96 protein-coding genes, 3 tRNA genes and 1 other RNA gene (1 of these 100 running past the window's edge) are annotated in these 115,343 nt (G+C 72.3%); 61 read left to right on the top strand and 39 right to left on the bottom strand.

Features of this window, described 5'->3' with window-relative positions:
- The 3 genes from OHL10_RS10140 to leuS all read left to right on the top strand — a co-directional run.
- Positions 1–1,147 carry the 3' portion of an MFS transporter gene (locus OHL10_RS10140; RefSeq protein WP_265522089.1) on the top strand. It extends 152 nt beyond the left edge of the window, so 1,147 of the gene's 1,299 nt are visible here — the last part of the coding sequence; its start codon lies beyond the left edge, outside the window; the stop codon is at positions 1,145–1,147.
- Positions 1,148–1,189: 42 nt separating this feature from the next.
- On the top strand, positions 1,190–1,867 hold the full coding sequence (locus OHL10_RS10135) for a vitamin K epoxide reductase family protein (RefSeq protein WP_265522088.1): 678 nt from the start codon (positions 1,190–1,192) through the stop codon (positions 1,865–1,867).
- Positions 1,868–1,940: 73 nt separating this feature from the next.
- Positions 1,941–4,901, top strand: coding sequence for a leucine--tRNA ligase (gene leuS / locus OHL10_RS10130; protein WP_265522087.1), 2,961 nt, complete (start codon positions 1,941–1,943; stop codon positions 4,899–4,901).
- 66 nt (positions 4,902–4,967) lie between these two features.
- Here the strand turns inward: leuS and OHL10_RS10125 are convergent, their stop codons facing one another.
- Positions 4,968–5,888 (bottom strand): hypothetical protein, encoded by a 921-nt coding sequence (locus tag OHL10_RS10125; RefSeq protein ID WP_265522086.1) that lies wholly within the window; start codon positions 5,886–5,888, stop codon positions 4,968–4,970.
- A gap of 137 nt (positions 5,889–6,025) precedes the next feature.
- A complete protein-coding gene (locus OHL10_RS10120) occupies positions 6,026–7,924 on the bottom strand; it encodes a helicase HerA-like domain-containing protein (protein WP_265522085.1) in 1,899 nt (632 codons plus the stop codon).
- A gap of 81 nt (positions 7,925–8,005) precedes the next feature.
- Here OHL10_RS10120 and OHL10_RS10115 point away from each other — a divergent pair, with 81 nt between their 5' ends.
- The 4 genes from OHL10_RS10115 to holA all read left to right on the top strand — a co-directional run bounded on the left by OHL10_RS10115 (position 8,006) and on the right by holA (position 13,824).
- The gene (locus OHL10_RS10115) at positions 8,006–8,881 is read left to right on the top strand and encodes a DegV family protein (RefSeq protein WP_265522084.1); all 876 of its coding nucleotides are present in this window, start codon (positions 8,006–8,008) and stop codon (positions 8,879–8,881) included.
- A gap of 152 nt (positions 8,882–9,033) precedes the next feature.
- Positions 9,034–10,245, top strand: coding sequence for a ComEA family DNA-binding protein (locus tag OHL10_RS10110; RefSeq protein ID WP_265522083.1), 1,212 nt, complete (start codon positions 9,034–9,036; stop codon positions 10,243–10,245).
- On the top strand, positions 10,242–12,770 hold the full coding sequence (locus OHL10_RS10105; protein ID WP_265522082.1) for a ComEC/Rec2 family competence protein: 2,529 nt from the start codon (positions 10,242–10,244) through the stop codon (positions 12,768–12,770). The genes OHL10_RS10110 and OHL10_RS10105 overlap by 4 nt, the downstream gene beginning before the upstream one ends.
- Positions 12,771–12,825: 55 nt before the next feature.
- On the top strand, positions 12,826–13,824 hold the full coding sequence (holA, locus tag OHL10_RS10100; protein WP_265522081.1) for a DNA polymerase III subunit delta: 999 nt from the start codon (positions 12,826–12,828) through the stop codon (positions 13,822–13,824).
- Positions 13,825–13,925: 101 nt separating this feature from the next.
- On the opposite strand, the gene rpsT is transcribed toward holA, so the two are convergent.
- Complete coding sequence (gene rpsT / locus OHL10_RS10095) at positions 13,926–14,186, bottom strand: 30S ribosomal protein S20 (RefSeq protein WP_265522080.1); 261 nt, start codon at positions 14,184–14,186, stop codon at positions 13,926–13,928.
- A 192-nt stretch (positions 14,187–14,378) separates the two neighbouring features.
- Positions 14,379–14,924, bottom strand: a complete 546-nt coding sequence (locus OHL10_RS10090) for a type II toxin-antitoxin system PemK/MazF family toxin (RefSeq protein WP_265522079.1) — start codon at positions 14,922–14,924, stop codon at positions 14,379–14,381.
- 128 nt (positions 14,925–15,052) lie between these two features.
- On the opposite strand from OHL10_RS10090, the gene OHL10_RS10085 reads away from it, so the two are divergent.
- The 6 genes from OHL10_RS10085 to OHL10_RS10060 all read left to right on the top strand — a co-directional run bounded on the left by OHL10_RS10085 (position 15,053) and on the right by OHL10_RS10060 (position 23,130).
- Positions 15,053–16,705, top strand: coding sequence for a circularly permuted type 2 ATP-grasp protein (locus OHL10_RS10085; protein WP_265522078.1), 1,653 nt, complete (start codon positions 15,053–15,055; stop codon positions 16,703–16,705).
- Positions 16,699–17,631, top strand: coding sequence for an alpha-E domain-containing protein (locus OHL10_RS10080; RefSeq protein WP_265522077.1), 933 nt, complete (start codon positions 16,699–16,701; stop codon positions 17,629–17,631). The genes OHL10_RS10085 and OHL10_RS10080 overlap by 7 nt, the downstream gene beginning before the upstream one ends.
- On the top strand, positions 17,628–18,473 hold the full coding sequence (locus tag OHL10_RS10075) for a transglutaminase family protein (protein WP_265522076.1): 846 nt from the start codon (positions 17,628–17,630) through the stop codon (positions 18,471–18,473). The genes OHL10_RS10080 and OHL10_RS10075 overlap by 4 nt, the downstream gene beginning before the upstream one ends.
- Before the next feature lie 129 nt (positions 18,474–18,602).
- The gene (lepA, locus tag OHL10_RS10070) at positions 18,603–20,507 is read left to right on the top strand and encodes a translation elongation factor 4 (RefSeq protein WP_322645546.1); all 1,905 of its coding nucleotides are present in this window, start codon (positions 18,603–18,605) and stop codon (positions 20,505–20,507) included.
- A gap of 72 nt (positions 20,508–20,579) precedes the next feature.
- Positions 20,580–21,911: a radical SAM family heme chaperone HemW gene (gene hemW, locus OHL10_RS10065; RefSeq protein WP_265522075.1), complete on the top strand. Its 1,332-nt coding sequence runs from the start codon at positions 20,580–20,582 to the stop codon at positions 21,909–21,911.
- 271 nt (positions 21,912–22,182) lie between these two features.
- The gene (locus tag OHL10_RS10060) at positions 22,183–23,130 is read left to right on the top strand and encodes a DUF2189 domain-containing protein (RefSeq protein ID WP_265522074.1); all 948 of its coding nucleotides are present in this window, start codon (positions 22,183–22,185) and stop codon (positions 23,128–23,130) included.
- A 107-nt stretch (positions 23,131–23,237) separates the two neighbouring features.
- On the opposite strand, the gene OHL10_RS10055 is transcribed toward OHL10_RS10060, so the two are convergent.
- Entirely contained in the window at positions 23,238–24,104 is an 867-nt protein-coding gene (locus tag OHL10_RS10055; protein ID WP_265522073.1) for a DUF3097 domain-containing protein, read from the bottom strand.
- Positions 24,105–24,231: 127 nt separating this feature from the next.
- Here OHL10_RS10055 and OHL10_RS10050 point away from each other — a divergent pair, with 127 nt between their 5' ends.
- The 15 genes from OHL10_RS10050 to OHL10_RS09980 all read left to right on the top strand — a co-directional run bounded on the left by OHL10_RS10050 (position 24,232) and on the right by OHL10_RS09980 (position 41,300).
- Positions 24,232–25,752 carry an MFS transporter gene (locus OHL10_RS10050; protein WP_265522072.1) on the top strand — a complete coding sequence of 507 codons (1,521 nt, stop codon included), beginning with the start codon at positions 24,232–24,234 and terminating at the stop codon, positions 25,750–25,752.
- Positions 25,753–25,814: 62 nt separating this feature from the next.
- Positions 25,815–26,831, top strand: a complete 1,017-nt coding sequence (gene hrcA / locus OHL10_RS10045) for a heat-inducible transcriptional repressor HrcA (RefSeq protein WP_265522071.1) — start codon at positions 25,815–25,817, stop codon at positions 26,829–26,831.
- Positions 26,832–26,952: 121 nt separating this feature from the next.
- Complete coding sequence (gene dnaJ / locus OHL10_RS10040; RefSeq protein WP_265522070.1) at positions 26,953–28,077, top strand: molecular chaperone DnaJ; 1,125 nt, start codon at positions 26,953–26,955, stop codon at positions 28,075–28,077.
- A 15-nt stretch (positions 28,078–28,092) separates the two neighbouring features.
- Entirely contained in the window at positions 28,093–28,902 is an 810-nt protein-coding gene (locus OHL10_RS10035; protein WP_265522069.1) for a 16S rRNA (uracil(1498)-N(3))-methyltransferase, read from the top strand.
- Positions 28,899–29,261 carry a histidine triad nucleotide-binding protein gene (locus OHL10_RS10030; RefSeq protein ID WP_265522068.1) on the top strand — a complete coding sequence of 121 codons (363 nt, stop codon included), beginning with the start codon at positions 28,899–28,901 and terminating at the stop codon, positions 29,259–29,261. The genes OHL10_RS10035 and OHL10_RS10030 overlap by 4 nt, the downstream gene beginning before the upstream one ends.
- A gap of 109 nt (positions 29,262–29,370) precedes the next feature.
- Positions 29,371–30,468: a PhoH family protein gene (locus tag OHL10_RS10025; RefSeq protein WP_265522067.1), complete on the top strand. Its 1,098-nt coding sequence runs from the start codon at positions 29,371–29,373 to the stop codon at positions 30,466–30,468.
- The gene (gene ybeY, locus OHL10_RS10020; RefSeq protein ID WP_265522066.1) at positions 30,465–30,917 is read left to right on the top strand and encodes an rRNA maturation RNase YbeY; all 453 of its coding nucleotides are present in this window, start codon (positions 30,465–30,467) and stop codon (positions 30,915–30,917) included. Before OHL10_RS10025 ends, ybeY begins: the two co-directional genes overlap by 4 nt.
- Before the next feature lie 63 nt (positions 30,918–30,980).
- Positions 30,981–31,925 (top strand): GTPase Era, encoded by a 945-nt coding sequence (era, locus tag OHL10_RS10015; protein WP_265522065.1) that lies wholly within the window; start codon positions 30,981–30,983, stop codon positions 31,923–31,925.
- Between the two features lie 22 nt (positions 31,926–31,947).
- Positions 31,948–33,516, top strand: coding sequence for an alpha/beta hydrolase family protein (locus OHL10_RS10010; RefSeq protein ID WP_265522064.1), 1,569 nt, complete (start codon positions 31,948–31,950; stop codon positions 33,514–33,516).
- 31 nt (positions 33,517–33,547) lie between these two features.
- Positions 33,548–35,044 carry an outer membrane protein assembly factor BamB family protein gene (locus tag OHL10_RS10005; protein ID WP_265522063.1) on the top strand — a complete coding sequence of 499 codons (1,497 nt, stop codon included), beginning with the start codon at positions 33,548–33,550 and terminating at the stop codon, positions 35,042–35,044.
- A gap of 290 nt (positions 35,045–35,334) precedes the next feature.
- Positions 35,335–37,239 carry a DUF7937 domain-containing protein gene (locus OHL10_RS10000; protein ID WP_265522062.1) on the top strand — a complete coding sequence of 635 codons (1,905 nt, stop codon included), beginning with the start codon at positions 35,335–35,337 and terminating at the stop codon, positions 37,237–37,239.
- A 192-nt stretch (positions 37,240–37,431) separates the two neighbouring features.
- Entirely contained in the window at positions 37,432–39,204 is a 1,773-nt protein-coding gene (gene leuA / locus OHL10_RS09995) for a 2-isopropylmalate synthase (RefSeq protein ID WP_265522061.1), read from the top strand.
- A 108-nt stretch (positions 39,205–39,312) separates the two neighbouring features.
- A complete protein-coding gene (recO, locus tag OHL10_RS09990) occupies positions 39,313–40,065 on the top strand; it encodes a DNA repair protein RecO (protein WP_265522060.1) in 753 nt (250 codons plus the stop codon).
- Positions 40,065–40,889, top strand: a complete 825-nt coding sequence (locus OHL10_RS09985; RefSeq protein WP_265522059.1) for an isoprenyl transferase — start codon at positions 40,065–40,067, stop codon at positions 40,887–40,889. The genes recO and OHL10_RS09985 overlap by 1 nt, the downstream gene beginning before the upstream one ends.
- Before the next feature lie 9 nt (positions 40,890–40,898).
- Positions 40,899–41,300: a VOC family protein gene (locus OHL10_RS09980; protein ID WP_265522058.1), complete on the top strand. Its 402-nt coding sequence runs from the start codon at positions 40,899–40,901 to the stop codon at positions 41,298–41,300.
- Positions 41,301–41,306: 6 nt separating this feature from the next.
- Here OHL10_RS09980 and OHL10_RS09975 read toward each other — a convergent pair whose 3' ends face one another.
- The 5 genes from OHL10_RS09975 to OHL10_RS09955 are packed head-to-tail and all read right to left on the bottom strand — an operon-like array spanning position 41,307 to position 45,011.
- The gene (locus tag OHL10_RS09975; RefSeq protein WP_265522057.1) at positions 41,307–41,822 is read right to left on the bottom strand and encodes an SNARE-associated domain-containing protein; all 516 of its coding nucleotides are present in this window, start codon (positions 41,820–41,822) and stop codon (positions 41,307–41,309) included.
- 3 nt (positions 41,823–41,825) lie between these two features.
- Entirely contained in the window at positions 41,826–42,212 is a 387-nt protein-coding gene (locus OHL10_RS09970) for a Fur family transcriptional regulator (protein ID WP_265522056.1), read from the bottom strand.
- Positions 42,209–43,141 (bottom strand): metal ABC transporter permease, encoded by a 933-nt coding sequence (locus OHL10_RS09965; RefSeq protein ID WP_265522055.1) that lies wholly within the window; start codon positions 43,139–43,141, stop codon positions 42,209–42,211. Before OHL10_RS09965 ends, OHL10_RS09970 begins: the two co-directional genes overlap by 4 nt.
- On the bottom strand, positions 43,138–43,950 hold the full coding sequence (locus OHL10_RS09960; protein ID WP_265522054.1) for a metal ABC transporter ATP-binding protein: 813 nt from the start codon (positions 43,948–43,950) through the stop codon (positions 43,138–43,140). Before OHL10_RS09960 ends, OHL10_RS09965 begins: the two co-directional genes overlap by 4 nt.
- The gene (locus OHL10_RS09955) at positions 43,947–45,011 is read right to left on the bottom strand and encodes a metal ABC transporter substrate-binding protein (protein ID WP_265522053.1); all 1,065 of its coding nucleotides are present in this window, start codon (positions 45,009–45,011) and stop codon (positions 43,947–43,949) included. The genes OHL10_RS09960 and OHL10_RS09955 overlap by 4 nt, the downstream gene beginning before the upstream one ends.
- A 178-nt stretch (positions 45,012–45,189) precedes the next feature.
- On the opposite strand from OHL10_RS09955, the gene OHL10_RS09950 reads away from it, so the two are divergent.
- Positions 45,190–46,590 carry a glycine--tRNA ligase gene (locus OHL10_RS09950; protein ID WP_265522052.1) on the top strand — a complete coding sequence of 467 codons (1,401 nt, stop codon included), beginning with the start codon at positions 45,190–45,192 and terminating at the stop codon, positions 46,588–46,590.
- A gap of 88 nt (positions 46,591–46,678) precedes the next feature.
- Here the strand turns inward: OHL10_RS09950 and OHL10_RS09945 are convergent, their stop codons facing one another.
- The 3 genes from OHL10_RS09945 to OHL10_RS09935 are packed head-to-tail and all read right to left on the bottom strand — an operon-like array spanning position 46,679 to position 48,998.
- A complete protein-coding gene (locus OHL10_RS09945; RefSeq protein ID WP_265522051.1) occupies positions 46,679–47,647 on the bottom strand; it encodes an NAD(P)-dependent alcohol dehydrogenase in 969 nt (322 codons plus the stop codon).
- On the bottom strand, positions 47,644–48,666 hold the full coding sequence (locus OHL10_RS09940) for a permease prefix domain 1-containing protein (RefSeq protein WP_265522050.1): 1,023 nt from the start codon (positions 48,664–48,666) through the stop codon (positions 47,644–47,646). Before OHL10_RS09940 ends, OHL10_RS09945 begins: the two co-directional genes overlap by 4 nt.
- A complete protein-coding gene (locus OHL10_RS09935; protein WP_425498992.1) occupies positions 48,663–48,998 on the bottom strand; it encodes a PadR family transcriptional regulator in 336 nt (111 codons plus the stop codon). The genes OHL10_RS09940 and OHL10_RS09935 overlap by 4 nt, the downstream gene beginning before the upstream one ends.
- A gap of 63 nt (positions 48,999–49,061) precedes the next feature.
- On the opposite strand from OHL10_RS09935, the gene OHL10_RS09930 reads away from it, so the two are divergent.
- The 5 genes from OHL10_RS09930 to OHL10_RS09910 all read left to right on the top strand — a co-directional run bounded on the left by OHL10_RS09930 (position 49,062) and on the right by OHL10_RS09910 (position 54,364).
- Positions 49,062–50,261, top strand: a complete 1,200-nt coding sequence (locus OHL10_RS09930) for a DUF418 domain-containing protein (RefSeq protein ID WP_265522049.1) — start codon at positions 49,062–49,064, stop codon at positions 50,259–50,261.
- 50 nt (positions 50,262–50,311) lie between these two features.
- A complete protein-coding gene (gene dusB / locus OHL10_RS09925) occupies positions 50,312–51,532 on the top strand; it encodes a tRNA dihydrouridine synthase DusB (RefSeq protein WP_265522048.1) in 1,221 nt (406 codons plus the stop codon).
- Between the two features lie 101 nt (positions 51,533–51,633).
- Positions 51,634–52,482 (top strand): hypothetical protein, encoded by an 849-nt coding sequence (locus OHL10_RS09920; RefSeq protein ID WP_265522047.1) that lies wholly within the window; start codon positions 51,634–51,636, stop codon positions 52,480–52,482.
- Positions 52,479–53,933 carry an alpha/beta hydrolase family protein gene (locus tag OHL10_RS09915; protein ID WP_265522046.1) on the top strand — a complete coding sequence of 485 codons (1,455 nt, stop codon included), beginning with the start codon at positions 52,479–52,481 and terminating at the stop codon, positions 53,931–53,933. Before OHL10_RS09920 ends, OHL10_RS09915 begins: the two co-directional genes overlap by 4 nt.
- Before the next feature lie 2 nt (positions 53,934–53,935).
- A complete protein-coding gene (locus OHL10_RS09910) occupies positions 53,936–54,364 on the top strand; it encodes a hypothetical protein (protein ID WP_265522045.1) in 429 nt (142 codons plus the stop codon).
- A gap of 98 nt (positions 54,365–54,462) precedes the next feature.
- Here the strand turns inward: OHL10_RS09910 and OHL10_RS09905 are convergent, their stop codons facing one another.
- Together OHL10_RS09905 and OHL10_RS09900 are read right to left on the bottom strand one after the other, a co-directional pair.
- Complete coding sequence (locus tag OHL10_RS09905) at positions 54,463–56,238, bottom strand: glycoside hydrolase family 13 protein (RefSeq protein ID WP_425498991.1); 1,776 nt, start codon at positions 56,236–56,238, stop codon at positions 54,463–54,465.
- Between the two features lie 125 nt (positions 56,239–56,363).
- Positions 56,364–57,392, bottom strand: coding sequence for a LacI family DNA-binding transcriptional regulator (locus OHL10_RS09900; protein ID WP_425498990.1), 1,029 nt, complete (start codon positions 57,390–57,392; stop codon positions 56,364–56,366).
- Positions 57,393–57,619: 227 nt separating this feature from the next.
- On the opposite strand from OHL10_RS09900, the gene OHL10_RS09895 reads away from it, so the two are divergent.
- The 6 genes from OHL10_RS09895 to dnaG all read left to right on the top strand — a co-directional run bounded on the left by OHL10_RS09895 (position 57,620) and on the right by dnaG (position 66,850).
- Entirely contained in the window at positions 57,620–58,855 is a 1,236-nt protein-coding gene (locus OHL10_RS09895; protein ID WP_265522043.1) for a sugar ABC transporter substrate-binding protein, read from the top strand.
- A 221-nt stretch (positions 58,856–59,076) separates the two neighbouring features.
- Entirely contained in the window at positions 59,077–60,675 is a 1,599-nt protein-coding gene (locus tag OHL10_RS09890; RefSeq protein ID WP_265522042.1) for an ABC transporter permease subunit, read from the top strand.
- A 2-nt stretch (positions 60,676–60,677) separates the two neighbouring features.
- Positions 60,678–61,622 (top strand): sugar ABC transporter permease, encoded by a 945-nt coding sequence (locus OHL10_RS09885; RefSeq protein WP_265522041.1) that lies wholly within the window; start codon positions 60,678–60,680, stop codon positions 61,620–61,622.
- The gene (locus OHL10_RS09880; RefSeq protein WP_265522040.1) at positions 61,619–63,538 is read left to right on the top strand and encodes a glycoside hydrolase family 13 protein; all 1,920 of its coding nucleotides are present in this window, start codon (positions 61,619–61,621) and stop codon (positions 63,536–63,538) included. The genes OHL10_RS09885 and OHL10_RS09880 overlap by 4 nt, the downstream gene beginning before the upstream one ends.
- Before the next feature lie 32 nt (positions 63,539–63,570).
- Positions 63,571–64,860: a deoxyguanosinetriphosphate triphosphohydrolase gene (locus tag OHL10_RS09875; protein WP_265522039.1), complete on the top strand. Its 1,290-nt coding sequence runs from the start codon at positions 63,571–63,573 to the stop codon at positions 64,858–64,860.
- A 52-nt stretch (positions 64,861–64,912) separates the two neighbouring features.
- A complete protein-coding gene (dnaG, locus tag OHL10_RS09870; RefSeq protein WP_265522038.1) occupies positions 64,913–66,850 on the top strand; it encodes a DNA primase in 1,938 nt (645 codons plus the stop codon).
- A gap of 13 nt (positions 66,851–66,863) precedes the next feature.
- Here dnaG and OHL10_RS09865 read toward each other — a convergent pair whose 3' ends face one another.
- From OHL10_RS09865 to OHL10_RS09855, 3 genes are all read right to left on the bottom strand, one after another.
- The gene (locus OHL10_RS09865; protein ID WP_265522037.1) at positions 66,864–67,277 is read right to left on the bottom strand and encodes a DUF1801 domain-containing protein; all 414 of its coding nucleotides are present in this window, start codon (positions 67,275–67,277) and stop codon (positions 66,864–66,866) included.
- A 145-nt stretch (positions 67,278–67,422) separates the two neighbouring features.
- Positions 67,423–67,495: transfer RNA gene (locus OHL10_RS09860), tRNA-Asn, on the bottom strand.
- A 53-nt stretch (positions 67,496–67,548) separates the two neighbouring features.
- Complete coding sequence (locus OHL10_RS09855; RefSeq protein WP_265522036.1) at positions 67,549–68,067, bottom strand: hypothetical protein; 519 nt, start codon at positions 68,065–68,067, stop codon at positions 67,549–67,551.
- A 49-nt stretch (positions 68,068–68,116) separates the two neighbouring features.
- Here OHL10_RS09855 and OHL10_RS09850 point away from each other — a divergent pair.
- Positions 68,117–68,193: transfer RNA gene (locus OHL10_RS09850), tRNA-Ile, on the top strand.
- Here the strand turns inward: OHL10_RS09850 and OHL10_RS09845 are convergent.
- Complete coding sequence (locus OHL10_RS09845) at positions 68,172–69,326, bottom strand: acyltransferase family protein (RefSeq protein ID WP_265522035.1); 1,155 nt, start codon at positions 69,324–69,326, stop codon at positions 68,172–68,174. The two genes, OHL10_RS09850 and OHL10_RS09845, sit on opposite strands and share 22 nt — an antisense overlap.
- 94 nt (positions 69,327–69,420) lie before the next feature.
- On the opposite strand from OHL10_RS09845, the gene OHL10_RS09840 reads away from it, so the two are divergent.
- The 3 genes from OHL10_RS09840 (at position 69,421) to OHL10_RS09830 (ending at position 71,445) form a co-directional block, all read left to right on the top strand.
- Positions 69,421–70,218, top strand: coding sequence for a DUF1206 domain-containing protein (locus OHL10_RS09840; RefSeq protein ID WP_265522034.1), 798 nt, complete (start codon positions 69,421–69,423; stop codon positions 70,216–70,218).
- 83 nt (positions 70,219–70,301) lie between these two features.
- Positions 70,302–70,787 carry a peptide deformylase gene (def, locus tag OHL10_RS09835; RefSeq protein ID WP_265522033.1) on the top strand — a complete coding sequence of 162 codons (486 nt, stop codon included), beginning with the start codon at positions 70,302–70,304 and terminating at the stop codon, positions 70,785–70,787.
- 157 nt (positions 70,788–70,944) lie between these two features.
- Positions 70,945–71,445 carry a DUF3145 domain-containing protein gene (locus tag OHL10_RS09830; RefSeq protein ID WP_265522032.1) on the top strand — a complete coding sequence of 167 codons (501 nt, stop codon included), beginning with the start codon at positions 70,945–70,947 and terminating at the stop codon, positions 71,443–71,445.
- A 67-nt stretch (positions 71,446–71,512) separates the two neighbouring features.
- Here OHL10_RS09830 and OHL10_RS09825 read toward each other — a convergent pair whose 3' ends face one another.
- The 10 genes from OHL10_RS09825 to OHL10_RS09780 form a co-directional block, all read right to left on the bottom strand.
- A complete protein-coding gene (locus OHL10_RS09825) occupies positions 71,513–72,562 on the bottom strand; it encodes an HTTM domain-containing protein (protein WP_265522031.1) in 1,050 nt (349 codons plus the stop codon).
- Positions 72,559–73,308 (bottom strand): DUF5819 family protein, encoded by a 750-nt coding sequence (locus OHL10_RS09820; protein WP_265522030.1) that lies wholly within the window; start codon positions 73,306–73,308, stop codon positions 72,559–72,561. The genes OHL10_RS09825 and OHL10_RS09820 overlap by 4 nt, the downstream gene beginning before the upstream one ends.
- A gap of 83 nt (positions 73,309–73,391) precedes the next feature.
- The gene (locus tag OHL10_RS09815) at positions 73,392–74,474 is read right to left on the bottom strand and encodes an HTTM domain-containing protein (protein WP_265522029.1); all 1,083 of its coding nucleotides are present in this window, start codon (positions 74,472–74,474) and stop codon (positions 73,392–73,394) included.
- A complete protein-coding gene (locus OHL10_RS09810; RefSeq protein ID WP_265522028.1) occupies positions 74,471–75,235 on the bottom strand; it encodes a DUF5819 family protein in 765 nt (254 codons plus the stop codon). The genes OHL10_RS09815 and OHL10_RS09810 overlap by 4 nt, the downstream gene beginning before the upstream one ends.
- Positions 75,236–75,331: 96 nt before the next feature.
- Positions 75,332–78,121 (bottom strand): choice-of-anchor G family protein, encoded by a 2,790-nt coding sequence (locus tag OHL10_RS09805; RefSeq protein ID WP_265522027.1) that lies wholly within the window; start codon positions 78,119–78,121, stop codon positions 75,332–75,334.
- A 328-nt stretch (positions 78,122–78,449) separates the two neighbouring features.
- On the bottom strand, positions 78,450–79,694 hold the full coding sequence (locus OHL10_RS09800) for a beta-ketoacyl-[acyl-carrier-protein] synthase family protein (protein ID WP_265522026.1): 1,245 nt from the start codon (positions 79,692–79,694) through the stop codon (positions 78,450–78,452).
- A 96-nt stretch (positions 79,695–79,790) separates the two neighbouring features.
- A complete protein-coding gene (locus OHL10_RS09795) occupies positions 79,791–80,039 on the bottom strand; it encodes an acyl carrier protein (protein WP_265522025.1) in 249 nt (82 codons plus the stop codon).
- A gap of 129 nt (positions 80,040–80,168) precedes the next feature.
- Positions 80,169–81,176, bottom strand: a complete 1,008-nt coding sequence (locus tag OHL10_RS09790) for a beta-ketoacyl-ACP synthase III (RefSeq protein WP_265522024.1) — start codon at positions 81,174–81,176, stop codon at positions 80,169–80,171.
- A complete protein-coding gene (locus OHL10_RS09785) occupies positions 81,173–82,165 on the bottom strand; it encodes an ACP S-malonyltransferase (RefSeq protein ID WP_265522023.1) in 993 nt (330 codons plus the stop codon). The genes OHL10_RS09790 and OHL10_RS09785 overlap by 4 nt, the downstream gene beginning before the upstream one ends.
- 113 nt (positions 82,166–82,278) lie before the next feature.
- Entirely contained in the window at positions 82,279–83,448 is a 1,170-nt protein-coding gene (locus OHL10_RS09780) for a PucR family transcriptional regulator (protein WP_425498996.1), read from the bottom strand.
- An 88-nt stretch (positions 83,449–83,536) separates the two neighbouring features.
- Between OHL10_RS09780 and OHL10_RS09775 the strand changes: the two genes are divergently transcribed.
- A complete protein-coding gene (locus OHL10_RS09775) occupies positions 83,537–84,223 on the top strand; it encodes a hypothetical protein (RefSeq protein WP_265522021.1) in 687 nt (228 codons plus the stop codon).
- 103 nt (positions 84,224–84,326) lie between these two features.
- On the opposite strand, the gene aceE is transcribed toward OHL10_RS09775, so the two are convergent.
- Complete coding sequence (gene aceE / locus OHL10_RS09770; protein ID WP_265522020.1) at positions 84,327–87,074, bottom strand: pyruvate dehydrogenase (acetyl-transferring), homodimeric type; 2,748 nt, start codon at positions 87,072–87,074, stop codon at positions 84,327–84,329.
- 368 nt (positions 87,075–87,442) lie between these two features.
- Between aceE and OHL10_RS09765 the strand changes: the two genes are divergently transcribed.
- The 4 genes from OHL10_RS09765 to OHL10_RS09750 all read left to right on the top strand — a co-directional run bounded on the left by OHL10_RS09765 (position 87,443) and on the right by OHL10_RS09750 (position 88,957).
- Positions 87,443–87,856: a DUF3052 domain-containing protein gene (locus tag OHL10_RS09765; protein WP_265522019.1), complete on the top strand. Its 414-nt coding sequence runs from the start codon at positions 87,443–87,445 to the stop codon at positions 87,854–87,856.
- A 25-nt stretch (positions 87,857–87,881) separates the two neighbouring features.
- Positions 87,882–88,361 carry a peroxiredoxin gene (locus tag OHL10_RS09760; RefSeq protein ID WP_265522018.1) on the top strand — a complete coding sequence of 160 codons (480 nt, stop codon included), beginning with the start codon at positions 87,882–87,884 and terminating at the stop codon, positions 88,359–88,361.
- Positions 88,362–88,430: 69 nt separating this feature from the next.
- Positions 88,431–88,504: transfer RNA gene (locus OHL10_RS09755), tRNA-Val, on the top strand.
- A 204-nt stretch (positions 88,505–88,708) separates the two neighbouring features.
- On the top strand, positions 88,709–88,957 hold the full coding sequence (locus OHL10_RS09750) for a hypothetical protein (RefSeq protein WP_265522017.1): 249 nt from the start codon (positions 88,709–88,711) through the stop codon (positions 88,955–88,957).
- A gap of 269 nt (positions 88,958–89,226) precedes the next feature.
- On the opposite strand, the gene OHL10_RS09745 is transcribed toward OHL10_RS09750, so the two are convergent.
- Positions 89,227–90,297 carry an alanine/ornithine racemase family PLP-dependent enzyme gene (locus tag OHL10_RS09745; RefSeq protein WP_265522016.1) on the bottom strand — a complete coding sequence of 357 codons (1,071 nt, stop codon included), beginning with the start codon at positions 90,295–90,297 and terminating at the stop codon, positions 89,227–89,229.
- Complete coding sequence (locus OHL10_RS09740) at positions 90,294–91,448, bottom strand: N-acetyltransferase DgcN family protein (protein WP_265522015.1); 1,155 nt, start codon at positions 91,446–91,448, stop codon at positions 90,294–90,296. The genes OHL10_RS09745 and OHL10_RS09740 overlap by 4 nt, the downstream gene beginning before the upstream one ends.
- A gap of 180 nt (positions 91,449–91,628) precedes the next feature.
- Between OHL10_RS09740 and OHL10_RS09735 the strand changes: the two genes are divergently transcribed.
- From OHL10_RS09735 to OHL10_RS09720, 4 genes are read left to right on the top strand one after another with little or no spacing between them, the layout of a single operon-like run.
- Positions 91,629–93,362 (top strand): bifunctional 3'-5' exonuclease/DNA polymerase, encoded by a 1,734-nt coding sequence (locus tag OHL10_RS09735; RefSeq protein ID WP_265522014.1) that lies wholly within the window; start codon positions 91,629–91,631, stop codon positions 93,360–93,362.
- Positions 93,363–93,409: 47 nt separating this feature from the next.
- Positions 93,410–94,291 (top strand): Nif3-like dinuclear metal center hexameric protein, encoded by an 882-nt coding sequence (locus tag OHL10_RS09730; protein ID WP_265522013.1) that lies wholly within the window; start codon positions 93,410–93,412, stop codon positions 94,289–94,291.
- Between the two features lie 40 nt (positions 94,292–94,331).
- Positions 94,332–95,066: a zinc ribbon domain-containing protein gene (locus OHL10_RS09725; RefSeq protein ID WP_265522012.1), complete on the top strand. Its 735-nt coding sequence runs from the start codon at positions 94,332–94,334 to the stop codon at positions 95,064–95,066.
- A 4-nt stretch (positions 95,067–95,070) separates the two neighbouring features.
- Positions 95,071–96,237 carry a bifunctional RNase H/acid phosphatase gene (locus OHL10_RS09720; RefSeq protein ID WP_265522011.1) on the top strand — a complete coding sequence of 389 codons (1,167 nt, stop codon included), beginning with the start codon at positions 95,071–95,073 and terminating at the stop codon, positions 96,235–96,237.
- Positions 96,238–96,250: 13 nt separating this feature from the next.
- Here OHL10_RS09720 and OHL10_RS09715 read toward each other — a convergent pair whose 3' ends face one another.
- On the bottom strand, positions 96,251–97,024 hold the full coding sequence (locus OHL10_RS09715; RefSeq protein WP_265522010.1) for a YaaA family protein: 774 nt from the start codon (positions 97,022–97,024) through the stop codon (positions 96,251–96,253).
- A 110-nt stretch (positions 97,025–97,134) separates the two neighbouring features.
- Here OHL10_RS09715 and OHL10_RS09710 point away from each other — a divergent pair, with 110 nt between their 5' ends.
- Together OHL10_RS09710 and rnpB are read left to right on the top strand one after the other, a co-directional pair.
- Complete coding sequence (locus OHL10_RS09710) at positions 97,135–97,521, top strand: tautomerase family protein (protein ID WP_265522009.1); 387 nt, start codon at positions 97,135–97,137, stop codon at positions 97,519–97,521.
- 69 nt (positions 97,522–97,590) lie between these two features.
- An RNA gene (gene rnpB / locus OHL10_RS09705) (RNase P RNA component class A) lies at positions 97,591–97,983 on the top strand.
- Positions 97,984–98,301: 318 nt separating this feature from the next.
- On the opposite strand, the gene gad is transcribed toward rnpB, so the two are convergent.
- A complete protein-coding gene (gene gad / locus OHL10_RS09700) occupies positions 98,302–99,678 on the bottom strand; it encodes a glutamate decarboxylase (RefSeq protein ID WP_265522008.1) in 1,377 nt (458 codons plus the stop codon).
- Positions 99,679–100,016: 338 nt separating this feature from the next.
- Positions 100,017–101,489 carry a sodium/proline symporter PutP gene (gene putP / locus OHL10_RS09695; protein ID WP_322645544.1) on the bottom strand — a complete coding sequence of 491 codons (1,473 nt, stop codon included), beginning with the start codon at positions 101,487–101,489 and terminating at the stop codon, positions 100,017–100,019.
- Positions 101,490–101,704: 215 nt separating this feature from the next.
- On the opposite strand from putP, the gene OHL10_RS09690 reads away from it, so the two are divergent.
- On the top strand, positions 101,705–104,389 hold the full coding sequence (locus tag OHL10_RS09690) for a phosphoenolpyruvate carboxylase (protein WP_425498989.1): 2,685 nt from the start codon (positions 101,705–101,707) through the stop codon (positions 104,387–104,389).
- A gap of 347 nt (positions 104,390–104,736) precedes the next feature.
- The gene (locus OHL10_RS09685; protein WP_265522007.1) at positions 104,737–105,108 is read left to right on the top strand and encodes an STAS domain-containing protein; all 372 of its coding nucleotides are present in this window, start codon (positions 104,737–104,739) and stop codon (positions 105,106–105,108) included.
- 40 nt (positions 105,109–105,148) lie between these two features.
- Here OHL10_RS09685 and ppgK read toward each other — a convergent pair whose 3' ends face one another.
- Complete coding sequence (gene ppgK, locus OHL10_RS09680; RefSeq protein WP_265522006.1) at positions 105,149–105,943, bottom strand: polyphosphate--glucose phosphotransferase; 795 nt, start codon at positions 105,941–105,943, stop codon at positions 105,149–105,151.
- The gene (map, locus tag OHL10_RS09675) at positions 105,940–106,836 is read right to left on the bottom strand and encodes a type I methionyl aminopeptidase (RefSeq protein WP_265522005.1); all 897 of its coding nucleotides are present in this window, start codon (positions 106,834–106,836) and stop codon (positions 105,940–105,942) included. The genes ppgK and map overlap by 4 nt, the downstream gene beginning before the upstream one ends.
- Before the next feature lie 58 nt (positions 106,837–106,894).
- On the opposite strand from map, the gene OHL10_RS09670 reads away from it, so the two are divergent.
- Together OHL10_RS09670 and OHL10_RS09665 are read left to right on the top strand one after the other, a co-directional pair.
- Positions 106,895–107,113 (top strand): SPOR domain-containing protein, encoded by a 219-nt coding sequence (locus OHL10_RS09670; protein WP_265522004.1) that lies wholly within the window; start codon positions 106,895–106,897, stop codon positions 107,111–107,113.
- The gene (locus tag OHL10_RS09665) at positions 107,110–108,048 is read left to right on the top strand and encodes an N-acetylmuramoyl-L-alanine amidase (RefSeq protein WP_265522003.1); all 939 of its coding nucleotides are present in this window, start codon (positions 107,110–107,112) and stop codon (positions 108,046–108,048) included. Before OHL10_RS09670 ends, OHL10_RS09665 begins: the two co-directional genes overlap by 4 nt.
- 11 nt (positions 108,049–108,059) lie before the next feature.
- Here the strand turns inward: OHL10_RS09665 and panB are convergent, their stop codons facing one another.
- Together panB and OHL10_RS09655 are read right to left on the bottom strand one after the other, a co-directional pair.
- On the bottom strand, positions 108,060–108,911 hold the full coding sequence (gene panB, locus OHL10_RS09660) for a 3-methyl-2-oxobutanoate hydroxymethyltransferase (protein WP_265522002.1): 852 nt from the start codon (positions 108,909–108,911) through the stop codon (positions 108,060–108,062).
- A 73-nt stretch (positions 108,912–108,984) separates the two neighbouring features.
- On the bottom strand, positions 108,985–110,706 hold the full coding sequence (locus OHL10_RS09655; RefSeq protein WP_265522001.1) for an NAD+ synthase: 1,722 nt from the start codon (positions 110,704–110,706) through the stop codon (positions 108,985–108,987).
- Between the two features lie 85 nt (positions 110,707–110,791).
- Here OHL10_RS09655 and OHL10_RS09650 point away from each other — a divergent pair, with 85 nt between their 5' ends.
- A complete protein-coding gene (locus OHL10_RS09650; RefSeq protein WP_265522000.1) occupies positions 110,792–112,129 on the top strand; it encodes a glutamine synthetase family protein in 1,338 nt (445 codons plus the stop codon).
- 37 nt (positions 112,130–112,166) lie between these two features.
- Positions 112,167–115,328: a bifunctional [glutamine synthetase] adenylyltransferase/[glutamine synthetase]-adenylyl-L-tyrosine phosphorylase gene (locus OHL10_RS09645; protein WP_265521999.1), complete on the top strand. Its 3,162-nt coding sequence runs from the start codon at positions 112,167–112,169 to the stop codon at positions 115,326–115,328.
- Positions 115,329–115,343 lie beyond the last annotated feature (15 nt).

The following is a 115,343-nucleotide window of genomic DNA, read 5'->3' as shown; positions in this document are numbered from 1 at the left end:
GGACATCGCCACGAACCTCGACGTGTCCATCCCGGCTGCCGGGCACGCCATCACCGCCTACGCGGTCGGTGTGGTCGTCGGTGCCCCCCTGCTCACGGTGCTCGCCGCGCGGGTCCCGCGCAAGCGTCTGCTCGTGCTGCTCATGACCGCCTACACGCTCGGCAACGTGCTCTCCGCCGCCGCTCCCAGCCTCGAGTGGCTCGTCGCCGGGCGGTTCCTCGCCGGCCTGCCGCACGGGGCCTTCTTCGGTGTGGGGGCGGTGGTGGGGACCGCGGTCGTCGGTCCTGCCCGGCGCGGGCAGGCGGTCGCGATGATGATGACCGGCCTCACCGTCGCCAACGTCATCGGCGTGCCGTTGTCCACCTATGCCGGTCAGCAGCTCGGCTGGCGCGCCGCCTTCCTGCTCGTCGGCGTCCTGGGGTTCGCCACCGTGGCCGCGCTCTGGACGCTGATCCCGGCGCGGACCGGGGACGAGGGAGCGGCGAGCGCGAGCGTCCGGCGTGAGCTCGCGGCGCTGCGCAACGCACCACTGTGGATCGGGTTCGTCGCCGCCGCGATCGGGTTCGGCGGCATGTTCGCCGTCTACTCCTACGTCGCACCGACGGTCACCGAGGTCACCGGTCTCGCCGCCGGTGCGGTGCCGCTCGTCCTCGCGGTCTTCGGGGTCGGGATGACCGTCGGGACGGTGCTCGGCGGGCGGCTCGCGGACCGTGACGTCATGCGGACGGTGTACCTCGGCTTCGGCAGCACCCTCGCGTCTCTCGTCCTCTTCGCGCTGACCGGTCAGCACCCCGTCCCGGCGGTGGGTGCGCTGTTCCTGCTCGGTGTGACGTCGCAGGTCCTCGGGCTCGCCCTCCAGACGCGGCTCATGGACCTCTCGCCCGCGGCGCCGTCGCTCGGCGCCGCGCTGTGCCACTCCGCGCTCAACGTCGGCAACGCGAGCGGGGCGTTCCTCGGTGGACTCGTCATCGCGGCCGGGTGGGGCTACCTCGCCCCGGCGTGGACCGGGGTCGGGCTCACCGTCGCAGGTCTGCTCGTCCTCGTGGTCTTCGGCCGCCACGAGGTCCCGCGCGCCGCCACGGCGGACGAGCCGCACACACCGGACGCCGCGCACACAGCGGACACCCAGCGCGCGGCGGTACGTTAGGGCGACGGCGTGACCGAGCACGCCCCGAGCCGAGGAGTGCCCGTGAGCACGAGCAGCACCCGCCCCCACGACGGGGGCGTCGAGGCCGCGGAGCAGAGCGACGACGGGGCGCTCGCGGGGGAGCCTGCGACCGGGACCCCCGGCCTGTCGCCCCGGACGACGGGATGGCTGCTCGTCGTGCTCGGCGCCGTCGGGTTCGCCGGGTCGCTGGCGCTCGTGATCGAGCGGTTCCTCAAGCTCCTCGACCCCGACCACGTCGCGTCGTGCACGCTGAACGTCTTCATCGACTGCGGCGCGGCGATGGACTCGTGGCAGGGCTCGCTCCTCGGCTTCCCCAACCCGGTGATCGGGGTGGCGGCCTTTCCGGTGGTGGTGACCACCGGCGTCGTGCTCCTCGCCGGGGCCCGGCTGCCGCGCTGGTACTGGCTCGCCCTGCTGGGTGCCACGACGGTGGCGACCGGGCTCGTCGTGTTCCTCGTCTGGACCAGCCTCTACGCGCTCGGCGCCCTGTGCCCGTACTGCATGGTCGTGTGGGCCGCGATGATCCCGCTGTTCTGGTACCAGGTCGTGCACGCGCTCCAGCACGGCTACCTCCCGGCCGGCGAAGGTCTGCGCCGGGCCGCCGTCGCCAACCGGCACCTCGTTCTCGCGCTGCTCTACGTCGCGCTGCTCGTGTGGGTCGTCGCCGTGATGGGCGCCGACATCGTGTCCAGCTTCTGACGTCCGGCTCGTGACGGCTCTCGGGCGCCGGCGGCGCGCGGGTGCCTACGCTGCGGCCGGTAAACTCGGTGCCGTGAGTACGCCTGCGACCTCCGACGCCCCTGCCCCCGTCTCCACCTCACCGGCCGAGCCGGCCCACCGGTACACCCCGGCGCTCGCTCGCGAGATCGAGCTCCGGTGGCAGGACCGCTGGGAGGAGCGCGGGACGTTCTACGCCGCGAACCCCACGGGTCGCCTGACCGACGGTCAGGGGCGCACCGCCGAGGGCGCGAGCCCGTACTTCATCATGGACATGTTCCCGTACCCCTCGGGCGCCGGGCTGCACGTCGGGCACCCGCTCGGGTACATCGCCACCGACGTCGTCGGGCGCTACCGGCGCATGTGCGGCGACAACGTGCTGCACGCCCTCGGGTACGACGCGTTCGGCCTGCCGGCCGAGCAGTACGCGGTCCAGACCGGCCAGCACCCCCGGGTGACGACCGAGGCGAACATCATCAACATGCGTCGCCAGCTGCGCCGGCTGGGGCTCGCGCACGACTCGCGCCGTTCCTTCGCCACGATCGACCCCGACTACGTGCGCTGGACCCAGTGGATCTTCCTGCAGATCTTCGACTCCTGGTACGACGACGCCGCGCCCCGACCGGACGGCGGCACCGGCCGGGCCCGCCCCATCGCGGAGCTCGAGGCCGAGTACGCCAGCGGGGCCCGACCCGTCCCCGGCGAGCCCGCCGGCACCACCTGGTCGTCGCTCTCGGACGTCCGGCGACGCGCGATCATCGACCCGCAGCGTCTCGCGTACGTCGACGAGTCCCCGGTCAACTGGGCCCCCGGGCTCGGCACGGTCCTCGCGAACGAGGAGGTGACCGCGGACGGTCGCTCCGAGCGCGGCAACTATCCGGTCTTCCAGCGCAGCCTGCGCCAGTGGAAGATGCGCATCACCGCCTACGCCGACCGCCTGACGGACGACCTCGACCTCATCGACTGGCCCGAGAAGGTCAAGTCGATGCAGCGCAACTGGATCGGCCGCAGCGAGGGCGCCTCGGTGCGCTTCGCCGTGCTCGGCACGGCCGACGGCGCGAACGACGTCGCCACCACGGCGGGCACGGAGATCGAGGTCTTCACGACACGCCCCGACACGCTCTTCGGTGCGACCTTCATGGTGGTGTCCCCGGAGCACCCGCTGCTCGACGAGGTCCCCGCGCACTGGCCCGACGGCACGAGCAGCGCCTGGACGGGCGGTCACTCCTCGCCGGTCGAGGCCGTCGCCGCCTACCGCCGCGAGGCCGCGAGCAAGACCGCGGTCGAGCGCCAGGCCGACGCGGGCAAGAAGACGGGTGTGTTCACGGGTCACCTGGCGGTCAACCCCGTCAACGGCGCGACGATCCCGGTGTTCACGGCGGACTACGTCCTCATGGGCTACGGCACGGGCGCCATCATGGCGGTGCCCGGCGGTGACGAGCGCGACCACGCGTTCGCCGAGGCGTTCGGCCTGCCGATCGTGCACACGGTCGCACCCCCCGAGGGTTTCGAGGGCGGCGCGTGGACGGGCGACGGCGCCATCGTGAACTCGAGCGGACCGGACGTCTCGCTCGACGGCCTCGACGTCGAGACCGCCAAGCGGACCATCGTGGCCTGGCTCGCCGAGCGCGGTCTCGGCACCGGGACCGTCACGTACCGGCTCCGGGACTGGCTCTTCAGCCGCCAGCGGTACTGGGGCGAGCCCTTCCCGATCGTCTGGGACGAGAACGACCAGCCCGTCGCGCTGCCCGACTCCCTGCTGCCGGTGAACCTGCCCGACGTGCCGGACTACTCGCCGCGCACGTTCGAGCCCGACGACGCGCACTCCTCCCCGGAGGCGCCGCTCGGCCGCAACGAGGACTGGGTGAACGTCACGCTCGACCTCGGCGACGGCCCGCGGACCTACCGGCGCGACACCAACACCATGCCCAACTGGGCGGGGTCGTGCTGGTACTACCTGCGCTACCTCGACCCGACCGACTCGGCCCGGCTGGTCGACCCGGAGCTCGAGAAGTACTGGCTCGGGCCGGATCACAACGCGACCGCCGGGCGTGCGGGCGGTGTCGACCTGTACGTGGGCGGCGTCGAGCACGCCGTCCTGCACCTGCTGTACGCGCGGTTCTGGCACAAGGTGCTGCTGGACCTCGGGCACGTGAGCAGCATCGAGCCGTTCGGCAAGCTCTTCAACCAGGGCTACATCCAGGCGTACGCGTACACCGACGCGCGCGGTCAGTACGTGCCCGCGGCCGAGGTCGTCGAGGAGGCCGGCGAGGACGGCGAGCCCGTGTTCCGCTGGAACGGCGAGGTCGTCGCGCGGGAGTACGGCAAGATCGGCAAGTCGCTGAAGAACGCCGTGACACCCGACGACATGTACGACGCCTACGGTGCCGACACGTTCCGGGTCTACGAGATGGCCATGGGCCCGCTCGACCTGTCGCGCCCGTGGGAGACGCGTGCCGTCGTCGGCTCGCAGCGCTTCCTGCAGCGGCTGTGGCGCAACGTCGTGAGCGAGGAGACGGGCGAGACGGTCGTCGTCGACGAGCCGGCGGACCGTGCGACGCTGCGGGCGGTGCACCGCACGATCGCCGACGTGCGCCAGGAGATGGAGCACATGCGGGCGAACACGGCGATCGCCAAGCTCATCACGCTCAACAACCACCTCACGGGCCTGGGCCGGGTGCCGCGCGAGGCCGTCGAGCCGCTGGTGCTCATGACGGCGCCGATCGCCCCGCACATCGCGGAGGAGCTGTGGTCGCGGCTCGGGCACGACGCGTCGCTCGCGCACGAGCCGTTCCCCGTGGCCGACCCCGCGTACCTCGTCGAGGACACCGTGACCTGCGTGGTCCAGGTCCAGGGCAAGGTGCGGGGTCGCCTCGAGGTCGCGCCGGGCATCGGGGACGACGAGCTGCGTGAGCTCGCGCTCGCCGAGCCGAACGTCGTGCGTGCGCTGGACGGCCGGGGGATCCGCACCGTGATCGTGCGTGCCCCCAAGCTGGTGAACGTCGTCCCGTCCTGACCCCTCGACGCCGAGTGCATCAAGACGGCGGGCCTGAACCGATTCGAGCCCGCCCTCTTCATGCACTCACGGTGTTCCGAGCGCCCCGCGGCGGGCCCTCGCCCGCCGGACGCGGTGCACGAGCCGGCCCGGGTGCCGCAGGACGTCGTCGGCCGTCGCGGTGATGATGAGCCACCCGGCGTCCTCGAGCCGCTGGCGTCGCTCGACGTCGCGGCGCCACGTCGCCGGGTCGCTGCGGTGCACGTCGCCGTCGTACTCGATCGCGATCCGCAGCTCCGGGTAGGACAGGTCGGGCAGCGCGAGGAATCGTCCGACGTCGTCGTACGCCGCGACGTTGACCCGGGGGCAGGGGAGCCCGGCGTCGAGGAGCAGCAGCCTGGTCCGGGTCTCCAGGCTCGAGTCGGTGCCCTCGACCGCGAGGTCGAGAGCCTCCCGGCACCGCACGAGCCCTCGCATCTTGTGCGTCGCGCCGACCAGGTCGCGGAGCGCCGCCAGCGTCGTCGCGGGTCGCCGGCGTCGGGTCATGCAGTCGGCCAGCACGACGACGTCCTCCAGCGAGAGCGTGTTCGACAGGTGGAGCAGCGTCTGTGCCGGTGACGTCACCGGGAGCGAACCCGCCGTCGTGACGTCCAGGGCTCGCTGACCGCAGAAGTGCGCGACCACGTCGGCACGTTGGGGCCGGAGCCGGCGCTCCCGCGTGACCACGTGGATCCGGTCGTCACCCGCGAGACGCCACGGGACCTCGATGCCGTGCAGGCGCAGGGCGGTGACGTGGCTGAACGCGGCACCCGGCGGCAGGACCGTCGCGGCGGCACGGCAGAGGTCGGCCGTCGACCGGACGTACCCGGCAGGCACGCGGACCCCGTGGAACGGCGCCTCGAAGGTGCGGCTGCGCAGCGCGGACCGGCTGAGCCCGGCGGCGCGGCCGTCCCAGACCGAGAACGGCGCGAGCAGCTGCTCGTGCGCGCCGGCCTGATCGTCTCCCATGGAGACCGAGGATCCCTCTCAGCGCACCCCGATGGGCGATCCGGCCCGGCCCTGTGGACAACCTCCCGCTGAGTGCGGGGTCGTTGCGCGACTGAACCGATACAGAGTCGCCAGATTCTCGCACTCAGCGAAGGGGCTCAGCGTTTGCGGGTGCCGAAGATCGTCCGGGTGAGCTCGCGGCCGAGGGTGGTGCTCGCCGAACGGAGGAAGTCGTCCAGCGGCGATCGCGCCGTGCCGGACGAGCGGGTCGGCGTCTGCGCCTTCGCGGCGTCCCGTTCGAGCGTCGCCCGCATCTTCTCGAGCTCGGCGGCCTCCTTCTTGGCCTGCTGCTCGGCGGCCTTGGCGGCGGCCTTGGCGGCGGCCTTCGCCGCGGCGTCGTCCGCCTTGGCCTGCTCCGCCGCCGCCGTCGCTGCGGCGGCCTCGGCGGCCTGCTGCTGGACACGGACCTGGAGCAGCTCGTAGGCCGACTCGTTGTCGATCGCCTCGCCGTAGCGGGGGAGCAGGGGAGAGGACGCGACGATCCGGTCGACGACTCCCGGGCCGGCGACCTCCATCGAGGACTGCGGGGCACGCACGCGGGTCCAGGCGACGGGCGTCGGTACTCCCTTCTCGGTGAGGACCGTGACGACGGCCTCGCCGGTGCCGAGGGACTGCAGCAGACGCTCGAGGTCGTACGGCGAGTGCGGGAACGTCCGGACGGCCGCACGCAGGGCGGCGGCGTCGTCCGGCGTGAAGGCGCGCAGCGCGTGCTGGACGCGGTTGCCCAGCTGCGCCAGGACGTCGGCCGGCACGTCCTTGGGGCTCTGCGTCACGAAGAACACCCCGACACCCTTGGAGCGGATCAACCGCACCGTCTGCACGACCTGCTGCAGGAACTCCTTGGACGCGTCGGCGAACAGCAGGTGCGCCTCGTCGAAGAAGAAGACGAGCCGCGGGGCCTCGACGTCCCCGACCTCCGGCAGGTCCTGGTAGAGGTCGGCGAGCAGCCACATGAGGAACGTCGAGAAGAGCGCCGGGCGGTCCTGCACGGCCGGCAGCTCGAGCGCCGAGATCAGCCCCTTGCCGTCCGGTCCCTGCCGCAGCAGGTCGGCCGAGTCGAAGGCGGGCTCACCGAAGAACACGTCCGCGCCCTGCGCCTGGAGTGTGACGATCTCCCGCAGGATCACCCCTGCCGTCGCGGCGGACAGACCGCCGATGCCCTTGAGCTCGGCCTTGCCCTCGTCGGAGGTGAGGTACGCGATGGTCGACTGCAGGTCCTTGAGGTCGAGCAGCGCCAGCCCCTGGGTGTCGGCCCAGTGGAAGATCAGCCCGAGGCTCGACTCCTGCGTCGCGTTGAGGCCGAGGACCTTGGCGAGCAGCAGCGGCCCGAAGTCGGTCACGGTCGTCCGGATCGGCACCCCCGCCCCGAGTCCGCCCAGCGAGTAGAACTCGACGGGGTACGTGGTCGCCGCCCACTCCTGCCCGATGCTGCGCGTGCGCTCGAGGATCTTGTCGTTGGCCTCGCCGGGCACCGCCAGGCCCGTCAGGTCGCCCTTGATGTCCGCGAGGAACACGGGCACACCGGCGTCCGACAGGCCCTCGGCCATGCCCTGCAACGTCTTGGTCTTGCCCGTCCCGGTGGCGCCGGCGACCAGGCCGTGCCGGTTGAGCATGGACAGGGCGAACCCGACCTGGACGTCGGCCCGCGGCACGGGCTCGTCGCCGACCTCACCCTCGAGCAGCGCCCCGAGGGCGAGCACACCGCCCTTCGTGGTGTACCCCGCCGCGACCTGCGCCGCGTAGCCTTCCAGATCGGTCGTGCCCGACGGCGGTGCGTCCGTGGGTGGCGCGGCGACCGGCGCGGACGTGGTCGTCCGCGCCGCGGTGGCCTCCGCGGCCTCGAGCGCGGCCTGCGCCGCGGCGGCTCTCGCCTCGGCGGCCTCGGCGGCGGCCTGCGCCGCCTCGGCGCGCAGTGCCGCGAGATCGGGTGCGGACGCGGATGGCCCGGACGGTGATCCAGGAGGTGCCCCGGGAGGTGACGCGGCGTCGTCGGACATCTTCGGATCGTAGGTGCCCGCGCGGTCGAGCGCACCGGGGAGATGCGCGCGGTGCGCGGTGCGCCGTATGGTGGCGCGGCCATGACAACCACAGACCCGCGGGTCGTCCACGTCGTCACCGACTCGACCGCGTCCTTGCCCACCGACCTGCCCGCGCACGTCCTCGGTGGCGTCACGGTGGTGCCGCTGCACGTGCTGGCCGGCGACGAGGCGTTCCTCGAAGGGGTCGACCTCACGGCGGACGACGTGGCCGAGCGCCTCGAGCGCGGTCAGCACCTGTCGACGTCGCAGCCCGCGCCCGCCGCGTTCGAGCGCGCCTACGCCGAGGCCGCGGCGGCGGGCGCCCGAGCCGTCGTCTCGATCCACCTGTCCGGGGAGCTCTCGGGCACCGTGCACGCGGCCGCGCTCGCCGCGAGCGGTGCGCCCGTGCCCGTGCGGGTGATCGACTCCCGCACGGTCGGGATGGGTCTCGGCATGGCGGTGCTCGCGGCCCGCGAGCTCGCCGCGCAGGGGCACGGGCTGGACGCCGTCGCGCGTCGGGCGCTCGAGGTGTCCGACTCCAGCCGGGCGATCTTCATGGTGGACTCCCTCGACCACCTGCGTCGCGGTGGGCGCCTGAGCGCGGCAGCCGCCGCGCTCGGCACCGTCCTCGGGGTCCGACCGCTGCTCGCCGTGCGCGACGGCAAGATCGAGGTGGTCCAGAAGGTCCGCACGCGGGCCGCGGCGGTCGATCGGCTCGTCCAGGTCGCGGTCGCCTCCGCGGACCGGCGCACCGAGCCGCGGCTGGCCGTGCACTTCCTCGGGGACGACACCCTCGCCCGTGACGTGGCCGACCGGCTCGTCGAACGGACCGGTGCCCACGTCGACGTCACACCCGTGAGCGCCGTCCTGGGCGCTCACGTGGGTCCGGGTGTGCTCGCGGTCGTCGTGGCGGGAGCGCGCGCGGCCGCCGCCTGACAGGTCCGCTGCTCGGCCCCCGCCCCTGCCCGTGGGCCCGCACCGGCGGTCGGCCCGGCCTGGCCGTGCACAGCCGCTCGTGGCCGCCCGGCCGTCCACAGCGCGGTGCGGCTCCGCGCGGGGCGGGACCGTCGCCACCCTACGGTGCCGACGTGAGCCCGACACCCGATCCTCGACGCGACGCCGTCCGCCGGCTGCGGACGCTCAGCGCCCGGCACCTCGATCCCGTGAGCGGCCCGACGTCCGCGACCGAGCCGCACGACCCGCACGAGCAGCGCGAGACGCACGGGCAGTCCGGCCGACCGGTTCTCGCCGTCCCACCCGGCGCGCCTCCCCGGTGGGTGCCGCGGGACCCGTCGTCCTTCGCCGAGACGGGACGCACCGACCCGCTCGGCGGGGGACTGACCGTCGCGGGCGGCCGTCGTGCCGCAGCGGTCCCGGCCACGTCAGCGGCGGAGAGCGAGACGGAGCACGAGGCCGCCGAGCTGGCCGACGTCGCCCGGGAACGCTCCGGTGCGGCGGCCGCGGCCTACACCGCGGCGAACGGGCACGCGTCGCGTCACTCCGGTGCCGAGGAGCTCGGCGAGCACGGAGCGCGACGCTGGGCACCGAGCCTGCGGGGTGCGTTGGTGGCGGGGCTCGTGGTGCTCGTCCTCGCGGTCGCGACCGGGGCCGTCGCCCTGCTCCGGTCCTCCGGTGACGGGCAGGTCGAGACGCTCGCCGACCTCTCGGCCGCGAGCGCCGTCGGGGCGTCGTCCGGCACCGCGGACAGCGAGGAGGAGCCGGCCACCGGCGACCGGACCGGCGACGAGCAGCTCGACCCGCCGGTCGTGACGGGCGATGCGCCGGACGTCTCGGCTGCCGGGAGCCCGACGGGTGGCCCCTCGGCCCAGGGCTCGCCCGGTGCGGTCGTCGTCGTGCACGTCGTCGGGGAGGTCGAGTCCGCGGGGGTGGTCGTGCTGGCCGAGGGGTCCCGCGTCGCCGATGCGCTCGCGGAGGCGGGCGGTGCGACGTCGCATGCAGACCTCTCGGCGGTGAACCTCGCGCGCGTGGTGACGGACGGTGAGCAGGTCTACGTCCCGCGACCCGGCGAGGAGCCACCCGTGCCCGTGGCGCAGGGCGCGGCGCCCGCCGCCGGCCCGACCGGTGGTGCGGGGACGGGAACCGCGGGCGGGTCGGTCGACCTCAACACCGCGGACGCCACGGCGCTGCAGGCGCTCCCCGGGGTCGGACCGGTGCTGTCCGAGCGGATCGTGCAGTGGCGGACCGACAACGGTCCGTTCACGTCCGTCGAGGAGCTCGGAGAGGTCAGCGGCATCGGCCCGGCGATCCTCGATCGGCTCCGCGACCTCGCGCGCGTGTGAGGCCGCCGACCGACCTGCGGCTCGTGCCCGCCGCCGTCGGGACCTGGGTGTGCGCGTGGCTGCTCGTCGCACGCCCGGCCGCGGAGGTCGTGCTGGCGGCCGCCGTGGCCGCCGTCTGCTGGGCGACGATCGCGGCCCTCGTCCTGGTCCGGTACCACCGCTCATCCGCCGCTGAACGGGCCCGCGCACGCACCTCCGCACGGACTCGTCCTCGTCGGCCGCGCGGAGGTCCCCGCCCGGCGCTCGCGGGCCAGGGCGTCGCCCAGCTCGCCCTCGTCGTGTCATGCGTGCTCGCGATCCTGCTGAGCGGCGCCGTCCAGCTGCAGACGCGCACGAGCGGAGGACTCGTCGAGCACGCCGCCGCCGGGGCGAGTGCCGAGGTCACCGGCGTGGTGCGCTCGAGCGTCGTCCCGCTGCGCAACCCGTGGTCGGGCGAGGTCGACCGCTACCGGGTGACCCTCGCGGCGACGAGCGTGACGGCGCGCGGGGCGACGTCGGGCGCGGGAGCGGGGATCACCGTGGTCGGTGACGCCTCCTGGGCGCACGTCGCCTACGGCTCGACGGTCCGCGCGAGCGGTCGTCTGGAACCCGGCGAGGCGGGCCGCGAGGCGGTCGCACTCCTACGGACGACCGGCGCGCCCGTCCTCGTCGCGGAGCCCGGGCCGGGCACCCGGGTGATCAACACGATCCGCGCCGGTCTGCTGGATGCCACCGACGGGCTCTCGCCCCAGGGCCGCGGCCTCGTGCCGGGCGTCGCGGTCGGCGACACGTCCCGGCTCCCGGAGGATCTGGACGACGCCATGATCGTCACCTCGCTGACCCACGTCACCGCGGTGTCCGGGAGCCATCTCGCGATCGTGGTCGCCACTGTCGCCGGGCTGTGCGTGCTGCTGCGGTTCCCCCGCCCGCTGCGCGTGGCGGCCACAGGGCTGGCGATGATCGGTTTCGTCGCGCTGGTGCACCCGCAGCCGAGCGTCCTGCGGGCGGCGTGCATGGGCGCCGTCGCGCTGGTCGCGGTCCTCGCGCGGCGCCCGTCGCGGTCGTTGCCCGCGCTCGCGGCGTCGGTGATCGCGCTCCTCGTGGTCGACCCGTGGCTGGCGCGGTCGTTCGGGTTCGCGCTGTCGGCCGCGGCGACGGCCGGCCTGGTGCTCGGGACCGGCCCGATCACCCGGCGCCTGGAGCCGTGGTGCGGGCGTGCGCCGGCCTACGCCCTCGCGGTCCCGGTGGCGGCACAACTCGCGTGCGCGCCGATCGTCGTCCTGCTCGACCCGGCGGTGTCGCTCTACGCCGTCCCGGCCAACCTCGTCGCGGCGCCCGCGCTCGGCCCGGCGACCGTGCTGGGTGTGCTCGCGGCGCTCGTGGCACCCGTCTGGCCGGCGGGTGCGGGCGCGCTCGGGTGGGTGGCCAGCGTCTTCACGTGGTGGATCGCAGCGGTCGCCGAGCTCTTCGCGGGCCTCCCGGGCGCGAAGGTCCCGTGGCCGGGTGGGACCGGCGGGGCGGTACTGCTCGCCGCGCTCACCGTGGTGGGTGTCGTCGTCGCGGCGCGGTGGCGGTGGCTGTTGCGACGGGTCGGGCTGCGCGCCCCGCAGCCTCCCGCCGTCCGGCCCGACGTCGGTACCTGGCTCCGGCGACGCCGTCGCCCGGGCGCGCCCGCGGTCCGCAGCCTCGTTCTCGGAGCCGTCGGGGCGGGTGTGGTGCTGCTGCTCGTCGTCGTGGTGAGCCCGCAGTGGACTCGCGGCGCGGCGCCGGGCGGGGTGCCGACCGACTGGACGGTGGTGGCGTGCGACGTCGGGCAGGGCGACGCCCTCGTGGTGCGCACCGGGGCGGCCGCCGCCCTGATGGTCGACGTCGGCCCGCCCACCACGGACGCCGGTGAGTGCCTCGACCGGCTGGGCGTGCGGCACCTCGACCTGCTGGTGCTCACGCACTTCCACGCCGACCACGTCGGCGGCCTGGACGCGGTGCTCGACGGCAGGACCGTCGACCTCGCCCTCGTGACCGAGCTCGAGGAGCCGGAGAGCGGTGCGAGCCGCACCCTGCGGATCCTCGAGGACGCGAACGTCCGCGTGGAGGCCGCCGTGCCCGGGCGTCGGGACGCCGTCGGGCAGGTGACGTGGGACGTGCTGTGGGCGGGACCGGAGCACGCCCCCGGTGCCTGGGGTCCGAACGAGGCGAGCGTCGTCGTGCACGTGGACACCGGGGAGCTGACCGTCGTGGCCCTCGGGGACCTCGAGGACGCCGGTCAGGACGCTCTCGTGGGGGTGCTCGAGGACCGCGGCATCGCCGGCGTCGACGTCGTGAAGGTCGCCCACCACGGGTCGCGGGTGCAGTCGCCGACCCTCGCGCGACGCCTCGCACCCGCGGTCGCGGTCGTCAGCTCGGGCGAGAACACCTACGGTCACCCCGCGGACGACACCCTCGCGCTGTACGAGGAGGTCGGTGCCGCGGTGCTGCGCACGGACCGGTGCGGCACGTTCGCGCTCGTCGCGCGCGACGCTCGCCTCGGCGTCGCGGGGTGCGGCTGAGGTGGCGGCCGCCGCGGGTGCGGGGGAGTCGGTGGGACGTGGCAGGCTTGGCGCCATGGCACCGGCTCCCTCGCGCTCGCAGCACACCCTCACCTGGAGCACCGTGGAGCTCGCACCGGTCGTGCTCGTCCAGGGTCCCGAGCCGTTGCTCGCCGAGCGAGCCGTGGACAACCTGCTCGCCCTGGCCCGCGAACGTGACCCCGAGGTCGAGAAGTCGGAGATCGACGCGGCCGTCTACCAGCCCGGCATGCTCACGGTCGCGGCGAGCCCGTCGCTGTTCGGCGAACCGAAGCTCGTCGTGGTGCGCGGGGCGGAGGCCGCGACGGAGGCCCTCGTCCTCGACGTGCTCGACTACCTGCCGGTGGCCGACCCGGAGACGGTGCTCGTCGTCGTGCACGGCGGTGGCGTCCGCGGCAAGAAGATGCTCGACGCCATCAAGGCCGGGGGTGCGCCCGTCGTGGCGTGCGACGCGATCAAGAAGGACGCCGACAAGGCGGCGTTCGTCTCCGCCGAGTTCGCCCGGTACCGGCGTCGCATCGACCAGGGAGCCGTGCGCGCCCTGGTCGAGGCGCTCGGCAACGACCTCAGGGAGCTGGCGTCGGCCTGCTCGCAGCTCGCGACCGACACCACGGGCACCGTCAACGAGCAGGTCGTCGACCGCTACTACGGCGGACGGGTCGAGGCGACCGGGTTCCGGGCCGCCGACGCCGCGCTGTCCGGACGCTCCGGGGAGGCGGTCGCGCTGCTGCGGCACGCCCTGGCCACGGGCGCCGACCCCGTTCCCGTCGTCGCGGCGCTCGCCGTGAAGCTGCGCACCCTCGCGAAGGTCGCCGCCATGCGGGGACGTGGTGGCGCGACGGCCAAGGACCTCGGGCTCGCGCCCTGGCAGATCGACCGGGCTCGTCGCGAGCTGTCGGGGTGGACGCCGGAAGGCCTCGCGACGGCGATCACGGCGGTCGCGCAGGCGGACGCCGAGGTCAAGGGTGCGGGTCGGGACCCGGTCTTCGCGGTCGAGCGCGCGGTCCTGACGATCGCGGCGTCCCAGGGGCGCTGAGTCCGGACAGACGCCGAGCCCGGACAGACGACGAGGCGCCATCCCGGAGGGGACGGCGCCTCGTGCGTGAGACCACGCGGCCGGAGCCGCGCGCATCATGCTCAGAGAGCGTTGACGGCCTTCGCGAGAGCCGACTTGCGGTTCGCGGCCTGGTTGGCGTGGATGACGCCCTTCGAGACGGCCTTGTCGAGCTTGCGCCCGGCGACCACGAGCGCGCTGCTCGCAGCCTCCTTGTCGCCTGCGGAGACGGCCTCGCGCACGCGGCGGACGTGCGTCTTGAGCTCCGACTTCACCGACTTGTTGCGCAGGCGCGCCTTCTCGTTCGTCTTGATGCGCTTGATCTGGGACTTGATGTTTGCCACGTGTGGGACTCTCTGGTGTGTTCGCCGAAGCGATCGAATAGGTCGTAGAGGGCGATTCCAGCTCCGGGACTGTGAGGTGGGGAACCCGTTGGAGAGGAGCTGGAACTGTGCCCGCCGACCTGGGCGGACACGCGACCAACAAGACTACCAGGTGTCGCTGCCAGGCGTTGTCTCCCGGCGTCGCGGTGGTCGTCAGCGCCCGGAGGGCGACCGGATACCGCGGGCCACCTCGTCGAAGAGTGCTCGCGGCAGCACGGCGCCCTCTCGGCGGACGGCCTGCGGCTCGACCCGCACCACGCGGTCGAGCCGGACCTCCGACTCACGGCCCTGACCGTCCCAGGGTCCGGTACCGATGTCGAGCCAGCGGCGGCCCCACCGGGCCTCGTCGGCGGCGTCGCGCGTGTGATCCTTGCTGGAGAGCATCAGAGCCAGCAGCCAGCGGCCGTCCCGGCCGACCAGCAGGACCGGTCGGTCCTTGCCCCGGCTGTGGTCCTCCTCGAACGGCACCCAGGTCCACACGATCTCGCCCGGGTCGGGTGCGCCGTCGGGGTGCGGCGCGTACTCGGCCGCCACGGTGCCGGTGAAGTCCCCGGGGTAGGCCGAGACGGTGCCGGACCCGGCACGCGGCGCGGACCGCGGGGGAGCGGCGGTGCGGCCACCGCGCGGGGCGCGGGTGAGCTCACGCGAGATCGCGCGCACCGCGTCGGTGAGGAAGGAGAGCCATCGGTTCGTCGCCACGAGGCGTCAATCTACCGCCCGGGCCCGTTCCGGGCGCCGCCGAGGAGGAGTTCGGAACGGCGCCGTCGGCGGGCCTGCGTAACCGCCTCGACACGCGCCGGTGACATCCCCAGGGTACGGTCCGCGACATGGCCGACCTCTTCGACGACTATCCCCAGTCCCGGGCGTTCGACGAGATGCTCGATGCCGGCGGACAGCTGAGGCCCCCGTACGAACGGGTGCACGCGACGATGACGAGCCTCACGTCGGCGGAGGTCTCGTCCCGCGCCGAGGCCCTCGCGCGCTCGTACCTCGCGCAGGGGGTGACGTTCGACTTCGCGGGCGAGGAGCGTCCGTTCCCGCTCGACGTCGTCCCCCGCGTCCTCGAGACGGACGAGTGGGCGACGATCTCCGCCGGCGTGGCGCAGCGCGTGCGGGCGCTCGAGGCGTTCCTCGCGGACGTCTACGGGCGCCAGCAGGTCGTGGCCGACGGCGTCGTACCCCAGCGGCTCGTCCTGTCCTCTCCGGACTACCACCGCGAGGCGCACGGCATCGAGCCGGTGAACGGCGTGCGGGCCCATGTCTCGGGCATCGACCTGGTCCGTGACGAGGACGGGCGCTTCCGTGTCCTCGAGGACAACGTGCGCGTCCCGAGCGGGGTGAGCTACGTCATCTCGAACCGGCGGGCCATGGTCCAGACCTTCCCCGAGCTGTTCTCGAGCCTGCGGGTCCAGCCGGTGATCGACTACCCGCGTCGCCTGCTCGCCGCGCTGCTCGCCGCCGGACCCGAGGGCGTCCCGGACCCGACCGTCGTCGTGCTGACCCCCGGGGTCTACAACTCGGCGTACTACGAGCACTCGCTGCTCGCGCGCCTCATGGGCGTCGAGCTGGTGGAGGGGCGCGACCTGTTCTGCGCCGGCGGGCGGGTGTACATGCGCACGACGCAGGGGCGGCGCCGGGTCGACGTCATCTACCGCCGGGTCGACGACGAGTTCCTCGACCCGGTGCAGTTCCGGGCGGACTCGATCCTCGGGGTGCCCGGCCTCATGACGTGCGCGCGCCTTGGTCACGTGACGCTCGCGAACGCCGTCGGCAACGGGGTCGCCGACGACAAGCTCGTCTACACCTACGTGCCCGACCTCATCCGGTACTACCTCTCCGAGGAGCCGCTCATCGAGAACGTCGACACCTGGCGCCTGCAGGAGCCCGACGCGCTCGCGGAGGTGCTCGACCGGCTGGACGAGCTGGTCGTCAAGCCGGTCGACGGCTCGGGTGGCAAGGGGATCCTCGTCGGGCCGGCGGCGTCCCGCGACGAGCTCACGGCGATGCGGGCGCGCCTGCAGGCCGACCCGCGCGGGTGGATCGCCCAGCCCGTCGTGCAGCTGTCCACCACCCCGACGTTCGTCGACGGCGCGTTCCGCCCGCGGCACGTCGACCTGCGGCCGTTCGCGGTGAACGACGGCGAGGACGTGTGGGTGCTCCCGGGCGGCCTGACGCGGGTCGCGCTGCCCGAGGGGCAGCTCGTCGTGAACAGCTCGCAGGGCGGCGGGTCCAAGGACACGTGGGTCCTGGGCGGGCGCGTCCGCCCCTCGGGCGACGCGCTGGGCCGCGCGAGCGACGGCACGTGGTCGGCCGACGGCGTCGACCGCAGCCGGGACGCACCGGGCGTGCCGATCGCCACCAACCCGGCCGACCACGACCGGGCCTCGCACCAGCAGCAGCAACAGCAGCAACAGCAGCAGGAACACCACGACGCGACGGGCGTCGCCGCCGCGATGCCGACGGAGGTGGACCCGTGCTGAGCCGCATCGCCGAGTCGTTGTTCTGGATCGGGCGCTACGTCGAGCGGGCCGACGACACCGCACGCATCCTCGACACCCACGTGCAGATGCTCTCGGAGGACCCCTGGGCCGAGGAGGACCTCGCCTGCCGGTCGCTCCTGACGGTCATGGACCACCCCGTGGCCGACGACGGCAGCCTCGTGGACCGCGGCATGGTCCTGCGCCTCCTCGCGCACGACCAGGTCAACCCGTCCTCGATCGCGGGCTCCCTCGTCGCGGCGCGGGAGAACGCGCGCCGGGCGCGCGAGATCGTCTCGACCGAGCTGTGGGAGTGCCTCAACACGACGCGCAACCAGGTCTCGGGCACGATCCGCCTGGCCCGGCCGCACGAGTACTTCTCCTGGGTGCGTGAGCGCGCCGCGATCGTCGCCGGGCTCATGGACTCGGCGACGAGCCGCGACGCCACCTGGCACTTCATGATGCTCGGGCGCTCGATCGAGCGCGCCGACATGACGGCCCGGCTCATCACGACCCAGACCCGCCTCGGGCACGCCGGCCCCGGCTGGACCACGCTGCTGCGCTCGTGCGGGGCGTACGAGTCGTTCCTGCGCGCGCACAGCGGGCTGGCGTCCGACGAGCGGGCGGCGGGCTTCCTCCTGCTCGACCGGCTCTTCCCCCGCTCGGTCGTCTACGCGCTGGAGAACGCGGAGCAGTGCCTGCGCGAGCTCGAGCCCGTCGAGGGTCGCCACGGCGTCGCGGACGAGGCACGCCGCGAGCTGGGCATGGTCCGCACGTCGCTCGAGTACGCGACGCTGCGCGACGTGCTGAGCGACCTGCCCGACGCGATGGAGCGCGTGCAGCTCGCCTGCTCGCGCGCCAGCGACGCCATCAAGGCCCGGTACTTCCCCTCGGGCGCCGTCACGACCTGGGTGGGTGAGGCGTTGTGAGCGTCCTGCGTGTGGTCCACACGACCACGTTCGACTACGCGGGGCCGGTCACGGCGTCGTACAACGAGGCACGGATGACGCCGCTCAGCGGCCAGGCGCAGCGGGTGCGAGCGTCGTCGGTGCAGGTGCACCCGACGACGTGGACGCACGGGTACGTCGACTACTGGGGGACGGAGGTGACGGCCTTCGAGGTGCTCGAGCCGCACACCCGCCTGCGCATCGTGGCGGACGCCACGGTCGAGGTCGCCGAGCCGCGGCCCCCGGTGCCCGACGGCTCGACGTCCTGGTCGCACCTGGGCGGCGAGACGGCGCTCGACGCGTTCGCGGCGTTCCTCACCGACACACCGACCACCTCGGTGCCCGACGACGTCGCGGCGCTCGCGCTCGACGCCGCGGCCGGGCTCGAGCCGCACCCGGCGGCCGAGGCGATCTGCCGCGAGGTCCGCGACCGGCTCGACTACGTGCCGGGCGTCACGACGGCGCACACCCCGGCCCGGGAGGCGTGGGCGTCGCGCAAGGGCGTGTGCCAGGACATGGCGCACCTCGCGATCGGCGCGCTGCGCAGCGTGGGCATCCCGACGCGGTACGTGTCCGGCTACCTGCACCCGCGCTCCGACGCGGCGACCGGCGAGACCGTCGAGGGGGAGTCGCACGCCTGGATCGAGTGGTGGGTCGGGCGCTGGTACGGGTTCGACCCGACCAACCGGCGCGCCGCCGGCAGCGACCACGTCGTGCTCGGCCGGGGCCGGGAGTACCGGGACGTCGCGCCGCTCAAGGGCGTCTACGCCGGTGCGGGGGGCAGCACGCTGGACGTCGCGGTGGAGATCACCCGGATCGCCTGAGCGGGCGCGGCCGGACGCGGTGAGGCACCCGAGCGCCGTCGTGGGAGAATGAACCCTCGTGTCCGGGTGCCGTCAGGTGGCGCGGGCTGCGACCGTCCGTGACTGACCTCGACCCAGGAGCGCACCCGCTTGTCCCCGATCCCCACCGCCCCGCTGAGTGCCCGCATCCAGCCGGCGGCCACCCCGCCCGAGCTGCTGCGCAACTTCTGCATCATCGCGCACATCGACCACGGCAAGTCGACGCTCGCCGACCGCATGCTGCAGCTCACCGGTGTCGTCGACGAGCGGGCCGCACGGGCCCAGTACCTCGACCGCATGGACATCGAGCGCGAGCGCGGCATCACGATCAAGTCGCAGGCCGTGCGCATGCCGTGGGCCGTCGCCGACCCGGACGGCGTCGACGTCCCGTACGCGCTGAACATGATCGACACCCCGGGCCACGTCGACTTCACCTACGAGGTCTCGCGCTCGCTCGCCGCGTGCGAGGGCGCGGTGCTGCTCGTCGACGCCGCGCAGGGGATCGAGGCGCAGACGCTCGCGAACCTGTACCTCGCGATGGAGAACGAGCTCGCGATCATCCCGGTGCTCAACAAGATCGACCTGCCGGCGGCGCAGCCCGAGAAGTACGCCGAGGAGATCGCGGGGCTGGTGGGTGGCGACCCGGCGGACGTCCTGAAGGTCTCGGGCAAGACGGGTGCCGGCGTGACCGAGCTCCTCGACCGGATCGTCGACGTCGTCCCCGCTCCCGTCGGCGACGCGGACGCGCCGGCCCGCGCGATGATCTTCGACTCGGTCTACGACACCTACCGCGGCGTCGTGACGTACGTCCGCGTCGTCGACGGCAACCTCAACCCGCGCGAGAAGATCGTCATGATGTCGACGCGCGCGACGCACGAGCTGCTCGAGATCGGCGTCACGTCCCCGGAACCGATCCGCACCAAGGGCCTGGGCGTCGGCGAGGTCGGGTACCTCATCACGGGCGTCAAGGACGTGCGTCAGTCCAAGGTCGGTGACACGGTCACGAACGCGGCCAAGCCGGCGGAGATCGCCCTCGGCGGGTACAGCGACCCCAAGCCCATGGTCTTCTCGGGCCTGTACCCGATCGACGGCTCGGACTACCCGGTGCTGCGCGACGCCCTCGACAAGCTGAAGCTCAACGACGCCGCGCTCAACTACGAGCCGGAGACGTCCGTCGCGCTCGGCTTCGGCTTCCGCGTGGGCTTCCTCGGGCTGCTGCACCTGGAGATCGTGCGCGAGCGGCTCGAGCGCGAGTTCGACCTGGCGCTCATCTCCACGGCGCCCAACGTCGTCTACGACGTGACGCTCGAGGACGGCACGATCGTCACGGTGACGAACCCGAGCGAGTTCCCGGGCGGCAAGATCAAGGAGGTCCGTGAGCCGATGGTCAAGGCCACGGTCCTCGCACCGAGCGAGTTCATCGGCGCGATCATGGAGCTGTGCCAGACGAAGCGCGGCACGCTCGGCGGCATGGACTACCTGTCCGAGGAGCGTGTCGAGATGCGCTACACGCTGCCGCTCGCGGAGATCGTCTTCGACTTCTTCGACCAGCTCAAGTCCCGTACGCGGGGCTACGCCTCGCTCGACTACGAGACCTCGGGCGACCAGGTCGCCGACCTCGTGAAGGTCGACATCCTGCTCCAGGGCGAGCAGGTCGACGCGTTCAGCGCGATCGTGCACAAGGACAAGGCGTACTCCTACGGCGTGATGATGACGGGCAAGCTCAAGGAGCTCATCCCGCGCCAGCAGTTCGAGGTGCCCATCCAGGCGGCCGTCGGTGCCCGGGTGATCGCTCGCGAGACCATCCGCGCGATCCGTAAGGACGTCCTCGCGAAGTGCTACGGCGGCGACATCAGCCGTAAGCGCAAGCTGCTGGAGAAGCAGAAGGAGGGCAAGAAGCGCATGAAGACGATCGGTCGCGTGGACGTGCCCCAGGAGGCGTTCATCGCCGCGCTGACGTCCGAGGCCGCGGGGTCGTCGGGCGGCAAGGACGCCAAGGATGCCAAGAAGCGCTGAGTGCATGACATTGGCTGTCTCGAACCGTTCCGACCGCGCCACCTCCACGCACTCAGCGGGTAGGGGGCGGGCGTGAGCCCGGCGCTGCCCGACGGCGAGCCCGTGCCCGACGACGGCGCGCTGCCCGCGTGGGTGGGCGGAAGCGGGGCGCCACGCACCGATCGGCGCTTCGGGGTGTACCTGCACGTCCCGTTCTGCTCCGTGCGGTGCGGTTACTGCGACTTCAACACCTATACCGCTGCGGAGCTCGGGGGCGGGGCCAGCCAGGCGGCCTACGCCGAGACCGCGCTGCGGGAGATCGACCTCGCGGACCGGGTGCTGCGTACCGCGGGTCTGCCACCGCGCGAGGTCTCGACCGTGTTCGTGGGCGGCGGGACGCCGACGCTCCTGCCCGCCGACGACCTGGCGCGGATGCTCGACGGCGTGCGCACGACCTGGGGGCTGGCCCACGACGCCGAGGTCACCACCGAGGCGAACCCCGACTCGGTCACGCCCGCCACGCTGCACCGGCTCGCCGAGGCGGGCTTCACACGGGTGTCCTTCGGTATGCAGTCCGCCGTACCGCACGTCCTGGCGACCCTCGAGCGCACGCACGACCCTCGCCGGATCCCCGACGTCGTGTCCTGGGCGCGCGACGCCGGGCTCGCCGTCTCGCTCGACCTCATCTACGGCACGCCGGGGGAGTCGGTCGAGGACTGGCGCACGAGCCTCGAGACGGCGCTCGCGACCAGCGTCGACCACGTCTCCGCGTACGCGCTCGTGGTCGAGCCCGGCACGCGGATGGCCGCCCAGGTCCGCCGGGGCGAGCTGGCGCTCCCGAGCGACGACGACCAGGCGGTCAAGTACGAACTTGCGGACGAGCTGCTCACCGCCGCCGGGCTCGGGTGGTACGAGGTCAGCAACTGGGCGCGCACCCCGGCTGACCGCTGCCGGCACAACCTCGCCTACTGGCGCGGGGACGACTGGTGGGGGGTCGGCCCGGGCGCGCACTCCTACGTCTCCGCGCACGCGTCCGTGCCCCAGGGCGAGCCGCAGGACGTGCCGCTCGAGGTGCCGGACGCCAAACCGGACGCCATGCCGGACGAGGCACCGGTGGGGGTGCGCTGGTGGAACGTCAAGCACCCGCGTCGCTACGCGTCGCTGCTCGAGTCCGGGCACAGCCCCGCGGCGGGGCGCGAGCAGCTCACGGCCGACGAGGGGCATCTCGAACGGGTCATGCTCGGCGTGCGGCTGCGCGAAGGGCTGGACCTGCGCCTGCTCACGCCCCAGGGCCGCCGCGCGGTCGCAGGGCTCGTGGCGAGCGGGCTGCTCGACGGCCGCGCGGCCGTCACGGGCCGTGCCGTGCTGACGCTCCGCGGACGGCTGCTGGCCGACACGGTCGTGCGGGACCTCACTGACGCGTGATCGCCGCACGGTCTGAGGCGTGATGTGCACCGCGCCACTCGGACGGGCCACCCGCACGGTCGTCACGGCTCGGACATACGGGTGATATCCGAGTTCCCTGGGCGTTTCCTCTAGCGCTCGGCGCTAGGACACGACAGGGTGTAGATCCGGCCGTGCACGCGCGCGACCGTCACGGATCCATCACCGTTCGTTCACAGCAGGCGGGCAGGGGTTCGGTGCCGGTGCGCTCAGGACGCGGCCCTCAAGCATCGTCGATCTGTGAGGGAACCTGATGAGCGAGAACACTGCGGGCGGACCCCCGCGCGACGAGAACGACCCGTACGTGCCCCAGGACCCGTCGGCGGGCCAGACGCCCGCGGGCGAGCCCCCCGCCGAGCAGCCGTCGGACCCGGCCCCCTACGGCGCACCGCCCGCCCAGGGCGGATACCCACCGCCTGCGCAGGGTGGCTACCCGCCGGCGCAGGGAGGATACCCGCCGGCAGGTGGTTACCCGCCGCCCGCGCAGGGTGGCTACCCGCCCCCCGCGCAGCCGTACGGTCAGCCCGTCGGCAGCACGGTCCAGATCGGTGACGCGTTCAACTACGGCTGGACCAAGTTCACCCAGAACGTCGGGGTCATCATCCTCGGTGCACTGACGTACGTCGCGGCGCTCGCGGTCCTCGGCGCGATCTTCTTCGCGATCCTCATCGGCACGGCGGCCACCACGGTCGACGCTGACGGGAACCTCTCGTCGGCCGCTGGGCTCGGGTTCAGCTTCGGCTCGTTCCTCTTCATCGGGATCTTCGCGATCCTCGGGTTCCTCGTGCAGGCCGCGATCATCCGCGTCTCCCTGCTCATCACCCAGGGTCGCAAGATCCAGTACGGCGACTTCTTCCAGTTCCCCAACCTGGGCAACGTGATCCTTGCGGCCCTGGCGATCGGCGTGGCGGTCGGGATCCTCAGCGTCACCATCATCGGCGGGATCATCTTCGCGTTCTTCGCGCAGTTCACGCTGTTCTTCGTCATCGACAAGAACCTCGGGGTGATGGACGCGTTCAAGGCGAGCTTCTCCCTCGTCAACAAGAACCTCGGCACGGTCATCGTCCTGTTCCTGGCGGTCTACGTCGCCCAGGCGATCGGCTCGTTCCTCTGCGGGGTCGGCCTGCTGGTCGCGCTGCCGGTCGCGCAGATCGCGACGGCGTACGTCTACCGCAAGCTCATCAACGAGCAGCCCGTCTGACCGACCGGATCTCGGGTGCGGGGCTCACGGCACCTGCGCTGCTGCGCGCTGGTGAGCCCCCACCCGAGATCGCGAGGGCGCCGGTCGGCCCGCCGTGACGAGGCCGGTCAGTCCGCCGTGACGAAGTCGATGAGCTCCTCGACCCGGCCCAGGAGCGAGGGCTCGAGGTCGGCGTAGCTGCGCACCGAGCGGAGGATCCGCTGCCACCCCCGGGCGACGTCCGCCTGCTCGGCGGCGGGCCATCCGAGCTCGCGCAGGATGCCGCGCTTCCATTCGGTGCCGCGCTCGATCACGGGCCACGTGTCCAGCCCGACGCGTTCGGGGCGGACCGCCTGCCAGACGTCGACGTACGGGTGCCCGAGGACCATCACCGTGCCGGGGCGTACGGTGCGCAACGCCTCGTCGGTCAGGCGCTTCTCCTTGCTCCCGGCCACGAGGTGGTCGACGAGGACCCCGACCCGGCGGTCCGGCGTCGGGCGGAACTCGGCGAGCGCCTCCGCCAGGTTGTCGACGCCGTCGAGCAGCTCGACCACGACGCCCTCGACCCGCAGGTCGTCGCCCCAGACCTTTTCCACGAGCTCGGCGTCGTGCTTGCCCTCCACCCAGATCCTGCTGCCGCGGGCGACGCGTGCCCGCGCGCCCGCGACCGCGCGGGAACCGGACGCGGTCCGACCGGGTGCCGTGGGCGTCGCCGGCGCGACCGGCGGGGTCAGCAGGACGGGCGAGCCGTCGACCCAGAACCCGGCGCCGAGCGGGAAGGTGCGCCGGCGTCCGGACCGGTCCTCGAGCACGACGACGTGCATCCCGCCCGACTTCTCGACCCGCACCACGGCGCCGACCCATCCGCTCGTCACATCCTCGACGACGAGACCTGCCTCCGCGGGCTGCGGACGGGAGACGGGGCGCCGGCGGTGGTGGGCGGTGGGCGGCGTCTGGCCGGAGAGGACGTCGGAGCCGTAGCGGTCGAAGGTCACGCCGACACCCTAGGACGCCGGACACGCCGCCCGGCGGTACGACGCGGGCGTGCCGCGCGATCGGACCGTGAGCCCCGACCGCCGGACCAGACCGTGCGGCCCGACGTCGCGTGGTAGACCTGGTCCGGTGAGCACCACAGGGTCCCCGCGGTCCGAGCCGGCGGACGCCGGGGTCGCGCAGGCGCCCGACCCGCACCGGTGGCGTGTGCTGGCGGTCTGCCTCACGGTCGGGTTCGTCACGATGCTCGACGTCTCGATCGTCAACGTCGCCATGCCGTCCATCGAGCGGTCCCTCGACGCCGGCCCGGCCCAGCTGCAGCTCATCGTGGCGGGGTACACGCTGGCCTTCGGTCTTGTGCTGGTCCCGGCGGGGCGGCTGGGGGACGCGGGCGGTCGGCGCCGGCTGTTCGTCGCCGGGCTCGTCGGGTTCGCCGTGACGAGCCTGGGCGCCGGGCTCGCGCCGAGCGACGAGTGGCTCGCGCTCGCGCGGGTCCTGCAGGGCGCGAGCGCGGGGCTGCTCAACCCGCAGGTCGTCGGGCTGATCCAGCAGCTCTTCGCCGGGGCGGAGCGCGGCCGGGCGTTCGGGCTGTTCGGCGCGACGATCGGCGTGTCCACCGCCCTGGGGCCGCTGCTCGGCGGTCTGATCATCTCGGCCGCGGGACCGGAGAACGGGTGGCGGTGGGTCTTCGGCATCAACGTGCCCATCATCGCGGTCCTCCTGCCGTTCGCGTGGCGGTACGTGCCGCGCGCGCACCCCGACCCGTCCGCGCGGCAACGTCCGCGCCGGATCGACACGGTCGGGCTCGCGCTCCTCGCGCTCGCGACCGCGACCGTCATGCTCCCGTTCGTCACGACGACCGGGGTCGACGACGACCCGCAGCGCTGGTGGTGGCTCGCGGTCGCAGCGCTCGTGCTCGTGCTGGTCGCGCTGTGGGAGCGCGGGTACCAGCGGCGCACGGGGGCCGCGGTCCTCGACCCGGTCGTCCTCGGTTCCCCGGCGTTCCGGCGAGGTGCGCTCCTGGCGATGGCGTACTTCGCCGGGTTCACGGCGATCTTCCTCGTGGTGACCCTCTTCCTGCAGAACGACGTCGGGTACACCCCGTTGCAGGCGGGTCTGGTGGGGATGCCGTTCGCCCTGGCGTCCGGGCTCTCCTCCTGGCTCTCGGGACGGTGGGTGGCGCGGTACGGGCGGCGGCTGGTCGTCGTCGGGCTCGTCCTGGTCCTGGCGGGGCTCGTCGCGACCGACCTCGTCGTGCGCGCGGTGGGGGACGACCCCGCGACGATCGGCTGGTCCGTCGCCCTGGCACAGCTGGTCACGGGGGCCGGCAGCGGGCTCGTCATCGCGCCGAACCAGACGCTGACGCTCGCCCGGGTGCCGGTCGCGCGGGCGGGCGTCGCGGGCAGCATGCTCCAGGTGGGCCAGCGCGTGGGCGCGGCGATCGGCATCTCCGCGGCGCTCTCGGTGTACTACGCCGGCAAGGCGGCGGGCGCGGGCGGTGCCGCGTCGACGAGCAGCGCGCTGCTCGTCACGATCGCGCTTGTCGGCGTCGCGCTCGTCGTCGCGCTCGTGGACCTGCGTGCGCGACGTGCGCGGCCCGAGCCCGAGCACGCGCGGATCGACGGACGGGGTGCGGCGCCGAGCGCGTAGAATTGGCACTCGGTACCCGAGAGTGCCGATCCGACAGTGCCGACCGGACGCAGGAGGTGGACGTGAGCGAGGAACGCCGGCTCGACGTGCTGCGGGCCATCGTCGAGGACTACGTCGCGACCCGTGAGCCCGTGGGATCGAGGGTGCTGACCGAGCGCCACAACCTCGGTGTCTCGCCGGCGACGATCCGCAACGACATGGCGGCGCTCGAGGACGGCGGCTACATCGCGCAGCCGCACACGTCCGCCGGTCGGATCCCGACGGACAAGGGCTACCGGATGTTCGTGGACCGGCTCTCGACCGTCAAGGCGCTCACCCCGCCGGAGAAGCGCGCGATCGAGACCTTCCTCAACCAGGCGGTGGACCTGGACGACGTGGTGGCCCGGGCGGGGCGGCTCATCGCCCAGCTCACCGGGCAGGTCGCGGTCGTCCAGTACCCCTCCCTGCGCCGCTCGGGCCTGCGCCACCTCGAGCTCGTGCCCGTCGGGGAGCGTCGCCTGCTCGTCGTGATCATCACCGACACCGGTCGCGTCGAGCAGCGGACCCTCGAGCTCTCCTCCGCCCCGGACGAGGCGACGCTCGCCGAGCTCCGCGCCCGGCTGAACATCGCGGCCGCGGGCAAGCGTCTCACCGAGCTCGCGGGAGGGTTCGGCGAGGTCGTGGAGAGCGTGTCACCCGAGGACCGCGAGGTTGCCCGGGCCGTCGCGGCGGTCGTCGCCGAGACGCTGACCGAGGAGAGCGAGGAGCGCATCGTGCTGGCCGGGACGGCCAACCTCGCCCAGGCGGGCATGCGTTTCGAGCACGCCCTGCGTCCCGTCCTCGAGGCGCTCGAGGAACAGGTCGTCCTCCTCGGGCTGTTGACCGAGATGGCGGCGGACTCCGGGGTGAGCGTGCGGATCGGCCACGAGACGCAGCTCGAGCGGCTGGTGGAGACGTCCGTGGTGACCTCGGGATACGGTAGCGACGGCGACGCGGTCGCCCTGATCGGGTCGATCGGACCCACCCGGATGGACTACCCGGGCACGATCGCGACCGTGCGAGCCGTCGCGCGGTACCTGTCGCGGATCCTCGCGTCGTGAGAGTGCCAGAGGCGGACCGGGTGACGGGACCCGGCTCATCAGACGGCGGGCCGGACGGTCGTACGGACGGTCTGCCGGCTTGTCGGACCAAGAGCCAACGTGTGCTAGCAGAGAGTGACTTGTGAGCGACTACTACGAGGTCCTGGGCGTGCCCCGGGACGCCAGCCAGGACCAGATCAAGAAGGCGTACCGCAAGCTGGCGCGCGAGCTCCACCCGGACGTGGCCGGTGACTCCGCCGAGGACCGGTTCAAGGACGTCTCCCGCGCCTACGAGGTGCTGTCCAACCCGGACAAGCGGCAGCAGTACGACATGGGCGTCGACCCCTCCGCCCCCGGCGGTGGCGCGGGCGGCGGCATGGGCGGCGGGTTCGGCTTCCAGGACATCTTCGAGACCTTCTTCGGCGGTGGCCAGGCGCAGAGCGGGCCGATCCCGCGCGCCCGCCGCGGCCAGGACGCGCTCGTCCGGATGGACATCGACCTCGCGGAGGCGGCCTTCGGCGCGCAGCGAGAGATGCAGGTCGACACGGCCGTGGTCTGCGGGACGTGCGGCGGTACCTGCTGCCGCCCCGGGACCTCACCCCGGACCTGCGAGGTCTGCAACGGCCGCGGCATGGTCCAGCGGGTCGCGCGGTCCTTCCTCGGCCAGGTCATGACGACGGCGCCGTGCGCCGCCTGCCAGGGCTTCGGCACCGTCATCCCCGAGCCCTGCGCCGAGTGCTCGGGCGAGGGTCGGGTGCGCAGCCGCCGGACGCTGACGGTCAACGTCCCCGCCGGTGTCGACACGGGCACCCGGATCAAGCTGACCTCGCAGGGCGAGGTCGGCCCCGCCGGCGGCCCGGCCGGTGACCTGTACGTCGAGATTCGCGAGCGCAACCACGAGACGTTCGTGCGACGCGGGGACGACCTGCACTGCACGCTCGAGGTACCGATGACGGCCGCCGCGCTCGGGACCGTCCTCGAGCTCGAGACGCTGGACGGCCTCCAGGAGATCGACCTGCGGCCCGGGACGCAGCCCGGTCAGATCGTCACGCTCAAGAACCTCGGTGTCGGGCACCTGCACTCGACGGGGCGCGGTGACCTCAACGTGCACATCGACGTCCTCGTGCCCACCGCCCTGGACGAGGAGCAGGAGCAGCTCCTGCGCTCCCTCGCGACGGCGCGCGGCGAGGAGCGACCGGAGCCGCGGCTCTCGGCCGCGCACCCGGGTGTGTTCACGCGCCTGCGCGACAAGCTCTCCGGCCGGTAGCGGGAGAGGGCAGCAGTGAGCGCACCTGTCTTCGTCGTCGAGCCGCACGGGTCGTCGGGCGACCTCGCCGAGACCGCCGCAGGCGGGACCTACGTCCTCGACGGCACCGAGGGTCGGCACGCGGGGGTCGTGCAGCGCCGTGGGCCCGGCGAGCGCGTCGACGTCGTCGACGGGGCGGGCACGCGTCTGCGCTGCGTCATCGAGTCGGTGACGGCGGGCGAGGTCCTGCTCCGTGTCGAGGAGGTGGTCCGCGAACCGGCGCCCGACGTCGTCATCACGCTGGTCCAGGCGCTCGCCAAGGGCGACCGGGACGAGATGGCGATCGAGGCGGCCACCGAGGTGGGTGCGGACGCGATCGTGCCGTGGCAGGCCGACCGCTCGATCGTCGTCTGGCGCGGGGACCGTGCGGCGAAGTCACGTCAGCGGTGGCTCGCCACGGTCCGCGCCGCGACGAAGCAGGCCCGTCGTGCCAGGCTCCCGCAGGTGGAGACGTCGATCGACAGCCGCGGGCTCGCCGCGCGGGTCGCGGCGGTCGTGGCCGGCGGCGGCCGCGCGATCGTGCTGCACGAGGAGGCGACGACGGCGCTCGCCGACGTGGAGCTGCCCGGCGGCGGCGACCCGGCGGTCGAGCTCCTCGTCGTGGTGGGACCCGAGGGCGGGATCAGCAGCACCGAGCTCGATGCGCTGACGGACTCGGGGGCGGTGGCCGCGCGCCTCGGCCCGCACGTGCTGCGGACGTCGACGGCGGGGCCGGTCGCGATCGCCCTGCTGGCCGAGCGCCTCGGACGGTGGGAGCACCCCGAGAGCGATAGCCTGCGGTCATGACGAGCGCGAGCGGTGACACCACGTCCGAGTGCCTCTTCTGCCGCATCGTGGCGGGTGAGCTGCCGGCGGACGTCGTGGCCTCGACAGAACGGGCCGTCGCGTTCCGCGACATCGACCCGAAGGCGCCCCTGCACGTCCTGGTCGTGCCGCGCGAACACCACGGCGACATCGCGCAGCTGGCCGCGGCCGACCCCGAGCTGCTGGGCGAGGTGGTCGCCCTCGCCGACGAGGTGGCCGGTGAGCAGGCGGACGGCCAGTTCCGTCTGGTCTTCAACTCCGGACCGCGTGCCGGGCAGAGCGTCTTCCACGTCCACGGGCACGTGCTCGGCGGCACCCAGCTCGGCTGGACGCCCGCCTGAAATTCGCCGCGGCTCCCTCCCCGCGTCGATACGATGGAGCAGACCCGCGCTCGTCGGAGGCCCGGGAGAGGACCGACCACCGAAGGAGTGCCGCGGCGCAAGCCGGCTCATGACATCGACATCACCCGACAGCTCCCGTGCGGACGGCGAGCGTCCGAGCGGCATTCCTCACGGCGTCGCGCGCGTCGAGCACCGCATCGTGATCCCTCCGCACGTCCCCATGGTCGGGCTCCTGGGCAGCGGTGACGCGGTCCTGCGGGCCGTCGAGGCGGGGTTCCCCACGGTCGACGTGCACGCCCGCGGCAACGAGATCTCCGTGGCCGGCGCCCCTGGTGAGGTGGCGCTCGCCTCTCGCCTCCTCGACGAGCTCATCGAGGTCGTCGAGGCCGGCACCCAGCTCACGCCCGACGTCGTGACGCGTTCCATCTCCATGCTCACGGCGGCCACGGCCGCGCGACCCGCCGAGGTACTGACGTTCAACATCCTGTCCTCGCGCGGACGCACCATCCGGCCCAAGACGGTCGGTCAGAAGCACTACGTCGACGCGATCGACGCGAACACCGTGACGTTCGGCATCGGGCCGGCGGGCACCGGCAAGACGTACCTGGCCATGGCCAAGGCCGTGCAGGCGCTGCAGGCCAAGCAGGTCAACCGGATCGTGCTCACGCGCCCGGCGGTGGAGGCGGGTGAGCGGCTGGGCTTCCTGCCCGGCACGCTCTCCGAGAAGATCGATCCGTACCTGCGCCCGCTGTACGACGCCCTGCACGACATGATCGACCCGGACTCGATCCCGAAGCTCATCGAGTCCGGGACCATCGAGGTCGCACCGCTCGCCTACATGCGTGGCCGGACGCTCAACGACGCGTTCATCATCCTCGACGAGGCGCAGAACACCTCGGCCGAGCAGATGAAGATGTTCCTGACGCGCCTCGGCTTCGCCTCGAAGATGGTCATCACGGGTGACGTGACCCAGGTCGACCTGCCCGGGGGGACGACGTCGGGCCTGCGGGTGATCGAGGACGTGCTGACCGGGGTCGACGACGTGGAGTTCTGCCGCCTGTCGTCCTCGGACGTGGTCCGCCACCGGTTGGTGAGCGACATCATCGACGCCTACGCGCGCTGGGACGTCGCCGGTTCCGGCGACGGACGGGGCGGCGGTGGGGGAGCCCGCTCGGCGGGACCGCGCGAACGGAGGGCACGCCCATGAGCGTGGAGGTCAACAACGAGTCCGGGTACGAGGTCGACGAGGCGGAGTTCGCGGCGCTCGCTCGGTTCGTGCTCGACGCCATGTTCGTGCACCCGCAGAGCGAGCTCTCGATCGTGTTCGTCGACACGCAGGTGATGAGCGAGCTGCACGTGCAGTGGATGGACGAGCCGGGTCCGACCGACGTCCTGTCGTTCCCGATGGACGAGCTGCGCCCGGGGCGAGACGGCGAGCTCGCCCCCGCCGGGACGCTCGGAGACGTCGTGCTCTGCCCGGACGTCGCCGCCCAGCAGGCCGTGGCGGCCGGCCACTCGACCACGGAGGAGATGCTCCTGCTCACGACGCACGGCATCCTCCACCTGCTCGGCTACGACCACGCGGAGCCGGAGGAGGAACGCGAGATGTTCGCGCTGCAGCGCAAGCTCCTGCTCACCTTCCTCGCCGGGCGATGACTCCCTGACCAGCTCCTCGATCATCACCTCGATCATCCTGACCACCACCACGAAGGACCATCCGTGAACACCCATGACGGCGCACCCACCGAGCACAAGGCGGGGTTCGCGTGCTTCGTCGGGCGCCCGAACGCCGGGAAGTCGACCCTGACCAACGCGTTGGTCGGGCAGAAGGTCGCGATCACCTCCGGACGACCGCAGACCACCCGGCACACGATCCGCGGGATCGTGCACCGCCCGGACGCGCAGCTCATCCTCGTGGACACCCCGGGCCTGCATCGCCCACGCACGCTGCTCGGGGAGCGGCTCAACGACCTGGTACGGGACACGCTCACCGAGGTCGACGTCATCGCCTTCTGCCTCCCGGCGGACCAGAAGGTCGGCCCGGGCGACCGGTTCATCGCGGCCCAGCTCGCGGACCTGTCGCGCGGGCGGCGCGGCACCCCGGTCGTCGCGGTCGTGACCAAGTCGGACCTCGTGGACCGCGAGACCCTCACCAAGCATCTTCTCGCGGTCGACCGGCTCGGCGAGTGGGCGGACATCGTCCCGGTGTCCGCGACCGGCGGCTTCCAGGTGGGCGTGCTCGCGGACGTGCTCGTCGGCCACCTCCCGCCGGGTCCGGAGCTCTACCCCGGAGGTGAGCTCACGGACGAGCCCGAGGCGGTCATGGTCGCCGAGCTCGTGCGCGAGGCGGCGCTGGAGGGTGTGCGCGACGAGCTGCCGCACTCCCTCGCGGTGGTGGTCGACGAGATCACCCCGCGCGAGCAGGACGCCGGGCAGAAGGACCGCGCGCCGTTCCTCGACGTGCGGGTCAACCTCTTCGTCGAGCGCGACAGCCAGAAGGCCATCATCATCGGTCGCGGCGGGTCGCGGCTGCGCGAGGTCGGGACGGAGGCGCGGCGAGGTATCGAGGCGCTGCTGGGAGCGCGCGTGTACCTCGACCTGCACGTGAAGGTCGCCAAGGACTGGCAGCGGGACCCCAAGCAGCTGCGTCGGCTCGGGTTCTGACGGGCGGAGCGAGGGTTTCGCGATGATCTTCCGGACCGCGGCGACGAGCGCCGCACTCGCGATCGTGCTGGCCGTCGTCGGGGCCCTGGCGGGTCCGCAGTGGGACCCCGTCCCGGTGGCCGACCACGTGACGCCGGAGACGACGGACACGACGATCGGTGGGCAGGTCGCCGGTGCGATCGACGCGGTCGGCACCTACCAGGTGCGTGAGGTGGAGGCGACGGTCGAGCTCGACGGGACGTCGGTCGACGCGCTCATCCGGGAACCGGTGGACGCGCCCGGGGACCGCCCGGGGGTCGTCTTCTTGCACGGCGCGGGGACGGGGACGGCGCACGAGGCGTTCGCGCAGACCGCGAGCGCGCTCGCCAGCGCCGGCGTGGTGACGCTCGTGCCGTCGAAGCGGCTCGACACGTACTCGACGAGGTACCGCGACTACGAGTCGATGGCCGTGGACTACGCGCACTCGGTGGAACTCCTCCGGTCGAGACCGCTGGTGGACCCGGCCCGCGTCGGGCTGTACGGCGAGTCCGAGGGGACCTGGGTGGTCCCCGTCCTCGCGGTCCAGGACCCGACGATCGCCTTCTCGATCCTCGTCTCGGCCCCGGTGGTCCCACCGCGTCAGCAGGCCGCCTACGCCGCCGACTCGTACCTGCGCAACACCGGGGTCCCTCGCAGCGTCTTCCGCGCGATCCCCCGCGCCGTCGGGATGGTCCTGCCCGGCGGCGGTTTCGAGTACGCCGACTTCGAGGTCGACCCGTTCCTGCGGGAGCTCTCCAGCCCTGTCCTCATGGCGTACGGCACCAGCGACCCGTCGATGCCTGTCGAGCAGGGTGCCCTCCAGGTGATCGACGACGTGGCGTCGAACGGCAACGACGACGTGAGCGTGCGCTACTACGACGGCGCCAACCACGGCATCCGTATCGACGGGCAGCTCGTGCCCGAGTTCCTGCGGGACCTCTCGGCGTGGGTCCAGGGTCTTCCGGACACCGCCGGGGCCTCGCCGCAGGTCGCGGGTGCGCAGCCCGACCAGGTGTTCCTGGCCGCGCCCGTCCCGGCGCCCCGCTGGTTCGGCAACGGTGACCTCGTGATCGGGCTGGTCGTCGCGGGCCTCGGGCTTCTCGTGCTGGGTCCGCTGGTGTGGGCCGGGTCGAGCCTGGTGCGGCGTGCCCGACGGCGGGACGCGCCGGTCGCGCGGATCGCGCCCGGGCTGCGGTGGCCGCTGGTCGTGCTCGGTACCGGGGCCGTCGCGACGATGGTGGGTCTGGTGGTCTACCTCATGTCCGTGGCACGGCTGGCGCTCGAGTACGAGCGCGACGCGTGGGTGGTCCACGGGGGGTGGATCGCCGTTCGTGCCCTGGGTCTGGTGACCGTCGTCGCGGCGGCGATGATCGTCAACCGCTCCGCGGAGCTGCGCACGACCCGACGGGCACTCGCCCGCGGGCCGCGCCACGTCGACGTGCGAGACCAGGCGGTGCTCGTTCGTCCCGCCGTGGGCGTCGTGGGTCACCTCACCTACTGGTCGACGATCGTCGGCGCGACCCTTCTCCTCGTGACCGTGGCCTACTGGGGCGTGTACCAGCTCGGGATCTGACCGGGCACGGCCACGCGACTAGACTTGTCGCATGGTTCGGCGACGTCGCGACCGTGGGGCGCAGTTCTCCGCGCGCGCTGCCGACCGGGACGACGACCCGTTCGGTGAACCGTACGACGTCCCGCTGGACGGCTCGTTCGATGCCCTCTTCGACGACGACCCGGTGCCGTCCGCAGGGGCGCGGACATCGGCGGCGACAGCGCCACCCGCGGCGGAGGGTGCCGAAACGCGAGCCGCGACGCCCGCGCACCCGCGTTCCCGGCACCATCGCGGACGCGTGCTGTGGGCGACGGCGGCGACCGTGGTCGCCGTCGCGGGCTCGGTGGTGTTCACGGCGGTCGTCGAGAACGCGCGGGTGGTCGACACGGCCTCCATCCCGGGTGTGGTGCGGCCGCTGCACACCCCGCCCGCGACGAGCTGGACGATCGAGCGACACTCGGACCAGAGGATCATCCCGGTCGACGGCGCGATGGTGCTCGTGGACGACCACCTCGTCGCGTACGGCACCGAGGACGGCAGCGAGAAGTGGTCCTCCGAACCGCTCCCGCAGGACACGTCCTGTCTGCCGCGGATCGGGGACGAGCCTCACGACCTCATCGTGTGCATTTCCCCGGACCTGACCGCGAGCGACGGCCAGCGCTTGACGGTGACGACGTACGACCCGGCGACCGGGGAGCGCACGGGGTCGCGGACGGCCCGGGTCCGTGACCAGGAGGTGGCGCTCGCCGGGAGCCACGACTTGGTCCGCCTCTACGTCGAGGGTACGTCGGCGGTGATCGTCCGCGAGGACGCACGCACCGGGGAACCGCGCTGGGAGCAGCGGGTGCCCCGCGAGCGTGGTGCAGGTGCCGCCGTGGAGGACGATTTCGTGGGCGGGGTCAGCCTGGCCGTGTCGCGGGGGGTGGTCTCGGTCCTTGGCCGTGGCCTGGCGGCGACGTTCACGCACGACGGCATCCCGCTGGAGGTGGGTGACGTCTGGTCGGTCGTCGAGCTGCCCGACGGTCGCTACGCGGGCAACCAGTACGGTCGCGGGGTCGCCACGGTCTTCGGGGCGGACGGCGTGCCGGAGTTCCAGGTCAACGGCCGGGTGCTCGAGGCCCCCCTGACGGACGGGTCGGTACCCGGGGTGATCGTCGCCAACACCTTCGGCGGCATGATGGGGGTCGATGCTGCGACGGGTGCGACGCTGTGGGAGCTGACGGGCTCGGGCAGCCACGCCGTGCTCCGGCTGGACGGGCAGATCGTCATCCAGTCGGACTCCGTGCTGCGGTCGGTCGACGTCAGGACGGGTGAGCAGACGTGGTCGGTGCGGGTCGAGCGGTCGGCCCTGTGGCTGCCGCTGACGGACGGCGAGTCCGTCTTCGTCACGAGCGGCACGCGCGGTGTCGATCCCGAGCTGGTGTCGATCTCGCTGCGCCAGGGCTATGTGCAGTGGCGCGCTCCTCTGCCGCTCGGGGCCTTCCACGTCTTCGCTGCCGACGGACGGATCATGGTCCTGCGTGAGGACGACCTCGTCGCCCTCGGCTGACCCTGACCCTGACCCGACCCCGACCTGGGCAGGCTCCTTCTCGTGAGCCTCGCGAGCCTCGTGACGTGCGGTGCGGCGTGCCACGCAGCGCGTGGTCCCGGTGCGACACTTGAGCAGACGGTGATGAACGGGTAGAAACGGTCCGGGCCGCCCAGGCCACGAACCGGTGGGTCGAGCACCCGCCGGCGGCGACAGCGTAGGGAGTGCACACGATGACGAACGAGTCCGGAGCGGTCGAGGATCCGCAGGGGGCCTCCGCCTCCGAGCAACCCGATCAGCCACTCGGGCAGGTGAGGGTCCGGACCAGCGGCGATGCGCCGTCGTCCACGTCGGCGCCCGAGCAGGAGCCGGGGGAGGGCGCCGACCCGGCCGTCGAGAAGACCTCGCCGTTCGCCGGAGTCCCGGTGGGCGACTACGTGCGCGACGGCGTGGCCGCCGTGCTGCTGCTGGTCTCGCTCGCGCTGCCCTGGGACATCGCGCACCGGTCCTCGGACAAGATCGAGGTCGTCCTCGTCACGGTCCTGTCCCTGCTGTCGCTGACGCTGCCCTACCTGGCCCGCACCGGTGCGCTGCCCGCCTCGTGGACGGTCCATACGACACGGCGCGCACGGCTGTTCGCGAACGCGCCCTATGTGCTCGTCGCCTTGGTCTACCTCGTGCTCGACGGGCTCAACGGCGGGACCGCCAACGAGTGGGGCTGGGTCGGTACCGGTGTCGCTCTCGGCCTCGCGGGCTCCTTGCTCGCCGCGCAGCCGCGCGAGGCGGAGCTCGGTCCGCAGGAGCTCGACGGCGCGGTCTCGAGGACCTGGTCCCGCGCCCTGCTGGGTCTCGGCGGGCTCCTCGTCGTCACCGTGCTGGTGACGTTCGTCCTGTTCCTCACGAGGGACTCGCTCGGCTTCGCCGGCGTGCTCTACGCTCTCGTGTCCGCCGTGTTCGTGCTCGCGCTGGTCGGGCTCCCGCTGCTGGGTGTGGTCCGTCGCTCGGAGAGCGGTCGGCTCGTGCTCGTCGGCCTCGGGATCATCCTCGTGGTCGCGTTCGTCCTCGGCTCGGGGGACGACAGCCTGCCCCGCTTCGAGAGCCTGCACGAGGGTCGCTTCGGCCTCGTGCTCGTCCCGGCCATCGCCGCGATCGCGGCCTCCCCGGCCGTGCGCCGGCTGACGGCGTCCGGGTCCGCGGTCGAGGCGTGGACGGGTGTCGCCGTCCGGTCGTTCGACCTGCTCCTCGTGGTCGCCGGGTACGCGGCCGTCGTCGCCGTCCTCGCCCTCGTCGAGGGTGCGCGCGGGGTGGGCGTCGTGCTGAGCCTCGTCTTCGGTCTCCTCGTCGCGGGTGTCGCGCTCGTCGCGCGCCGTGCGCTCTCGCGAGACGCGGTCGCCGGTCGGGTGCTCGCACTCGGCGCGGCGGGCCTGTCGGCGCTGCTCGGCCTGGTGCTCCTCGTGGTGGTCGCCGACCAGGGCAACGGTCTGGTCGCGGGCGCCGCCGTGGAGCACGTCCTCATCGCGTTCGGCCTGCCGCTCATGGCGGCCTTCGCGCTCACGGTGCCGCCAGAGGTCAGGGCGCACTTCGCGGAGAACCTTCCGCCCGTCGGCGAGCAGGTGCGCAACGCGTACGTCTGGCAGCCTCCGGCGCCCAAGCCGGTCCGTCCCAAGCCTGAGCCGGCTCCCCAGGGCGCGCCGGTCGGCAACGACCCGTCCGGCTACGCCCCGCAGCAGCACGACCCGCAGGCACCTCAGCACGCGCCGACCGGTCAGGGCTACGCCCCGGCCGGGTACGCGCCCCAGGGCACCGGGCCGCAACCGGTCCAGCCCGAGGTCTCGGGCTACGCGGCGCGCCCGGGTCTGGCGCCGTCCGAGGACCCGGCGACGCAGGTCATGCCGGCCTACAGCGAGGAGCCTGCTGCCGCGCAGCACCAGCCCGCGCAGCACCAGCCCCAGCAGTACCAGCCGCAGTACCAGCCCCAGCAGGCCGGGCCGCAGTACCAGCCGCAGCCGCAGGAGCCGCAGCCTGCGGGCTTCTCCGCCGCGCAGGCGCTCGACCCGGGCACACCGCTCGAGGTGCTCGCGCAGATCGTCCAGGATGCCCCGCACCTGCGCCCACAGGTCGCGGCGAACCCGTCGACGTACCCGGCACTGCTCGACTGGCTCGGCAACCTCGGCGACCCGGCCGTCGACGCCGCGCTGCGCTCCCGCGGCCGGTAGCGCGCGGGCGGGTCGTGGTGCGTCCGCCGGACGCCCGCGACCCGGCCGCACGGGCGCGGTACAGTGGGTCTGTGCACCTGACGCAGACCCTCCTCCTTCGGTGCCGCGACGAGGCCCTCTAGGCCGGTCCCTCGTCGCGGTGGCTGGTGTGCCGGCTGACAGCACCGACGACGAGGACGAGAAGGACACCCCATGACTCAGCACAGCACGCAGCGACGCACCCACTCCACGGAACAGCAGCCCTCGGGCATGCCCGTGCACAAGTATGAGCCGTTCCACCAGCAGTTCGACGTGTCCCTCCCGGACCGCACGTGGCCGGACAAGAGGATCACGCAGGCCCCCCGCTGGTGCGCCGTCGACCTGCGCGACGGCAACCAGGCGCTCATCGAGCCGATGAACCCGGAGCGCAAGCTGCGGATGTTCGAGCTGCTGGTCGAGATGGGCTACAAGGAGATCGAGGTGGGCTTCCCGTCCGCCTCGCAGACCGACTTCGACTTCGTGCGGATGCTCATCGAGGAGGACCGCATCCCCGACGACGTCGTCATCCAGGTCCTGACCCAGGCCCGTGAGCACCTCATCGCACGGACCTACGAGTCGATCAAGGGCGCCAAGCAGGCGATCGTGCACCTGTACAACTCCACGTCGCGGCTGCAGCGCGAGGTGGTGTTCCGCACCGACCGCGACGGCATCGTCGACATCGCGCTCGAGGGCGCCAAGCTGTGCCGGAAGTTCGAGGAGACGGTCCCGGAGACGACGGTCTACTACGAGTACTCGCCCGAGTCCTACACCGGGACGGAGCTCGAGTTCGCGGTACGTATCTGCAACGAGGTGATCGAGGTCTTCGAGCCCACGCCGGAGCGCAAGGTCATCATCAACCTGCCGGCGACCGTGGAGATGGCCACCCCGAACGTGTACGCCGACTCGATCGAGTGGATGAGCCGTCACCTCGTCCACCGCGAGAACGTCGTGCTGTCGCTGCACCCGCACAACGACCGCGGCACCGCGGTCGCGGCCGCCGAGCTCGGCTACCAGGCCGGCGCGGACCGCATCGAGGGCTGCCTGTTCGGCAACGGCGAGCGTACCGGCAACGTGTGCCTGGTGACCCTCGGCATGAACCTGTTCAGCCAGGGGATCGACCCGCAGATCGACTTCTCCGACATCGACCACGTGCGCCGGACCGTCGAGCACTGCAACCAGCTGGGCGTCCCTGAGCGGCACCCGTACGCCGGTGACCTGGTGTTCACGGCCTTCTCGGGATCCCACCAGGACGCCATCAAGAAGGGCTTCGACGCCATGTCCGCGAAGGCGGAGGCGGCCGGCGCCGCGATCGACGACCTCGTGTGGGGCGTTCCGTACCTGCCGATCGACCCCAAGGACGTCGGGCGCTCGTACGAGGCCGTCATCCGGGTGAACTCCCAGTCCGGCAAGGGCGGTGTCGCCTACCTGCTGAAGACCGAACGGCACCTGGACCTGCCGCGCCGCCTGCAGATCGAGTTCTCCCACGCCGTGCAGGAGGTCACTGACACCGGGGGCACCGAGGTCACGGGCGAGGACATCTGGCGGATCTTCTCGGACGAGTACCTGCCGGTCGAGGACGGCGCCGACCTCGAACCGTGGGGCCGCCTGCGTCTGCGCGGCACCCGCGCCGTGTCCAGCGAGGACGGCCCGGACACGCTGTCGGTCGACGTCGTCGACCGCGGGGAGGCGATCACGCTCGAGGGCTCCGGCAACGGACCGGTGGCCGCGTTCGTCGACGCGATCGCCAAGGTCGGCGTCGACGTCCGCGTCCTGGACTACGCCGAGCACGCCCTGTCCGAGGGCGGCGACGCGAACGCGGCCGCCTACGTCGAGTGCCAGGTCGGCGACGACGTGCTGTGGGGCGTCGGCATCGACCCGTCGATCACCACCGCGTCGCTCAAGGCGATCGTGTCAGCCGTGAACCGGGCGGAGCGCGCCGCGGTCTGAGTCCGTCGACAGGAGGGGCCGCACCGTCACGGTGCGGCCCCTTCGTCGACCCGGCGGTGCCGGTGTGGCGCCGACCGAGGTGTCGGCGCGATGGCGGACAATGGACCCGTGGTCCTCTACCGAGACGAAGCGATCGTGCTGCGCACGCAGAAGCTGGGCGAGGCCGACCGCATCATCACGTTCCTCACCCGCGAGCACGGCAAGGTGCGCGGGGTCGGTCGTGGGGTGCGCCGGACCTCGTCACGCTTCGGCGCCCGGCTCGAGCCCTTTATGCTCGTCGACGTCCAGCTGCACGTCGGTCGCTCTCTCGACACGGTCACGCAGGTCGAGACGGTCGGTCCCTACGCTCGCGTGATCTGCGGCGACTACGGGCTGTACACCGCGGGCACCGCGATGCTGGAGACCGCCGACCGGCTGGTCGAGGCCGAGGGCGAACCCACCGTGCAGCAGTTCTGGCTGCTCGCCGGGGCGCTGCGGGCGCTGGCCGACCGGGCGCACGACGCGAACCTCGTGCTGGACTCCTACCTGCTGCGCGCGCTCGCCGTCGCCGGCTGGGCGCCGAGCTTCACCGACTGCTCGCGCTGCGGGGAGCCCGGGCCGCACCATGCCTTTTCCGTCGCCCTCGGTGGCGCCGTGTGCTCGCGCTGCCGCCCGCCCGGGTCGACGGCGCCCGCGCCCCAGACGTTCCTCCTGCTCGCCGCCCTGCTCGCGGGGGAGTGGGAGGTCGCCGACGCCTCGGACGCGCGGCATCGCAAGGAAGCCAGCGGCCTCGTGGCCGCGTACAGCCAATATCACCTGGAGAGAACGTTGCGATCACTGCGCATGGTGGAGCGAGACGGCGCGCCGGGGGTGGGCGCCTGATGGCACGGTCGGTGGTCCCACCGTTCCCGCACCCGTCCGGTGCGACAGCGCCGAACATCCCGGCCCAGTTCGTCCCCCGGCACGTGGCGATCGTCATGGACGGCAACGGACGCTGGGCGAACGCGCGAGGTCTCCCGCGCACGGCAGGGCACGAGGCGGGGGAGGCCGCGCTGCTCGACGTCGTGGCGGGAGCGATCGAGATCGGCGTCACGCACGTCTCGGCGTACGCGTTCTCCACCGAGAACTGGAAGCGCTCGCCCGACGAGGTGCGCTTCCTCATGGGGTTCAACCGGGACGTCATCCGGCGGCGCCGCGACGAGATGAACAGCTGGGGCGTGCGGGTGCGGTGGGCCGGGCGACGGCCGCGGCTCTGGACGTCGGTGATCAAGGAGCTCGAGATCGCCGAGGAGATGACCCGGGGCAACGACACGTGCACGCTGACGATGTGCGTCAACTACGGCGGGCGCGCGGAGATCGCGGACGCGGCCGCGGCGATCGCGCGCGAGGTGGCAGCCGGGCGCCTGGACCCGCGCAAGGTGACGGAGAAGACCGTCGCGAAGTACCTCGACGAGCCCGACCTGCCGGACGTCGACCTGTTCCTGCGCAGCTCGGGGGAGCAGCGGACGTCGAACTTCATGCTGTGGCAGTCCGCGTACGCCGAGATGGTGTTCCTGCCCGAGCCATGGCCCGAGGTGGACCGCCGGTCGCTGTGGCGGGCGGTCGAGGAGTACGCGCGGCGTGATCGCCGGTACGGGGGAGCGGTCGACGCGGTACCGGCCGCACCGGTTCCTGCCGACGGGCGGAGCGTGGGCGGCGCCTCCTAGGCTGGTGGCATGGCACTCTCGTTCGACATGATCACCGTCGACGCGACGGACCCTCGCCCGCTCGCCGAGTGGTGGGCCCGCCACCTCGGTGGGCGGGTCGTGGCAGAGCCGGACGGGTCGTTCGTCCAGATCGTCCCCGCGGAAGGGTCCACCACTCCAGGGCTCTCCTTCCAACGGGTGACGCGACCGACACCCGGGAAGAACCGTCTGCACCTCGACCTCGTGACGTCCGACCGAGAGCGCGACGTGGCCGCCCTGCTGGCCGACGGGGCGGTCCTGGTCACGGAGCGCTCGGCACCGGGGTTCCGGTGGGCCGTGCTGGAGGACCCCCAGGGCAACGTCTTCTGCGTCGGCGCGCCGGAGTCGGGCCCCACGGAGGTGCCGACGGGCGAGGCGCGGCCGGCGCCGTAGCTGCTGCTACGCGGTCGGCAGACGCCCGGCGACCTGTTCGCGGCGGGAGTGGCGGAGCCTGATCACGACGAGGACCGCCACCGCCGCCGCGACGAGCACGACGCCCCACCACGAGCCGGTCGCGGCGGCCAGCGCCGCGGTCCAGACACCCCAGCCGACGGTGGCGTAGATCGTGGCGTGCAGGGTGCAGCCCACGAGCATGGCCATCAGGTAGCGCCCGAACGGCATCCGCACGATCCCGGCGGCGGCGTTGACGACCGTCTTGGTGCCGGTCGCCAGGAACGAGGCCGGCACGGCCAGCAGCCCCCAGCGCCGGATGGTCTCGACGCCCCGCGCGGCCGAGGCGCCCGACAACCACCGGTGGACGCGGGCGACCCACGGTCGCACCGGCCGGGTGCGGTCGAGCGTCCAGACCGTGACCAGTCGCGCGACCCAGTACGTCGCCTGCGTCCGGAAGAACACGACGGCGAAGAAGAAGGCGAACAGCGCACCGAAGGGTGCGCCGTCCAGCGAGTCGGGCACGTCTCAGGCCGACTGCCGCGCGCGGCACTGCGCGCACACACCGAAGAGCTCGACGGTGTGCTGGATGTCGCTGAACCCGTGCGCCTCCGCGACCTGGGACGCCCAGGCCTCGACGGTGGGCCCGTCGATCTCCACCGTGGAGCCGCACGAGCGGCACACCAGGTGGTGGTGGTGCTCACGACGCTCGCAGCGCCGGTAGAGGTTCTCCCCGTCCTCGGTGCGCAGGACGTCCACCTCGCCGCCGTCGGACAAGGACTGCAGCGTGCGGTAGACGGTGGCCAGGCCGACCGCGTCCCCCCGCGTGCGGAGGATCTCGTGGAGCTGCTGGGCGCTGCGGAAGTCCGGTACCTCGTCGAGGGCCTCGGTCACCGCGGCGCGCTGCCGGGTCATGCGTTGCACGTCGTGCCACCTTCCACGTGGACGTCGTCGGGGATGTCGGGGTGGGGATCGTGCGCCGGTCGGGGGCGCCGTCGCCCGATCACCGGTCGCAGCAGGGCGACCACGGCGTACACCGCGATCGCGAGGACCACGATGGTCGCACCTGGCGACAGATAGTGCCAGTACGTGATGGAGAGCCCGACGACGCAGACGCTCACGCCGATCACCATGGCGACGGACATCGTCCGCCGGAACGAGGTCGTCACGAGCTGCGCGACGGCGACGGGCACGATCATCAGCGCGCTGACGAGCAGCAGCCCGACGACCCGCATCGCGACGGTCACGGTCAGCGCGGCGACGACGGCGACGGCGATGTTCAGCACGCGTACCGGCAGGCCGGACGCCCGCGCGAACTCCTCGTCGTTGCTCACGGCGAACAGCGCCGTCCGGAGCCCCACGCCGACCGCGAGGATGATCGCCCCGAGCACGAGCGTCAGCCACAGGTCGGCGCTCGATACCGTCGAGATGGAACCGAAGAGGTACTGGACGAGGTTTCCCGAGCTGCCGCCGGCCAGGCCGATGATCAGCACACCGCCGGCGATACCGCCGTAGAAGAGCAGCGCGAGCGCGACGTCTCCGCTCGTCCGGCCGCGCTCGCGCACGATCTCGATGACGATCGCGCCGATGACGGCCGCCACGACGGCGCCCGGGATCGCGAGCGCGTCCGTGGGTGCCAGTCCCATGGCGCTGCCGACGAGCCAGCCGAGCGCCACACCCGTGAGCGCCACGTGCCCGATCCCGTCGCCGAGGAGCGACAGGCGGCGCTGCACGAGGTAGACGCCCATCACGGGCGCGGTCACGCCCACGAGGATCGCGGCGATCAGCGCGCGCTGCATCAGGGGGTCGCCCAGCATGCCGAGGATCTCGTCGAAGGCGTTCATGGAAGCATCCCGGTGTCGGTGAGGCCCATGTCGCCGCCGCGCGCGGCGAGCGAGACCTCGGCCTCGTGGGGGTGGACGTGCTCGTGCCCGGCGTCCGCGTGCCCGCCCGCGGGTGACGGGGGAGCGCCGTCGTGCACGACGAGCCCGTGGCGGAGCACGACGCACCGCTCGATGAGCGGGCTGAGCGAACCGAGCTCGTGCAGGACGACGAGGACGGTCAGGCCCTCGCGGGTGAGCGTCGTGAGGGTCGCGGCGAACGCCTCCTGGCTGGGGTGGTCGACGCCGGCGACGGGCTCGTCGAGGATGAGCAGCTCGGGCCGGCGCACCAGGGCGCGGGCGATGAGCACCCGCTGCTGCTGGCCGCCGGAGAGCTCCTGCACCGCCTGGCGGGCACGGTCGGCGAGCCCGACGCGGTCGAGCGCGGCGTGCGTGCGCTCGCGCCAGCCGCGCGGGAGGCGCAGGCGGCGGCCGCTCAGCAGGCCGGACGCGACGACCTCCTCGGCGGTGGAGGGGACACCGCCCTGGGCGCTGATGCGCTGGGGTACGTAGCCGAGCCGGGCCCACGGGACGTCGGGCCCGAGGTCGGTACCGAGGAGCCGGACGGAGCCTGCCGCGAGCGGGACGATGCCGACGAGCGCGCGCACGAGCGTCGACTTGCCGGAGCCGTTCGCCCCGAGGAGGGCGACCACCTCGCCGCGGCGCACCGTGAGGTCGATGCCGCGCAGGATGTCGCTGTTGCCGAGCCGGACGTGCACACCGCGTGCATCGATGGCGGGGGACAAGGGCTCGGACGTGGTGCTGGCGGTCATGAACAGCTCAGGCCGTCGCGCAGCGCCTCCAGGTTGCCTCGCATGACACCGACGTAGTCCTCGGCGGGGTCCGTCAGGCCCTCGAGCGGGTCGAGGACGTCGGTCGCCACGCCGACGTCGTCGGCGAGCGCCTGGGTGACCCGCGGGCTGGCGAGCGTCTCGAAGAAGATGGTCTGCACGTCGTTCGCCCGGATGACGTCGGCGACCTCGCGCAGGCGGGCCGGCGCGGGCTCCCCCTCGGGGTCGATGCCGGCGATGCCCACCTGCTCGAGGTCGTAGCGGTCGGCGAGGTACCCGAACGCCTCGTGGGACGTGACGAGCACGCGGCTCTCGCAGGTGGCGAGGCCCTCGGTGAACTCCTCGTCCAGCGCCGTGAGGCCCTCGACGAGAGCGGCCGCAGCGGTGGTGTACTCCTCGGCGCCGTCCGGGTCGACGGCGGTCAGCTCGGTCGCGACCTCGTCCGCGACGGCCGCCAGGCGCGTCGGGTCGAGCCAGAAGTGCGGGTCGAGGGCGCCGTGGTCGTGCTCGTCCTCGTCCGCGTGGACCTCCTCGGCGTGCTCGTCGTCACCATCACCGTGGTCGTGGTCGTGGTCGTGGTCGTCGCCGTGCTCGTCGTCCCCGTGGTCGTCGGAGTGGTCGTCGGAGTGCGTGTCCTCGCTGCGCTCCTCGAGGCCGGCGCTGCCGGCGGCGTCGACGACGTGCGCGGGCTCGCGGGCGGCGATCGCCTCGTCGACGGCGGGCTGGAAGCCGGAGAGGTACACGACCAGGTCGGCGTCGCCGATGACGCGGACCTGGGCGGGGGCGAGCTCGAGGTCGTGCGGGTCGGCGGCGGGCGGGGTGAGGTTGGAGACGGTCACGCGGTCGCCACCGATCTGCTCGGCGACGTACTGCAGGGGGTAGAAGGAGGCGAGCACCTGCACGTCGCCGCCGGACGCCTCAGCGGTCTCGTCGGCACCGGCCGCGGTCCCGGTGCCGGTGCCGTCGTCCGTGGAGCAGCCGGTCAGCACGGCGACGGCGAGCAGCGTGACGGCAGCAGAGGCTGCGGCGAGACGTCGGGTCATGTCACCAGTATGGGAACCGATGAGAATGGATGTCAAAACCGCTAACACTAGCGCGTCCGGCCCGTCGTGTCTCCCCTCCTTGTAGGCTGGTCCGCTGGTGCCCGCACGGGCACCGACGCAGTCCCTCACACCCCCACGAGCCACGTGCGGGGTCCTGGAAGAGCTTGGAGTGATCACCGTGGCCAGCGCAGCGCAGTCACCTACCGCACGTCTCGACGCCGTCGTCTCCCTCGCCAAGCGGCGTGGGTTCGTCTTCCCCTCGGGCGAGATCTACGGCGGTACCCGGTCCGCGTGGGACTACGGGCCGCTCGGCACCGAGCTCAAGGAGAACATCAAGAAGCAGTGGTGGCGCTCGACGGTCACGAGCCGCGACGACGTCGTCGGCCTCGACTCGTCGGTGATCCTGCCCCGCCAGGTGTGGGTCGCCTCCGGCCACGTCGGGGTCTTCACGGACCCGCTCACCGAGTGCCTCTCGTGCCACAAGCGGTTCCGCGAGGACCAGATGATCGAGGAGTTCGAGGAGAAGAAGGGCCGCGCACCCGAGGGTGGCCTCGCCGAGATCGCGTGCCCCAACTGCGGCACGCGCGGCCAGTGGACCGAGCCGCGTGACTTCAACATGATGCTCAAGACCCACCTCGGCCCGGTCGAGGACGAGTCGGGCCTGCACTACCTGCGCCCCGAGACGGCGCAGGGCATCTTCGTGAACTTCGCCAACGTCATGGGCGCGAGCCGCAAGAAGCCGCCCTTCGGCATCGGGCAGATCGGCAAGTCGTTCCGCAACGAGATCACGCCGGGCAACTTCATCTTCCGCACGCGCGAGTTCGAGCAGATGGAGATGGAGTTCTTCGTCGAGCCGGGCACGGACGAGGAGTGGCACCAGTACTGGATCGACGCGCGCACCGACTGGTACGTCGACCTCGGCATCGACCGCGACAACCTGCGTCTCTACGAGCACCCGCAGGAGAAGCTGTCGCACTACTCGACCCGCACGGTCGACATCGAGTACCGCTTCGGCTTCTCCGGCTCCGAGTGGGGCGAGCTCGAGGGGATCGCGAACCGCACGGACTTCGACCTCAAGACCCACACCGAGCACTCCGGAAAAGACCTGTCGTACTTCGACCAGGGCAAGAACGAGCGCTGGGTCCCCTACGTCATCGAGCCGGCCGCGGGCCTGACCCGATCGCTGATGGCGTTCCTCGTCGAGGCGTACACGGAGGACGAGGCCCCGAACGCCAAGGGTGGGGTGGACAAGCGCACGGTGCTCAAGCTTGACCCGCGCCTCGCGCCCGTCAAGGCCGCGGTCCTGCCGCTGTCGCGCAACGAGGCCCTGTCGCCGAAGGCGCGGGACCTCGCGACCGAGTTGCGCAAGTACTGGAACGTCGACTTCGACGACGCCGGTGCCATCGGCCGGCGTTACCGCCGTCAGGACGAGATCGGCACACCCCTGTGCATCACGGTCGACTTCGACACGCTCGACGACCAGGCGGTCACGGTCCGGCACCGGGACTCGATGTCCCAGGAGCGCGTCGCGCTCGACAAGGTCACCGAGTACCTGGGCAGCCACCTGCTCGGCGTCTGACCGCAGAAGGGCTCGTGCCCGGCGAGAGCCGGGCACGAGCCCTTCTTTCGTGCCGGCAGCGCGTGCAGGAAGCGCGAGCGGGCGTGCCTCAGATCTCGATGACGACCTTGCCGCGCGCATGCCCGCCGGCGACGTGACGCAGCGCGTCGGCGGTCTCCGCGAGCGGGTAGGTGCGGCTGACGACGGGGGCGAGCGACCCGGCGTCGACCAGCTCACTCACGGGGCGCAGCCGGTCGGCACCGACGGCCACCGTGAGGGGTCGCAGACGCTGGCCGACGAACGGTGACCACACGAGCGCTCTGAGCATGCGCCCGGCCGGTCCGAGGACGCGCCCGCCGGCGCCCGAGGAGAGCACGAGCAGCCCGCGGCCGGTGAGCGCGCGCCGGCAGTCGCCGAGCGAGCGGTTGCCCACGAGGTCGAGCACGACGTCGTACGGCTCGCGGTCGGAGGTGAAGTCCTCCTGGGAGTAGTCGACGACGTCCTCCGCGCCGAGCGAGCGCACCAGGTCGACGTTCGCCGTGCTGCACACCCCGGTGACGTGGGCACCGAGTGCGACGGCGACCTGGACCGCGAACGTGCCGACGCCACCGGACGCACCGTTGACCAGCACGCGCTGGCCCGGCTGGACGTCGGCCAGTCCGCTGAGGCCCTGGAAGGCGGTGTTCGCGGCGAGCGGCACGGCCGCGGCCTCGGTGAACGTCAGGCCCGCCGGCTTCGGCAGCAGGTGGCGGGCGGGGACGTGCGCGTACTCGGCGAGCGTCCCGGTCGTGGTCTCGCCGTACACCGCGTCCCCCGGTCGGAGGTCGGTGACCTTGGTGCCGACGGCCTCGACGACACCCGCGAGGTCCCGCCCCGGGACGGCGGTGCGCGGGCGGCGCGGTCCCGACGCCAGCCGCACGACGTAGGGGGTGCCCGAGGTGAGGTAGGTGTCGGCCGCGTTGAGGGAGGCGGCATGCACACGGACCAGGACCTCGTCGTCCGCGACGGCGGGGACGTCGAGCTCGGTGAGCTGTAGGACGTCGGGCGTGCCGTACGCGTGCTGGACGATCGCTCTCATGACATCTCTCCTGTGCTCGTCGACCGGCGTGTCGAGGGGGGCGGTAGCGGCTCGGACCTGTGGCGCCTCGACGTGCGGCGCGCCCGACGGAAGCCGTCGACGGTGTCGCGTGCACCCACGAGGACGACCAGCACCACGAGGACCGAGGTGAGGACGCCCGGGACAGCGGTGGCGTGCGGCCAGCCGACGATGCGGAAGAACTCGTCGTTCAGCAGGCGCCCGGTGAGGACGAGCCACACCACGGCCGGCACGAACAGGACGCTGAGCACGGTGTTCGCCACGGCGTGCGCCGTCGTCCATCCCACGGTGTAGCCCACGACGTCGAACGCGGTACGGGCGAGCGCGAAGAGCAGGACGAGAACCGGGGCGCCCGAGTCCCACAGGGCGGGTTGGAGCACACCGACGGGATCCCCGCCCGCGTCCCGCACGGGGCTGAAGACCTGGAAGACCACGAGCAGGCACGTGCCCAGGACGAGGAACGCGAGACCGCCGAGCAGCTCCGGGACGTCGACCCTGGTCCCGGGAAGCTGCGGCAGGGACGCGGGGGACCATGGCCGCGCGCGGCGTGCGCGCAGACCCGGCGACCGTTCGGCGACGACGAAGGCGAGCGTCACCCAACCGACGACGACGATCCCGCCGGCGCACGCCCCCAGCGCCGCGGACGTCAGCACGTCGCCCGGGCCAGCGCCGTCGAGGTGTCGCAGGATCCCGACCCCGACGGCCAGGAGGGGCGCGACCGTCGCGAGCAGCACACCGACGACCCGGACGTAGTCGAGGTAGAGCCCCGGCCCGATGAGGTAGAGCGGCCTGTCGGTGTACTGCGCGGCGAGCCGGACGGGGTCGCCCAGCGCGCTCAGCGCCCGGATCTCGGCGTCCTGGGGGTCGTGCTCTGCGGCGACGAGGTCGTCGACGGCGTCGGCGACCGAGGCGCGCAGCTCGCGCTCGATGTCGGGTCGCCGTGTGCCCGGGACGGTGCGGAGCACCGCGGCCACGTAGCGGTCGGTGAGGGTGCTGGTCATGATCCGTCCTCCAGGGTGGCGAACGCGGTGCTCAGGTCGGCCCACTCGCGACGCAGGGTCTCGGCCAGCGCTGCTCCGTCGACGCTGGTGCGGTAGAACTTGCGCGGTCGTGGCTCGTCGGTGCTCCACTCGCTCGTGAGCAGGCCCTGCTTCTCGAGCCGGCGCAGGAGCGGGTAGAGCGTGTTGGCGTCGACGGCGAGGCCGGTGCGCGCGAGCTCCTCGAGCAGCGCGTAGCCGTAGCCCGGCCTGCGCAGCAGGAGCAGGCTCGCGAGCACGACCGTGCCGCGGCGGAGCTCTTGGAGGTGCGTGGAGAGCACGTCGTCGTCGATCACATGACCACTATACTGTGTGACACACAGTGTAGCTAGTCGCACACCATGCGATATCTTCGCGCCATGAGTCGCGAGAGCGTGTCCGTGATCTCGGCCCCCCTGAGTCCCGCGGAGAGATCGCTCGCGCCCGACGTCGCGCGGGGCGCGATGCTGGGCTTCATCGCCGTCGCGAACGTCTCGTTCTACCTCTGGGGACGTCCGCTGGACGTGTACGGGAACATCGCGGACGCCGGGAGCGTCGACCGGGTCGCGCTGTTCGTCGAGCAGCTCCTGATGGCCGAGCGGTCCCGCCCCATGTTCGCGATCCTCTACGGCTTCGGGATCGCGGTGATGGCCTCACGCGCGACCGCGCGGGGACTCGGGCCGTCGGCCGTCCGAGCCCTGCTCGCCCGGCGGAGCCTGTGGCTGATCGCGTTCGGCGTCCTGCACGCGGCGCTGCTCTTCGCGGGCGACGTCCTCGCCCCGTACGGCGCGACGGGCCTCGTCGCCCTGACGCTGGTGCTCCTGCCGAGCGCGGCGCTACGCGCATGGCTCTGGGGGACCTCCGCCGTCGTCGTGCTGGTCACCCTGCCGATCCTGGCGTTCCTCGGCTCGGGCGCGTCGATGGACGACGCGACCCTCGCCGGCGAGCAGGCGGCAGGGTCGGAGTACCTTGCCAACGTGGCGTACGGACTGATCGCCAGCGCCGCCGGCATCGCGTTCGCGCTGCTCCTCCTGGCCTACCTCCCCCTCGTGATCGTGGGGATCCTGGTCCAGCGTGCGGGGTGGCTGGAACGGCCCGCCGCGCACGTGCCGAGTCTGCGGCGGGTGTTCTGGAGCGCGCTGGTGATGAACCTCGTGAGCTCGACGCCCGTCGCGCTCATCGCGCTCGGGGTGTGGCGGCCGAGCGAGGGCGTAGCCGTCGTGGCGGGCTACCTCACCCTCCTCGGCGGGATGTACGCCGGCCTGGGCTACGTGTGCGGCTTCGCGCTCCTCGCCCGGCGGTGGGACGCCCGGGGCCGTCGCGGGGTCCCCGGCGCGCTCGCGGCGCTCGGCGCGCGGTCGCTCACGGGCTACCTCGGGCAGTCGATCCTCCTGGCGCCCGTGCTCGCGCCGTGGGGGCTGGGGCTGGGGGACGGGCTGGGCTATCTCGCGGCCTACGGCCTTGCCGTGGGGGCGTGGCTCGTCACGGTCGTGGTCGCGGTGCTGCTCGAGCGGCAGGGTCTGCGCGGACCCTTCGAGGTGCTCCTGCGCCGGCTGACCTACCCCCGGACCCGCACCTGAGCCGCCCTGCGTGCGCGATGCTCAGGTGGCGCCCGCGCGGGGATGTGACAATGGGTGACGTGACATCCCCCGCCTCTTCCGTCAGCACCACCCTGTCCGACGACGTCCCCGCCCCGGGCAGCCGCATCCTGCCGCCCCTGCGCATCGGTCCCCACGTCGTCGAGACCCCCGTCGTCCTCGCACCGATGGCCGGCGTGACCAACGCGGCCTTCCGGCGCCTGTGCCGCGAGCACGGCGCCGGGCTCTACGTCGCGGAGATGGTCACGAGCCGAGCGCTCGTGGAGCGCAACCCCGAGAGCCTGCGCATCGTGACGTTCGACGAGGGCGAGTCGCCGCGCTCGGCGCAGGTCTACGGCGTCGACCCGGTGACCGTGGGGGCCGCCGTGTCGATCATCGCGGGGGAGGACCGGGCCGACCACGTCGACCTCAACTTCGGCTGCCCCGTCCCCAAGGTCACCCGTCGGGGCGGCGGTTCCGCGCTCCCGTGGAAGCGGGACCTGTTCGCGTCGATCGTGCGGGCCGCGGTCGAGGCCGCGCGACCTTACGGCGTGCCCGTGACCGTCAAGATGCGCAAGGGTATCGACGACGACCACCTCACCTACCTCGAGGCCGGGCTCGTCGCGCAGGACCTCGGTGTCGCGGCGGTCGCGCTCCACGCGCGCACCGCCGCGGACTACTACTCCGGCACCGCCGACTGGTCCGCCATCGCGCGGCTCAAGGAGACGGTGACGGACGTCCCCGTCCTCGGCAACGGCGACATCTGGTCCGCCGAGGACGCCGTCCGGATGGTGCGCGAGACCGGGTGCGACGGGGTCGTCGTCGGACGCGGCTGCCAGGGCCGCCCCTGGTTGTTCGCCGACCTCGCCGCGGCCTTCGCCGGCCGGCCCGAGCGTGTGCGGCCCGGCCTGCGCGAGGTCACCGAGACGATCTACCGCCACGGCGAGCTGATGATCGACTACTTCGACGGCGATGAGCCGAAGGGCATGCGCGACCTGCGCAAGCACATGGCTTGGTACCTCAAGGGCTACCCGGTCGGGGGCGACGCCCGCCGGTCCCTCGCGATGGTCTCGACGCTTGGCGAGCTGCGCGGCCTGCTCGACGCGCTCGACCTCGACGCGCCCTACCCGGGAGAGGCCGCTGAGGGTCAGCGGGGTCGGGCGGGGTCGCCCAAGAAGCCCCACCTGCCGTACGGCTGGCTCGACTCACGCGAGCTCGACGTCGAGCACTCCGAGCGGCTGCGCGAGGCGGAGCTGAGCGTGTCGGGCGGTTGAGCACCGGACGGGGAGCGCTCCCCATCGTCGGCGCCGGAGCCGGCTGCTAGCCTGCGCGAGCAGGACGGTGGCGCGGGCCACGGACGACACGAGGAGTCAGGGTGCGAGCACTGCGGGTGACGCGGGGAGCGTGGGCGCACGCCGTCCGGATCGTCCAGGAACGGCTCGAGGCCGACGGCGTCGAGACCGTCGGCGCCGACACGCCCGCGGTCCCGGGAGGCCAGGACGGGGACGTCGACGCCGAGCTCCGTGAGCTCGGGATCGCCGACCGGTCCGGGGGCCTCACGGCGGCGTGGGCCGCGGCGCTCGGGCAGCACCTCCTCGCCCCGGTCCGGGCCTCGCTGCGGGCGACCGCCGGCCCGGTCGCGGCGACCACCCGCCTGTCGCTCGTCGACGACCGGGTCCTGCTGGTCCACGACGCGGTGCGCGGCGAACCCGGCCCCCGCGAGCTCGACGTCACGCAGCTCTCGGGCCACGTCGACGTCGTGCTCGTCACGGTCGACGACCTGTGGCCGGCCCTGCGGCGGCTCCTTCCGCCGGTCGAGCAGCTGACGGCGCCGCCCGCCCCCGGCGGGGCGTCGAGCGAGTCGACGCGGACCGTCCTGGGCCGTGCGGACGCCGAGAGGCTGCGCTCCGGCGAAGGTCTCGCGGGACTGCCACCCGCTGCACGCGCCCTCGCGGAGGACGAGGAGGCGTCGCTCGTCGTCGTCGTCGAGGCGTGGCCGACGCCGAGCGCACCCACCGTCGTCTGGTCCCGCTGGTGGTCGGTCGCGAGCGGCAGGCTCCTCGACGTGCAGCTGCGCGACGCCGAGGTGGAGCTCGTCGAGCGTGCGCCCGGTGCGGTCGCGGCCGAGCTGCGCTGGGCGCTCGTCGGGGCGATCGACGCGACGTCGCCCGCGACGAGCGGTGCCGACGGCGCCAGGGACGGCGTCCGGAGCGATGACCGGTGAGCGCCGGCATGTGGGGGATGGACGTCACGGCGGTCCGCGGGCTCGGTGACGCGCTGGACCAGGCCGCCGATGACCTCGAGTCGGCTCGTGCCCGGATCGACGCGCGGATGGGGCTGCCGTTCGGCCTGGGCCCGGACATGGAGGACTTCCGCGCGCGCTGGAGCGGTGAGCTCGCGCCCTCGCTCGTGCGCGTCGGCATGGCGCTGCGGGGTACCGCGGGCACGGTGCGCCGCAACGTCGAGGAGCAGGTGGCCGCCTCGACCGACGCCGGATCCGGTGGGTCCGCCTTCGCGGGCGCGTCGGGCTCCGGCAACGGGAGCGCGGACGGTGGAGGCGGCCCCCTCGACTGGCTGCAGGACCGGGGCGAGGACCTGTGGGGCGCCGGCGCCGACGCGCTCGACTGGCTGAGTGATCGCGGCGAGGACGTCCTCGACGGCGTCGGCGACTGGTGGGACGCGACGTCCGACGACTGGCTCAACGTGGGCGACGCCGCCGGGCAGCTCTGGGACGCGACCGGCGGCTCGATCCTCGACGGCCGCTGGCCGCGCACCACGGAGGTCGTCGCGTCCCAGATCCTCCTCCTCGGCTCGACGGGCGGAGCGCTGTGGACGACCGTGACCGGCGACGAGGCGAACATCTTCGACGACGGCGAACCGTACGCCGGGACACCATCCCCCGTACCCGACGGTGACGTCCGCGTGCCGGGCAGCCTCGACGACCTCACGGGCAGCGTGACCGACGCCTACAACGCGGGCGACGGCGTCGTGCGGGTGACGACCGTCGACGGGCCGGGCGGGCCGCGGGTGGTCGTGAGCGTCCCTGGCACACAGTCGTGGTCCCCGGCCGCGGGCGCGAACCCTATGGACCTCACGGGTAACCTCGTCACCGCAGGTGGGGGGACCTCCACGATGACGCAGGCGGTCGAGCTCGCGATGCGCAACGCGGACATTCCGCCAGGCGCGGAGGTGCTGCTCGTCGGGCACTCCCAGGGCGGGATGACGGTCGCCGACCTCACGGCGGACCCCGACTTCGTCTCGCGGTACAACGTGACGAACGCCGTGACGTTCGGCTCGCCGATCGACAGCGCGCACGTCGACCCCCGGGTCTCGGTCCTCGAGCTCCAGCACTCGACGGACGTCGTGCCGCGCCTCGACATGGAGGACGCCCTGTACGTCCCGAACCCGGCCCAGCCCGCGCTCCCGATCCTCCCGGGCCTTCCGAGCCTCTCGGACCAGTCGGGCCCGCAGCACAGCACGGTGACCCTGCCGAACCCGGGCCCGTGGTACGACGCGGTGACCAACCACTCCCACCAGGAGTACAGCAGCTCGATCGCGAACAGCTCCGACCCCGCGCTCGCGGCGTACGAACAACAGCTGCGCGAGCGGGGATTCCTCGGCGGGACCGCGCAGAACACGAACGCGGTGGACGTCACCGTCGGCAGGAGGGACTGACCATGACCGGATCGAACCGGGCCCGTCGGGGCCGGTGGCCGGCGGCGCTGCTCGCGCTCGCCGCGCCCGTCGTGGCGCTCGCGCTGGGCGGGTGCTCGTCCTCGGGGGACTGCGGCGAGCCCTACTCGCGGGCGATCCTCGCGGTCGACGGCGTGGCGTCCACCGACGTCGACTGCAGCGAGCAGCTCGGTGGCGGCTGGCAGCGCGTCGGTGTCCATCTCGAGACGCTCGACGAGCAGGAGGCCCGGTCCGCCGTCGAGCAGGTGCTGCGGGCCGTCGCGGCCGAGCCGGACATCAAGGACGTCTGGGCGACGCCCCAGCACTACTACCTCGAGGACGGGTCCGAGCTGGCCGACCCTCGACAGGGCCTCGGCTTCAACGGTGTCCCGGACGTCGGTGACGTCCGCGAGCACTACGGCATCACCGGGTAGGCGCCTCCGGCACGGCCGAGACCGGCACCGGTGCACGACGACGGCCGGCTCCCGCAGTGGCGGGAGCCGGCCGTCGTCCGCGCGTCAGGACGGGCGGCTCAGAGTGCGCGCAGCCAGACCGTCGTGTCGGACGGCACGCGCACCTGCGGGTCGCCCGAGCGGTCGGTCATGACCGGCCCCGACGCGAGGAGCACCTCGGCGCCGCGCGGGAGGGTGACGGGCTCGTCCCCGAGGTTGGCGAGCACGACGACCTCGCGGTTGCGGAGTGCGACGACGTCCGCGGAGGTGGCGTACTCCTCGACCCAGGCGAGCGTCCCCGAGCCGAGCTGCTCGGCACGACGCGTCGCGAGCGCCGTGCGATACACCTCGTAGGTGGAGCCGGCGACACCGCGCTGGGTGTCCGCTGCGTAGCGGGCGTAGGCCTCCGGCTGCGGGAGCCAGGTCTTCCCGGTCGGGCCGAAGCCGAGGCCCGGGGCGTCGGCCTCCCAGGGAATCGGCACGCGGCAGCCGTCGCGGCCCGCCTCGGTGCCTCCGGTGCGGAAGAACGCGGGGTCCTCCCGGACGTCGTTCGGCAGGGACGTGTGCTCAGGCAGCCCGAGCTCCTCGCCCTGGTACAGGTAGGAGCTCCCCGGGAGGCCCAGCATCAGGAGGCTCGCGGCGCGGGCCCGGCGCAGGCCGAGCTCCTCGTCCGGCTGCGCCTCGTGGGCGAAGATCCCGTTGGGCCGCAGGCCCGGCTCGGCCAGACCGAGCCGGGACGCGTGGCGGACGACGTCGTGGTTCGACAGCACCCAGGTCGTGGGCGCCCCGACCTCGTCGTTGGCGTGCAGCGACGCGGCGATGACGGTGCGCAGCGGCGCGGCCGACCACGGCGTGGTGAGGAACGAGAAGTTGAAGGCCTGGTGCATCTCGTCGGGGCGCACGTAGCGAGCGAGACGCGACAGGGGCTCGACCCACGCCTCGGCGACGAGTGCGCGGTCGCCGTCGTACTCGGCGAGGACGCGGTGCCAGGCGCGGTAGATCTCGTGCACGCCATCCTGGTCGAACATGGGGCCGGAGTTGCCGGCGCCGGTCGAGCCGTCCTCGGGCGCGCCGAGGTCGACGACCTCACCACCCTCGGTGCCCTCGACCATCGAGACGGTGCCGTCCCAGTCCGGCAACCCGGGGGCCTTGATCATGCCGTGCGCGACGTCGATCCGGAAGCCGTCGACGCCCTTGTCGAGCCAGAACCGCAGCACGTCCTCGAACTCGGAGCGCACCTCGGGGTTCTCCCAGTCGAGGTCCGGCTGGGAGGAGTCGAACAGGTGCAGGTACCACTGTCCGGGGGTGCCGTCGTCGTTCGTCGTGCGGGTCCAGGCCGGTCCGCCGAAGATCGACTGCCAGTTGTTCGGCGGCAGCTCGCCGTCGGAACCCTGGCCGTCCCGGAAGATGTAGCGGCCGCGCTCGGGCGACCCCGGCGCGGCGGGCAGCGCCGCCTGGAACCACACGTGCTGGTCGGACGTGTGGTTGGGCACGAGGTCGACGATCACGCGGATGCCGCGGCCGTGCGCCTCCGCGAGCAGGGCGTCGAAGTCGGCGAGCGTGCCGAACAGCGGGTCGACGTCCCGGTAGTCGGCGACGTCGTAGCCGGCGTCCTTCTGCGGCGAGCGGTAGAAGGGGGAGAGCCACACCGCATCGACCCCGAGCGCTTGCAAGTGGGGGAGGCGGTTCGTGATCCCGACCAGGTCGCCGATCCCGTCGCCGTCGCCGTCCGCGAACGAGCGCGGGTAGACCTGGTAGATGACGGCGTCCCGCCACCACTCGGAGCCGGCCTGGCCGGCGTGGAGGAGGGTGGGCGCGAGCATCGCGGAGGTCGGTGTCGAATCGATACGAGTCATGAACGTCGGTCCTCGGTGTGTGGTGTGCGGGTGGGGGCCGTGCCGGTGTGCAGCGCCGGTCGCGACTGTTCGAGGCACGACGGTCGCCTCGGGTCGCTCAGCCCGTCGTTCTCGAGTGTAAGCGCCTAACGTGCCGGCGGGACAGCACCCGTCGACCCGCGGACGATGAGCTCCGGCTGGAACAGGAGCTCGGTGCGCGGCGCGCGGGCGCCGCCGATCTCGGTCAGCAGTGCGCTGATCGCCGCCTGCGCCATGGCGGCCACCGGCTGGCGGACGGTCGTCAGGGGCGGGTCGGTGAAGGCGATGAGCGGGGAGTCGTCGTAGCCCAGCACCGAGACGTCGGCGGGGACGTCCAGGCCACGCGAGCGCGCCGCCCGGATGGCCCCGAGCGCCATGAGGTCCGAGCCGCAGATGATCGCGGTGTGACCGGAGTCGAGGAGCTCGACCGCGGCCGCCTGGCCGCCCTCCACGGAGAACAGCGTCACGACGGTGTGCTCGTCCGCGGCGGACGCCGGGTCCTCGACGAGCCCGTGCCGCAGCAGGGCGTCGGCGAACGCGCCCTGCTTGCGCTGGGCGGGCACGAAGCGGTCCGGCCCGATCGCGAGGCCGATGCGGCGGTGCCCCAGGGACTCCAGGTGGCGCACCGACAGCTCGATCGCGGCGACGTCGTCGGTCGAGACGAACGGCGCGTCGATGCCCTCGGCGAAGCCGTTCACGAGAACGATCGGCATCCCGCGGCTGCGCAGGCGCTCGTAGCGCTCGCGACCGGCGAGCGAGTCGGCGTGCAGTCCGGAGACGAAGACGATGCCGTCCACCTCGTGGTCGAGCAGCATCTCGACGTACTCGTCCTCGGTCGTCCCGCCGGGCGACTGCGTGCACAGCAGCGGCGTGTAGCCGTGCTCCGACAGCAGGGACTCGATGGTCTGGGCGAAGGCAGGGAAGACGGGGTTGGTGAGCTCGGGGACGACGAGGCCCACGAGTCCGGCCGAGCGGTTCCGGAGCTTTTCCGGTCGTTCGTACCCGAGCAGGTCGAGCGCTGCGAGGACCGCCTGCCGGGTCTCGCTCGAGACGCCGGCCTTCCCGTTGAGGACGCGCGAGACCGTCGCGGTGCTGACGCCGGCTTGTTCGGCGAGATCAGTGAGACGGGTGCGCACGTGGGGAAGCGTAGGGGACACCGGACCTCCTCGTCCTGGTTTGGTGCGGGTGAGTCGTGAACTGCGGTGATCCGGCGCCGTTCTCCGACTACCTGAAACCGTTGCGTGAAAGTTACCGCAACGACTTGCAAGAATGCCAGTCGGCGCTCTACGGTCGGTCCCATCAGGGCCAAGGTCGGTGGTGAACCGGTCGCGGCTACAGCACCGGATTACTTGGAGTGACTCAGATGCGACGGAGCATCCTTCTTGCCGCGGCGCTCGGGACGACGCTCGCGCTGACCGCCTGCGCGTCCGCCGAGCCCGCGGGCGACGCCACCACCACCGACGACGAGACGACCGCGCCCGAGGTGACCGGGTCGCTCGTCGTGTGGGTCGACGAGACTCGTATCGACTCGTTCGCACCGCTCGTCGACCAGTTCAAGGACGAGAAGGGCGTCGACGTCGAGCTCGTCCAGAAGGCCTCGGGCGACATCCGCACGGAGTTCGTCCAGCAGGTGCCGACCGGGGAGGGCCCCGACGTCGTCATCGGTGCGCACGACTGGACCGGTGAGTTCGTCAACAACGGCGTCGTCCAGCCGGTCGAGCTCGGCGACAAGGCGGGAGAGTTCTCGCCCGTGTCGGTCGCGGCGTTCGCGTACGACGGCCAGGTCTACGGCACGCCGTACGCCATCGAGAACATCGCCCTGGTGCGCAACAACGAGCTCGTCTCCGAGACCCCCGACACGTTCGACGGTCTCGTGGCGCAGAACGACGAGATCGACGCCGACTACCCGATCCTCATCCAGCAGGGTGACGAAGGCGACGCGTACCACATGTACCCGCTGCAGACCTCGTTCGGTGCGCCGGTCTTCGAGCAGAACGCGGACGGCTCGTACTCCAGCGAGCTGGGTCTCGGCGGCGAGAACGGCGAGGCGTTCGCCGCATACCTCGGCCAGCTCGGCGAGGACAAGGTCATCGACACCGCCATCGACGGCGACAAGGCCAAGCAGGCCTTCCTGGACGGTCAGTCCCCGTACATCGTGACCGGCCCCTGGTACGTCGCCGACTTCCTCGCCGCGGACATGGACGTCACCGTGCTGCCCGTCCCGAGCGCCGGTGGCGAGCCCGCCGAGCCGTTCGTGGGTGTCCAGGGTGCGTTCATCAGCGCGAAGACCGAGAACGCCGTGCTCGCCAACGAGTTCGTCGTGAACTTCCTCGGGACCGAGGCGGTGCAGACCACGCTGTTCGAGAGCGGTGGGCGTGTGCCGGCCCTCACGGCGTCCGCCGACGCGATCGACGACCCGATCATCGCCGGCTTCAACGAGGCCGCCGGTGACTCGCCCATGCCGTCCATCCCCGAGATGGGTTCGGTGTGGCAGTTCTGGGGCACGACCGAGGTCCAGATCATCTCCGGACAGGCCAGTGACCCGGCTGCCGCATGGACCACGATGGTCGACAACATCCAGTCGGCCATCGACGGCTGACCCTCGGGCGGACCTTCGCCCCCACGGGCCGGCCTCGGAAGGACCGAGGTCGGGCCGTGCACGACCTGTCCCTGCACGACCCAGTGCGTGTGAACCATCCGTGCGCCCGGTGCGCCCGTCGGAGGCAAGACATGAGTGACCAACGAACGGCCGGCTCCACGTCGACCGGCACGTCGACCGGCACCTCGCCCGGAAGCGCGCCTGGCCGGGGATCCGGTGAGATGACCCGTCGCTCCGGCGGCGACGGCGGACGAGGCCGTGGCGGCCTGATCGCCCGGCGCGGCGACTCCCACGCGCGCAACGTCTCGCCAGGCTTCCTCGCCAAGCTGCTGCTGGTCATGCTGGTGGACGCGCTCGGCCTCTACGGCATCCTCGCCGCCGGCGCGGTCGGCTCCTGGGGGATCGTCGCCTTCCTCGTCGTCGCCCTCGTGGTCGTCAACTGGGTGTACTTCTCGCGCCGCGCGGTGCCCGCCAAGTATCTGGTGCCGGGCCTGCTGCTGCTGTTCGTCTACCAGATCTTCGTCATGGTCTACACGGGGTACGTCGCCTTCACGAACTACGGCGACGGCCACAACTCGACCAAGCCCGACGCGATCTCCGCGATCTCCGCGCAGAACGAGCGCCGCCTGGACGGGTCGCCGAGCTTTCCGGTGACCGTCGTGGAGCGCGACGACGAGCTGGCCTTCGCCGTCGAGCGCGACGGTGTCGTCCAGGTGGGGACGCCCGAGGAGCCGCTGTCCGCCGTCGACGGCGCCGCGGCCGACGGCGGGCGCGTGACCGACCTCCCGGGCTACGACGTCCTGTCGTTCGCAGAGATCGCCGCCCAGTCCTCCCAGATCACCTCGATGCGGGTGCCGATCTCCGACGACCCTGCCGAGGGCAGTCTGCGCACGCAGGACGGCTCGGTGGCCTACGTGTACTCCCCGGTGCTGCAGTACGACGAGGCGAGCGACACCTTCACCCACGCCGAGACGGGGATGGTCTACGCGCCGGACGAGCGGGGCAACTTCGTCTCCTCGACCGGTGAACGCCTCACGCCGGGCTGGCGCGTCGTGGTCGGCATGGAGAACTTCACGGCGATGTTCACCGACTCGCGCGTCGCGGGGCCGTTCCTGCAGATCACCGCCTGGACGTTTGCTTTCGCCTTCTTGTCGGTGGCGACGACCTTCTTCCTCGGCCTGTTCCTCGCGATCGTCTTCAACGATCCGCGGGTGCGAGGGCTCAAGCTGTACCGCGCGCTGATGATCCTGCCGTACGCGTTCCCGGGTTTCCTCGCCGCGCTGGTGTGGCGGGGCATGCTCAACGAGCGCTTCGGCTTCATCAACGAGGTGCTTCTCGGAGGTGCCGACATCGGCTGGCTCACCGACCCCTGGCTCGCGAAGCTCTCGGTGCTCGGCGTGAACCTCTGGCTGGGCTTCCCGTACATGTTCCTCATCGCGACCGGTGCGCTGCAGGCGATCCCCTCGAGTGTCGTGGAGTCGGCGCGCATCGACGGTGCCGGACCGCTGCGGATCTTCCGGTCGATGACGCTGCCGCTGCTGATGATCTCGGTGGCGCCGCTGCTCATCGCGTCGTTCGCCTTCAACTTCAACAACTTCACGCTGATCTACATGCTCACCGGGGGTGGTCCCAACTTCACCGGGTCGCCGCTGCTCGTCGGGTCGACGGACATCCTCATCTCGATGGTCTACGCCGTCGCCTTCGAGAGCGGCGTGAAGCAGTACGGTCTCGCGAGCGCGGTGTCGATCCTCATCTTCATCGTCGTCGGACTCATCTCGTGGCTCGGCTTCCGCCGGACCCGCACCCTCGAGGAGCTGTGACCATGTCCGCGAACCTGCCTGCCGCGACGGCCTCGCCCGACCTCGCCCGCGGTGTGTCCGGCCGCGGCGACGACGCACCGCCCGTGCGGGACGTCACGCTGCGCGGTCGGCGCTGGTGGCGCGAGGTCGGGTGGCGGCACGTCGTGGGCGTCGTCGTCATCGCCTACTGCGTCCTGCCGCTGCTGTACGTGCTCTCCGCCTCGCTCAACCCGGGCGGGACGCTCACGGGGTCGAACAACCTCTTCCGCACCCTCGACCCGGCGAACTACACCGAGCTGTTCGGGACGAACTTCGGCTACTGGCTGGGGAACTCGCTGCTGGTCTGCACCGTCACCGCGATCGGGACGGTGCTCATGGGATCGGCCGCGGCCTACGCCTTCTCCCGCTTCCGGTTCTCCGGCCGCCGGGCCTCCCTGACGGCCCTGTTGCTGATCCAGATGTTCCCGCAGATGCTGGCCGTCGTGGCGATCTTCCTGCTGCTGCTCAGCCTCAAGGAGGTCTTCCCGGTCCTGGGGACCAACAGCCACCTCGCGCTGATCATGGTCTACCTCGGCGGCGCACTCGGGGTGAACACGTTCCTCATGTACGGGTTCTTCAACACGGTGCCGCGCGAGATCGACGAGGCCGCGAAGATCGACGGCGCGAGCCACGGGCAGATCTTCTGGACGATCATCCTGCGGCTCGTCGCACCGATCCTCGCCGTCGTGGGACTGCTGTCCTTCGTCGGGACCTACGGTGAGTTCATCATCGCGAAGGTGGTGCTCCAGGACGTGCAGAAGTTCACGCTCGCGGTCGGGCTCTACCAGTGGGCCTCCGACGAGCGCAACGCACCGTGGGGTCTGTTCGCCGCCGGGGCCGTGCTCGCCGCGATCCCGATCATCCTCCTGTTCCTGTTCCTGCAGCGGTACATCGTCTCGGGCCTGACGGCCGGGTCCGTCAAGGGATGAGCACCGCGCGCGTCCCCACGGCGGGCCCGTCCCCGCACCACGACGGCTCCGAGCTCTACGTCCCGCCGGGGACACCGCAGCTCGGCGACGTGGTCCCGGTCCGCGTGCGGGTGCCGGCGGACCTGCCGGTCCGGAGCGTGTGGTTGCGCACGGTCCGCGACGGTGAGCCCCGCCTCAGCCCGGCGCGGCCCGAGCCGACGGACCCGGGCGCCGCGGCGGACGCGCACGAGCGGTGGTTCGTCGCCGACCTGCTGGTCCACAACCCGGTGACGAGCTACCGGTTCTTCCTCGAGGTACCGGGCGGGTACCTCTGGCTCAACGGCCGTGGGGTGCACACGCGCGACGTGCCCGACGCCGCGGACTTTCGCCTGACCGTCCACCCGCCCGCGCCGACGTGGATGGCCGACGGCGTCGTCTACCAGATCTTCCCCGACCGGTTCGCGCGCTCCGGCGCGGCCGACGAGCGCGAGACACCTGCGTGGGCGCGGCCGGCCGTCTGGGGCGACGAGCCGCACGGCGCGGGGCCCGACGTCGGCACGCAGCTCTACGGCGGCGACCTCGCCGGCATCGAGGAGCACCTCGACCACCTGGCCGAGCTCGGGGTCGGCACCGTGTACCTCACCCCGGTCTTCCCGGGCCGTTCCAACCACCGGTACGACGCGAGCACGTTCGACCACGTCGACCCGCTGCTGGGCGGCGACGAAGCCTACGCGTCCCTCGCCCGCGCCGTCCACGACCGCGGGATGCGCCTCCTCGGCGACCTGACCACCAACCACACAGGCGCGGGGCACGAGTGGTTCACGCGGGCGCTGGCCGACCCGCAGGCGCCCGAGCGCGACTTCTTCTACTGGACCGACGGCGACCCCGGCTACGTCGGCTGGCTCGAGCACGCGTCGCTGCCCAAGCTCCGCTACGGCTCGCCCGAGCTCACGGCGCGGATGATCGCGGGGCCGGGCTCCGTCGTCGGGCGCTACCTGCGGGCGCCGTTCGACCTCGACGGGTGGCGCATCGACGTCGCCAACATGACGGGCCGCTACGGCGCCGAGGACCGCACGCACGAGATCGCGCGGACGATCCGCACGACCATGGCGGAGATCGACCCGGACGCCGTGCTGATCGGCGAGCACTTCCACGACGCGTCGGGCGACCTCGACGGCGACGGGTGGCACGCCAACATGAACTACTCGGCGTTCACGCGCCCGGTGTGGACGTGGCTGTCCCCGGCGGACTCGGCCGTCCCGTACCTCGGCCTGCCGGTCCCCACCCCGCGCCGCGGCGGCCACGAGGTCGTGGCGACGATGCGGGACTTCGACGCCGTCCTGCCGTGGTCCGTGACAGCGCGGCAGTGGAACATGCTCGGCTCGCACGACACCCCGCGCCTGCGCTCGATCGTCGGCTCGGACGAGCTGGTCGAGGTCGCCGCGACGCTCCTGGTGACCTACCCCGGCACGCCGGTGATGTTCGCGGGCGACGAGGTGGGGCTCACCGGCCTCAACGGCGAGCACGCGCGCGCCACCATGCCGTGGGACGAACCGGAGCGCTGGGACGAGCAGACCTTCGAGACGTACCGCTCGCTCGTCGCCCTGCGGCGCGGGTCGCGTGCGCTGCGCGACGGCGGCATGCGTTGGGTCCACGTGGACGACGACGCCCTGGTCTACCTGCGCGAGACCGCTGACGAGCGCGTCCTCGTCGCGGTCGCCCGTGCCCCGTGGCGCGGCGTGCGGCTCCACCCCGCACTGGTGGGCGGCCCGGACGCGGCCGCTCCCGAGCGGCTCTACGGCGACCTTGATCTGCACCTCGACCTGCCCGCCGTCCCCACCACCTCCCCGACGCGCACCGACGACGAGTCCCTGCCCGACGGTGCGTGGTTGCTCTCCGGCGACGGCCCGGCCGTCGGTGTCTGGCGCGTGGCCTGACCGGCGCCGCACGGACTGACTACTGTGGACCCGTGCACCCCACCGCTGGAGCAGTCCCGAGCGACCCGACCCCCGGGTACAGCGGCACGGACCAGGAGCGATGGTTCCCCGAGCCGCCCAAGAGCAAGGCCCGCACGCCCTTCGAACGTGACCGCGCCCGCATCGTGCACAGCTCCGCGCTGCGCCGCCTCGGCGCCAAGACCCAGGTGCTCGGCCCCGGCAGCGACGACTTCGTGCGCACCCGCCTCACGCACACGCTCGAGGTCGCCCAGGTGGGCCGGGAGATCGGCAAGGCACTCGGCTGCGACCCCGACGTCGTCGACACCGCGTGCCTCGCCCACGACCTCGGCCACCCGCCGTTCGGGCACAACGGCGAGCGCGCCCTGGCGGACCTCGCCGTCGACATCGGCGGGTTCGAGGGCAACGCCCAGACGCTGCGGCTGCTGACCCGCCTCGAGCCCAAGGTGATCGCCGCCGACGGCCAGCCTGTCGGGCTCAACCTCACCCGCGCCAGCCTCGACGCGAGCGTCAAGTACCCCTGGGGCGCGGACGAGGGCCCCCCGGCGTCCGACGGGCGCTCGACCCACAAGTTCGGCGTCTACGAGGACGACCGCCCGGTCTTCGAGTGGCTGCGCGAGGGCGCCGCCGTCGACGTCAAGTGCCTCGAGGCGCAGGTCATGGACCTCGCCGACGACATCTCCTACTCGGTCCACGACGTCGAGGACGCCGTGGTCGGCGGGCGCATCGACCTCGCGCTGCTCGGTGAACCGGCCGAGCGGTCGCGGGTCGTGCAGGCGGTGCACTCCTGGTACGGGCGCGCCCACGACGCCGCCGCGCTGGACGCCGCGATCTCCCGCCTCGTGTCCACCGGGCACCTCGTGACGGGATTCGACGGCTCGCGGCGGGCGCTCGCGGCCCTCAAGGACGCGACGAGCCAGCTCATCGGGCGCTTCAGCGGCGCCGCGCAGCAGGCCACGCGCGAGGAGTACGGCCAGGGGCCGCTGACCCGGTACGCCGCCCGCCTCGTCGTCCCGGACACGACGCTCGCCGAGATCCTCGTGCTCAAGGGCATCGCGGTCGCGTACGTCATGGCACCCCGCGAGCAGGAGCCGCTCTACCAGCGCCAGCGCGAGGTCGTCGCCGACCTCGTGCACGTCCTCGCGGACCGCGCGCCGCTGTCCCTCGAGGAGCCGTTCGCCGCGGACTGGAAGGACGCCTCCGACGACGCGGCCCGGCTGCGCGTCGTCATCGACCAGGTGGCCTCGCTCACCGACGTCTCCGCGATCCAGCTGCACGCGCAGATGGTGCGACCGCGTGCCTAGCTCGCGTGCGGACGACGACGTCGACCGCTCCGCGGCGACCTAGACTGGCACCGTGGCTGGACTGATCCGACGCGAGGACGTCGACGCGGTGCGCGACCGTGCGCGGATCGAAGAGATCGTCTCGGCGCACGTCACGCTCAAGTCCGCCGGTGTCGGCTCGATGAAGGGCCTGTGCCCCTTCCACGACGAGCGCTCGCCCTCCTTCCACGTCCGCCCGCAGGTGGGCCGGTGGCACTGCTTCGGCTGCGGCGAGGGCGGCGACGTCATCTCGTTCGTGCAGAAGATCGACGGGCTCGGCTTCACCGAGGCCGTCGAGTACCTGGCGGAGCGCGCCGGGGTTCAGCTCCGGTACGAGGAGGGTGGTGGTCCGCGCCGCACCGAGGAGCCGGGACGGCGCCAGCGGCTCCTCGAGGCGCACCGCGTGGCCGGGCAGTACTTCTCGGAGCAGCTGATGGCCCCGGGCGCTGCCGCTGCCCGCGCGTTCCTCGCAGAGCGCAGCTTCGACCGCTCGGACGCCGAGCACTTCGGCGTCGGGTACGCGCCCACCGGGTGGGACAACCTCCAGCGCCACCTGCGGGGGCGAGGCTTCACGGAGGCCGAGCTCACGGCGTCGGGCCTCATGAGCCAGGGTCAGCGCGGCAGCTACGACCGCTTCCGGGGTCGCCTCATGTGGCCGATCCGGGACGTGACGGGCGAGGTCATCGGGTTCGGCGCGCGCAAGCTCTACGAGGAGGACCAGGGGCCGAAGTACCTCAACACCCCCGAGACGACGCTCTACAAGAAGTCGCACGTCCTCTACGGGATCGATCTCGCCAAGCGGGAGATCGCCAAGACCAAGCGGGTCGTCGTCGTCGAGGGGTACACCGACGTCATGGCGGCGCACCTGTCCGGCGTGACGACGGCGGTCGCGACCTGCGGCACCGCGTTCGGCACGGACCACGCCCGGATCGTGCGCCGCCTCCTGGGCGACACGACGGCCGGGGGCGGCATGCAGCTCGCGTCGGGCGCGTCGGTCGGTGGCGAGGTGATCTTCACGTTCGACGGCGACGCCGCGGGGCAGAAGGCCGCCGTGCGGGCGTTCGGCGAGGACCAGAGGTTCTACGCCCAGACGTTCGTCGCGGTCGAGCCGAGCGGGATGGACCCCTGCGAGCTGCGCATGGCGCACGGCCCGGAGGGTGTGCGGGCGCTCGTGGACGGGCGCCAGCCGCTCTTCGAGTTCGTCATCCGCACGACGCTCGACAGCTTCGACCTCGACACGGCCGAGGGCCGGGTGGGGGCGCTGCGCGCGGCCGCGCCCGTCGTGGCCGGGATCCGGGACACGGCGCTGCGCCCGGAGTACGCCCGGATGCTCGCCGGCTGGATCGGGATGGACGCCGAGTCCGTGCGGCGTGCTGTGTCCGCCGCGGGCAAGAGCGCGGGAGCGCCGGTCCGCCCGACGCGCGCCGTGCCCGACGACGGCCCGTCAGCAGGGGAGGTCGGCCCACCCGTCGTCGGGCCCGTGTTCCCGACGCCCGACCCGCGCGACCCGGTGGCGCGGCTCGAGCGGCAGGGACTGGTCGTCGCCCTCCAGCACCCGAACCTCGTCCCGGCGGACACGTTCGACGAGCTCGGGCAGGACGCCTTCGCCGTGCCCGCCTGGCGCGCCGTGCACGCCGCGATCCGTGCGGCGGGAGGCGTCCGGGAGGCCGCAGCCCTCCCCGACGGGCAGTGGGTCGACCGGGTGATCGACCAGGCGCCCGAGACCGTGGTGCCGATCATCACCGAGCTCGCGGTGGCGCCGATGCCGGCCGACCGGGAGGAGGTCGTCGGCACGTACGTCGCCGGCGTCGTGCGGGCGCTCGTCGACCTCGGCCTGACCCGCCGCGTCGCCGACGCCAAGAGCCGCCTGCAGCGCCTCGACCCCGCAGCCGACCCGGAGGCCTACCAGACGGCGTGGCACGCCCTGCTGGCGGTCGAGCAGGAGCGCCGCCGCCTGCGGGAGAGCGCCTGAGCGGCCGGGACGACTACCTCGAGGTCTCGGCGAGCGAACGCTCCAGCAGGGTGCGCAGCGCGCTGCGGTCCACCCCCGTCAACCGCGTGAGGTAGAGGCAGACCTTGCTCGCCCGGTGCTTGCCGAGCGCGGCCACGAGCTCGGGCCAGCGCTCCGAGAAGTCGCTGACGAGATAGATGGTGTGCTGCGCGGGGCCCGGCGCGAACGCGAGCAGGGGAGCGCGGCCGCCGTGCCCGCTCTCGTAGCGGTACTCGTGCTCCCCGAACCCGATGATGCGGCCGGCCCACACGACCGGCTGCTCGCCGCTGACCTCGCCGAGGAGCGCGAGCAGCTCGTCCGCCTCGGCGCGCCGCGGACCGGTGGCTCGGTCGAGCACGTCCGCGACCGGCAGGTCGGACGGCGACATCGCGGGCTGCTTCGCTGCCATGGGTCTCCTGGCGATCAGACTGGACGCACAGCGTACTGCGGCTGGGCCGGCGCACACCACGGCCTCGATCGGACCCGGGGCACCACGGCCCCCCACAACGCGCCGCAGGCCAGCGCCGAAGGGCGCTGGCCTGCACTGTGAGCGGCTCCCGCGGTAGGACTTGAACCTACGACCGTCCGATTAACAGTCGGATGCTCTGCCAGCTGAGCTACGCGGGATCGTTCGGGCCGTCACGACGTGTGCCGTGGGGCCGGGGAAAACTCTAGCAGCCTCAGAGGGGTAGTCCGGACGCCGAGCGCAGCCGTGCTTCCGTGAGGTCGATCCGCTCGATCACCGACGGATCGCCGAGGTCGAGACCCGGGTGGGCGACGACCTGCGAGAACAGACCTCCCTGTGCGTCCCGACGGACCGCGACCTTCGCCTTGCCCCCACCGGGGAACGTCAGGGTCTCCGCGAGGACCACGGAGGACTGCACGCGCTCGCGGACGGTCTGGGCGAGCGCCGTGCGGCGCGCGTTCGCCAGCGGCAGGAGTGTCGTGTCCGCGTCCACCCACTCGATCGTGATGGTCGTGGTCTCCGGGTCGAACGCGGCGCGGTCGACGTCGTACCAGGGCCGGGTCCGCGCCGGGCCGGCGGTTCCCGCGTCCGCCGAGGCGACCGTCAGGGCACCGCGGGACGCGATCGCCCAGGACCCGTCGACGAGCTCCGCCGACGTGAGGATGCTGTCGCCCGCGGGCAGGTCGAGCGAGCGGCGGACGGCGTCGGGGAGGCCGTGGCGGAACAAGGGCATGGCACCACGGTAGCGGCGGGCGACCGCGGCGGTAGTCTTGTCCGCCGAAGGGCCAGTAGCTCAGCCGGTCAGAGCAGCGGACTCATAATCCGTCGGTCGTGGGTTCAAGCCCCACCTGGCCTACCAGCGTGTGCGGGCTCGGTGTGGCTGGTGCGCCCGCTCAGGTCCTTCATGAGCGCGGTGCGCATGCGCGGGCCGAGCGGTCTCTCCACGAACCGGTAGATGGCGTAGGCCAGGACCAGCGAGACCCCGGCCGCGGCGGCGAGGGCCACGGCGGCGGTGACGTGCGGGTAGAGCGACTCGATGACCCAGCGGCCCCACGAGGTGTGCACCAGGTAGAGGGGGTAGGTCAGCGCCCCCAGCGTGGTGAGCCACTTCCACGAGATCCGGTTGAGCGGTGTGAGCGTGGCGAGCGCGACGATCGCGAAGCACACGATGATCGCGGTCCAGTACGCGCCGGCCGAGATCGCGACGCCGGTGCTGTTCTCCAGGCGGGTCGCCTGGATGCTGCCCGAGTGGGCCGCCGCGAGCAGCACGTTGAGCCCCAGCAGCATCCACAGCGTGGGTGAGCGGGGTTCGCGCGTGAGGCAGTACAGCGCCATGCCGCCCGCGAACAGCGGCGCGTCGGACGCCACGAGGACGGTCGAGACGAGCTCGTTGCCCGAGGTGCTCGCGACGGCCGCGAGGACCGGCCACAGCGCGATGAACGCGATGACGCGACCGCGGGTGAGGCCGATCGCGACGAGGACGCCGACGAGGACGTAGAACCGCAGCTCGGCCCACAGCGTCCAGTACACGGACTCGACGTCGCCGAGCCCGATCGCGCGCTGGACCATCGTGAGGTTCGCGGCCGCCTCGGGGACGTCGACGGACTTGCGCCCGGGCGAGACGACGACGAGCAGCACGAGGGTGAGCAGGACCGATGCCCAGTAGGCGGGGAACAACCGGCTCGCGCGGGAGACGGTGAACCGGGTGATGTCCCGCCCCCAGGCGGTCATGAGGATGACGAACCCGCTGACGACGAAGAAGAGCTGGACCCCGAACGAGCCGTAGACGGTGGTCGCCTGCAGGTTCGGGAACACCTCGGGAGTCGGTGCACCCCAGGAGGAGTGCCCGACGGCGGTGAAGTGGTAGAACAGCACCGCGCCTGCCGCGACGAAGCGGAGGGCGTCGAGCACCGCGAGGCGCGGTAGCGCCGCGGTCAGTTCGGGTACCTGGTCGCGCAGGGCCGGGTTCGGCCGCGTGTCGGGAACTCGCATCGGTCGGACGCTACCCGAGCCTGCGTGATCGGCACCTGAACGTGCGTGCCACGGCCGGGGGAGAGACAGTGAAGGATTCGAGCGACTGAGGAGCATGGTGGTGAACAGCGGACAGGGTGCGGCACGGCAGGCGAAGAACAGCCGTGGGTTGGAGATCCTCGCGCGGTGCGGATATGCGGTCAGCGGTGTGCTGCACCTCGTGCTCGGGTGGATCGTGGTGGGGCTGGGGACCGGTGCGTCGGGGGAGTCGGCGAGCCAGAGCGGCGCGCTGTCGGCGATCGCCGAGTCGCCGGGCGGAGCGGCGATGCTGTGGTTCGCCGTCGTGGCGTTCGCGGCACTCGCTCTCTGGCAGGTCGCGGTCGCCGTCTCCGGGAGCACGGGGGAGACCGTCGACCGGCTCAAGGCGGCTGGCAAGGCGATCGTCTACCTCGCGCTGGGGTTCCTCGCCCTGCGCTTCGCCACGGGTAGCGGCGGTGGCGGTGGCGAGGAGGAGAGCATGACGGCGACCGTCATGCAGAACCCGGCCGGGCAGGTTCTCGTCGGTGCGGTCGGCCTGGGCATCGTCGGTGTCGGGGGCTACCACGTGTACAAGGGGTGGAAGAAGAAGTTCCTCGAGGACCTCCAGGGCAACGCAGGCGGCCAGGTCGGTCGCGCCGTCGTGATCCTCGGGCAGGTGGGGTACGTGGCGAAGGGTGTCGCCCTGGGTGTCCTGGGGGCGCTCTTCGTGGTCGCCGCGGTGACGAGCGACCCGGAGCAGGCCGGCGGTCTCGACGAGGCGTTCGCGACGATCGGCGAGCAGCCCTTCGGCGCCGTGCTTCTCGTGGCGACGGGCCTCGGGTTCGCCGCGTACGGCATCTACTCCTTTGCCCGCGCACGGTACGCCCGCATGTGAGGTCGTGAGCGAGCGTGCCCGGCGTCGGGGCGACGGACCGTCGTGACGCCGGGCACGTCCCCTCCGCATGGAAGAATGCGGGCATGGCGATGAGAGAGATCCGCACCGTCCCCGACCCCGTGCTGCGCACCGCGTGCGACGAGATCACGACGATCGACGACCGGGTCCGCTCGCTCGTCGCGGACCTCGTGGAGACGGTCGACGCCGAGGGTCGGGCGGGCCTGGCCGCCAACCAGATCGGTGTGAACCTGAGGGCGTTCTCCTGGAACATCGACGACGAGATCGGGTACGTCATCAACCCGCGCATCGTCGAGCTGTCGGAGGACACGCAGGACGGTGACGAGGGCTGCCTGTCGGTGCCCGGCCTCTGGTACCCGACCCGGCGCGCCTGGTACGCCCGCGTCGAGGGGATCGACCTCGAGGGCAAGCCGGTCGTCGTCGAGGGCACGGAGCTGATGGCCCGGTGCCTGCAGCACGAGTGCGACCACCTCGACGGTCTGCTCTACCTCGACCGGCTCGACCGGGCCGTCCGGAAGAAGGCGATGCGCGAGCTGCGCGCCCAGCTCTGAGGAGCGGGCCGCCACGCCCGGAGAACTTCCACCTCGCGTTCCGGCGCGAGGTCGGGCAGGATATGCACGAAGGACGCCGCACGTGCGGTGGTCAGCCGTTGAGCACGCCTGGGTGAGGACGTTGGGGAAGACGAAACCTCGACCTAGGGAGGCAGACATGGCTGGTGCCATCACCCGCGGTGTTCTTTACGTGCACTCAGCGCCCCGTGCCCTGTGCCCGCATCTCGAGTGGGCCGCCGGGAACGTCCTCGGCGTGCGCGTTTCGCTGGACTGGACCGAGCAGCCGGCAGCGCGTGGCCTCTACCGGGCCGAGTACTCCTGGCAGGGTGCCCAGGGCACGGGAGCACGCATCGCGTCCGGGCTGCGCGGCTGGTCGCACCTGCGGTATGAGGTGACCGAGGAGGCGAGTCACGGCGCCGACGGCGCGAGGTGGTCCCACACACCCGACCTCGGCATCTTCCACGCGGCGACGGACGTGCACGGCAACATCGTCGTCCCCGAGGACCGGATTCGCGTCGCGCTCGAGCACGCGCACGACCCGCGAGCGATGCGCGAGGCCCTGCACCTGGCGCTCGGCAAGGCGTGGGACGACGAGCTCGAGCCGTTCCGGTACGCCGGCGCCGGCGCACCGGTCCGCTGGCTGCACCGGGTCGGTTGACGGTCTGTCGACGGTCGACCGACGGCTGGCCACAGCAGACCTGATACACCCGGTGCCCGCCGACGCGTCACGCGTCGGCGGGCACCGTCGTGCGGTGCTCCTCCGCCGCGGAGGCGGCGCCCGGAGGTGAGATGCCCGCTCGACGTCGGGCACGTCGCTCCCGCCACCATCTCGCCACCCGGGTCGAGACGGTGACGTAGGTGACGTCGCGGACGAAGATGGCGTCGATGGCGATCATCGTCAACGAGAAGTACATGAGGCCCATGAGCAGGCCGATCCCCAGGTGCATGCCCGTGATCGCGACCAGCGCGACGACGCGGGTCCCGCGTCTGAGCAGCAGGAACGGGAAGAAGAGCTGGACGAACACGGCGCTGTACGTGAGGACCGTGATGAGCGTGCCGCTCCCGGACAGCCAGGCGGTGACCTCGGGCCAGGTCGAGAACTCGTCGAGCTGGAAGACGTAGTAGATCGCCGAGCCGTGCTGCCACAGCCCGCCCTGGATCTTGTACATCGCCGACGCCACGTAGACGACGAAGATCTGGAACGCGATGAGGAGCACGGCGGTGTTGTGCAGGAGCGTGCCCGGCCAGCCCAGGCGTGCCCGCGACTCGCCGGGGTGCCGACGTTCACGCCGGCGTGCGTCGATCGACCAGCGGCCCGACGTGTCCGCGATGAGCAGGTAGACGAGGACGATGCGCATGAGCTGCATACCGCCGTCCCCGATGAACGGGTTCGTTCGCACCAGTGCCACGTAGCCGACGAGGACGAGCGGGACGACGAGGCGTGCGCGCCAGCCCAGCATCAGCGCCACGGCCAGCGCGAGCAGGAGGAGGTACTGCAGGTCGAACAGGACCCCGGGGGAGGAGCCGGAGAAGAGGGCGTCGAGGGCCGCGGGGAAGTCGTCGGTGTCGACCCGGCCCTGCGCGAAGCTGCGCCCGGCACCCCAGGCGAGGTGCCGGTCCGGCCACGTGACCGCGAGCTGCACCGCGAGGATCGCACCGAACCCGATCCGCAGGACGGCCACCCCGTAGGAGGCCTTGCGCGAGTCGAGCATCCATGACTCGCCCGCTCGCACCGTCTCCCTCAGCGAGTGCGTCACCTGCTGCCGGGTGCTCACGGCACGTACCTGCCGAAGGCCTCCGCGAAGCCGGCGCGCTCGGCGGCTGTGCTCTCGAGCGGGGCGCGCCAACCGAGGCGGACGAACGACTCTGCCGGGCGCTGCACACCGGTGGTGTGGCGCTCGCTGAACGGGACCACGCCCTGGGTCGACGTGCTCATCTGGACCGCGCCGGGCGCGACGTCCGGCCAGAGGACCCACGCGGCGTTCGAGCCCAGCTCGTAGAGCGCGTCCTCCGCCCGCTGGTAGGACTCGACGGTCGAGACGCTGGCGCCTGCCCCGAGCAGCGCGTCGCGCAGCGCCTCGCGACCCTCGGCGCCGGTGTGATCGGCGAACGCGACCGCCTGCTGGGTGTCGGACAGGTCCTCGAGCGCACCGGAGTGGTACCGGTGCAGGCTCACCGGGATCCGCCAGGTGCGGGCCGGCAGCACCGCGTGGTGCACCTGGGCGTTGAAGACCTCGCTGAGGTTCACCCAGTCGGTCATGGTCTGCTCGCCGGTGGGCGAGTCGTAGGCCGCCCGGACCCAGATCCGCAGGTCGATCGTCTGCGGGTCGGGCGCGAAGATGCGCCAGCTCTGCCCGAAGTAGGGGCGCATGTGCGCGGTGAACGGGCCGCCGACCTCCGCGGTCGCGGGGGTCGAGGGTGCCGTGTAGAAGAACGTCCCGATCATGTGGAAGCCCGCGACGGCCAGCGCGACGACCATCGCGACCCGTGCGCGCACGGGTCGGGCAGGGGACTTCTCCACGCGGTCGCCTCTCCGTCGAGCCGTCGGGTCAACCGAGGCTAGCCGCGAAGCGAGGGAAATGGAAGGGGCGCTGCCGAATCAGGTCAACCGCGCGAGCCGGCGGTCTCGGGCGCCGCTGTCCGACGTGCCGTAGGGCCGTCCGCCATGCCTGCCGGACGCCGGTCGCGGCCGAACCTCTGGCGCACCCGCTCCTCCATCCCCCGGAAGGTCGAGTCACGCACGAAGATGCAGTCTCCCGCCATGATGAACAGGGAGAAGAAGGGAAGCCCCATGAACAAGCCGATCCCCGCGTGCATCGCGAGGACACCGACGATCGCGATGATCCGTGTCGTGCGGCGCAGCAGCAGGAGCGGGAAGAACAGCTGGATGAACACTGCGAAGTAGGTCACGGCCGCGACCATGAAAGAGTTCGACACCAGCAGGTCGTTCAACGCAGGCCAGGGGCGGTAGTGGCTGAGCTGCATCGGGTAGAAGATCGCGGTGCCGTCCTGCCAGCGGGCACCCTGCGCCTTGTACAGCCCCGACGCGACGTAGATCATGCAGATCTGCGCACCCGCGGTGATGACGGCGAAGTTGTGCACCAGCGTGCCCGCCTCGCTCACCCGCGAGTTGAGCGTGGGGGAGCCGAGCCGGCCCAGCGGCCGCGGCGCGCCGTACGTCGCGAGCCGCCGCGCCCGACGTCGGGCATCGAGGGACCAGCGCCCCGCGATGTCCGCGAAGCAGAAGTAGAACAGCAGGATGCGGAAGATGTTGTCGCTCTGGTCACCCGTCAGCGGGTTCGACTCGAGCAGGCTCGTCCACAGCAGCAGCATCGCGGGAGCCATCCACCGGGTGTGCCACCCGACGGTGAACAGGCACGCGACGACGAACAGCAGCAGGTACTTCACGGTGAGCTCGGTCGCGCCCGACCCACCGGCGAAGAAGGTGAACGGCCAGCCGAAGCCGCCGTTGGCGTCGCGCGGGCTCACCCACCGGGCCGCGTCGCCCCACAGGTAGTGCCGGTTCTGGAAGTTCACCAGCAGGTAGACGACGGCCCCGACGCCGAACGCGAGCCGCACCAGAGACGTCCCGTACGTCGCGCGCCGGGCGGCCGTCACCCACGTCAGCCCGGCGTCCACCCGCTCGGACACGTAGTCGCGGACCGTGGCCACGGTGGAGGATGTCATGACTGGAACCGTTCGATCGCTTCGCGGAACTTCTCGGAGTCCTGGTCGGCGTACTCGTACATCGGCCGCCGCCCGAACGTGTAGACCGTCGGGTCCGGCAGGTCGCCGTCGCGCCGCTCGAACGTGCGGGACGGCTGACGCACCACCCGGAACTGCACGTACACCGGCTCCGCACCGGTCGTGCCGGCCGTCGCGCGCGCGAACTCCGTCGCGTACGCCGCCATCGTCCGGTCGTAGCTGAGGACCGTGTCGATCCGTTGGGTGCTCGACGACCCCTCGGCCGCGAGCATCGCCTCACGCAGGCGCGGCCACGCGTCGCTGTGGTAGTGCCCACCGAGCGCGGCGAGCTCGTCGTCGCTCAGCCTGTTGAACTGCGCACGGGCGCTCGCCGCGAGGAAGCGGGTGGGCCTGCTGGCACGCGATGGCAGCACCTCGTGCGTCAGGTTCGTCATCTCGAGCGCGGTGACGTCCGTCCAGGCCGTGGGCTCGAGCTCCGCGTCGAACGACCGGACCTCGAGCGAGTGGCCGACGGCGATCGGCGCCGGGGCGAACAAGGACCAGTTCTGCTGGAAGAAGGGATGCATGTACGTCGTGAGCGGTTCGGCGACCGACTGCCGCACGGGGTTGCTCGGCGCGATCCACAGGAACGTCGCCGCGAGGTGGGCACCGACGACGAGCGACAGCACGCCCGCGACCACCTTCTGCCACGTGCGGACCTGCGTGGCGGCCACCTCCTGCGGTGACCCCGTGGTGTTCGCCAACTCAGCTCCTGAGGATGGACGGTCCGGTGCGGCCCCCGACAGGGACCGCACCGGACCGTGATGATCAGACGTCACGGGGAGCCCGAAGGCCCCCGATCAGCCCTGCGTAGCGCGGGCCCGGCCCACACCGTAGCGGACAGCCGTACCCGCCGCGATGAGACCGAGAGCGGCCAGGAGGATCATCGGTGCCGAGTCGGAACCGGTGCGAGCGAGCGAACCGCCGCCGGTCGACGTGCCACCGGTCGACGTGCCGCCACCCGGGGTGGCGGTGCTCGTCATGTAGACCTCGAACGACGACGCGGTCGAGTCGCCGACCTCGTCGCTCGTCGCGGTCGCCGTGTGCGTCCCCAGCTCGAAGCCCGCCGGTACCACGAACGTCCACGACACGCTGCCGTCGTCGTTCGCCGCCTGGGCAGGCAGCGCGATGGTGTGACTCGACTCCACGAGTCCGCTGACCATCTCACCCGGCTCGAAGCCCGACGCGATGAAGGTCTGCACCTCGCCGCGCTGGAGGCGCGGCTCGGTCACGGACGACGTGAGCTCACGGTCGCCCACGCTCGGGACGGTGACCGTCAGCAGGTCGAACGCCTCGTTCTCCTCGTCGAACGCGTAGACGGTGTACACACCGGCCGTCGCGTCGTCGGGGACCTCGACGTCGATGCTGAAGTTGCCCTCGGAGTCCGTCGGGACGTTCTCGACGACCAGGACCTCGTTGCCGTCCTCGTCCTCGATCACGACCGTGACGGTCGAGTTCGCGGGCCAGCCCTCGCCGGTCACCGTGACCGTGTCTCCAGGCTGTGCCGTGTCGGGGTCGACCGTGACGGTAGGCTCCGCGGGCTCCCCGGGGCCGTCGACCTCGGTGCCGTCGACCTCGGTGCCGTCGACCTCGGTGCCGTCGACCTCGGTGCCGTCGACCTCGGTGCCGTCGACCTCGGTGCCGTCGACCTCGGTGCCGTCGACCTCGGTGCCGTCGACCTCGGTGCCGTCGACCTCGGTGCCGTCGACCTCGGTGCCGTCGACCTCGGTGCCGTCGACCTCCGTGCCGTCGTCCTCGACTGCCAGCGGGGCCTCGGCGGTGTTGCCGTCGTCATCGCTCGCGACGACGGTGTACGCGCCGTCGACAGAGCCACCCGGGACGGTGATCGGGGTGGTGAAGTTCCCCTCCTCGTCCGTGGGAACGTCCTCGACGGTCGCGACGACCACACCCTCAGGGTCGAGCAGCTCGACCGTGACGGTCGAGTTCGGCGGCCATCCCGTGCCGTCGACCGTGGTCGAGTCACCAGGAGCGACCGTCCCCGGGTCGACAGCGATGGCCGGGTCGATCTCGGCGACCTCTGAGCCGCGGACGGTCGCGGAGGCCAGGTGCACCTCGGCGGCCGGCGGAGCGAGCGTGGGAAGCAGCGCGAGGGTCACGGCGCGTTGGGTGAAGGACTCCGTGCCCGACGGGTCGTGCGGCGGGAGGTCACCAGGCCGCTCGACCACGTTGCCGGTGAGCGAGACGACGTTCGTCAGGACGTCCAGCACGGGCCCGACGACGTCGATGGCGAGGCCCGACGTGATGGTATCGAGAGTGCTCTCCAGCGCGTCGACGGTGTCGAAGACCGTCCCGACGGTGCCGAGCACGGCGTTGAGCAGCCCGCTCGCCAGGTCGTCCACGGTCCCGAAGCCCAGCGTGGCCAGCAGGGTGTTGACCAGAGCGGTCGAACCCAGGACGTCCACGGAGAAGCTTGCGGTGCCGTCGTTGATCGCCGACAGCGGCGCATCGAGGCTCAGCGAGACGACGTTGAGCCACGTGACGACGGAGAAGACCTGGAGGTTCAGGTCGACGGACAGGCTCGCCGTCTCGACCGCGGCCCGGACATCGGTCGTGACGTCCGTGACGATCGAGGTGATCGTCGAGGTGATCGCGTCGGAGATCGCCGCGAGCACGGGGCCGGAGAGGATCTCGTAGTTCTCCGGGAGGTCGTTGAGATCCGGCAGGGTCGGGTCGTCAGCGAGCAGCTGCTCGATGTCGACGATGACCTGTCCGGTCTCGAGGTTGACCTGCACCGCACCGTCGCCCACGAACCCTTCGGGAAGCAGCGCGGTGACGTCAGGTGCGGTGAACTGGACGCCGTCGCCCTGGGTCCGCACCAGGAGGAGATTGACGTTCAGGAGGTCGTTCAGCGCGCTCGTCGTCGCTGCGCTCAGTCCGTCGAGCGACGTCTGCACACCGCCGATCTGCGTCGACAGCTCGGTGTACACCTCGCTGACGAGCGGGCTCGTCAGCTGGAGGTCAGCACCGGCGATCTGGTAGTCGCCGGTGGCTGCGGCCGGCGGGGTGTGCTCGGCCGTCGCGGAGAGCGCGCCGAGCGTGAGCCCGAGCTCGGAGACCGTGCCGAGCGAGAGAGGGTCGACGAGCGGCGTCAGGTTGACGGACGCGTCGGACAGCGGTGCGCCGTCGCCTCCGATCGCGATCCCGCCGTCGTTCGTCACTGCACCGGATGCCGCTTCCGCCGACCCGTCGTCGTTCGCCACGGCGAACTGGTTGACGGCGCCCAGCTCGATGATGCCGTTCTCCCCGAAGAGCTGGATCCCGCCGGAGATCTCGACGCCGAGCGAGTTCAGCACCTCGGCACCGAGCGGTTGCGAGTCCTCAGGGTGGGTCCCGCTCGGGTTCTCCGCGTACGCGTTGGTGATCGCGGCGAGGTTGTCGAGGTCGACGCCGGCTACCGCGCCGCCGAGGAACGTCCCCTCCGCCTCGGAGACGTCGGTGGGGGCCGCGTTCGCCGCACCTGCCGCGAACGCGGCGGCGCCGATGACGCCGGTGACGGTCACGAGCGCGACGTTGCGCTTGAGCCGGGACGGTGGTCGGTCGGAAGGTCTTCTGTGCAGAGCTCGGGTCACAGCCTTGTCCTTTCACGGGGAACACGGGTGTGACGCCGACCAGAGCCGGACGTCACGTACTGCACGGTAGGAAGGTCCCGTGAGTCGCACGACCGGGGGGGAGCCCGATGACGGGTGAAAAGTGTGTGCAGGAGATGTGAAGACCCAAATGCCCGATAGATTCAGTAGATATAGCCGTAAATCGGACAGTTACGATTGGGCAAACTGGACGTTTGTCCATGTCAGGATACGGGCATCCGCTGTCCACTCGCCGTGGTCCACGCAAGGCAGGAGGGCCCGGCATCGCCGGGCCCTCCTGGGGTGTTCGGGCAGGTCGTCGAGACTCGCCTCAGGCGCTCGTCACGACGAGTGCGACGTTGTGTCCGCCGAACCCGAACGAGTTGTTGATGGCGGCGATGTCGCCGTCCGGCAGCTTCTGGGGTGTGTCCCGGACGAGCGGCACCTCGAGCTCCGGGTCGGGCTCGGTGACGTTGATGGTCGGCGGCGCGAGACGCTCGTGCACGGCCTTGACGGCGAAGATCGTCTCGAGCGCGCCGGCGCCGCCGAGCAGGTGGCCGGTCATGGACTTCGTGGCGGAGAGTGCGACATGGTCGGTGTCCGAGCCGAGGACGCTCCGGATGGACCGGGTCTCGGTGAGGTCGCCGACCTTCGTCGAGGTCGCGTGCGCGTTGACGTGCACCACGTCGTGGTGCGCGACACCGGCCTCGGCGAGCGCCCGCCGCATCGCGGCGACCTGGCCGCGCCCCTCGGGGTCGGGGGACGTGATGTGGTAGGCGTCGGCGGACAGCCCGACGCCCGCGAGCCGCGCATAGACGCGTGCGCCACGGGCGGCAGCGTGCTCCGCGCTCTCGAGGACCACGACGCCGGCGCCCTCACCCAGGACGAACCCGTCCCGTTGGACGTCGTAGGGTCGCGAGGCGCCCTGCGGGTCGTCGTTGCGCAGCGAGAGCGTGCGGGATGCGGCGAACGCGGCCATGGGCATGGGGTGGATCGTGGCCTCGGTACCACCGGCGACGACGACGTCGGCGCGACCGGAGCGGATCATGTCCACGCCGTAGCCGATGGCCTCGGCACCCGATGCGCAGGCCGAGACGAGCGCGTGCGCGCCTGCCTGGGCACCGAGCTCGAGGGAGACGTACGCGACGGGGGAGTTGGGCATGAGCATCGGCACCGTCATGGGCAGCATGCGACGGGCACCGCGCTCGCGCAGGGTGTCCCACCCGTCGAGCGTGGTCCAGATGCCGCCGATCCCCGAGGAGACCACGGCGCCGAGCCGCTCGCCGTCGACCTCGGGGCTGCCGGCATCGGCCCAGGCCTCCCGTGTCGCGATCATCGCGTACTGCGTCGACGGGTCCATCCGCTTGAGCTCGGGGCGCGCCAGCACCTGGTCCGGGGCGACCTTGATCTGCGCGGCGAACGTCACCGGGATGCCGTACGTCTCGGCCCAGTCGTTCTCGAGGGTGCGGGCGCCGGACTCGCCGGCGAGGGCTGCGGCCCAGGTGGTCGCCACGTCCCCGCCGAGCGGCGTGGTGGCGCCGAGGCCGGTGACGACGACGTCGGGAACGGAGGACATGGCTTCTCCCTGAGGTCTGGGGTTCGGGGGGGTCGGACGGGTCGGTGCCAGGCACCGACCCGTCCGGGCGGGCCCTCAGGAGGGCCCGGCGATGACTCAGGCCTGCGCGCCGGTGATGTACGTCACGGCGTCGCCGACGGTGGTGAGGTTCTTCACGTCCTCGTCGGGGATGCGCACGCCGAACTTGTCCTCAGCGTGCGTGACGATCGTCATCATCGACAGGGAGTCGATGTCGAGGTCGTCGGTGAACGACTTCTCGAGGAGGACGGCGTCCGTCGGGAGGCCGGTCTCCTCGCTGACGATCTCCGCCAGTCCGGCGAGAACTTCCTGATCCGTGTAAGCCATGGGTCTCTCCTTCATGTTGGTCCGGGACGCTGCCCGGCCCGTTCGGTTGAGCTGTTCGGGAACTTCTGTCCGGCGGGTGCGCCACACCCGAGGGTGGTGTCCCGCCGTCCGTTCAGGGGTGATTCTCCCCTACGGGAGGACGATCACCTGCGCCGCGTAGACCAGACCCGCGCCGAAGCCGATCTGGAGGGCGAGATCGCCGGAGCCGACCTGGCCCTCGGCGAGCAACCGCTCGGTCGCCAGCGGGATCGACGCGGCCGACGTGTTGCCGGTCTCGGCGATGTCACGGGCGACCGCGACGGAGTCGGGCAGGGCGAGCTGCTTGATCATCTGGTCGATGATCCGCATGTTCGCCTGGTGCGGGACGAACGCGCCGATGTCGCCCGGGCTGACGCCGGCCTCGGCCATCGCCTTCGCCGCGATCGGTGCCATCTGGAAGCTCGCCCACTTGAAGACGGTCTGACCGTCCTGGCGCAGTGTCGGCCAGCCCAGCTCGGGATCCTCACGCAGGTCCGACCACGCGTGGGTCTGCCGGATCGCCTGCGCCTTGCCGCCGTCGGAACCCCACACCGTCGGGCCGATGCCCGGGGTGTCGGACGGGCCGACGATCGCGGCGCCCGCGCCGTCACCGAGCAGGAAGGAGATGCTGCGGTCGGTCGGGTCGATGAAGTCGCTCATCTTCTCCGCGCCGACGACCAGGACGTGGCGGGCCGTGCCCGAGCGGACGAGCGCGTCGGCCTGCGCGATGCCGTAGGTGTACCCGGCGCACGCGGCCGAGACGTCGAACGCGGCGGCAGGCGTGGCACCCAGCCGGTCGGCCAGGACGGCGGCGGCGGCCGGCGTCTGGTGGAAGTAGGTGACGGTCGAGACGATCACAGCGTCGATGTCGTCGCCGCTGAGCCCCGCCGCGTCGAGCGCCTTGCGGGCTGCTGCCTCGGAGAGGTCGAGCACCGTGGTCTGCGCACCGGCGCGGCGGCGCGTGACGATCCCGGTGCGCTGCCGGATCCACTCGTCGGAGGAGTCGATGGGCCCGGCGACGTCGTCGTTCGTCACGACGTTCTCGCCGCGGACACCACCGATGCCGAGGATGCGGGAGTAGGCCGGGCCTGTGGCCTGCCGGATGGTCGCGCCGCTCACGCGAGGGTCTCCGCGGTGCGGGGTGCGCCGCCGGCCACCGAGTGCCGGGCGATCAGGTCGCGTGCCTTGTCGAGGTCTGCCGGTGTCTTCACGGCGACCGTCTCCACCCCGGGCAGCGCGCGCCGCGCGAGGCCGGTGAGGACGCCGCCGGGGGCGAGCTCCAGGAGACCTGTGACGCCGAGCGCCGCGAGCGAGGCCTGGCACAGGTCCCAGCGGACCGGAGCGGCGATCTGTGCGGCGAGCCGCGCCAGGACGTCTGCCGCCGCGCCGTATCCGTTCGTGGCGCCGGAGACGTCGGCGTACGTGAGCCCGTCCGCGTTGGACAGGTACGGCAGGCGCGGGTCCTGAGCGGCCCAGGTGGTGGCGACGGGCTCGAACGCCTGACGGGCCGACTCCATGTACGGGGTGTGGAACGCACCGGCGACCTGCAGCGCGATGACGCGCGCCTTGGTGGGGGGCTCGGTCCCGAGGGCGGCGAGCCCGTCGAGCGATCCGGCGGCGACGACCTGCCCGCCTCCGTTGACGTTGGCGGGCCACAGCCCCGCGGACTCGATCGCGGCGAGGACCTCCTCGGCGTCACCGCCCAGCACGGCGCTCATGCCCGACGGCGTCGAGGCGGCGGCCTCCGCCATGAACCGGGCCCGGGCCGCGACGAGCGCGACGGCGCCGGCGTCGTCGAACACGCCTGCCACCGCGGCGGCGGCGAACTCGCCGACCGAGTGCCCGGCGGTGACGTCGGCGACCTCGGTCGCGTCGCGGCCGTCGAGTATCGCGCGCAGCGCCACGAGGGACGCCGAGACGATCAGCGGCTGCGCGACCGCGGTGTCACGGATCGTGTCCGCGTCGGACTCCGTCCCGTGCACGCGCAGGTCGAGGTCGGCGGCCTCACCGAAGGCGGCGAGCTGGTCGGCGACGCCGGGCAGCTCGAGCCAAGGGCTGAGCATTCCGGGGGACTGGGAGCCCTGTCCAGGGCACAAGACGGCGAGCACCCGTCAACTGTGCCGCCTCACCCGCGTCGCGTGACGTCACGACGGGCACCAAGGTTGTGGGAGCGCTTTGTGCAGACCCTACAAGGACGGTGCGGTGGCTCGTGCACGAGCTCTCAGCGCGGCGTCGCGAGCTGCCCCAGCGCGAGGGCGATCTGCAGGACGAAGGACTCCCGGGCGTCGAGAGGGTCCCAGCCGGTGATCTCGGAGACCTTGCGCAGACGGTAGCGCACGGTGTTCGGGTGGACGTACAGCGTGCGGGCGGCTGCCTCGAGCGAGCGGCCCGTCCCCAGGTAGGCCGACAGCGTCTCGAGGATCGCGCCCGTGCTCTCCGCGAGCGGCCGGTAGGCCTGGGCGACCAGGGTGCGCCGCGCGGTCGCGTCGCCCGTCAGGACCCGCTCGGGCAGCAGGTCGTCCGCCAGGACCGGGCGCGGCGCCTGCGGCCACGCACGGGCGGACGCGAGCCCCGCGAGCGCGGCCTGCGCCGAGCGCGGCGCGTCGTCGAGGTCGGAGACGGTCGGGCCGATGACCACCGGGCCTGGTCCGAACCGGGGCAGGAGCGAGGCGGCCGCGGCCTGCAGGTCGCCCTCGCCGCCGAGCACCAGGACGAGCCGGTTGCCGTGGATCCCGACGAGCGCGTCACCGGCCGCGCGGCGGGTCGCGCGCCGCAGCTCCGCGGTCTTGACCTCGTCGAGGTGCGACGCCGTCGTGCCGACGACCACGAGCACGGAGCCGCGACCGCCCCAGCCCAGCGCGGAGACGCGAGAGCTCAGCGAGTCGTCGGTGTCCCCTCGCACCAGCGCGTCCACGACGAGCGCCTCCAGGCGCGCGTCCCACGCGCCCCGGACCTCCGCCGCCCTGGCATACACCTCGGCGGCCGAGAACGCGACCTCGCGCGAGTACCGCAGGACCGCCTCGCGCAGGTCGCGTTCGCCGCCCGGTACCGCGAGCTGGTCCGAGTAGGCCTCGACGACCTCCACCACGATGCGCACGAGCTGCAGGGTGTGCTGCAGGGAGATCGACCGAGTCAGCTCGGGGGGCGCCGCGGCGAAGATCTCGCTGACGCCGTGCGGAGGGGAGAGCGGGTTCGCGTACCAGGTGACGAACGCCGTGATGCCCGACTGGGCGACGAGGCCGACGTACGACCGGTCCTCCGCGGGCAGCTCGCGGTACCACGCGAGGTCCTCGTCCAGCCGACGGAGCGCGGCCGCCGTGAGGAGGCCGCTGCCGTCACGGACGCGCTGCAGGTTGTCCGAGCTGCCGGTCGTCGTCACGACGCCGAGCATACGCACGCCCGTTGTGGAGAGTCCACAAAGGGTGTCCGCCGATCAGCGCCATCGCGTGAGCGTGGACGGGACCGGATAGGGTCGGTGCATGGCTCTGATGCCCCGTCTGCGACAGCTCATGCGACGCCCCTCGTCGGCGTCGACCGTCGGTGTCCGCCGACCCACGTCCCAGGAACGGCGCGGTGACGCGGTCCACGAGGACGCCCTGCGGGCGATGCTCGTGGACGACCCCAACAACGAGCGGGCCTTCCAGGCGCTCGCCGAGATCGTACGTCGGCGCGCGGCCGAGTCCCACGGGTCCGACGACCCGCTGGCCGCGCCGCCCGACGAGCAGGAGAAGCAGCGCGCGGCGGACCTCGCCGTGTGGGCCCTCGCCGAGGAGCTCGCGGGGCACCCCAAGGGGTGGTACCCGCTCGTCGAGCTCGGGCGGCTCTCGCTCGACGACGATCTCGAGGGTGCCGTACGCCGCTTCTCGACGGCCGCCGAGCGCGACCCGTCCGGCCACGCGCTCACGCAGTCGCTCGAGGTGCTGCGCGGTGTCGGGCTGCCCGTCGAGGCGCTCGGCCTGGGTGTCGGGCACTGGCGGGCCCGCGAGCACTCCCCGGAGGCGGGTCGACAGCTCGTCCTCGCGGCGTTGGACGCCGATCGGGTCCTCGAAGCCCGCCACCATCTGCAGTCCATGCGCCTGCACCCCGACGCGAAGGCGGTCGAGCAGCTGGCCCCCGACCTCGAGCGCGCCGTGGCGCAGGCCGAGCAGGGCAAGGCCACCACGTAGGAGCCGCGTGCGGCGACCCGCCCGCCCGGCTCCAGCGCCCGACACGACGGCGCCCGCTCACCGGATCGGTGAGCGGGCGCCGTCGTGTCGGCGGAGCGGCCCGTCAGGCCTCGCCGCCCGCGTTGCCGGAGGTCCCGGCGTTGACGTCCATCAGGCGGTACTTCTCGATCGCCGTGGCCGCGGCGTCCGCCGCGACCTCTCCGCGCTTGGCGAGCTGCTGGAGCACCCGCACGACGACGGACGGGCCGTCGATCTTGAAGTGGCGTCGGGCTGCGGCACGCGTGTCGGAGAAGCCGAAGCCGTCCGCACCGAGCACCGCGTAGTCGCCCGGCACCCACTGGCGGATCTGGTCCGGGACGAGGTGGTCGAAGTCGCTCGTCGCGACGAACGGCCCCTCTGCGCCCTGCAGCTTGGCCGTCACGTAGGGCACGCGCGGCTCGTCGGCCGGGTTGAGGAACGCGTGCTGCTCGGCCGCGAGACCGTCGCGACGCAGCTCGTTCCAGCTCGTGACGCTCCACACGTCGGCCGCGACGCCCCAGTCCTCACGGAGGAGTTGCTGGGCCTCCATCGCCCACGGCACGCCCACGCCCGAGGCGAGGATCTGCGCCTTGGGGCCCTCGGCGTCGGACACCGACACGCGGTGGATACCACGCAGGATGCCCTCGACGTCGACGTCCTCCGGCTCGGCCGGCTGGACCATCGGCTCGTTGTACACCGTGAGGTAGTACATGACGTTCTGGTCGCGGCGGTCGGAGCCGTCGCCGTACATGCGCTCGATCCCGTCACGCACGATATGGCGGATCTCGTAGCCGAACGCGGGGTCGTACTGGACGATCGCCGTGTTGGTGCCCGCGAGGAGCGGCGAGTGGCCGTCGGCGTGCTGCAGGCCCTCACCCGTGAGGGTGGTGCGGCCCGCGGTCGCGCCGATGATGAACCCGCGGGTCAGCTGGTCGCCCGCGGCCCAGAACTGGTCGCCGGTCCGCTGGAACCCGAACATCGAGTAGAAGATGTAGAACGGGACCATCACCTCGCCCTGCGTGGCGTAGGACGTGCCGACCGCCTGGAACGCGGCCGCTGATCCGGCCTCGTTGATGCCGGTGTGCATGATCTGCCCGGACTCGGACTCCTTGTAGCTCAGCATGAGCTCGCGGTCCACGGCGAGGTAGTTCTGCCCCTGGGTGTTGAAGATCTTCGCCGACGGGAAGATCGAGTCCAGCCCGAAGGTGCGTGCCTCGTCGGGGATGATCGGCACGATGCGCTTGCCGAACTCCTTGCCCTTGATGAGGTCCTTGAGCAGGCGGACGAACGCCATCGTGGTGGCGATCTCCTGGTTGCCCGAGCCCTTCTTGAGGACCTCGTACGTCTTGTCGCCCGGGAGCGTCACCGCGGCCGGCGACGAGCGCCGCTCCGGGACGAACCCGCCGAGCTGACGGCGACGGTCGAGCATGTACCTGATCTCCGGGGCGTCCTCGCCCGGGTGGAAGTACGGCGGCTCGTACGGGTTGGCGTCGAGCTCCTCGTCCGTGATCGGGATCCGCAGCGAGTCGCGCAGCGTCTTGAGGTCCGCGAGGCCGACCTTCTTCATCTGGTGCGTCGCGTTGCGGCCCGCGAAGGTCGAGCCGAGGCCGTAGCCCTTGACGGTGTGCGCGAGGATGACCGTCGGCTGGCCCGTGTGGGCGCGGGCCGCGGAGTACGCCGCGTAGAGCTTGCGGTAGTCGTGCCCGCCGCGCTTGAGGTTCCAGATGTCGTCGTCCGTCATGTTCTCGACGAGCTGCTTGGTGCGCGGGTCGCGACCGAAGAAGTGCTCGCGGATGAACGCACCGGACTCGGCGCGGTAGGTCTGGAAGTCGCCGTCGGGAGTGACGTTCATGAGGTTGACGAGCGCACGGTCCTTGTCCGCGTTGAGCAGGGTGTCCCACTCGCGGCCCCAGATGACCTTGATGACGTTCCAGCCCGCACCGCGGAAGAACGCCTCGAGCTCCTGGATGATCTTGCCGTTGCCGCGGACCGGTCCGTCCAGGCGCTGCAGGTTGCAGTTGACGACGAAGTTGAGGTTGTCCAGGCCCTGCTGGGCGGCGAGCTGCAGCATGCCGCGCGACTCGGGCTCGTCCATCTCGCCGTCACCGAGGAACGCCCAGACGTCCTGCTGGCTCGTGTCCTTGATACCGCGGTTGTGCAGGTACTTGTCCGTCCAGGCCTGGTAGATGGCACTGGCGGGGCCGAGACCCATGGAGACCGTGGGGTACTCCCAGAAGTCCGGCATGAGCCGGGGGTGCGGGTAGGAGGGCAGCCCGCCCCCGGCGTGCGACTTCTCCTGCCGGAACCCGTCGAGCTGGTGCGCCGAGAGGCGGCCCTCGAGGAACGCCCGCGCGTACACGCCCGGTGACGCGTGGCCCTGGAAGTAGATCTGGTCTCCGCCGCCCGGGTGGTCCTTGCCGCGGAAGAAGTGGTTGAGCCCGACCTCGTAGAGCGTCGCCACCGACGCGTAGGAGGAGATGTGCCCGCCGACCCCGATGCCGGGCCGCTGCGCGCGCGTGACCATGACGGCCGCGTTCCAGCGGATCCAACTACGGTACCGGCGCTCGAGCGCCTCGTCACCGGGGAAGTACTGCTCCTCGTGGACGGCGATGCTGTTCACGTAGGGCGTGTTCACCGACGTCGGGACGGCGACGTTGCGCTCCCGAGCGCGCTTGAGCAGGTTGAGCAGGACGTAGCGGGCGCGCGGGCCCCCTCGGTCGTCGATCAGGCCATCCAGAGACTCGACCCACTCGCCGGTCTCGGCGGGGTCGATGTCCGGAACCTGGCTGAGCAGACCATTGATCAGCGGTCCGGTCTCGTCAAACGAAGCCACCAGCAACCTCTTATCTCGTTCGGAGCGTCAGCGGATTCTCACGACGCGGTAGGCCGTGAGCGTTCACCTCGGGGCCACTCCGCACGTGGAGCGAGCGGCCGCTGGTGGCGACTGCGCACTCCACAGAACCAGGGTGGTCTCCCCATTCTGTTCTGATCTGGCGGGGAAGTCACACCAACGGGGGGTCAAGAGGGCGTGATCTCCATGACACACAGCCCGGAACGTCGTACGACACGAGCCGCCACGCCGGGCAGAGCACGCGTTCCGGCTCCGTCCGTGACACCCTCTTGCCAAGGCGGCCGCGTGTACGGTGGGCTACCTTTGCCAGTCAGGACACCATGCGCGACGAGGAAGGGAACGATACACAAGTGGGAGCGACCACGGACCCCCAGGGTGCCGGCCGCCTGGGGTTTGACCCTGGCCATGTAGTTCAGGAGTTCGGCTGGGGGGACGACGTCGACGACGCCCTGCGGGCCGAGATCGAGGCGCACGTCGGCAGCGAGCTCGTGGACGAGGACTACGGCGACGTCACCGACGGGGTGATCGTGTGGTGGCGCGAGGACGACGGCGACCTCACCGACACGCTCGTGGACGTCCAGACCGTGCTCGACGACGGTGGACGCATCTGGCTCTTCACGCCCAAGCCGGGACGCGGCGGGCACGTGGAGCACAACGACATCCAGGAGGCGGCGACGACCGCGGGTCTCCACGCGACGAGCACGTTCTCGATCGCCCCCGACTGGTCGGCGACCAAGCTCGGCAACCGCGGTCGCGGACGCTGACGGCGACCCTGCAGGTCATGGACGCATGAGCGCCCTGACGCAGCGAGCACCGGTGCTGGGTGTGGGAGACCCCGCACCGGACTTCACGCTCCCCGACACGCACGGGACGCCCGTGCACCTCGCGGACCTGCGGGGCACCTCGGTGCTCCTGGTGTTCTTCCCCTTCGCGTTCTCCGCGACGTGCACCGGCGAGCTCTGCGAGCTGCGCGACAACATCGAGGACTTCGAGAGCGCGGGCGTCACGGTGCTGGGGATCTCCTGCGACGCCGTCTTCTCCCTCAAGGCGTGGTCCGAGCACGAGGGCCTCGGTATCGAGCTGCTCTCGGACTTCTGGCCGCACGGCGACGTCGCCCGCGCCTACGGGGTGCTCGACGAGGACCACGGCATCGCCCTGCGTGGCAGCTTCCTCGTCGACCCCGACGGCGTCGTGCGCTGGGCCGTCGTGAACCCTCGCGGGCAGCGTCGTGACCTCGACGCGTACCGGGCCGCACTGGCGCAGATCTGAGGCACTGCCGCGGTCGACGAACGTCCACCCGGGGCGCGACGACCCGGTAGGCTGTGCACCGCCGTTTCAGGGCCTGTAGCTCAGTTGGTTAGAGCGCCACGCTTACACCGTGGATGTCGGGGGTTCGAGTCCCTCCGGGCCCACCTCTTCTCATGGCACGGGAGATCCTCGCCCGGTCCCGGTCCCGGCTGCGCGACGTGCGAGATCGCTCTGGTGCCCAGGACGTCTCGTCGCTCGTCCGGGTTTCGTACGACGTAGAGGTTCGCCACCCGGCCGTCGTCGATCTCCACCGTGACGATACTGTCCAAGACCTCGCCGCGGTGGAGAACGAGAGCTGGGGATCCGTTGTGGAACCCCGGTTCGGCGGTGAATCCCGCGGCAGCACCCTGCACCAGGTCGAGCACGAGGCGGGCCACGCGATCGGCGCCGGCGACCGGGTGACGGGCGGCACTGACCTTGCCACCGCCGTCGCTGATCCAGGTGGCATCGGGGGCGAGGAGAGCCGTCAGGTCGCCGGTGTGGCTGCAGACTCGAGGAATCGCCTGGTCACGGCCCTCGCCCGCTCGCGGTTCACGGGGGCGAAGCGGGTGCGGTGAGCGAGGACGTGCATGCGCGCACGGTGCGCGGACTGGCGCGCCGTGGCAGGGGACTTCTCCACGATGGCCGCGATCTCGTCGTGACTGTTCCGGCGTAGCCGCCGCCGAGCACGACCACCGTGGGCTTCGCGTTCATCTGTCTGGTCCCCCTGGTTCGGCCGCGTGCGGGGCCGGGCACCTCAAGACACGCCGAGACCCGGAGTGTGACACTTCGACCTGGACCGCTCGCTCCGTGGCGACCGGTCGTCGGGGTCCGGGCAGGGAGGCGCTCAGAGCGCTGCAGTGTGCTCCACCGACGTGACGAAGGGTGACGTCGCGGCGCGGACCAGCGCGCCGTAGTCGAGACCGAACGAGATCTCGTCGCCGACGCAGACGTCGTGGTCGCCCACGTCGAGGACGAGGTGGTCGCTGCTCGTGCCGAGCACGGTGACGCCGTCGGGTGGGCTCAGCCCGTCCGGGTCGGTGTCCTGGCGCCCGAGGGCGACGATCACCTGGTTCACCGTGCCGGACGCAGGCCTGCGGGGCGGTGCACCGAACGCCGACTGGGCGATCTCCCCCCAGGGCTGCGCCGGCTTGGGGCGTGCCTCGATCACCTCGGCGACGAGGGTGAACGCGTCGGTGCGCAGCCCGTCGAGCACCCGGCGGTGCAGGGGCTCGGTGCCCAGCAGGATCGCCTCCCCGAGCCGCAGCTCGTCGATCCGGCCCACGTCCGCGGTGCTGAGCGCCCAGTCGATGGTGGCGGAGTTCCCGCCGGAGACGATCGTCAGGGGGTGCCCGCACGCGGCCTCGACCTTCTCGGCGAGGCGGGAGAGCTCGTCCATGCTGTGCTGGTCGGGGACGACGCCGCTGTGGCACGCGAGGTTGGTGCCGATCCCGGCGAGCCGCAGACCCGTGCGGTGCTCGACCGTGCGGGCGAGGTCCGCGACCTCGTCGGCGGGCACACCCTCGCGCAGGTCACCGAGCTCGACCATGAGGACGACGGCGTGGACGAGCCCCTGCCGGGTGGCGGCCACGCCGAGGGCGTCGAGCACGACCGCCTCGGTGACCAGGCTCGACCCGGCGACCCGCACGGTGCGGGCGACCTGGCTGAGCATGGGGGAGCGGATCAGGGTCAGCGGGTCGCGCAGCCCGCCGGCGCGCAGCCGCTCCAGGTTCTCCACGCGCGAATCGCCGAGACCGAGCACGCCGCCGCTCAGCAGGGCGCCCGCGACCCCGGGCGCACCGAGCAGCGCCTTGGAGACACCGGTCACCCGGATCCCGCGCGGCGCGAGCCGGTCGACGAGCGAGCGGGCGTTGTGCGCGACGGCGGCGAGGTCGATCTCGAGACGGGGCGCGGTCACCGTCCGCTCGACGCGAGCGACGCGTCGAGCACGGGCAGCGCGCCGAGGACCATGTCGACGAGCCGGTCGAGGGGCTGCGTGAGCGGGTCGGTCGCGGGCAGTCCGAGCTCGATCTCGATCTCGTCGACGGCGTCGGCGATCTCCTCGCCGTGCATGCCCTCGTGGTTGACCGTGATCCCGATGACCTTCGTGTCGGCGAAGGCCTCGATGAGCGCGACCTCGGAGGCGACGGTCGGCATCGCGACCATGGGGAAGTCGCCGAGCACGGTACGGCGCGGGGCGTGCTGCACGATCACGGCCTCGGGCCTGCTGCCGCGCAGGATGTGCGCGGAGGTGAGGTAGGCGGGGTGGCTCAGGGCGCCCTGGCCCTCGACGACGATGACGTCGGGGTCCTCCTCCTCGAACGCCGTCACGACCTGGTGCTCGACCTCGCCGGAGCAGAACTGCGGGACGAGCGCGTCGAGCGCGACACCGTACTTCCCGCCCTGGATGAGCGTCGTCTGGCCGGTGCCGACCATCACGGCCCGGATGCCGCGGGCGGTGAGCGCCTGCACGAGCAGCGTCGCGGTAGTCCGCTTGCCGATCGCGCCGTCCGTGCCCAGCACGGCGATCCGAGGGCACGTGACACCGTCGATGCGGCCCGAGAAGAGGTGGAGGTCCTTCTTCTCCTTCGGGCGGCGCACGTCCGTGATCGTCACGCGGGCGAGCAGGCTCGCGGCGACGAACTCGACGTCGTCGTTGAGGAACTCGTGGAGCCCGTTGATGATGTGCATCCCGCGGGCGATCCCGTCGAGGAGCACCACGCGCTGCTCCGCGGACAGCAGCCCGTCCGCGGGCGCCACGCCGCAGATCAGGTAGTCCGGTACGCGCCCTGCGTGCTGGATCGCGGTGGCGAGGTCGGAGAGGACCGGGATGCCGTTCGGGAGGCCGTCGAGCACCGTGCCGGAGTCCGCGCCGGCATGCCGGCTGTCCAGCACCGCGAGGATCTCGTACCGCTCGGAGTGGCGGACGAGCCCGTTGGCGGTCTTTCCGTCCTGCTCGGCGAACTGGCCCTCGCAGTACACGACGGCCGTGCTCCCGACGGGGAGCGCCGCGAGCGGGCCCACGACGGGTGCGGTCGAAGGAGTGGATCCGGGGACGAGCGGGGACATACGGGCTCCTCTGAGTACTTCAGAGGAGGCGACGGGATCGTGGCAGGGCCGCATGCGGCCGGGCGGTCAACGAGGCGTCTTCCCTGATCGTCCGCACGTTGCCGACGCTGCGAACAGTACCAGCGGCCAGGTCGGGTCCGGTGGCCGTCGTGTGTGGGTCGCGTGCGGCAGACTCGCCTCGTGCTCGTCGTCGATCGGCCCGACCCCTCCGCCGTGCGCGTGCGGACCCTCGTGCCCGACGCCGCGGCGACGGACGACCCGTCCGGTCCGGTGGGTACGACGCACCCCGCGACGCACTGGCCCGACCTCGCCGGACAGGCTGGTGGCGCGCCGGGCCCGGCGCCGCGCTGGGTGTGGGACGACACCAACCTCTGGTACCCGCAGGCGCTCGCGGCGGGCCGGCGCGTCGAGCGGGCGCACGACCTGCGCCTCGCGCGTGCGATCCTGCGGCGCTCGAGCCTGACCGCCGCGACCCCGTACGCGGCCGCACCGCCGAGCGGGTGGGACGAGCTCCGCCCGGTGCCCGCTGCGCCGCCCCCACCCGCCGGCGGGGTCGAGGCCCTCTTCGACCTGCTGCCCGCCCCGCGAACCGCGCCGGCGCTCGATCCCGTCGACGAGGTGCGGGCGCAGCTCGCGGCGGTCGCGGCGTCGACCGATCCGGGCCGTCTGCGCCTGCTGCTCGCGGCCGAGTCGGCCGGGGCGCTGGTGGCCGCCGAGCTGACCCACGCGGGTCTGCCGTGGCGGGCCGACGTCCACGACGCGTTGCTGGCCGCCACCCTCGGTCCCCGGCCGCGACCGGGCGAGCGCCCGGCACGGCTCGAGGAGCTCGCCGTGCGGATCCGGGAGATCCTCGAGTCGCCCGCCCTCAACCCGGACTCGCACCCCGACCTGCTGCGGGCGCTGCAGTACGCGGGCGTCGGGGCGCGCAGCACCCGTCAGTGGGAGCTGGAGAAGCTCGACCACCGGGTCGTCGCACCGCTGCTGGAGTACAAGAAGCTGTCCCGCCTGCTCACGGCGAACGGGTGGAACTGGCTCGACCAGTGGGTCACCGACGGACGTTTCCGGCCCGAGTACGTCGTCGGGGGAGTGGTGACGGGTCGCTGGGCGGCCAACGGCGGCGGCGCGCTCCAGCTTCCGCACCAGGTGCGCTCGGCCGTGGTCGCGGACCCGGGCTGGACGTTCGTGGTGGCCGACGCCGCACAGCTCGAGCCGCGTGTCCTGGCGGGGATGGCGGGCGACCTGCAGATGGCGGAGGCGGGCCGGGGCGGAGACCTGTACCAGGGCATCGTCGACGCTGGCGCGGTCGCGACGCGCGAGCAGGCCAAGCTCGGGATGCTCGGCGCGATGTACGGCGGCACGACGGGCGAGAGCGGTCGGATGCTGCCGCGGCTGGCGAGGGCGTTCCCCCGTGCGCTCGAGCTCGTCGAGCAGGCGGCCCGCGCCGGGGAGCGCGGCGAAGTCGTCTCGACCCGTCTGGGACGGACCTCGCCCCGTCCCGGGTCGGCGTGGCAGGAGGCGCAGGGTGAGGCCTACGGGCTCGACGCGCCGCCGGACGCCCAGGACGCGGCGAGGGCCCAGACCCGGGCCTGGGGCCGGTTCACCCGCAACTTCGTGGTCCAGGGGACCGCGGCGGAGTGGGCGCTGTGCTGGATGGCCTCGCTGCGCACCCGGCTGTGGGCGCTGCCACCCGCGACACGGCCGGGCGGCGCCCCCGCGCCGTTCACCGACCGGGCGCACCTCGTGTTCTTCCTGCACGACGAACTCATCGTGCACACCCCCGCCGAGCACGCCGCCGAGGTCGCGGTGCAGGTCCGCGAGGCCGCCGCCGAGGCGGGCAGGCTCCTTTTCGGCGACCTGCCCGTGGACTTCCCGCTGACGGTCGCGGTCGTCGAGAGCTACGACCGGGCCAAGTAGCGTCCCCGCCCGAGCACGCGCCGGACCACGGCGGATACGCTGCGGTGGTGAGCGATCCCCTGACCCTCGGTGCCGTCGTCCGTGAGCTCGAGGAGCTCTACCCGCCGTCGACCGCTGAGGGGTGGGACGCCGTCGGGCTCGTCGCGGGGGACCCGCACGCTCCCGTGCGCAAGGTGCTCTTCGCGGTGGACCCGGTGAGCACGGTCGCCGACGAGGCGCTCGAGTGGGGCGCGGACCTGCTGGTCACCCACCACCCGCTGTTCCTCAAGCCCGTGCACTCGATCGCGGCGACGACCTTCAAGGGCGCCCTCGTGCACCGGCTCGTCCGCGGCGGGTGCGGGCTCTACGTCGCGCACACCAACGCCGACGCCGCGCGCCGCGGTGTGGCCGACGCCCTCGCCGACGCCCTCGGGCTTTCCCACCGCGCTCCGCTCGTCCCGCTCCCGGCCGACGCCGACCCGCAGGGTGCGGCGGGCACGGGCCGGGTGGGCCGCCTGGAGCGCCCGACGTCGCTGCGCACCTTCGCCGAGCACGTCGCGGGCGCGCTGCCCGCGAGCGCCCAGGGCGTGCGGGTGGCGGGCGACCTCGATGCGACCGTCGAGACCGTGGCCGTCGTCGGCGGGTCGGGCGACTCGCTGTTCGACGCCGTGCGGTCGAGCGGCGCGGACGTCTACGTCACCGCCGACCTGCGCCACCACCCGGTGTCCGAGCTGCGCGAACGGGCCGAGTTCGAGCGCGGGCCGTCGGGCACGCCGTTCGTCGTCGACGTCACCCACTTCGCGAGCGAGTGGTCGTGGTTGACCTACGCGGCGCAGGACCTCGTCGCCCGGCTCGGGTCCGGTGCTGCTGCGTCGACCGGTACGGTTGACCTCCGGGTGGAGACGCGGGTCAGCACCCGCAGCACCGACCCGTGGACCGCCCGGATCTGAGGCCGCCCCGCGGCACAACTGCATCGAAAGGAACGTACCTGTGGCCACAGCACCTCCCGAGGACCAGCGTCGGCTGCTGGAGGTCCAGGCGCTCGACACCCGGGCGCAGCAGCTCGCGCACCGCCGCCGCAACCTGCCGGAGCTTGCCCGGATCACCGAGCTCGAGGCGCAGATCAGTGACCTGCACAGCTCGCTGGTCCAGTCGCGCACCGCGGTGAGCGACCTGCGGCGTGAGCTCACGAAGGCCGAGGCCGACGTCGAGCAGGTCCGCAACCGTGCCGCCCGCGACCAGTCGCGGCTGGACGGCGGCCAGGTCGGGGCCAAGGACGCGCAGGCGCTCGTCGCCGAGCTGGAGTCGCTGTCGCGGCGCCAGGCGGCGCTCGAGGAGATCGAGCTCGACGTCATGGAGCGCCTGGAGGCGCACGAGGAGGCCCTCGCACGCCTCGAGACCGCGAACCAGGAGCTGGTCGCCGCACGCGCCGACGTCGAGGCGCAGCGGGACGCGCGCTTCGCAGAGGTCGACGGCGAGCTGGCCACGGTGCGCGCCGAGCGCGCGACGGTGACCGACGGGCTCGACGCCCCACTGCTCGCGCTGTACGAGCGCGTGCGCGACCAGAACGGCGGGCGCGGTGTGGTCTCGCTGCGCGGGCGGACGTTCGACGGGCTGAACGTCGACCTCGCCTCGGCCGAGCTCGCGGCCATCACGGAGGCCGCGCCCGACGAGGTCGTGCGGCTCGAGGACTACGGCCACATCGTCGTCCGTCTCGAGAAGTAGCGCGGTGGGTGCGCAGCGGTTCTCGACCCTGGTCGTCGAGGCCGACGGCGGCTCGCGCGGCAACCCCGGGCCCGCCGGCTTCGGCGCGCTCGTGCGCGACGGGCTCGGGGGCAGGGTGCTGGCCGAGCGTGCCGGGTTCCTCGGCACGACGACCAACAACGTCGCGGAGTACACCGGTCTTGTCGCCGGCCTGCGGGCGGCGGCCGAGATCGACCCGGACGCCCGGGTGCAGGTCCGGATGGACTCCAAGCTGGTCGTCGAGCAGATGTCCGGCCGCTGGCAGATCAAGCACGAGGACATGCGCCGCCTGGCGCGGGAGGCCGCGGCGGTGCTGCCGTCCTCCCAGGTCGACTACACGTGGATCCCGCGCGCGGAGAACTCCGCGGCCGACGCCCTGGCCAACGAGGCGATGGACACCAGGGAGCAGATCGCGCGGGACCTGTGGCGCGAGAGCGCGGGCGGGCCGCCCGCCGAGCAGGAGCCCGTCCCCACCACGCGCCCGCACGGCGCCCGCGTCCGCTTCGACGGGCACGAGCCGCTGACGATCGTCCTCGTGCGGCACGGGCAGACACCCCTGACCGTCGCGGGTGCGTACTCGGGCTCCTCGGTGCCCGGTCCGTCGCTCACGTCCCGGGGCCGTATCCAGGCCGCGCAGGCCGCCGACCTCGTCCACCGCATCGGCCGCGAGGTGTGGCCGGACCTGCCGCGACCCAGCGCGATCGTCGCCTCGCCGATGGTGCGCGCGCAGGAGACGGCGGCCGCGGTCGGCCGCCGCGTCGGCCTTCCGGTGACGACCGACGCACGCTTCGCCGAGGTCGACTTCGGCCGGTGGGAGGGCCTCACCTCCGACCAGATCGCGGAGCGGTGGCCCGGTGAGCCGGAGCAGTTCCTCATGACGGGCACCGTCCGGGCGCCGGGCGGTGAGTCCGTCGCCGACGTGGGGGAGCGTGTCGTCGCCGGGCTGCGCGACCTCGTCGCGCAGGGCGTGGGCCGCACCGTCGTCGTCGTGGGGCACGCCGTGCAGGTGCGGGCCGCCGTCGGACGGGCGCTGGACGCGCCGCCGGAACGCTGGTCAGGCCTACGGATCCCGCCGGGCTCCGTGAGCATCCTGCGGTGGTGGGAGGACGGTCTCACCGAGGCCACCGTGGTCGGCTGCCCCAGCGACCTCTGAGGTCGCGGACGCGTCAGCCGACGACGAGCTCGAGCACCTGCGCGCCGCGGCCGGTCCGCAGGTCCGCGTCCAGGAGCTCGCCGCCGACGAGCTCGCGGGCGGCGAACACGAGGTCGTCGGCGGTGCGTACCTCCTGCTCGCGGTGCAGCAGGTGGCGCGCGAGCACACCCCGCGTGTGCTTCGCGTGGTGGGAGACGACGCTGCGCCGACCCGCCACCTCACGAAGCACCCGGACGCTCACCCACGCCGACCCGCGCGGGGGTCGCCACGCGGCGACGTACGTCGACGACCGGCAGTCGACGACGACGTCGTCCGTCGCCCGCTCGTCCAGCGCGTCGGCGAGGTGGGGGCGCCACGAGGCCGCGAGGGGGCCGGTCCCCGGCAGGTTGGTCGCCATCGACAACCGGTAGGCAGGGATGCGGTCGGCGGGGGACAGCGCGCCCCACAGCGCCGAGACGATCCGGACCGAGTCCGTCGCCCGCCGTGCGGCGGCGGGCCCGAGGTCCGCCAGGCCTGCAGCCGCGTAGAGAACCCCGGTGTACACGGTCGCCGCCGGCGCGCTCGGCGCCGACCGCAGCCCCGTGTTGCGCCGCACCTCGTCCGCCAGGCCGGGACTGACGCCCAGGGTGACGTACGCGTCGTCGGCGGCGCTCACGGCGATCAGCGCGTCGAGCACCGCCCGACGGTGGGCGGTCAGGCCCGGGGAGGTGAGAGCCGCCAGGTCGACCGGTGAGGCACCGGCGGGCGCGGGCGTCTTGCCCTCGGACGGGGGGAGCAGCAGCAGCACCCCGACACTGTAGGTCGCGTGCCGTGGCCGGGACGCGGGCGGGGCGGGACCTACGACGTGGGGTGCGTCACCCCTGTTCGTGCGCGGCGTCGGCCGTTACGCTCAGGTCCGTGGCACAGGTGAAGATCTACGGCTCTCGGACGGTCTGGGGTGCACGACGCCTCGAGGTCTCGGACGCGGTGCACGCCGCCCTGGTCGGCGCCTGGCAGCTCCCGCCGGACAAGCGCTTCCACCGCTTCCTCCTCCTCGAGGAGGGCGACCTCGTCGTCCCGCAGCGCAGCGAGGCGTACCTCGTCGTCGAGATCGTCTGTTTCCCCGGCCGCACGCAGCGCGCGAAGCGGGCACTGGTGGCGGCGATGTACGACGACGTCGCTCCTGCCCTCGGGCTCGCTCCCGCCGACCTCGAGATCGTCATCCTCGAGACGCGGCGGGAGAACTGGGGCATACGCGGCGTGAGCGGCGACGAGCTGGCGCTGAGCTACCCCGTGACGGTGTGACCTGGGCGCCCGAGCGGCGGACCGCCGTCGGAGGTGGAGGCGCGGGCCGGGTAGGCTGGGACCTGCGGACGAGTCGGTCAGACGGTCGCGTCGGCGCCTCGGCGCCGCCGAGGAACGTCCGGGCTCCGAAGGGCAAGGTGGTGGGTAACGCCCACCCGGGGTGACCCGCGGGACAGTGCCACAGAGAACAGACCGCCGTGCTGGTCGAGGCTTCGGTCTCGACGCGCACGGTAAGGGTGAAACGGTGGTGTAAGAGACCACCAGCGGACCAGGTGACTGGTCCGGCTCGGTAAACCCCACCTGGAGCAAGGTCAGACAGGGAGCGTTCGAGGGCGGCCCGCCCGAGCTCCCGGGTAGACCGCTGGAGGCGTACGGCAACGTACGTCGTAGATGGATGACCGTCACCCGCGCGGGGGTGACCGCGCGCGGGGACAGAACCCGGCGTACCGACCGACTCGTCCGCCTCCGGGTCGCCGCCCCGGGCCGGAGGTGCATGCACGCCCTGCCCGACGATGGGCCGGCATGACCCGAGCGACTGGGATCCAGGAGCGGGAGCATGCGGAGCTGCGCTTCCGTCAGGTCCCGTCGTTGGCTCGGGTGGTCCTGGCTGTCGGACGTGCCTGTCGCCGATACCGTCCTGGTGCCAGGCCATGCTCGCGCTTGAAAGCCTTGGCGAACGAACTCTGAGACGTAGCCGACGCGTTCGGCGACACTGCCCAGCGACGCCTCGGACTCGCGGACATCCGGCTCGCGGCGACGGCTGGAGATGACGCGCGTTCGTCAGTAGCCGGTGCCGGTCTTTGCCCGTTTGCGCTCAGCGGGGTGCGCGCCGCCTTTGAGGTCAAGGGTTTCGCAGGCATCCACGATGTCCTGGGTCAATCGGTCGACCTGGGCTCGGCTCATCGTCTCCTTGACCAGCGCACGCAAGATCTTCACGCCCTCCGCGTTCGGGGGGAGCGTGTACGCCGGCACCATCCAGCCGCGTTCTGCCGAGAGCTGCCAGGCGACGTCGGACTCGTCGTACCCGACGTGGTCCCCCGCGAGCCGGAAGGCGACCAGCGGCAGTTGCTCGGCATCGTCGCCGATCACTTCGAACCTTCCTGTGGCGCGCAGATTGTCCGCCAGCACCCGGGCGTTCTGCTGCATCTGGCTCATCACGTAGGTGTAGCCCTCGCGGCCGAGGCGAACGAAGTTGTAGTACTGGGCGAGCACCATGGCCGCGCCGGTGGAGAAGTTGAGCGTGAACGTCGCGTCGGTCTTGCCGAGGTAGTTCTCGTAGAAGACAAGGTCCTGGGCGAGGTCGGACTCCTCGCGAAAGATCAGCCAGCCGACTCCGGGGTAGACCAAACCGTACTTGTGGCCGGAGACGTTGATGGATCGCACCTGCTCGAGCCGGAAGTCCCACTTCGTGTCGGGGTAGAGGAAGGGCCAGACAAAGCCCCCGCTGGCACCGTCGACGTGCAGCGGGATGTCGAGCCCACGGTCGCCTTTTACATCCAGGAGCAGCTGGTTGATCCCGACGATGTCGTCCATGTGCCCGGTGAAGGTGGTGCCGAGGACGGCGGCGACTCCGATCGTGTTCTCGTCGAGATGGAGGCCCACGTCATCGGGGCCGATCGTGTACTTGTCTTCCGCCAGCGGGATGATTCGGGGCTCGACGTCGAAATAGCGGCAGAACTTCTCCCAGACCACATGCACGTCGCCACCGAAGACGAGATTGGGCTTCTCGACGGAAAGCCCGGCGGCTTTGCGTCGCTCCTTCCACTTCCACTTCAGCGAGAGCGCGCCGAGCATGATCGCCTCTGACGACCCCTGGGTGCGGCACCCGGAGGTCTCGCCGGGCGCGTGGAACAGGTCGGCGAGCATCCGCACGCATCGCTGCTCGATCTCCGCGGAGATCGGGTACTCGGCGTGGTCGATGAAGTTGCGATGCAGGTTCTCGGCGATGATCCGTTGCGCCTCTGGCTCCATCCAGGTCGTGACGAAGGTCGCCAGGTTGCGCATCGGGTCGCCCTCGAGAGCCAGGTCCTCGCCCAGCATCCGCATGGTGTCAGTAGGACTCATACCGGTGGTCGGGAACATCCTGGAGGGCGGTTCCTCGGTGAGGAAACGGTTGCCGAACAGCGCTGTTCTGCGCTCGTCACGCGTAGTCGCCATGTTCTCGAGTGAAGCACTCCCGGCTCACGCCGTCGACCCGAGAAGCGAAAAGGGGACTGCTGCACACACCGTGACGACGCCCTGGCGGTCAGCATCAATACCTGGCGCCAGGGCGCAGCTCTGACCCGCGCAGTCCCCGCCCGCTCGCGGGTCGTCCGCCAATGCCCCAGGGCTGCCTGCACGACGGCGTACGCAACGGAGCCCGGGTCGCTCGCGGAGGGCTACCTCACGGATCCAAGGGGCGCTGCCCGCGGATGCGCTGCGCGCCCTGCTGGTGGAGGCGCACCGTCCGGCGGTCGCCGAGCGCGCCTCCTGACACCAGGGCGCTCGGCTCCACGTCAGGCGGCGGCCATCTCGCGCGCCTCGTCGAACTCCCGCTCGATCGCCGGGTCGGGGCGGTAGGTGAAGGTGCTCACGACGACCGCGACGATCACGTTCACCACGAAGCCGGGCACGATCTCGTACATGACGTCGCTCAGGCCCGTGAGGTTCCAGACGATCACGGTCACCGCACCGGCGACCATGCCCGCGAGCGCGCCGGTGGCCGACAGCTTCCGCCAGAAGAGCGCCAGCAGGACCGCCGGGCCGAACGACGCGCCGAACCCGGCCCAGGCGAAGGCGACGAGCTGCAGGATCGTGCCACCGGGGTCGAGGGCCAGCAGGCTGGCGACGACCGCCACCACGAGGACGCCGAGCCGCCCCAGGACCACTTGTTGGCGGGGCGTCGCGGACCGCTTGGCGACCATCTTGTACAGGTCCTCGACGAGCGCCGAGGAGCACACGATGAGCTGGCTCGAGATCGTGCTCATGATCGCGGCGAGCACGGCGGCGAGGACCAGTCCCGCGATGAACGGGTGGAAGAGGATCTGCGAGAGCCGCAGGAACACGGTCTCGGGGTTGGCGAGCGTCTCGCCGCTGCGCTGGAAGTACCCGATCCCGACGAGGCCGGTGAGGATCGCTCCTGCGCTGCACAGGATCATCCAGCCGATGCCGATCCGGCGCCCGGCCTTGGCGTCCGCGGACGACCGCAGCGCCATGAACCGCACGATGATGTGGGGCTGCCCGGGGTAGCCAAGCCCCCACGCCGCGGCCGAGATGATGCCGACGATGCTGCCGCCGGCGAACAGCGACAGGCGGTCCGGGTCGACCTCGCTGATCGCGGCCGTGGTCTCGCCCCACCCGCCCAGCGAGAAGATCGCGACGATCGGCACCGCGACGAGCGCGGCCGCCATCAGCAGTCCCTGGGCGACGTCGGTCAGGGTGGCGCCGAGGAAGCCTCCGAAGAGGGTGTACGTGAGCACCACGCCAGCGACGAGCAGCATGCCGAAGAGGTATGTCGACCCGAAGGACTCCTCGAAGAACACGCCGCCGGCGACGATGCCGGAGGACACGTAGAACGTGAAGAAGACGAGGATGATGACGCCCGACACGACGCGCAGGAGCCGGGACCTGTCCCGGAGCCGGTTCTCGAGGAAGCTCGGCACCGTGATCGAGTTGTTCGCGACCTGCGTGTAGGCGCGGAGCCGGGGAGCGACGAACTTCCAGTTGAGCCACGCCCCGATCGTCAGTCCGATGGCGATCCACGCCTCCACGAGGCCTGCGACGTAGATGGCGCCAGGCAGGCCGAGCAGCAGCCAGCCGGACATGTCGGAGGCACCCGCGCTGAGGGCCGCGACACCGGGCCGAAGGCCTCTGCCTGCGAGCATGTAGTCGTCCAGGTCGCTGGTCTGCCGGAAGGCGTACCAACCGATCACCAGCATGCCGGCGAAGTAGATCGCCACGGCGATGTACTGGTAGGTCAGGTCGCTCATGGTGGTTCCTTCGTCGCTCGCGCCCGAGAGCCGCGGGTGCCGGCGCCCGGGTGGCTGCGTCGTTGCAGCCCGCCCAGCATGTCATGACGAGCGGTGACCTGCGTCACCTTCGCCCGGCGCTTCTCCGCACCTCCCGCGAGGTGGCGCGCTCGTCGGGCCGGTCACCGGTCGGACACCCCTGCGGCGCCCCGGCAGGTTCCCCTACGCTCGTGCCCGTGAACGACAACCTCCCCCTCGAGTCGCCGAACGGTTCCGGGCGCGTCCTGGCCCGCCACGACGTCCCCGGACCGCTGCGCGACGACGTCCGCCTCCTCGGAGGCCTGCTCGGCACGGTCCTGCGGGAGACGGGCGGACCAGAGCTGCTGGCCGACGTCGAGCAGCTCCGTGAGCTCGTCATCCGCGCCTACGACGAGCCCGGCAGCGACGCACTGGCCACCGCCGAACAGCTCGTCGAGGGCCTGTCCCTCGAGCGGGCCGAGCAGGTCGCGCGCGCCTTCACCTGCTACTTCCACCTCGCGAACCTCGCCGAGGAGTACCACCGGGTACGCGTGCTGCGCGAGCGCGAGGCCGAGTTCGCCACGCGGGCGATCACGCCGGACGACTCGCTGCCCGAGGCGTTCGAGCAGCTCTCTGCCGAGGTCGGGCACGAGGAGGCGCTCCGCCGACTGCGTGCGCTCGAGTTCCGCCCCGTCCTCACGGCACACCCCACCGAGGCCCGGCGCCGCGCCGTCTCGGGAGCGGTGCGGCGCATCTCGAACCTGCTCGACGAGCGCGACGGACGCAGGCTCGGTGGCACCTCGCTCGCCGAGAACGACCGCCGGCTGATCGCCGAGATCGACACGATGTGGCGGACGGCCCCCGTCCGGGAGCAGAAGCCGTCGCCCCTGGACGAGGTGCGCACCGCGCTCGGGGTGTTCGACGCGACGCTCTTCGACGTCTTCCCCGCGGTGTACCGCCGGTTGGACGACTGGCTGCTCGGGGACCGGGCGGGCCGCGAGGAGCCCCTCGTGCGTCCGTTCGTCTCGCTGGGCACGTGGATCGGCGGGGACCGGGACGGCAACCCGAACGTCACGGCGGAGGTGACGCGGCAGGCCGCGGCGATCGCGTCCGAGCGGGCGCTCGCCGCGCTCGAGCACGAGACGCGCCGCATCGGTCGCCAGCTCACGCTCGACCAGGAGGGCACCCCCGCCTCCGACGGCCTGCGCGCCCTGTGGCAGCGTCAGCGTCAGCTCTCGGAAGCAGTGACGGTGGCGGCCGCGGCGGCGTCGCCGGGTGAGCCGCACCGCGCGGTGATGCTCGTCGTGGCCGAGCGGATCGCCGCCACGCGTGCCCGGGACGCGGACCTCGCCTACGTAGGCCCGGAGCAGCTCGAGGCGGACCTGCGGGTGGTGCAGGACTCCCTCCTCGCCGCCGGTGCGCAGCGTGCCGCCTACGGCGACGTCCAGCAGCTGGTGTGGCAGGTCGAGACCTTCGGGTTCCACCTGGCCGAGCTCGAGGTGCGCCAGCACTCGCAGGTGCACGCCGCGGCCCTCGCCGAGATCGCCGAGAAGGGCGTGCACGGCGAGCTCTCCGAGCGGACTCGAGAGGTGCTCGACACCTTCCGGGCGCTCGGCTCCGTGCAGCAGCGCTACGGGCACCGGGCCGCGCGCCGCTACATCGTCTCGTTCACCCAGAAGCCCGAGCACCTCGCGGCCGTGTACGAGCTCGCGGAGCTCGCGTTCGCCGAGCCGTCCGAGGCTCCCGTCATCGACGCGATCCCGCTGTTCGAGACCTTCGCGGACCTCGAGGCCAGCGTCGACATCCTCGAGTCCATGCTGACGCTTCCCCAGGTCCAGCACCGGCTCGCGCAGAACGGCCGCCGCGTCGAGGTGATGCTCGGCTACTCCGATTCGTCCAAGGACGTCGGCCCCGTCTCGGCGACACTCGCGCTGCACAGTGCCCAGAGCCGGATCGCCGCCTGGGCACAGCGCCACGACATCACGCTCACGCTCTTCCACGGCCGCGGCGGTGCCCTCGGCCGTGGTGGTGGCCCCGCGAACCGTGCCGTCCTGGCCCAGCCGCCGGGCTCGGTCGACGGCCGGTTCAAGCTCACCGAGCAGGGCGAGGTCATCCTCGCCCGCTACGGCGACCCGGAGATCGCCTCGCGACACATCGAGCAGGTCGCGGCGGCGACGCTGCTCGCGTCGGCGCCGACGACCGAGCGGCGCAACGCCGAGGCGACCGAGCGCTACCGTCGGCTCGCCGCGGAGCTCGACGAGACGTCGCGGCACCGGTTCCACGAGCTCGTGCGCGCCGACGGCTTCCCGCAGTGGTTCGCGCAGGTCACCCCTCTGGAGGAGGTCGGTCTGCTGCCGATCGGGTCCCGGCCGGCGCGCCGTGGGCTGAGCGTCGAGTCGCTCGAGGACCTCCGGGCGATCCCGTGGGTGTTCTCCTGGTCCCAGGCGCGCATCAACCTCGCGGGCTGGTACGGGCTGGGGACCGCGCTCTCGGCCTTCGGTGACCTCGAGGAGCTTCGTGAGGCGCACCGGGAGTGGCCACTCTTCGCGACGCTGATCGACAACGTCGAGATGTCCCTCGCGAAGACGGACGAGCGGATCGCCGAGCGGTACCTAGCCCTCGGCGAGCGGGACGACCTCGCCGAGCTCGTGCTGACGGAGCTGCGGCTGACGCGGGACTGGGTCCTCCGTATCACCGGCAACGCGTGGCCGCTCGCGAACCGCCGCGTGCTCGGCCGCGCCGTCCAGCTCCGTAGCCCGTACGTCGACGCGCTCTCGCTCCTCCAGGTCCGGGCGCTGCGGAGCCTGCGCGCCGGGGCCGAGGGGCAGCAGAAGGACGAGGTGCAGCACCTGCTGCTGCTCACGGTCAACGGTGTGGCCGCCGGACTGCAGAACACCGGGTGACGAGACCGGGGTCCCCACCCGTCCGTCCGGCGGGTCGGGACCCCGGTGGCGCTGGACAGGTGTCCAGATAGTGAGTGAATCTTCAACCTTCTACCGCCCTCGGAGCACTGTCAGGCGTTCGGGTAAAGGCTTGGCCTGAAAGACCCCACCTGGGCTTCTTCCTGGGGTACCCTGATGAGTGCTACCTCAGGACGTAGCGGGCCGCACTCTCGCACGACCGGGGAGTCCGGGTCGCCGGGGTAGCACTGGGGGCGGTACGTCTGAACGGGCGAGTCGTTCCCGCGGTGCCCATCGTCGCTGAGCCTGGTGGGTGCCGGAGTCGCACACGGATCGGGGCGGTGGCAGGCATGACGGGTGCTGAGACGGGCGGGATCACGCTGCTCGAGCAGTGTGACGCCAGTGTCGTGGACATGTGGGGCGAGATCGACGTCGCCCTGCGCAGCGAGGCGAGCGCAGCGCTCGCGAACGCGTTGGACCGAGACCTTCCGGTCGTGATCGACACGTCGAAGGTCACCTTCATGGACTCCACGGGAATCGCTTTCCTCGTGCAGTTCTACACGATCGGGACCGAGGAAGGCCTCGAGGTCGTCCTGCGCAACCCGCCGACGGTGGTGACCGACGTCCTCGAGATGCTCGGTGTGATCGGGATCTTCCCGCAGACCACCGGTGACGTGCCCGCGCGGTCCGCAGGCCAGCGCTCCCAGGCCCGGGCCGGCTGAGCGACGGCAGGGTCCACCGGGTCCGGCGAGCGCCGCCTCGTCAGGCGAGTTGCGACCCGCCCGCTGCATGAGCCGCCGCTCCGACGATCCCTGCGGCGTTCCGCAGCGTAGCGGGCACGACGGGCGCGCGGAGGTGCAGCAGCGGCAGGAACTTCTCGTGGTGCTTGCTCACGCCGCCCCCGATGACGATGAGGTCGGGGGAGAGCAGGTCCTCCACGACACCGAAGTACCGCTGCAGCCGGCCGGCCCACTCCTCCCAGGACAGGTCCTCACGGCTGCGCGCCGAGTCGGCGGCGCGGGTCTCGGCGTCGAACCCGTCGATCTCCAGGTGGCCGAGCTCCGTGTTGGGCACGATGGTCCCGTCGACGAGGAGGGCACTGCCGATGCCCGTGCCGAGCGTCGCGACGAGGACGACGCCCTGCGCGTCTCGTGCTGCTCCGTAGCGCACCTCGCCGACACCGGCGGCGTCGGCGTCGTTGATGCCCACGACACGCCTGCCCGTCTCCTGCGCCAGCAGCGCGGGGAGGTCAACACCGGTCCACGACTGGTCGAGGTTCGCGATGAAGCGGATGACACCGTGATGGATCGGGGCAGGGAACGCGACGCCGATCGGCACCTCGGTCGGGAGGTCGTAAGCGTCCACGAGCTCGTGCACGACCTCCGCGACGGCGCGCGGCGTCGACGGTTGCGGGGTCGCGATCCGATGCCGCTCCTGGGCGAACTCGCCCGTGGCGAGGTCGACCGGCGCACCCTTGATCCCGCTGCCGCCGATGTCGATCCCGAAGGCGAGGGGATGGTCAGGGGTGTTCGTGCGAGGGGACTTGTGAGAGTTCATGGCAGCGTCAGGATCTCCGCTCCGGACTCGGTGACGACGAGCGTGTGCTCGAACTGGGCCGTGCGGGAACCGTCCTCGGTGACGACCGTCCAGCCGTCGTCCCACGTCCGCCACCCGGCGCTGCCGAGCGTGAGCATGGGCTCGATGGTGAACACCATGCCGGGCTCGATGACGGTGGCGTGGTCCGGTGCCGCGTCGTAGTGGGGGATGACGAGGCCCGAGTGGAACGCTTCGCCGACCCCGTGGCCCGTGTACTCGCGCACGACCCCGTACCCGAAGCGGCGCGCGTACTTCTCGATGACCCGACCGATCACGTTCACTTCCCGGCCGGGAGCGACGGACCGGATCGCCCGGTCGAGGGACTCCCGGGTGCGCTCGATGAGGAGCGCGGTCTCCTCGTCGACCTCGCCGACGGCGAACGTCGCGTTGTTGTCGCCGTGCACGCCGTCGAGGTAGGCGGTGATGTCGACGTTGACGAGGTCTCCCTCGACGAGCTCGGTCGAGTCCGGGATGCCGTGACAGACGACCTCGTTGACCGAGGTGCACAGGGACTTCGGGAAGCCCCGGTACCCGAGGGTGGAGGGGTAGGCGCCGTGGTCGAGGAGGAACTCGTGCCCGATGCGGTCGAGCTCGTCGGTCGTCACCCCGACCGCGACATGACGCCCGACCTCGGCCAACGCCTGCGCGGCGATCCTGCCCGCGGTCCTGATGCGCTCGATGGTCTCGGCGTCCTTGACCTCGGAACCGGTGAACGGTGCGGGGGCCGGGCGGCCCACGTACTCGGGCCGGCGGATCGAGGCGGGGACCTGGCGCGGTGGTCCGACGACCCCCGGGACGAGCGGGCCGCGACGCGTCGCCGTGGCGGTGGGACGGGCGGTGTCCTGGACGGGCATGACCAGCAGTCTACGGGCGGGGGCTGCCACGGCGCCGCCGGTGAGGGAGGATCGAGGGATGAACTCCGCACACGACGTCGACCCGGACGAACCCGGGGAGCCCGAGGACTTCTACTACGACACCCGCACGGGGGAGGTGGCCAGGGGCCCCGTCGCCTCGTGGACGCACCGCATGGGCCCCTACCCCACGCGCGAGGCGGCGGAGAACGCCCTCGCCACCGCGCGGGAGCGCAGCGAGGCGTGGGACGAGGAAGACCGCCGCGAGCGCGAGGAGTGACGCACGCCGGTTCGGGTGACCGGCGCGGGCAGCGCGGGCGATGGGCCACCTGGGGTGCCGTCCTGCTCGCCGGGCTGCTCGTGGGTGTCGTGACGTTCCTCGTCGCGCTGGCAGTCGGCAGCTCCGGCGATCCCGCCGACGACCCGTCGGGCCGGGACGCCGTCGACACCGCCGAGACCTCCGAGAGCGTGCTCACCACGGTTCCTGACGAGGTCGTCGCACGGAGGGCGGCGACGTCGGACGTCGTGACCGACCGCTCCGAGCCGCCCCTCGCAGGGGTGCGCATCGCGCTCGACCCGGGCCACAACGGCGCGAACGGCCGCAACCCGGCGCTCGTCAACGCGCTGGTGCCGGACGGGCGCGGTGGCACCAAGGCGTGCAACACGGTGGGTGCGTCGACCGCCGCCGGCTACCCTGAGCACGCGTTCAACTGGGACGTGAGCGAGCGCGCGGCCGCGGGCCTGGAGGCGCTCGGCGCGGACGTCGTGCGGACGCGGGCCGACGACACGGGGGTCGGCCCGTGCGTGGACGAGCGGGGGACGGTCGGCCAGGACCACGACGCGGACCTCGTGGTGTCGGTGCACGCGAACGGCAGCACCGACACCTCGCTGCGAGGGTTCTTCGTCGTCGTGGCCGACCCGCCGGGCGACCCGCAGCACGAGGCGGAGAGCCTGCGCCTGGCCGAGGACCTCGTCGAGGCGCTCGCGGACGCCGGGTTCCCGCCGAGCCCGGTGTTCGCCGCCGCGCTGTCCTCCCGTGGAGACCTCGCGACACTCAACCACGCCCGTCGTCCCGCGGTCCTCGTCGAGCTCGGCGAGATGCGCAACGCGGAGGAGGCCGCCGTGATGGAGTCCACCGCCGGGCGCCAGCGCTACGCGGACGCGATCGTCGCCGGCGTGGTGCGCTGGGCCACGGGGGCGCCGGTCACGCCGTAGCTGCTCCGCCGCTACTGGGCGAAGCTGTGGTCGTCGTCCGGGAAGGAGCCGTCGCGCACCTCGGCGGCGTAGTCGGCCACCGCCTGACCGAGCGCCGTCCCGATCTCGGCGAACCGCTTCGCGAACCGGGGTGACCACTCGGTCATGCCGGCGAGATCCGTCCACACGAGGACCTGCCCGTCGCACTGCACCCCGGCGCCGATGCCGATCGTCGGGATGCGCAGGATCTCGGTCACGCGGGCCGCGACCTCGACCGGCACCATCTCGAGGACGAGCGCCACGGCGCCCGCCTCGGCCACCGCGACGGCGTCCTCGGAGAGCACCTCAGCGGCGTCGTCGCCACGACCCTGGACGCGCGGGCCGCCGAGCAGGTTCTCGGACTGCGGGGTGAAGCCCAGGTGCCCGACGACGGGGATCCCGGCATCCGTGAGGGCCCGGATCTGCGCGGCGACCCGCTTGCCGCCCTCGATCTTCACGGCGTGCGCGCCGGTCTCCTTGAGGATCCGGACGCCGGTCGCGAGCGCCTGCTCCGGCCCGGCCTCGTACGAGCCGAACGGCAGGTCGACGACGACGAGGGCGCGCCGGGTCGCGCGGGCGACGCCCCGCGCCGCCGGGATCATGTCGTCGACCGTCACGGGGAGAGTGGTCGCGTGGCCGTGCATCGTGTTCCCGATCGAGTCGCCGACCAGCAGCATGTCGATGCCGGCGCCGTCGAAGATGCGCGCTGTCACGGCGTCGTAGGCGGTGAGCATGGTGAGCTTCTCGCCGCGCGCCTTCGCCTCGGCCAGGTGGTGCACGCGCACACGCCGGGGAGCGGGCGAGCCGCCGGTGGAGGAGGTGTGCGCTGGCAGGTGTGCGGACATGGTCTTCGTTCTCCAATGAACTCGCGTCGTGGTCGCTCGGTGGTCGGGTGCGGGGAGGGCGCGAGGCCCCCGGTCAGTCGAGAGGTTCGCGCCAGCGGGACGTGATCGGCAGGCGCCGGTCGCGCCCGAACGCGAGCGCGGTGACCTTCGGGCCGAGCGGGTACTGGCGGCGCTTCCACTCCGCGCGGTCGACGAGGCTGACGACCTTGTCGACGACGCCGGGGTCGAATCCTCGCGCGAGCAGCTCGGCGCGGCCCTCGGCGTGCTCGATGTAGGCGTCGAGGACCTCGTCGAGCAGGTCGTACGGGGGCAGTGAGTCCTGGTCCACCTGGCCCGGGCGGAGCTCGGCCGAGGGGGGCTTGGTGATCGAGCTCTCCGGGATCGGGGGGATCCGGTCGGGGCCGAAGATGCCGTCGAGCGCGGCGTTGTTGCGCCAGCGGGCCAGCGCCCACACCCGGGACTTGTCGACGTCCTTGAGCGGCGCGTACCCGCCGACGGCGTCGCCGTAGATCGTCGAGTAGCCCACGGCGAGCTCGGACTTGTTGCCCGTGGCGAGCACCAGGTGTCCCTCGGCGTTGGACAGCGCCATGAGGATCATGCCGCGCACGCGCGCCTGGAGGTTCTCCGCCGCCACGCCCTCGAGCGCCATCTGGCTCTCGAACGCGTCGACCATCGGCCCGATGGGCTGGACCCGGTAGTCGGCGCCGATCCGCTCGGCGACGTCGGCCGCGTCGTCCTTCGAGTGCTCCGAGGAGTAGCGCGAGGGCATGGAGACCCCGACGACGTTGCGTCCGCCGACCGCGTCGGCGGACATCGCCGCCACGAGGGCGGAGTCGATGCCGCCGGAGAGGCCGAGGACGACGCTGCGGAAGCCGTTCTTGCGGACATAGCTCTCGAGACCGGCGACGCAGGCGCGGTAGACCTCCTCGTCCGAGTCCTGCAGCGGCGCGAGGGCGCGTCCGGCGCCCGGCACGGGAACAGGTCCGGTCTCCGCGAGGTCCCACACGAGCAGGTGCTCGGCGAACTGGGGCGAGCGGGCGACCACGGTGCCGGTCGCGTCCGTGACGAACGACCCGCCGTCGAACACGAGGTCGTCCTGGCCGCCCGTGAGGTTCACGTACGCGAGCGGCGCCCCGGTCTCGCGGGCGCGCCGCGCGGCGAGGTCCGTGCGCACGTGTCCCTTGCCCTCCTCGAAGGGCGAGCCGTTGAGCACGAGCAGGAGGTCGACGTCCTCGGCCGCCATCTGCGCGACCGGGCCGCCGTCCTGCCAGATGTCCTCGCAGATCACGACGCCCACGCGCCGGCCCTCGACGTCGACCACGCACGGGCTCGTGCCGGGGGCGAAGATGCGGAACTCGTCGAAGACGCCGTAGTTGGGCAGGTGGTGCTTGTCGTAGGAGGCGACGACGGAGCCGCCGGAGATCACCACCGCGCGGTTGGTCGGCAGGTCGCCCGGGGACCCTGAGGCCTCCCGCTCGGCCGCGCCCGCACCTCGCGGCCTGGTCGCGGCGTCGGCCGTGCCGACTGTCCCCAGCACCACCGTCACGTGCCCCAGGCCCTCGGACTCGAGCTGCGCGGCGACGTCTGCGGCCGCCGCCCAGGCCGCTCGCCGGAACGACGCCCGCAGCGCCAGGTCCTCGATCGGGTACCCGGTGAGCGTCATCTCCGGGAAGGCCACGAGACTCGCGCCCGCCGCGGCCGCGTCGCGTGTCCAGGCGAGGACGGTGGCCGCGTTACCCTCGAGGTCTCCGACGCACGTGTCGACCTGTGCCAGCGCGATGCGCAGTTCAGCCATGGCCGCAAGCCTAAGCGACACGCCTCGGTGGACCGCATCGCGGTCCTGTCACCCGAAGGAAACAGACATCAGGCAGGATGTACGCATGGACAGGCAGCAGGAGTTCGTGCTTCGCACGGTCGAGGAGCGCGACATCCGCTTCATCCGGCTCTGGTTCACCGACGTGCTCGGCATGCTGAAGTCGGTCGCGGTCGCGCCCGCAGAGCTGGAGTCGGCGTTCTCCGAGGGCATCGGCTTCGACGGGAGCTCGATCGAGGGGCTGACGCGGGTCTACGAGGCGGACATGATCGCGCGCCCCGACCCGACGACGTTCCAGGTCCTGCCGTGGCGCGGTGAGCGGCACGGGACGGCACGGATGTTCTGCGACATCCTCACGCCCGACGGCGAGCCCTCCCACGCGGACTCGCGCAACGTGCTCAAGCGCACGCTCGCGCGGGCCAGCGACAAGGGCTTCACCTTCTACACGCACCCCGAGGTCGAGTTCTACCTGTTCAACCAGCCGGCCGACGCCGAGTCGCCCCTCGTGCCGGTCGACCAGGGTGGGTACTTCGACCACCTCGCGCGCGGCAGCACGCACGACTTCCGCCGGGCCGCCATCACGATGCTCGAGTCGATGGGGATCTCGGTGGAGTTCTCCCACCACGAGGCCGGACCGGGCCAGAACGAGATCGACCTGCGCTACGCCGACGCGCTGACCACGGCCGACAACCTCATGACGTTCCGCACGGTCGTCAAGGAGGTCGCGCTCGAGCAGGGGGTGTTCGCCTCCTTCATGCCCAAGCCGATGGCCGACCAGCCGGGTTCCGGCATGCACACGCACCTGTCGCTCTTCGAGGACGACCGCAACGCGTTCCACGAGCCGGGCGCGCAGTTCGAGCTGTCCAAGACGGCGCGCCAGTTCATCGCGGGCCTGCTCGTGCACGCCGCGGAGATCACGGCCATCACCAACCAGTACGTGAACTCGTACAAGCGGTTGTGGGGCGGCGCCGAGGCACCGAGCTACATCTCGTGGGGTCACAACAACCGTTCCGCGCTCGTGCGCGTGCCGATGTACAAGCCGGGCAAGGGCAACTCGAGCCGCGTGGAGTACCGCGCGCTCGACTCGGCCGCGAACCCGTACCTGGCGTACGCCGTGCTCCTCGCCGCAGGCCTCAAGGGCATCGAGGAGGGCTACGAGCTCCCCGAGGCGACCGAGGACGACGTCTGGGAGCTCACGGACGCCGAGCGCCGCGCGCTCGGCATCAAGCCGCTCCCGCAGTCCCTCGACGCCGCGATCCAGATCATGGAGCACTCCGAGCTCGTCGCCGAGACCCTCGGTGAGCACGTGTTCGACTTCGTCCTGCGCAACAAGCGCCTGGAGTGGGACGCCTACCGCGCCCAGGTGACACCGTTCGAGCTGAAGAGGTTCCTGCAGGTCCTGTGAGCTCGCCCGAGCCACGCGGTACCCGCACCCACCCACCATGACGCACAGCACCGAGCCGACCGGACGCTCCACGCGCTCCGGGTCCGGAACAGCCCGCCCGTCCACCGCCGCCGGTCGGCTCGCCCGCCACGGCTTCGCCGACCTCACCCGGTCGGCGTCGCTGCTGGAGGACGAGGACCTCCTGCGCACCGTCGGGAGCGTCGACGACGAGCTCGTCGACGCGATCGGCGGGACCGCCGATCCCGACCTCGCGCTGCTGCAGCTCGTCCGCCTCGCGGAGGCCACCGCGGCCGAGTCCTCGCTCCGTGACCTGCTCGCCGGCGTCCTGCACGCCCCGGCACCGCGGGCCGAACGGCGGGCGGGACGGCTCGAGCGCACCGGCGAGTCGGCAACGATGCCCACGTCGCGGGACCGCCTGCTCGCGGTGCTGGGAGCGACGGTCGCGCTCGGCGACGAGGTGGTCCGTCGGCCCGCGCTGCTCCAGATCCTCTCCGACCCCACCCCGGGAACGGGCGTCGACGCGTCCGAGGTGCGCGCCGAGATGCTCGGCGCGGTCGGCGCCGACCCGCACGCGCCGGTCCCCGTCGCGCACGAGGCGGGCCCGGAGACCGTCGACGCGCTGCGCCGCGCGTACCGCGACAGGCTCCTGCGCATCGCCGCGACCGACCTCACCGTGGCGGACCCGCTCACCCGGATGCCCGCCGTCGGAGCGGCGCTGGCCGACCTCGCCGCAGCGGCGCTCGAGGGGGCGCTCGCCGTGGCGCGCGCCGAGGCCGAGGACCACGGGGAGGGTGTCCGTCTGGCCGTCCTCGGCATGGGCAAGTGCGGTGGTCGAGAGCTCAACTACGTCTCCGACGTCGACGTGATCTACGTCGTCGAGCCCGTCGAGGGCTACAGCGAGGGGTACGCCACGACGGTCGGCGCCAAGCTGGCGAGCTCGCTCGCCCGCGTGTGCTCGGGGACGTCGGGGGAGCCGGCCCTGTGGCCCGTGGACGCCGCGCTGCGGCCCGAGGGCAAGCAGGGCCCGCTCGTGCGAACCCTCGAGAGCCACGTCAGCTACTACGAGCGCTGGGCCAAGACGTGGGAGTTCCAAGCGCTGCTCAAGGCGCGGACGGTCGCGGGCGACCGCGCGCTCGGCCGGGCGTACGAGGAGGCGATGTCGCCGTTCGTGTGGTCGGCGGTCGGTCGGGAGAACTTCGTCGAGGACTCCCAGGCGATGCGTCGGCGCGTCGAGGACCACGTCCCGGCCGCGGAGGCCGACCGTCAGCTCAAGCTCGGCAAGGGCGGGCTGCGCGACGTCGAGTTCACCGTCCAGCTCCTGCAGCTCGTGCACGGGCGCGGCGACGACACCATCCACAGCCCGAGCACGCTCACGGCTCTCACCGCACTCGCCGCGGGCGGCTACGTCGGCCGCGAGCACGCCGCCAGGCTCGCCGTCTGCTACCGGTTCCTGCGGGCGCTCGAGCACCGGATCCAGCTCTTCCGGCTGCGGCGCACGCACCTGCTGCCGACCGCCCAGGAGGACCTGCGCCGTCTCGCCCGGTCCCTCGGCATGCGGGCCGAGGGTGCCGAGGGCCTCGTCGACCGGTGGAAGGCGACCCGCCGCGAGGTGCGTGCCCTGCACGAGGAGCTCTTCTACCGCCCCCTGCTGCCCGCCACGGCCCAGCTCTCCCAGGAGGAGGTCAGCCTCGCCCCGGAGGCCGCCAAGGCGCGCTTCGCGGCGATCGGCTACCGCGACCCGGCGGGCGCGATGCGCCACGTGGTCGCCCTCACCGAGGGCGTCAGCCGGCGTGCGGCCATCCAGCGCCAGCTCCTGCCCGTGATGCTCGGCTGGTTCGCCGACGGCGCCGACCCCGACGCCGGGCTCCTCGCGTTCCGCACCCTGTCCGAGAAGCTCGGCGCGACCCACTGGTACCTCAAGCTCCTGCGGGACTCCGGGACGGCCGCTCATCGGCTCGCGCAGCTGCTCGCGAACTCCCGGTACCTCGCCGAGGCGCTCGCGCGCTCCCCGGAGTCGGTGAAGTGGCTCGCCGAGGAGCCGGACCTCATGCCGCGCGGCGCCGAGCGCCTCGGCGCCGAGGCGGGCGCGATCCTCACCCGCGCCGAGACCACGGAGCCGGCGACCGTCAGCCTGCGCGCTGTGCGTCGGCGCGAGCTCGCCCGGACCGCCGCCGCGGAACAGCTCGACGTCATCGACTCGGTGCAGGCCGCGCGCAGCATCTCCGACGCGGCCGACGTCGTGCTCGTCGGTGGTCTGCGCATCGCCGAGTTCTCCGCCAAGGAAGCGGCAGGTCTCGACCCGACGGTGCCCGGCCCGGCGAAGATGCTCGTCGTCGCGATGGGACGGCTCGGCGGCCGGGAGATGGGGTACGGGTCCGACGCGGACGTGCTCTTCGTCCACGAGGCGGCCGACGGGGCGAGCGAGAGCGACGCCAAGACCTACGCCCTGGCGGTCGCGACGCGCCTGCGCTCGCTGCTCAGCGCCGTCGGGCCGGAGCCGGCGCTGGCCGTCGACGCCGACCTGCGGCCGGAGGGTCGCAGCGGTCCGCTCGTGCGCTCCCTGGGCTCCTACGCCGAGTACTACCAGCGCTGGTCGAGCCCCTGGGAGAGCCAGGCACTCCTGCGCGCGCGACCTGTCGCAGGCGACCTGACGGGCCTGGGGGAGCGCTTCACGGCGCTGATCGACCCGTTGCGGTACCCGGAAGGCGGGCTCGACGCCGCGACGCTGCGCGAGGTCCGGCGCATCAAGGCCCGCGTCGAGTCCGAGCGGCTCCCGCGCGGCGTCGACCCGTCGCGCCACCTCAAGCTCGGTCGGGGCGGAGTCACCGACGTCGAGTGGACCGTCCAGCTGCTCCAGCTCCAGCACGCCCACGAGGTCCCGGGCCTGCGCACCACCTCGACGATCGACGCGCTCGAGGCAGCGTCGGCAGCGGGGCTCGTGGAGCCCGACGACGCGGCGATCCTCGGCGAGGCCTGGCACCTCGCGTCCCGGTTGCGCAGCGCGCTCGTGCTGTGGTCGGGGCGCACGGGCGGCGCCGGGAGCGACGTGCTCCCGCACGACCGGCTGGCCCTGGCCAGCCTCGCCCGGGTCCTGGACGACGACGAGGCCACCTCCGGTGCCGAGCTCGAGGAGTGGTATCTGCGCACGGCCCGCCGCGCCCGCGTCGTCTTCGAACGCCTCTTCTACGGCGAGGAGTAGGACGTCGAACGGCGG

Origin of the sequence: Oerskovia flava, from assembly GCF_026163685.1 — a bacterium.
Classification (GTDB): domain Bacteria; phylum Actinomycetota; class Actinomycetes; order Actinomycetales; family Cellulomonadaceae; genus Oerskovia_A; species Oerskovia_A flava.
This window is presented reverse-complemented; position numbering and strand designations above follow the sequence as displayed.

Coding starts and splice junctions, on each gene's coding strand:
- OHL10_RS09910 (WP_265522045.1), top strand. CDS start 53,936: ATGACCGGATCGAACCGGGCCCGTCGGGGCCGGTGGCCGGCGGCGCTG.
- OHL10_RS09940 (WP_265522050.1), bottom strand. CDS start 48,666: ATGACCAGCACCCTCACCGACCGCTACGTGGCCGCGGTGCTCCGCACC.
- OHL10_RS09890 (WP_265522042.1), top strand. CDS start 59,077: ATGACCCGTCGCTCCGGCGGCGACGGCGGACGAGGCCGTGGCGGCCTG.
- OHL10_RS09650 (WP_265522000.1), top strand. CDS start 110,792: ATGGACAGGCAGCAGGAGTTCGTGCTTCGCACGGTCGAGGAGCGCGAC.
- OHL10_RS09980 (WP_265522058.1), top strand. CDS start 40,899: ATGGCACTCTCGTTCGACATGATCACCGTCGACGCGACGGACCCTCGC.
- OHL10_RS09865 (WP_265522037.1), bottom strand. CDS start 67,277: ATGGCAGCGAAGCAGCCCGCGATGTCGCCGTCCGACCTGCCGGTCGCG.
- OHL10_RS10120 (WP_265522085.1), bottom strand. CDS start 7,924: ATGTCCGACGACGCCGCGTCACCTCCCGGGGCACCTCCTGGATCACCG.
- OHL10_RS09965 (WP_265522055.1), bottom strand. CDS start 43,141: ATGAACGCCTTCGACGAGATCCTCGGCATGCTGGGCGACCCCCTGATG.
- OHL10_RS09795 (WP_265522025.1), bottom strand. CDS start 80,039: ATGGCTTACACGGATCAGGAAGTTCTCGCCGGACTGGCGGAGATCGTC.
- OHL10_RS10085 (WP_265522078.1), top strand. CDS start 15,053: ATGGCCGACCTCTTCGACGACTATCCCCAGTCCCGGGCGTTCGACGAG.
- holA (WP_265522081.1), top strand. CDS start 12,826: ATGGCACCGGCTCCCTCGCGCTCGCAGCACACCCTCACCTGGAGCACC.
- OHL10_RS10010 (WP_265522064.1), top strand. CDS start 31,948: ATGATCTTCCGGACCGCGGCGACGAGCGCCGCACTCGCGATCGTGCTG.
- OHL10_RS10030 (WP_265522068.1), top strand. CDS start 28,899: ATGACGAGCGCGAGCGGTGACACCACGTCCGAGTGCCTCTTCTGCCGC.
- OHL10_RS09740 (WP_265522015.1), bottom strand. CDS start 91,448: ATGTCCCCGCTCGTCCCCGGATCCACTCCTTCGACCGCACCCGTCGTG.
- OHL10_RS09655 (WP_265522001.1), bottom strand. CDS start 110,706: ATGGCTGAACTGCGCATCGCGCTGGCACAGGTCGACACGTGCGTCGGA.
- OHL10_RS09945 (WP_265522051.1), bottom strand. CDS start 47,647: ATGAGAGCGATCGTCCAGCACGCGTACGGCACGCCCGACGTCCTACAG.
- def (WP_265522033.1), top strand. CDS start 70,302: ATGGCGATGAGAGAGATCCGCACCGTCCCCGACCCCGTGCTGCGCACC.
- panB (WP_265522002.1), bottom strand. CDS start 108,911: ATGTCCGCACACCTGCCAGCGCACACCTCCTCCACCGGCGGCTCGCCC.
- map (WP_265522005.1), bottom strand. CDS start 106,836: ATGCCCGTCCAGGACACCGCCCGTCCCACCGCCACGGCGACGCGTCGC.
- OHL10_RS09840 (WP_265522034.1), top strand. CDS start 69,421: ATGGTGGTGAACAGCGGACAGGGTGCGGCACGGCAGGCGAAGAACAGC.
- ybeY (WP_265522066.1), top strand. CDS start 30,465: ATGAGCGTGGAGGTCAACAACGAGTCCGGGTACGAGGTCGACGAGGCG.
- OHL10_RS09885 (WP_265522041.1), top strand. CDS start 60,678: ATGTCCGCGAACCTGCCTGCCGCGACGGCCTCGCCCGACCTCGCCCGC.
- OHL10_RS09960 (WP_265522054.1), bottom strand. CDS start 43,950: ATGACCGCCAGCACCACGTCCGAGCCCTTGTCCCCCGCCATCGATGCA.
- OHL10_RS10060 (WP_265522074.1), top strand. CDS start 22,183: ATGAGCGAGAACACTGCGGGCGGACCCCCGCGCGACGAGAACGACCCG.
- OHL10_RS09905 (WP_425498991.1), bottom strand. CDS start 56,238: ATGACTCGTATCGATTCGACACCGACCTCCGCGATGCTCGCGCCCACC.
- OHL10_RS10025 (WP_265522067.1), top strand. CDS start 29,371: ATGACATCGACATCACCCGACAGCTCCCGTGCGGACGGCGAGCGTCCG.
- OHL10_RS10115 (WP_265522084.1), top strand. CDS start 8,006: ATGACAACCACAGACCCGCGGGTCGTCCACGTCGTCACCGACTCGACC.
- OHL10_RS09955 (WP_265522053.1), bottom strand. CDS start 45,011: ATGACCCGACGTCTCGCCGCAGCCTCTGCTGCCGTCACGCTGCTCGCC.
- OHL10_RS09645 (WP_265521999.1), top strand. CDS start 112,167: ATGACGCACAGCACCGAGCCGACCGGACGCTCCACGCGCTCCGGGTCC.
- OHL10_RS09830 (WP_265522032.1), top strand. CDS start 70,945: ATGGCTGGTGCCATCACCCGCGGTGTTCTTTACGTGCACTCAGCGCCC.
- OHL10_RS09780 (WP_425498996.1), bottom strand. CDS start 83,448: ATGCTCGGCGTCGTGACGACGACCGGCAGCTCGGACAACCTGCAGCGC.
- OHL10_RS09970 (WP_265522056.1), bottom strand. CDS start 42,212: ATGACCCGGCAGCGCGCCGCGGTGACCGAGGCCCTCGACGAGGTACCG.
- OHL10_RS09775 (WP_265522021.1), top strand. CDS start 83,537: ATGGCTCTGATGCCCCGTCTGCGACAGCTCATGCGACGCCCCTCGTCG.
- dusB (WP_265522048.1), top strand. CDS start 50,312: ATGGGTGACGTGACATCCCCCGCCTCTTCCGTCAGCACCACCCTGTCC.
- OHL10_RS09880 (WP_265522040.1), top strand. CDS start 61,619: ATGAGCACCGCGCGCGTCCCCACGGCGGGCCCGTCCCCGCACCACGAC.
- OHL10_RS09985 (WP_265522059.1), top strand. CDS start 40,065: ATGGCACGGTCGGTGGTCCCACCGTTCCCGCACCCGTCCGGTGCGACA.
- OHL10_RS09930 (WP_265522049.1), top strand. CDS start 49,062: ATGAGTCGCGAGAGCGTGTCCGTGATCTCGGCCCCCCTGAGTCCCGCG.
- OHL10_RS09845 (WP_265522035.1), bottom strand. CDS start 69,326: ATGCGAGTTCCCGACACGCGGCCGAACCCGGCCCTGCGCGACCAGGTA.
- OHL10_RS09760 (WP_265522018.1), top strand. CDS start 87,882: ATGAGCGCCCTGACGCAGCGAGCACCGGTGCTGGGTGTGGGAGACCCC.
- ppgK (WP_265522006.1), bottom strand. CDS start 105,943: ATGAACTCTCACAAGTCCCCTCGCACGAACACCCCTGACCATCCCCTC.
- leuA (WP_265522061.1), top strand. CDS start 37,432: ATGACTCAGCACAGCACGCAGCGACGCACCCACTCCACGGAACAGCAG.
- OHL10_RS09685 (WP_265522007.1), top strand. CDS start 104,737: ATGACGGGTGCTGAGACGGGCGGGATCACGCTGCTCGAGCAGTGTGAC.
- putP (WP_322645544.1), bottom strand. CDS start 101,489: ATGAGCGACCTGACCTACCAGTACATCGCCGTGGCGATCTACTTCGCC.
- OHL10_RS09855 (WP_265522036.1), bottom strand. CDS start 68,067: ATGCCCTTGTTCCGCCACGGCCTCCCCGACGCCGTCCGCCGCTCGCTC.
- OHL10_RS09815 (WP_265522029.1), bottom strand. CDS start 74,474: ATGACATCCTCCACCGTGGCCACGGTCCGCGACTACGTGTCCGAGCGG.
- OHL10_RS09895 (WP_265522043.1), top strand. CDS start 57,620: ATGCGACGGAGCATCCTTCTTGCCGCGGCGCTCGGGACGACGCTCGCG.
- gad (WP_265522008.1), bottom strand. CDS start 99,678: ATGGCGACTACGCGTGACGAGCGCAGAACAGCGCTGTTCGGCAACCGT.
- OHL10_RS10005 (WP_265522063.1), top strand. CDS start 33,548: ATGGTTCGGCGACGTCGCGACCGTGGGGCGCAGTTCTCCGCGCGCGCT.
- OHL10_RS09800 (WP_265522026.1), bottom strand. CDS start 79,694: ATGTCCTCCGTTCCCGACGTCGTCGTCACCGGCCTCGGCGCCACCACG.
- OHL10_RS09670 (WP_265522004.1), top strand. CDS start 106,895: ATGAACTCCGCACACGACGTCGACCCGGACGAACCCGGGGAGCCCGAG.
- OHL10_RS10125 (WP_265522086.1), bottom strand. CDS start 5,888: ATGGGAGACGATCAGGCCGGCGCGCACGAGCAGCTGCTCGCGCCGTTC.